The sequence below is a fragment of the Janthinobacterium sp. GMG1 genome (assembly GCF_034427795.1).
In the GTDB taxonomy this organism is placed as follows: Bacteria; Pseudomonadota; Gammaproteobacteria; order Burkholderiales; family Burkholderiaceae_D; genus Janthinobacterium.
In genome coordinates this window covers 859,362-972,752 of the sequence record NZ_JAXQNT010000001.1, presented here as the reverse complement: position 1 = coordinate 972,752, position 113,391 = coordinate 859,362, and the positions used below count along the sequence as shown (strand labels likewise).

At 61.9% G+C, this 113,391-nt stretch carries 104 protein-coding genes, 3 tRNA genes and 1 other RNA gene (2 of these 108 running past the window's edge); 56 read left to right on the top strand and 52 right to left on the bottom strand.

The annotated features are described in order from the left end of the window. The 14 genes from SJI03_RS04420 to SJI03_RS04355 form a co-directional block, all read left to right on the top strand. Positions 1 to 999, top strand: partial view of a PrkA family serine protein kinase gene (locus tag SJI03_RS04420; RefSeq protein ID WP_034785249.1) — the 3' portion only. It extends 924 nt beyond the left edge of the window; 999 of the gene's 1,923 nt are visible here — the last part of the coding sequence; its start codon lies off the left edge, out of view; its stop codon occupies positions 997 to 999. A gap of 72 nt (positions 1,000 to 1,071) precedes the next feature. Then, on the top strand, positions 1,072 to 2,340 hold the full coding sequence (locus tag SJI03_RS04415; protein ID WP_099377980.1) for a YeaH/YhbH family protein: 1,269 nt from the start codon (positions 1,072 to 1,074) through the stop codon (positions 2,338 to 2,340). Next, the gene (locus SJI03_RS04410) at positions 2,340 to 3,941 is read left to right on the top strand and encodes a SpoVR family protein (RefSeq protein ID WP_099378181.1); all 1,602 of its coding nucleotides are present in this window, start codon (positions 2,340 to 2,342) and stop codon (positions 3,939 to 3,941) included. Before SJI03_RS04415 ends, SJI03_RS04410 begins: the two co-directional genes overlap by 1 nt. Positions 3,942 to 4,480: 539 nt before the next feature. Then, positions 4,481 to 5,137 carry an energy transducer TonB gene (locus SJI03_RS04405; RefSeq protein ID WP_099377981.1) on the top strand — a complete coding sequence of 219 codons (657 nt, stop codon included), beginning with the start codon at positions 4,481 to 4,483 and terminating at the stop codon, positions 5,135 to 5,137. A gap of 86 nt (positions 5,138 to 5,223) precedes the next feature. Further along, positions 5,224 to 6,156, top strand: a complete 933-nt coding sequence (locus tag SJI03_RS04400; RefSeq protein WP_199534342.1) for a MotA/TolQ/ExbB proton channel family protein — start codon at positions 5,224 to 5,226, stop codon at positions 6,154 to 6,156. A 3-nt stretch (positions 6,157 to 6,159) separates the two neighbouring features. Beyond that, on the top strand, positions 6,160 to 6,588 hold the full coding sequence (locus SJI03_RS04395) for a biopolymer transporter ExbD (protein WP_322426368.1): 429 nt from the start codon (positions 6,160 to 6,162) through the stop codon (positions 6,586 to 6,588). A gap of 105 nt (positions 6,589 to 6,693) precedes the next feature. Continuing rightward, the gene (locus SJI03_RS04390) at positions 6,694 to 7,125 is read left to right on the top strand and encodes an ExbD/TolR family protein (RefSeq protein ID WP_170840419.1); all 432 of its coding nucleotides are present in this window, start codon (positions 6,694 to 6,696) and stop codon (positions 7,123 to 7,125) included. Positions 7,126 to 7,203: 78 nt separating this feature from the next. Beyond that, entirely contained in the window at positions 7,204 to 8,415 is a 1,212-nt protein-coding gene (locus SJI03_RS04385) for a hypothetical protein (RefSeq protein WP_322426367.1), read from the top strand. 186 nt (positions 8,416 to 8,601) lie between these two features. Next, positions 8,602 to 9,573, top strand: a complete 972-nt coding sequence (locus SJI03_RS04380; protein WP_099377983.1) for a bifunctional riboflavin kinase/FAD synthetase — start codon at positions 8,602 to 8,604, stop codon at positions 9,571 to 9,573. A gap of 67 nt (positions 9,574 to 9,640) precedes the next feature. Further along, positions 9,641 to 12,541 carry an isoleucine--tRNA ligase gene (gene ileS, locus SJI03_RS04375; protein WP_099377984.1) on the top strand — a complete coding sequence of 967 codons (2,901 nt, stop codon included), beginning with the start codon at positions 9,641 to 9,643 and terminating at the stop codon, positions 12,539 to 12,541. Positions 12,542 to 12,624: 83 nt separating this feature from the next. Then, the gene (gene lspA / locus SJI03_RS04370; RefSeq protein ID WP_035821479.1) at positions 12,625 to 13,134 is read left to right on the top strand and encodes a signal peptidase II; all 510 of its coding nucleotides are present in this window, start codon (positions 12,625 to 12,627) and stop codon (positions 13,132 to 13,134) included. Positions 13,135 to 13,151: 17 nt separating this feature from the next. After that, positions 13,152 to 14,372: a bifunctional phosphopantothenoylcysteine decarboxylase/phosphopantothenate--cysteine ligase CoaBC gene (coaBC, locus tag SJI03_RS04365; protein WP_322426366.1), complete on the top strand. Its 1,221-nt coding sequence runs from the start codon at positions 13,152 to 13,154 to the stop codon at positions 14,370 to 14,372. A gap of 155 nt (positions 14,373 to 14,527) precedes the next feature. Next, on the top strand, positions 14,528 to 14,977 hold the full coding sequence (gene dut, locus SJI03_RS04360; protein WP_034785229.1) for a dUTP diphosphatase: 450 nt from the start codon (positions 14,528 to 14,530) through the stop codon (positions 14,975 to 14,977). 10 nt (positions 14,978 to 14,987) lie between these two features. Next, on the top strand, positions 14,988 to 16,091 hold the full coding sequence (locus tag SJI03_RS04355; protein WP_099377986.1) for a M48 family metallopeptidase: 1,104 nt from the start codon (positions 14,988 to 14,990) through the stop codon (positions 16,089 to 16,091). Between the two features lie 14 nt (positions 16,092 to 16,105). Here the strand turns inward: SJI03_RS04355 and SJI03_RS04350 are convergent, their stop codons facing one another. Continuing rightward, complete coding sequence (locus tag SJI03_RS04350) at positions 16,106 to 16,246, bottom strand: hypothetical protein (protein WP_162995759.1); 141 nt, start codon at positions 16,244 to 16,246, stop codon at positions 16,106 to 16,108. Positions 16,247 to 16,344: 98 nt separating this feature from the next. On the opposite strand from SJI03_RS04350, the gene SJI03_RS04345 reads away from it, so the two are divergent. The 5 genes from SJI03_RS04345 to SJI03_RS04325 all read left to right on the top strand — a co-directional run bounded on the left by SJI03_RS04345 (position 16,345) and on the right by SJI03_RS04325 (position 20,109). Continuing rightward, complete coding sequence (locus SJI03_RS04345) at positions 16,345 to 17,352, top strand: XdhC family protein (RefSeq protein WP_322426365.1); 1,008 nt, start codon at positions 16,345 to 16,347, stop codon at positions 17,350 to 17,352. Positions 17,353 to 17,422: 70 nt separating this feature from the next. Beyond that, positions 17,423 to 18,340, top strand: a complete 918-nt coding sequence (locus SJI03_RS04340; RefSeq protein WP_322426364.1) for a DNA-3-methyladenine glycosylase 2 — start codon at positions 17,423 to 17,425, stop codon at positions 18,338 to 18,340. A 57-nt stretch (positions 18,341 to 18,397) separates the two neighbouring features. Then, positions 18,398 to 18,769: a hypothetical protein gene (locus SJI03_RS04335; RefSeq protein ID WP_322426363.1), complete on the top strand. Its 372-nt coding sequence runs from the start codon at positions 18,398 to 18,400 to the stop codon at positions 18,767 to 18,769. Positions 18,770 to 18,790: 21 nt separating this feature from the next. Continuing rightward, positions 18,791 to 19,312 (top strand): RNA polymerase sigma factor, encoded by a 522-nt coding sequence (locus SJI03_RS04330; protein WP_322426362.1) that lies wholly within the window; start codon positions 18,791 to 18,793, stop codon positions 19,310 to 19,312. Beyond that, positions 19,309 to 20,109: an anti-sigma factor gene (locus SJI03_RS04325; protein ID WP_322426361.1), complete on the top strand. Its 801-nt coding sequence runs from the start codon at positions 19,309 to 19,311 to the stop codon at positions 20,107 to 20,109. Before SJI03_RS04330 ends, SJI03_RS04325 begins: the two co-directional genes overlap by 4 nt. Here the strand turns inward: SJI03_RS04325 and SJI03_RS04320 are convergent. Further along, entirely contained in the window at positions 20,106 to 21,326 is a 1,221-nt protein-coding gene (locus SJI03_RS04320) for an MFS transporter (protein WP_322426360.1), read from the bottom strand. The genes SJI03_RS04325 and SJI03_RS04320 overlap by 4 nt on opposite strands. Positions 21,327 to 21,463: 137 nt before the next feature. Here SJI03_RS04320 and SJI03_RS04315 point away from each other — a divergent pair, with 137 nt between their 5' ends. Continuing rightward, positions 21,464 to 22,378 (top strand): LysR family transcriptional regulator, encoded by a 915-nt coding sequence (locus SJI03_RS04315; protein ID WP_322426359.1) that lies wholly within the window; start codon positions 21,464 to 21,466, stop codon positions 22,376 to 22,378. Here SJI03_RS04315 and mug read toward each other — a convergent pair. Next, positions 22,359 to 22,880 (bottom strand): G/U mismatch-specific DNA glycosylase, encoded by a 522-nt coding sequence (gene mug / locus SJI03_RS04310; protein WP_099378182.1) that lies wholly within the window; start codon positions 22,878 to 22,880, stop codon positions 22,359 to 22,361. The genes SJI03_RS04315 and mug overlap by 20 nt on opposite strands. A gap of 151 nt (positions 22,881 to 23,031) precedes the next feature. Between mug and SJI03_RS04305 the strand changes: the two genes are divergently transcribed. Beyond that, positions 23,032 to 23,508, top strand: coding sequence for a (2Fe-2S)-binding protein (locus tag SJI03_RS04305; protein WP_099377994.1), 477 nt, complete (start codon positions 23,032 to 23,034; stop codon positions 23,506 to 23,508). Next, positions 23,505 to 25,811: a xanthine dehydrogenase family protein molybdopterin-binding subunit gene (locus SJI03_RS04300; protein ID WP_322426358.1), complete on the top strand. Its 2,307-nt coding sequence runs from the start codon at positions 23,505 to 23,507 to the stop codon at positions 25,809 to 25,811. The genes SJI03_RS04305 and SJI03_RS04300 overlap by 4 nt, the downstream gene beginning before the upstream one ends. Here SJI03_RS04300 and SJI03_RS04295 read toward each other — a convergent pair. Further along, entirely contained in the window at positions 25,808 to 26,986 is a 1,179-nt protein-coding gene (locus SJI03_RS04295) for an MFS transporter (RefSeq protein ID WP_322426357.1), read from the bottom strand. The genes SJI03_RS04300 and SJI03_RS04295 overlap by 4 nt on opposite strands. A 110-nt stretch (positions 26,987 to 27,096) precedes the next feature. On the opposite strand from SJI03_RS04295, the gene SJI03_RS04290 reads away from it, so the two are divergent. Then, positions 27,097 to 27,882, top strand: coding sequence for a helix-turn-helix transcriptional regulator (locus SJI03_RS04290; protein WP_322426356.1), 786 nt, complete (start codon positions 27,097 to 27,099; stop codon positions 27,880 to 27,882). A 62-nt stretch (positions 27,883 to 27,944) separates the two neighbouring features. On the opposite strand, the gene SJI03_RS04285 is transcribed toward SJI03_RS04290, so the two are convergent. Both SJI03_RS04285 and SJI03_RS04280 read right to left on the bottom strand, forming a co-directional pair. Beyond that, positions 27,945 to 28,021: transfer RNA gene (locus SJI03_RS04285), tRNA-Met, on the bottom strand. A 142-nt stretch (positions 28,022 to 28,163) separates the two neighbouring features. Then, positions 28,164 to 28,240: transfer RNA gene (locus SJI03_RS04280), tRNA-Met, on the bottom strand. Positions 28,241 to 28,585: 345 nt separating this feature from the next. Between SJI03_RS04280 and SJI03_RS04275 the strand changes: the two genes are divergently transcribed. Genes SJI03_RS04275 through SJI03_RS04265 form a run of 3 tightly spaced genes read left to right on the top strand, consistent with a single transcriptional unit; the run spans position 28,586 to position 30,694 of the window. Continuing rightward, the gene (locus tag SJI03_RS04275; RefSeq protein ID WP_322426355.1) at positions 28,586 to 29,164 is read left to right on the top strand and encodes an NUDIX hydrolase; all 579 of its coding nucleotides are present in this window, start codon (positions 28,586 to 28,588) and stop codon (positions 29,162 to 29,164) included. Positions 29,165 to 29,194: 30 nt separating this feature from the next. After that, complete coding sequence (gene aat / locus SJI03_RS04270) at positions 29,195 to 29,911, top strand: leucyl/phenylalanyl-tRNA--protein transferase (protein WP_322426354.1); 717 nt, start codon at positions 29,195 to 29,197, stop codon at positions 29,909 to 29,911. A gap of 60 nt (positions 29,912 to 29,971) precedes the next feature. Next, the gene (locus SJI03_RS04265) at positions 29,972 to 30,694 is read left to right on the top strand and encodes an arginyltransferase (protein ID WP_099378000.1); all 723 of its coding nucleotides are present in this window, start codon (positions 29,972 to 29,974) and stop codon (positions 30,692 to 30,694) included. A 30-nt stretch (positions 30,695 to 30,724) separates the two neighbouring features. On the opposite strand, the gene SJI03_RS04260 is transcribed toward SJI03_RS04265, so the two are convergent. Then, positions 30,725 to 34,036, bottom strand: a complete 3,312-nt coding sequence (locus SJI03_RS04260) for a S41 family peptidase (RefSeq protein WP_322426353.1) — start codon at positions 34,034 to 34,036, stop codon at positions 30,725 to 30,727. A gap of 203 nt (positions 34,037 to 34,239) precedes the next feature. Between SJI03_RS04260 and SJI03_RS04255 the strand changes: the two genes are divergently transcribed. From SJI03_RS04255 to SJI03_RS04235, 5 genes are all read left to right on the top strand, one after another. After that, positions 34,240 to 35,289: a quinone-dependent dihydroorotate dehydrogenase gene (locus tag SJI03_RS04255; protein ID WP_322426352.1), complete on the top strand. Its 1,050-nt coding sequence runs from the start codon at positions 34,240 to 34,242 to the stop codon at positions 35,287 to 35,289. Then, on the top strand, positions 35,289 to 36,335 hold the full coding sequence (locus tag SJI03_RS04250; RefSeq protein ID WP_322426436.1) for an aldo/keto reductase: 1,047 nt from the start codon (positions 35,289 to 35,291) through the stop codon (positions 36,333 to 36,335). The genes SJI03_RS04255 and SJI03_RS04250 overlap by 1 nt, the downstream gene beginning before the upstream one ends. 295 nt (positions 36,336 to 36,630) lie before the next feature. Then, on the top strand, positions 36,631 to 39,051 hold the full coding sequence (locus SJI03_RS04245; RefSeq protein ID WP_322426351.1) for a TonB-dependent receptor: 2,421 nt from the start codon (positions 36,631 to 36,633) through the stop codon (positions 39,049 to 39,051). Between the two features lie 143 nt (positions 39,052 to 39,194). Next, entirely contained in the window at positions 39,195 to 39,806 is a 612-nt protein-coding gene (locus SJI03_RS04240) for a DUF2185 domain-containing protein (RefSeq protein ID WP_322426350.1), read from the top strand. Continuing rightward, the gene (locus SJI03_RS04235; RefSeq protein ID WP_322426349.1) at positions 39,803 to 40,156 is read left to right on the top strand and encodes an MmcQ/YjbR family DNA-binding protein; all 354 of its coding nucleotides are present in this window, start codon (positions 39,803 to 39,805) and stop codon (positions 40,154 to 40,156) included. Before SJI03_RS04240 ends, SJI03_RS04235 begins: the two co-directional genes overlap by 4 nt. Here SJI03_RS04235 and SJI03_RS04230 read toward each other — a convergent pair. From SJI03_RS04230 to SJI03_RS04195, 8 genes are all read right to left on the bottom strand, one after another. Continuing rightward, entirely contained in the window at positions 40,153 to 41,085 is a 933-nt protein-coding gene (locus SJI03_RS04230) for a CysB family HTH-type transcriptional regulator (protein WP_322426348.1), read from the bottom strand. The two genes, SJI03_RS04235 and SJI03_RS04230, sit on opposite strands and share 4 nt — an antisense overlap. Before the next feature lie 14 nt (positions 41,086 to 41,099). After that, complete coding sequence (locus tag SJI03_RS04225) at positions 41,100 to 42,170, bottom strand: sulfate/molybdate ABC transporter ATP-binding protein (RefSeq protein WP_035821525.1); 1,071 nt, start codon at positions 42,168 to 42,170, stop codon at positions 41,100 to 41,102. A gap of 1 nt (position 42,171) precedes the next feature. After that, entirely contained in the window at positions 42,172 to 43,098 is a 927-nt protein-coding gene (gene cysW, locus SJI03_RS04220) for a sulfate ABC transporter permease subunit CysW (RefSeq protein ID WP_099378184.1), read from the bottom strand. Continuing rightward, the gene (gene cysT / locus SJI03_RS04215; RefSeq protein WP_099408869.1) at positions 43,095 to 43,904 is read right to left on the bottom strand and encodes a sulfate ABC transporter permease subunit CysT; all 810 of its coding nucleotides are present in this window, start codon (positions 43,902 to 43,904) and stop codon (positions 43,095 to 43,097) included. The genes cysW and cysT overlap by 4 nt, the downstream gene beginning before the upstream one ends. A gap of 230 nt (positions 43,905 to 44,134) precedes the next feature. Next, entirely contained in the window at positions 44,135 to 44,773 is a 639-nt protein-coding gene (locus SJI03_RS04210; RefSeq protein ID WP_034785187.1) for a peroxiredoxin, read from the bottom strand. A 42-nt stretch (positions 44,774 to 44,815) separates the two neighbouring features. Continuing rightward, positions 44,816 to 45,382: an alpha/beta hydrolase gene (locus SJI03_RS04205; RefSeq protein WP_322426346.1), complete on the bottom strand. Its 567-nt coding sequence runs from the start codon at positions 45,380 to 45,382 to the stop codon at positions 44,816 to 44,818. Between the two features lie 44 nt (positions 45,383 to 45,426). Next, on the bottom strand, positions 45,427 to 46,431 hold the full coding sequence (locus tag SJI03_RS04200; protein ID WP_322426345.1) for a sulfate ABC transporter substrate-binding protein: 1,005 nt from the start codon (positions 46,429 to 46,431) through the stop codon (positions 45,427 to 45,429). A gap of 130 nt (positions 46,432 to 46,561) precedes the next feature. Beyond that, a complete protein-coding gene (locus tag SJI03_RS04195; protein WP_035821531.1) occupies positions 46,562 to 46,945 on the bottom strand; it encodes a diacylglycerol kinase in 384 nt (127 codons plus the stop codon). Between the two features lie 151 nt (positions 46,946 to 47,096). Between SJI03_RS04195 and SJI03_RS04190 the strand changes: the two genes are divergently transcribed. Next, positions 47,097 to 47,876 (top strand): IclR family transcriptional regulator, encoded by a 780-nt coding sequence (locus SJI03_RS04190; RefSeq protein WP_099378009.1) that lies wholly within the window; start codon positions 47,097 to 47,099, stop codon positions 47,874 to 47,876. Between the two features lie 35 nt (positions 47,877 to 47,911). On the opposite strand, the gene SJI03_RS04185 is transcribed toward SJI03_RS04190, so the two are convergent. The 3 genes from SJI03_RS04185 to SJI03_RS04175 form a co-directional block, all read right to left on the bottom strand. Beyond that, the gene (locus SJI03_RS04185) at positions 47,912 to 48,985 is read right to left on the bottom strand and encodes a serine hydrolase (RefSeq protein ID WP_099378010.1); all 1,074 of its coding nucleotides are present in this window, start codon (positions 48,983 to 48,985) and stop codon (positions 47,912 to 47,914) included. A 177-nt stretch (positions 48,986 to 49,162) separates the two neighbouring features. Then, positions 49,163 to 49,882 carry a nitroreductase gene (locus SJI03_RS04180; protein ID WP_322426344.1) on the bottom strand — a complete coding sequence of 240 codons (720 nt, stop codon included), beginning with the start codon at positions 49,880 to 49,882 and terminating at the stop codon, positions 49,163 to 49,165. A 19-nt stretch (positions 49,883 to 49,901) separates the two neighbouring features. Next, positions 49,902 to 50,828, bottom strand: coding sequence for a DMT family transporter (locus SJI03_RS04175; RefSeq protein WP_099378012.1), 927 nt, complete (start codon positions 50,826 to 50,828; stop codon positions 49,902 to 49,904). A 349-nt stretch (positions 50,829 to 51,177) separates the two neighbouring features. Between SJI03_RS04175 and SJI03_RS04170 the strand changes: the two genes are divergently transcribed. Beyond that, positions 51,178 to 51,744, top strand: coding sequence for a phasin family protein (locus SJI03_RS04170; protein ID WP_322426343.1), 567 nt, complete (start codon positions 51,178 to 51,180; stop codon positions 51,742 to 51,744). Between the two features lie 133 nt (positions 51,745 to 51,877). Here SJI03_RS04170 and SJI03_RS04165 read toward each other — a convergent pair whose 3' ends face one another. The 7 genes from SJI03_RS04165 to SJI03_RS04135 form a co-directional block, all read right to left on the bottom strand. Next, positions 51,878 to 52,597, bottom strand: coding sequence for an ABC transporter ATP-binding protein (locus SJI03_RS04165; protein ID WP_322426342.1), 720 nt, complete (start codon positions 52,595 to 52,597; stop codon positions 51,878 to 51,880). Next, positions 52,594 to 53,367, bottom strand: a complete 774-nt coding sequence (locus tag SJI03_RS04160; protein WP_034785170.1) for an ABC transporter ATP-binding protein — start codon at positions 53,365 to 53,367, stop codon at positions 52,594 to 52,596. The genes SJI03_RS04165 and SJI03_RS04160 overlap by 4 nt, the downstream gene beginning before the upstream one ends. A gap of 12 nt (positions 53,368 to 53,379) precedes the next feature. Beyond that, positions 53,380 to 54,597, bottom strand: a complete 1,218-nt coding sequence (locus SJI03_RS04155) for an ABC transporter permease subunit (RefSeq protein ID WP_099378016.1) — start codon at positions 54,595 to 54,597, stop codon at positions 53,380 to 53,382. 22 nt (positions 54,598 to 54,619) lie between these two features. Next, a complete protein-coding gene (locus tag SJI03_RS04150) occupies positions 54,620 to 55,549 on the bottom strand; it encodes a branched-chain amino acid ABC transporter permease (protein WP_034747477.1) in 930 nt (309 codons plus the stop codon). 295 nt (positions 55,550 to 55,844) lie between these two features. Then, positions 55,845 to 56,792, bottom strand: coding sequence for a 4-hydroxy-3-methylbut-2-enyl diphosphate reductase (gene ispH / locus SJI03_RS04145; protein ID WP_035821545.1), 948 nt, complete (start codon positions 56,790 to 56,792; stop codon positions 55,845 to 55,847). A 12-nt stretch (positions 56,793 to 56,804) separates the two neighbouring features. Further along, the gene (locus SJI03_RS04140) at positions 56,805 to 57,260 is read right to left on the bottom strand and encodes an FKBP-type peptidyl-prolyl cis-trans isomerase (protein ID WP_070224501.1); all 456 of its coding nucleotides are present in this window, start codon (positions 57,258 to 57,260) and stop codon (positions 56,805 to 56,807) included. Between the two features lie 122 nt (positions 57,261 to 57,382). Then, complete coding sequence (locus SJI03_RS04135) at positions 57,383 to 59,230, bottom strand: LamG-like jellyroll fold domain-containing protein (RefSeq protein WP_322426341.1); 1,848 nt, start codon at positions 59,228 to 59,230, stop codon at positions 57,383 to 57,385. 239 nt (positions 59,231 to 59,469) lie between these two features. Between SJI03_RS04135 and radC the strand changes: the two genes are divergently transcribed. The 3 genes from radC (at position 59,470) to rpmG (ending at position 60,818) form a co-directional block, all read left to right on the top strand. Beyond that, entirely contained in the window at positions 59,470 to 60,144 is a 675-nt protein-coding gene (gene radC / locus SJI03_RS04130) for a RadC family protein (RefSeq protein ID WP_099378018.1), read from the top strand. A 247-nt stretch (positions 60,145 to 60,391) separates the two neighbouring features. Then, on the top strand, positions 60,392 to 60,628 hold the full coding sequence (gene rpmB, locus SJI03_RS04125) for a 50S ribosomal protein L28 (RefSeq protein WP_010400928.1): 237 nt from the start codon (positions 60,392 to 60,394) through the stop codon (positions 60,626 to 60,628). Positions 60,629 to 60,650: 22 nt separating this feature from the next. Further along, entirely contained in the window at positions 60,651 to 60,818 is a 168-nt protein-coding gene (gene rpmG, locus SJI03_RS04120) for a 50S ribosomal protein L33 (RefSeq protein WP_010400929.1), read from the top strand. Between the two features lie 140 nt (positions 60,819 to 60,958). Here rpmG and SJI03_RS04115 read toward each other — a convergent pair whose 3' ends face one another. From SJI03_RS04115 to SJI03_RS04095, 5 genes are all read right to left on the bottom strand, one after another. Further along, complete coding sequence (locus SJI03_RS04115) at positions 60,959 to 62,128, bottom strand: fatty acid desaturase (protein ID WP_416208709.1); 1,170 nt, start codon at positions 62,126 to 62,128, stop codon at positions 60,959 to 60,961. A 172-nt stretch (positions 62,129 to 62,300) separates the two neighbouring features. After that, complete coding sequence (locus SJI03_RS04110; protein ID WP_322426340.1) at positions 62,301 to 63,659, bottom strand: mechanosensitive ion channel family protein; 1,359 nt, start codon at positions 63,657 to 63,659, stop codon at positions 62,301 to 62,303. 122 nt (positions 63,660 to 63,781) lie between these two features. Beyond that, entirely contained in the window at positions 63,782 to 65,101 is a 1,320-nt protein-coding gene (locus SJI03_RS04105; protein ID WP_099378020.1) for an RsmB/NOP family class I SAM-dependent RNA methyltransferase, read from the bottom strand. A 21-nt stretch (positions 65,102 to 65,122) separates the two neighbouring features. Next, positions 65,123 to 65,731 (bottom strand): phosphoribosylglycinamide formyltransferase, encoded by a 609-nt coding sequence (purN, locus tag SJI03_RS04100; RefSeq protein WP_076568208.1) that lies wholly within the window; start codon positions 65,729 to 65,731, stop codon positions 65,123 to 65,125. Positions 65,732 to 65,887: 156 nt separating this feature from the next. After that, positions 65,888 to 66,286 (bottom strand): barstar family protein, encoded by a 399-nt coding sequence (locus tag SJI03_RS04095; RefSeq protein ID WP_034785135.1) that lies wholly within the window; start codon positions 66,284 to 66,286, stop codon positions 65,888 to 65,890. Between the two features lie 400 nt (positions 66,287 to 66,686). On the opposite strand from SJI03_RS04095, the gene SJI03_RS04090 reads away from it, so the two are divergent. The 5 genes from SJI03_RS04090 to SJI03_RS04070 all read left to right on the top strand — a co-directional run bounded on the left by SJI03_RS04090 (position 66,687) and on the right by SJI03_RS04070 (position 70,551). Then, complete coding sequence (locus SJI03_RS04090; protein ID WP_034785134.1) at positions 66,687 to 67,199, top strand: glycine zipper 2TM domain-containing protein; 513 nt, start codon at positions 66,687 to 66,689, stop codon at positions 67,197 to 67,199. Between the two features lie 97 nt (positions 67,200 to 67,296). Further along, positions 67,297 to 68,085 carry a spermidine synthase gene (locus SJI03_RS04085; protein WP_034747444.1) on the top strand — a complete coding sequence of 263 codons (789 nt, stop codon included), beginning with the start codon at positions 67,297 to 67,299 and terminating at the stop codon, positions 68,083 to 68,085. 47 nt (positions 68,086 to 68,132) lie between these two features. Further along, the gene (locus SJI03_RS04080) at positions 68,133 to 69,899 is read left to right on the top strand and encodes a GspE/PulE family protein (RefSeq protein ID WP_322426339.1); all 1,767 of its coding nucleotides are present in this window, start codon (positions 68,133 to 68,135) and stop codon (positions 69,897 to 69,899) included. A gap of 67 nt (positions 69,900 to 69,966) precedes the next feature. After that, positions 69,967 to 70,042: transfer RNA gene (locus SJI03_RS04075), tRNA-Lys, on the top strand. A 104-nt stretch (positions 70,043 to 70,146) separates the two neighbouring features. Beyond that, entirely contained in the window at positions 70,147 to 70,551 is a 405-nt protein-coding gene (locus SJI03_RS04070; RefSeq protein WP_099402929.1) for a hypothetical protein, read from the top strand. Here SJI03_RS04070 and SJI03_RS04065 read toward each other — a convergent pair whose 3' ends face one another. Both SJI03_RS04065 and SJI03_RS04060 read right to left on the bottom strand, forming a co-directional pair. After that, the gene (locus SJI03_RS04065) at positions 70,552 to 71,055 is read right to left on the bottom strand and encodes a hypothetical protein (RefSeq protein WP_322426338.1); all 504 of its coding nucleotides are present in this window, start codon (positions 71,053 to 71,055) and stop codon (positions 70,552 to 70,554) included. Positions 71,056 to 71,058: 3 nt separating this feature from the next. Beyond that, the gene (locus SJI03_RS04060) at positions 71,059 to 72,084 is read right to left on the bottom strand and encodes a lysozyme inhibitor LprI family protein (protein ID WP_322426337.1); all 1,026 of its coding nucleotides are present in this window, start codon (positions 72,082 to 72,084) and stop codon (positions 71,059 to 71,061) included. 195 nt (positions 72,085 to 72,279) lie between these two features. Between SJI03_RS04060 and SJI03_RS04055 the strand changes: the two genes are divergently transcribed. Continuing rightward, a complete protein-coding gene (locus SJI03_RS04055) occupies positions 72,280 to 74,439 on the top strand; it encodes a S9 family peptidase (protein ID WP_322426336.1) in 2,160 nt (719 codons plus the stop codon). Between the two features lie 55 nt (positions 74,440 to 74,494). On the opposite strand, the gene SJI03_RS04050 is transcribed toward SJI03_RS04055, so the two are convergent. From SJI03_RS04050 to SJI03_RS04030, 5 genes are all read right to left on the bottom strand, one after another. Next, positions 74,495 to 75,787, bottom strand: coding sequence for an MFS transporter (locus tag SJI03_RS04050; protein ID WP_322426335.1), 1,293 nt, complete (start codon positions 75,785 to 75,787; stop codon positions 74,495 to 74,497). A gap of 154 nt (positions 75,788 to 75,941) precedes the next feature. Further along, positions 75,942 to 76,673, bottom strand: a complete 732-nt coding sequence (locus SJI03_RS04045) for a BON domain-containing protein (protein WP_322426334.1) — start codon at positions 76,671 to 76,673, stop codon at positions 75,942 to 75,944. A 104-nt stretch (positions 76,674 to 76,777) separates the two neighbouring features. Beyond that, positions 76,778 to 77,461: a hypothetical protein gene (locus SJI03_RS04040; protein ID WP_322426333.1), complete on the bottom strand. Its 684-nt coding sequence runs from the start codon at positions 77,459 to 77,461 to the stop codon at positions 76,778 to 76,780. A 146-nt stretch (positions 77,462 to 77,607) separates the two neighbouring features. Then, positions 77,608 to 79,329 (bottom strand): dipeptidyl-peptidase 3 family protein, encoded by a 1,722-nt coding sequence (locus SJI03_RS04035; RefSeq protein WP_322426332.1) that lies wholly within the window; start codon positions 79,327 to 79,329, stop codon positions 77,608 to 77,610. 112 nt (positions 79,330 to 79,441) lie between these two features. Next, positions 79,442 to 80,041, bottom strand: coding sequence for a short chain dehydrogenase (locus tag SJI03_RS04030; protein ID WP_099378030.1), 600 nt, complete (start codon positions 80,039 to 80,041; stop codon positions 79,442 to 79,444). A gap of 112 nt (positions 80,042 to 80,153) precedes the next feature. Here SJI03_RS04030 and SJI03_RS04025 point away from each other — a divergent pair, with 112 nt between their 5' ends. Further along, a complete protein-coding gene (locus tag SJI03_RS04025; protein ID WP_099378031.1) occupies positions 80,154 to 81,071 on the top strand; it encodes a LysR family transcriptional regulator in 918 nt (305 codons plus the stop codon). Between the two features lie 9 nt (positions 81,072 to 81,080). Here the strand turns inward: SJI03_RS04025 and SJI03_RS04020 are convergent, their stop codons facing one another. The 3 genes from SJI03_RS04020 to SJI03_RS04010 are packed head-to-tail and all read right to left on the bottom strand — an operon-like array spanning position 81,081 to position 85,426. Further along, on the bottom strand, positions 81,081 to 82,556 hold the full coding sequence (locus SJI03_RS04020) for an efflux transporter outer membrane subunit (protein ID WP_322426331.1): 1,476 nt from the start codon (positions 82,554 to 82,556) through the stop codon (positions 81,081 to 81,083). 50 nt (positions 82,557 to 82,606) lie between these two features. Next, positions 82,607 to 84,205 (bottom strand): DHA2 family efflux MFS transporter permease subunit, encoded by a 1,599-nt coding sequence (locus SJI03_RS04015; protein WP_322426330.1) that lies wholly within the window; start codon positions 84,203 to 84,205, stop codon positions 82,607 to 82,609. Positions 84,206 to 84,211: 6 nt separating this feature from the next. Continuing rightward, positions 84,212 to 85,426, bottom strand: a complete 1,215-nt coding sequence (locus SJI03_RS04010) for an HlyD family secretion protein (RefSeq protein WP_322426329.1) — start codon at positions 85,424 to 85,426, stop codon at positions 84,212 to 84,214. Between the two features lie 144 nt (positions 85,427 to 85,570). Here SJI03_RS04010 and SJI03_RS04005 point away from each other — a divergent pair, with 144 nt between their 5' ends. Beyond that, entirely contained in the window at positions 85,571 to 86,290 is a 720-nt protein-coding gene (locus SJI03_RS04005) for a TetR/AcrR family transcriptional regulator (protein WP_099378034.1), read from the top strand. Positions 86,291 to 86,313: 23 nt separating this feature from the next. Here SJI03_RS04005 and SJI03_RS04000 read toward each other — a convergent pair whose 3' ends face one another. From SJI03_RS04000 to aceE, 4 genes are all read right to left on the bottom strand, one after another. Beyond that, entirely contained in the window at positions 86,314 to 87,489 is a 1,176-nt protein-coding gene (locus SJI03_RS04000; RefSeq protein WP_322426328.1) for a hypothetical protein, read from the bottom strand. 554 nt (positions 87,490 to 88,043) lie between these two features. Then, the gene (gene lpdA / locus SJI03_RS03995) at positions 88,044 to 89,831 is read right to left on the bottom strand and encodes a dihydrolipoyl dehydrogenase (RefSeq protein ID WP_099378036.1); all 1,788 of its coding nucleotides are present in this window, start codon (positions 89,829 to 89,831) and stop codon (positions 88,044 to 88,046) included. 10 nt (positions 89,832 to 89,841) lie between these two features. After that, positions 89,842 to 91,497 (bottom strand): dihydrolipoyllysine-residue acetyltransferase, encoded by a 1,656-nt coding sequence (gene aceF, locus SJI03_RS03990; RefSeq protein WP_322426327.1) that lies wholly within the window; start codon positions 91,495 to 91,497, stop codon positions 89,842 to 89,844. Positions 91,498 to 91,591: 94 nt separating this feature from the next. Then, on the bottom strand, positions 91,592 to 94,288 hold the full coding sequence (gene aceE, locus SJI03_RS03985) for a pyruvate dehydrogenase (acetyl-transferring), homodimeric type (RefSeq protein WP_099378038.1): 2,697 nt from the start codon (positions 94,286 to 94,288) through the stop codon (positions 91,592 to 91,594). Between the two features lie 470 nt (positions 94,289 to 94,758). Here aceE and folD point away from each other — a divergent pair, with 470 nt between their 5' ends. The 5 genes from folD (at position 94,759) to SJI03_RS03960 (ending at position 99,998) form a co-directional block, all read left to right on the top strand. After that, positions 94,759 to 95,604 (top strand): bifunctional methylenetetrahydrofolate dehydrogenase/methenyltetrahydrofolate cyclohydrolase FolD, encoded by an 846-nt coding sequence (folD, locus tag SJI03_RS03980; protein ID WP_034747393.1) that lies wholly within the window; start codon positions 94,759 to 94,761, stop codon positions 95,602 to 95,604. A 135-nt stretch (positions 95,605 to 95,739) separates the two neighbouring features. Continuing rightward, positions 95,740 to 97,809, top strand: a complete 2,070-nt coding sequence (locus tag SJI03_RS03975) for a M3 family metallopeptidase (RefSeq protein ID WP_322426326.1) — start codon at positions 95,740 to 95,742, stop codon at positions 97,807 to 97,809. A 5-nt stretch (positions 97,810 to 97,814) separates the two neighbouring features. Next, the gene (locus tag SJI03_RS03970; RefSeq protein ID WP_322426325.1) at positions 97,815 to 98,240 is read left to right on the top strand and encodes a DNA polymerase III subunit chi; all 426 of its coding nucleotides are present in this window, start codon (positions 97,815 to 97,817) and stop codon (positions 98,238 to 98,240) included. After that, positions 98,237 to 98,605 carry a hypothetical protein gene (locus SJI03_RS03965; protein ID WP_322426324.1) on the top strand — a complete coding sequence of 123 codons (369 nt, stop codon included), beginning with the start codon at positions 98,237 to 98,239 and terminating at the stop codon, positions 98,603 to 98,605. Before SJI03_RS03970 ends, SJI03_RS03965 begins: the two co-directional genes overlap by 4 nt. 250 nt (positions 98,606 to 98,855) lie before the next feature. After that, entirely contained in the window at positions 98,856 to 99,998 is a 1,143-nt protein-coding gene (locus SJI03_RS03960; protein ID WP_070301412.1) for a branched-chain amino acid ABC transporter substrate-binding protein, read from the top strand. Here the strand turns inward: SJI03_RS03960 and SJI03_RS03955 are convergent. Further along, on the bottom strand, positions 99,991 to 100,893 hold the full coding sequence (locus tag SJI03_RS03955) for a LysR family transcriptional regulator (RefSeq protein WP_322426323.1): 903 nt from the start codon (positions 100,891 to 100,893) through the stop codon (positions 99,991 to 99,993). The two genes, SJI03_RS03960 and SJI03_RS03955, sit on opposite strands and share 8 nt — an antisense overlap. A gap of 91 nt (positions 100,894 to 100,984) precedes the next feature. On the opposite strand from SJI03_RS03955, the gene SJI03_RS03950 reads away from it, so the two are divergent. Then, positions 100,985 to 101,986 carry an NAD-dependent epimerase/dehydratase family protein gene (locus SJI03_RS03950; RefSeq protein ID WP_322426322.1) on the top strand — a complete coding sequence of 334 codons (1,002 nt, stop codon included), beginning with the start codon at positions 100,985 to 100,987 and terminating at the stop codon, positions 101,984 to 101,986. A gap of 21 nt (positions 101,987 to 102,007) precedes the next feature. Here SJI03_RS03950 and SJI03_RS03945 read toward each other — a convergent pair whose 3' ends face one another. Together SJI03_RS03945 and ilvD are read right to left on the bottom strand one after the other, a co-directional pair. After that, positions 102,008 to 102,319 carry a c-type cytochrome gene (locus tag SJI03_RS03945; RefSeq protein WP_034747381.1) on the bottom strand — a complete coding sequence of 104 codons (312 nt, stop codon included), beginning with the start codon at positions 102,317 to 102,319 and terminating at the stop codon, positions 102,008 to 102,010. A gap of 222 nt (positions 102,320 to 102,541) precedes the next feature. Then, positions 102,542 to 104,407 carry a dihydroxy-acid dehydratase gene (ilvD, locus tag SJI03_RS03940; RefSeq protein ID WP_099378044.1) on the bottom strand — a complete coding sequence of 622 codons (1,866 nt, stop codon included), beginning with the start codon at positions 104,405 to 104,407 and terminating at the stop codon, positions 102,542 to 102,544. A 170-nt stretch (positions 104,408 to 104,577) separates the two neighbouring features. On the opposite strand from ilvD, the gene SJI03_RS03935 reads away from it, so the two are divergent. The 3 genes from SJI03_RS03935 (at position 104,578) to SJI03_RS03925 (ending at position 108,053) form a co-directional block, all read left to right on the top strand. After that, a complete protein-coding gene (locus SJI03_RS03935) occupies positions 104,578 to 105,489 on the top strand; it encodes a LysR family transcriptional regulator (protein WP_322426321.1) in 912 nt (303 codons plus the stop codon). Between the two features lie 79 nt (positions 105,490 to 105,568). Continuing rightward, positions 105,569 to 106,399, top strand: a complete 831-nt coding sequence (gene lgt / locus SJI03_RS03930) for a prolipoprotein diacylglyceryl transferase (protein ID WP_322426320.1) — start codon at positions 105,569 to 105,571, stop codon at positions 106,397 to 106,399. A gap of 157 nt (positions 106,400 to 106,556) precedes the next feature. Beyond that, positions 106,557 to 108,053 (top strand): GGDEF domain-containing protein, encoded by a 1,497-nt coding sequence (locus SJI03_RS03925; protein WP_322426319.1) that lies wholly within the window; start codon positions 106,557 to 106,559, stop codon positions 108,051 to 108,053. Here SJI03_RS03925 and SJI03_RS03920 read toward each other — a convergent pair. The 5 genes from SJI03_RS03920 to SJI03_RS03900 all read right to left on the bottom strand — a co-directional run bounded on the left by SJI03_RS03920 (position 108,050) and on the right by SJI03_RS03900 (position 110,303). After that, entirely contained in the window at positions 108,050 to 108,514 is a 465-nt protein-coding gene (locus SJI03_RS03920; protein WP_322426318.1) for an EVE domain-containing protein, read from the bottom strand. The genes SJI03_RS03925 and SJI03_RS03920 overlap by 4 nt on opposite strands. 79 nt (positions 108,515 to 108,593) lie before the next feature. After that, positions 108,594 to 108,771: non-coding RNA, 6S RNA (ssrS, locus tag SJI03_RS03915), on the bottom strand. Between the two features lie 54 nt (positions 108,772 to 108,825). Continuing rightward, the gene (locus SJI03_RS03910; protein WP_034747344.1) at positions 108,826 to 109,137 is read right to left on the bottom strand and encodes a cell division protein ZapA; all 312 of its coding nucleotides are present in this window, start codon (positions 109,135 to 109,137) and stop codon (positions 108,826 to 108,828) included. Then, entirely contained in the window at positions 109,137 to 109,400 is a 264-nt protein-coding gene (locus SJI03_RS03905; RefSeq protein ID WP_099378049.1) for a DUF904 domain-containing protein, read from the bottom strand. The genes SJI03_RS03910 and SJI03_RS03905 overlap by 1 nt, the downstream gene beginning before the upstream one ends. Positions 109,401 to 109,556: 156 nt before the next feature. Further along, a complete protein-coding gene (locus SJI03_RS03900) occupies positions 109,557 to 110,303 on the bottom strand; it encodes a hypothetical protein (RefSeq protein WP_322426317.1) in 747 nt (248 codons plus the stop codon). Between the two features lie 534 nt (positions 110,304 to 110,837). Between SJI03_RS03900 and groES the strand changes: the two genes are divergently transcribed. From groES to SJI03_RS03885, 3 genes are all read left to right on the top strand, one after another. Continuing rightward, positions 110,838 to 111,128 (top strand): co-chaperone GroES, encoded by a 291-nt coding sequence (gene groES / locus SJI03_RS03895; protein ID WP_010400979.1) that lies wholly within the window; start codon positions 110,838 to 110,840, stop codon positions 111,126 to 111,128. Positions 111,129 to 111,178: 50 nt separating this feature from the next. Then, on the top strand, positions 111,179 to 112,828 hold the full coding sequence (gene groL, locus SJI03_RS03890) for a chaperonin GroEL (protein WP_034786546.1): 1,650 nt from the start codon (positions 111,179 to 111,181) through the stop codon (positions 112,826 to 112,828). Positions 112,829 to 113,059: 231 nt separating this feature from the next. Beyond that, positions 113,060 to 113,391: the 5' portion of a hypothetical protein gene (locus SJI03_RS03885; RefSeq protein WP_322426316.1), read on the top strand. It continues 145 nt past the right edge of the window; only the first 332 of its 477 coding nucleotides appear in the window; it begins with the start codon at positions 113,060 to 113,062; its stop codon lies beyond the right edge, outside the window.

Genomic DNA, 113,391 nt, shown 5'->3' with positions numbered 1-113,391 from the left:
AACAACCGCAACAACGAGGCGTTTCTAGACCGTATCTATATAGTCAAGGTGCCGTACTGCCTGCGCGTGTCCGACGAAATCAAGATCTACGACAAGCTGGTGGCCAATTCCTCGCTGGTCAAGGCCCCGTGCGCGCCCGGCACCCTGCGCATGATGGCGCAGTTCGCCATCCTGTCGCGCCTGAAAGACCCGGAAAATTCCAGCATCTTCTCGAAGATGCTCGTCTACGATGGCGAGAACCTCAAGGATACGGACCCGAAAGCCAAGTCCATGCACGAATACGTCGATTACGCGGGCGTGGACGAAGGCATGAACGGCCTGTCGACGCGCTTTGCCTTCAAAATCCTGTCGAAAGTGTTCAACTTTGACAATTCCGAAGTGGCTGCCAATCCCGTGCATCTATTATATGTACTGGAACAGCAGGTCGAGCGCGAGCAGTTCGCGCCGGAACTCGAGCAGCGCTACTTCTCCTATATTAAAGAGCACCTGGCGCAGCGCTACGTGGAATTCATCGGCAAGGAGATCCAGACGGCGTACCTGGAAAGCTATTCGGAATACGGACAGAACATTTTCGACCGCTACGTGACGTTTGCCGATTTCTGGATACAGGACCAGGAATACCGCGATCCGGACACGGGCGAAAGTTTTGACCGCGAATCGCTGAACAATGAACTGGAAAAGATCGAGAAACCGGCGGGCATTTCCAATCCGAAGGATTTCCGCAACGAAATTGTCAACTTCGGGCTGCGCGCGCGGGCCTCGAACGGCGGCAAGAATCCCGCCTGGACCAGTTATGAAAAGTTCCGTACCGTGATTGAAAAGAAAATGTTTTCGAATACGGAGGAATTGCTGCCGGTGATATCCTTCAATGCCAAGGCCAGCGCCGACGATGCCAACAAGCACGCCGACTTCGTGGCCCGCATGGTGGAAAAAGGCTATACGGCCAAGCAGGTACGCCTGTTATGCGAATGGTACTTGCGCGTGCGCAAGTCGTCATAGCGCGGACAGCGGAGGCGCGCTCCCGCCCGGTGACTGGCGGAGCGCGCAAGACGAGAGGCAAGGAGGCACCCTTTGACATACCTCATCGACAGGCGCTTGCAAAGCAAGAATAAATCCGCCGTCAACCGCGAGCGTTTCTTGCGGCGTTACAAGGGCCAGATCAAGGATGCCGTGGGGCGCGCCATCAAGGGGCGCTCGATCACGGACGTCGAGAATGGCGAGAAGGTCAGCATCCCCGTCAAGGACGTGGGCGAACCGTCGTTTGGCCACGCGCATGGCGGCGTGTGGGAAGTGGTCAATCCCGGCAACAAGGAATACCTGAAAGGCGACCAGATCGCCCGGCCGAAAGGCGGCGGTGGCGCCGGGCGGGGCAAGGCGGGCAATAGCGACGAGACGACGGAAGACGATTTCATCTTTGAATTGTCGCGCGAAGAATTCATGAATTATTTCTTCGAAGACCTGGAATTGCCGCACATGGTGAAAACCCAGCTGACGGCCACCACGGAATTCAAGAACCAGCGCGCCGGCTACAATATGTCGGGCACGCCATCGAATATCCACGTGCTGCGTTCCCTGCGCGGCGCGCTGGGGCGGCGCATCGCCGTCGGCGGCGGCGCCCGCAAGCAGCTGGCGCAGGCCGAGGAAGACCTGGCGACACTATTGCACGAAGGCGCGCCCGACAGCGACCCGCTCGTCACGGAGCTGCGCCGCCTGATCCACCACCTGCACACGCGCCTGCTGGCCATTCCCTTCATCGACCCGTTCGACTTGCGCTACAGCAACCGCATCAAGGTGCCCAAGCCGATGACGCAGGCCGTCATGTTCTGCATCATGGACGTCTCCGGTTCCATGGACGAATCGCGCAAGGACACGGCCAAGCGCTTCTTCATCCTGCTATATCTGTTCCTCAAGCGCGCCTACGACAAGATCGAGGTGGTCTTCATCCGCCACCATACGGCGGCGGCCGAAGTGGACGAGCATGAATTCTTCAATTCGCGCGAGTCCGGCGGCACCGTCGTGTCCTCGGCGCTGCACTTGCTCAACACCATCATCGACGAACGCTATGGCGCCGGGCAATGGAACAGCTATGTGGCGCAGGCCTCCGACGGCGACAACTGGGACAACGATTCCGTGCTGTGCCGCCAGTTGCTGATCAACACCATCATGCCCAAGGTGCAGTACTACACCTACGTCGAGATCACGGACGGCCCGCAGCAAAACCTGTGGGAGCAATACGCGGGCGTGCTCGACCATCACGCCCATTTCGCCATGCAAAAGATCGTCACGCCGGCCGATATCTACCCGGTCTTCCGCGAACTGTTCAAGAAACAGGTGAAATGATGAGTGCAGCCTTTGACCGCGCCAGCAACACCCCGGGCGAACCGTTCGTGCGCCTGCGCCACCCGAACGCCCTGCCCGAGCAGTCGGAATGGACGTTCGAGCTGATCGAGCAAATCCACGAGGAAATCCGCCGCGTGGCGAAACAGTTTGGCCTCGACACCTATCCAAACCAGCTGGAAATCATCACGGCCGAGCAGATGATGGATGCCTACACCTCGGTAGGCATGCCCGTGTCATACAACCACTGGTCGTTCGGCAAGCACTTTCTGTCTACCGAGAAAAGCTACAAGCGGGGCCAGATGGGCCTGGCCTACGAGATCGTCATCAACTCGAACCCGTGCATCGCCTATCTAATGGAGGAAAACAGCCTGACCATGCAATCGCTGGTGATCGCGCACGCGGCCTACGGTCACAATTCCTTCTTCAAGGGCAATTACCTGTTCCGCGCCTGGACCGATGCGGACGCCATCATCGACTATATGGTGTTTGCCAAGAATTACATCGCCGAATGCGAGCAGCGCCATGGCGTCGATGCCGTGGAATTGCTGCTCGACTCGTGCCACGCCATCCAGAACTATGGCGTGGACCGCTACAAGCGCCCGGCGAAACTGTCGATGGCGAAGGAATATGCGCGGCAGAAAGAGCGCGAAGCCTATGTGCAGTCGCAGATCAACCAGCTGTGGCGTACCCTGCCCCGCCGTGAAGACGACGAGGAAGAGGACGACCAGCGCAAGGCCGCTCCCCGCTTTCCGCCCGAACCCGAGGAAAACCTGCTGTACTTCATCGAAAAGTACGCACCGCTGCTGGAACCTTGGCAACGCGAGATGGTGCGCATCGTGCGCAAGATTTCCCAGTACTTCTACCCGCAGCGGCAAACCCAGGTCATGAACGAGGGCTGGGCCACCTTCTGGCATTACACGATATTGAATCAGCTGTATGACGAAGGCGTGGTGGGCGACGGCTTCATGATGGAATTTCTGAAAAGCCATACCAACGTGGTCTACCAGCCGCCCATCGACAGCCCCTATTACAGCGGCATCAACCCGTACGCGCTGGGTTTCGCCATGATGAGCGACATCCGCCGCATCTGCGAGCACCCGACGGACGAGGACCGCGCCTGGTTCCCCGACATGGCCGGCACGGACTGGCGCAAGAGCCTGGACTTTGCCATGCGCAATTTCAAGGATGAAAGCTTCATCGCCCAGTATTTGTCGCCGCGGCTGATCCGCGAATTCCACTTCTTTGCCGTGCTCGACGACGACAAGAATGAAAAGCTGGCCATTTCCGCCATCCACGACGATGCCGGCTACCGCTACGTGCGCCAGCAGCTGGCGGAACAGTACAACCTGGGCAACCGCGAGCCGAACATCCAGGTCTGGTCCGTGAATACGCGCGACGACCGCGCCCTGACCCTGCGTCACACGCAGTTCCAGCGCCGCCCGCTGAACCAGCAGGCCGTCGAGGTGCTCAAGCATGTGGCACGGCTGTGGGGCTTCGATGTGCACCTCGATACGGTCGATCCGCAGGGGGTGGTGCTGGGCACCTTGAATTGCCGGCGCGAGAAGCGCAACCGGCGCGATGACCCGGTTGTCCGGCCATGAAATGATTTGTTGATAATAATCAATAGCAAGAATATAAGCGCTTCCTATGCCTATATAGGAATTCCGTATGGCCTGGCGGCGTCGAAACGGCTGTCAGGAGCGTCTTTTTTGACCTGGGTGAAGTGCGTTCCGCACCCGTTTGGTGCGCGCGGCGGGCTAAGTGGTCTGGTTCCGAGTCAAAACATTTCCAAAAAGAAAGATTTTTCTCCAAATTTAGCAGTTTCCATATTGAATATCACGAAATATAATTCCGCCATATAGGCACATCGGAGAACTTAGCAGCGGTCGCCCAAAACGGCTGTAAAAAACCGATAAGACCGCCTTTTTTTCTGTCCGAAAGCGTGCAAAGATGACATAAGCAAGTACGTTTTCAGGGCGCAAAAGCGCCAAAAATTTAACCGGTTTTAGGCGTTAAAAATCTGTGTAAAATAAAGAATTCGTATGTATAATTCGGCGACGTCCCGGATACGGCTGGAGCTTTGTGTCGTCATTTTGGGGTTCAGTTGCAAGACAAGAGATGGTATTTGGAGAAAGCAGGCATGAATTTTTCGAACGAGAAAAGTCCCAAGAACTACACAGGCATCACTATCGTTGTCCTGCTGCACGTTCTCGCGGCTTACGGGATCGTGACGGGCTTGGGCAAGCGGTTGGTCACCAAAATGATGGAACCGGTTGAAACCAAGATTATCGAGGAAGTCAAACCGCCTCCACCGAAGGATCTTCCACCGCCACCACCGCCGCCAGAAATGAAGGCGCCACCGCCGCCATTCATTCCGCCAGTCGAGGTGAACGTGCAGCAGCCGCCACCACAGCAGAACGTGATTGCAAATGCGACTGCCGTGAAGCCAGCCACGAATGTATTGGCACCGCCATCGCCGCCTGCACAGCCTGCGCCAACTCCTGGACCAGCCAAATCGGTGCGTACACCGGCCGTGGTTGACTTCAGTGTCTGCGAAAAACCGGCTTATCCAAAGTCGTCGCAGCGCAACGAGGAAACCGGTGTGGTGACACTGTCGTTCCTGATCGGTGTAGACGGCAAGGTCGCTGATTCGAAGATCGTGAAGTCCAGCGGCTTCAGAGACCTGGACAAAGCCGCGGTGCAAGGTATCAGCCGCTGTACATTTAAGCCGGCAACAGTTGACGGCAAGCCGGAACAAGGCTGGCAGCAAATGCAATACGTTTGGTCGCTGGATTAAAACCCGAGACAGTTATCCCCTGTCTCACACTATGATTTCGTTGTCATTACGTTCAGCGATCTGTTATTTTTAATTTTGGAGGAAGCATGTTTAAGAATACCCGTTTGTCCGCATTTTTTGCCGCGGTTCTGTTGTCCGTTACCGCTACTACCGCTCTGGTAGCAGCTCCGGCATTCGCTGACGCGCCAGCATCGGCTGCCGCTTCGGCTCCTGCGGCAGACGCTGCACCAGCACCAGTTGCTGCAGATGCCGCCGCTCCAGCAGCAGACGCAGCAGCAGCTCCAGCCGCTGATGCAGCCGCTCCAGCCAAAACCGAAGAAGTGCACAACCCATTCGGCCTGCAAGCAGTGTGGGACGGCGGCTTCGTGCCACGCGCCACCCTGATCATCATGGTCATCATGTCGATCGGTACCTGGTACATCATCATCACCAAGCTGATCGATCAAATGAAGATCTTCAAGCAAGCTAAAGAAGCCGCTGCCAAATTCTGGAAAGCTCCTTCGATCGCTGCTGGTTCGGCAACCCTGGAAGAAGGCTCGCCATTCCGCTTCATCGCTGAATCGGGCACCAAGGCAACGGCTCACCATGACGGCGCCCTGCTGGAACAAATCGATCTGTCGACCTGGGTGACGATGTCGATCCAGCGCGCTTCGGACAAAGTCCAATCGCGTCTGCAAGATGGCCTGTCGTTCCTGGCAACCGTTGGTTCGACCGCACCGTTTATCGGTCTGTTCGGTACCGTTTGGGGTATCTACAACGCACTGACCGCTATCGGCATGACCGGTAACGCATCGATCGACAAAGTTGCAGGTCCAGTTGGTGAAGCACTGATCATGACCGCTTTCGGTCTGCTGGTCGCTGTTCCTGCCGTTCTGGGTTACAACTGGTTGGTTCGTCGTAACAAAACCGCAATGGAAGACATCCGCTCGTTCAGCGCCGACGTTCACTCGGTTCTGGTTTCCGGCGTAATGTCCACCAGCGAAGCTGGCCGTGCTGCCGGCGCTAAAAAGATCGGATAAGTCATGTCGATGTCCGTCGGCTCCGACAGCGGAGAACAAGATCAGGTAATGTCAGAAATCAACACGACGCCGCTTGTCGACATCATGTTGGTTTTGCTGATCATTTTCTTGATTACGAGTCCGGTTGTCCTCAAGCTGCAGAAAATCGATCTGCCGATTGAGACGAACCAAGCCCTGCAAACCAAGCCGCAAAACGTTAACATCGTTGTTAACAAGGATGGCGAGATTTACCTGGGCCAGACCAGACTGAAAGACACGAACGAGCTGTTCGATTATCTTAAAGTTGAAGCAGTGAAAGTACCGCAGCCGGAAGTACACGTTCGTGGCGACCAAGAAACACGCTACGAATCGATCGGCCGGGTTATTTACACGACCCAACGTGCCGGGATCCAGAAGGTCGGCTTCATCACCGAACCACCTGACAAGGGCTGATAGCGACTGACAGCGGCGTCCCGGCAACATGGGGACGCCACTGCCAGAAGCTGACCGGGCGGCAGTTTCGCCCGGTGCTTCGTTGGACTTCTTAAAGGAAACACTATGAGTATGAATGTCGGTTCGGGAAGCGCAGCAGGCGCGGATCCGGAACCAATGATGGAACTGAACATGACGCCCCTCATCGACGTGATGCTGGTGCTGATTATCATGTTGATCATCACGATTCCTAAGCAAAACCACTCGGTGAACCTGAACATGCCGGTCGGCACCCCGCCGCCACCGACAACCGAACCAGTGGTCGTCACGATCGATGTCGATTTTGATGGCACTATCTTGTGGGACAATCAGGTCGTACCTGATCGTAATACGCTGGAAGCCAAGCTGAGCAACGTTGCTGCGCAAGCAGACCAGCCAGAAGTGCATCTGCGTCCTAACAAGCTGGTGGAATACAAAGTCGTCGCCGGTGTGATGGCGTCGGCGCAGCGTCTGGGCGTGACCAAAATCGGTCTGGTCGGCAACGAGCAATTCCAGTAAGCTGTAGCAATCAGGTTATCTTTACATCCGAATAGGCAGGACTTCCTGCCTATTCGCTTTTTACTGAAAGACTTTCTCATGTCCAAGTTTCGTCTCGCTCATCTCGGCCTCGTCATGGCCGCTATCGGTTTTACCGCAGCAACTCCTGTAATCGGCCTGGGCTCGCTGGCATATGCCGCCGATACCGTGCGCGCCGAAGTCGGCAAGCCACTGCAAGAAGCACAAAAACTCGCTAGCAGCGGCAAAAACAAGGAAGCGCTGGCCAAACTGCGTGAAGCAGACAGCGTCGGCGGCAAGACCGCCTTTGAAAGCTACCAGATCGAACGCGTACGCGCTTCGGCCGCCGCAGCATCTGGCGACAACGGCACGGCCATCAAGGCTTTTGAAGCCGTCATCAATTCCGGCCGCCTGAGCGCCGCCGAAGCCCCCAAATTCACGCAAGCGCTGGCAGGCATGTACTACCGCGCCAAGGATTGGCCAAACACCATCACCTGGATCAAACGCTCGCTGAAAGACCGCGAAGATCCACAGATGCGCGAACTGCTGATCCAGACCTACTACGTCAGCGGCAACTACGCCGAAGCGGCAAAAGAGCTGCAAGCGCGCGGCGGCAACTCGGAAGCAAGCCTGCAAATGCTGGCCAACATCCAGATGAAGCAAAACGACAAGGGCGGCTATGTCGCCACCCTGGAAAAACTGGCATCGAGCTATCCGAAAACCAGCTACTGGGCCGACCTGCTGAACCGCGTTTCGGGCAAACCTGGCTTCTCGCAACGCCTGGGCCTGGACGTCCAGCGCCTGCGCCTGGCCAACGGCCTGTTCAGCAAGCCTTCCGAATACATGGAAATCAGTCAGCTGGCCCTGCAAGCAGGCAATCCTGGCGAAGCGTTGAGCATCATCGAGCAAGGCTACAAAAAAGGCGTGCTGGGTACCGGCGCCGATGCACCACGTCACCAGCGTCTGAAAGACCTGGCCCTGAAAACCCAGGCTGACCTGAAAGCCAGCGCGGCCAAGTCGGAAGCGGAATACGTCAAGAACAAGGATGCCGACAGCTTGAGCAAGCTGGGCTTCGCCCTCGTCTACGACGGTCAGGCGGAAAAGGGCCTGGGCTTGATGAACGACGCCGTGAAACTGGGCACCGCCAAGTATGCGGAAGAAGCCAAGCTGCATCTGGGCATCGCCTACATCCACGCTGGCAAGAAGTCCAACGCCACGACGGCACTCAAAGCCGTCAAGGGCACGGATGGCGCGGCTGACCTGGCCCGTTACTGGACCTTAATGAATAAATAAGACAACGCCTCCCGGGGAGTTGCAGGCAGCTAGTCGAGTGCCACCAAAAGCGTTGCCAGCACACCCGCCGGCAACGCTTTTTGTTATTTCAGCAGTGAAATTCACCCTGCGCCCGCCCTGCCGGGTGTGCATCCCTGAAACAGTCCGTATAATCCCCCTTTTGGCACAGTTTTTCATCAGATTCCTATGAAGGTATTCCGCGGACTTCCCAATGCCCAGGCACGAGCGCCTTGCGCTCTGACCATCGGCAATTTTGACGGTGTCCACATCGGCCATCAGGCCTTGCTGGCGCGCGTGCGCGGCGCCGCGACCGAACTCGGCATTGAAGCGGCCGTGATGACGTTCGAACCGCACCCGCGCGAATTCTTCGCGCAGCGCGCGGGCGACCTGTCGAAGGCCCCGCAGCGCATCGCCAACTTGCGCGACAAGCTGCAATCGCTGGACGACGCCGGCATCGACCGTGTCGTCGTCGAGCACTTCAGCGCCCAGTTCGCCGCCTTGACGCCGCAGGAATTCACGGAAAAAGTCCTCGTCGACGGCTTGCACGTGAAATGGCTGATGGTCGGCGACGACTTCTGCTATGGCGCCCGGCGTGCCGGCGACGTGGCCATGCTGCAGGAAGCGGGCCGCCAATATGGTTTCCATGTAGAAACATTACCTACTGTGATGAACGGCAGCACGCGCATCTCGTCGTCCGCCGTGCGCCTGGCGCTGGCCGCCGGCGATTTCCCGCTGGCCACGCAGCTGCTGGGCCATCCATACGCCATTTCCGGCCACGTGATCCACGGCCAGAAGCTGGGCCGCACCCTCGGCTTCCCCACCCTGAACCTGCGCGTGGCGCACCGCCCCGCCCTGTCCGGCGTCTTCATCGTGCAAGTGCACGGCCTGGCACCGCAACCGCTGCCAGCCGTGGCCAGCCTCGGCGTGCGCCCTACCGTCGACGACAGCGGCCGCGTCTTGCTGGAAGTGCATCTGTTTGATTTTAATCAATCCTGCTACGGCAATCTGGTGCGCGTGGAATTCCTGGAAAAACTGCGCGACGAAGAAAAGTACGACGATTTGCCCACCCTGACGGCCGCCATCGAGCGCGACTCGAACCAGGCGCGCGCCTATTTTGAGCAGCGCAGCGGCGCCATTACCGCCACCGACCGAATTTGACGCCGGCCAACTCCGCCGCCTGGCGGCTCCCGCCGCCGCAAACCATTCAATATCATTAAAGAAGATTATGTCCGATCAAAACAAGCCAGCCACGCCCAAACAGAACAAGAAGCCTGAAAGCAAATACCCGGTCAACATGACGGAAACCCCGTTCCCGATGCGCGGCGACATGGCCAAGCGCGAGCCGCAGTGGGTACAGCAATGGCAAGACAAGAAAATTTATGAGCGCGTGCGCAAGGCTGCCGCCGGCCGTCCAAAATTCATCCTGCATGACGGCCCGCCGTACGCGAATGGCGATATCCACCTGGGCCACGCCGTCAACAAGATCCTGAAAGACATGGTCGTCAAGTCGCGCTCGCTGGCCGGCTTCGACGCACCGTATGTGCCGGGCTGGGATTGCCACGGCATGCCGATCGAGATCCAGATCGAAAAACTGCACGGCAAGAACCTGCCGACGGCCGAAGTGCTGGAAAAGGCGCGCGCCTACGCCAACGTGCAGGTCGAGCGCCAGAAAAAGGACTTTATCCGCCTGGGCGTGCTGGGCGAGTGGGACAACCCATACCTGACCATGGCGCATGGCAATGAAGCGGACGAATTGCGCGCGCTGGGCAAGCTGCTGGAAAAAGGCTATGTCTACCGCGGCCTGAAACCCGTCAACTGGTGTTTCGACTGCCAGTCGGCGCTGGCCGAGGCGGAAGTGGAATACGCGGAAAAACGCGATCCCGCCATCGACGTCGGGTTCAAGTTCGCCGAGCCGGAAAAACTGGCGGCCGCCTTCGGCTTGCCATCGCTGCCGACCGATAACGGTTTCATCGTCATCTGGACCACCACGCCGTGGACCATCCCGTCGAACCAGGCGCTGAACGTGCACCCGGAAGTGAAATATTCGCTGGTGAAGACCGAGCGCGATGGCCAGCCATTGCTGCTGATCCTGGCGCAAGACCTGGTCGTGTCCAGCCTGGCGCGCTTCAAGCTCGATGGCACGACCATCGCCACCTGCGACGGCGCGGCCCTGGCCGGCATCAGCTTCCGCCACCCGCTGCATGCGGCCGACGCTTTCTACGACCGTCTCTCGCCTTTGTACCTGGCCGAATACGTGACCACGGAAAGCGGCACGGGCGTGGTGCACTCGGCGCCAGCCTACGGCCTGGACGACTTCATCTCGTGCAAGGCGCACGGCATGAAGGATGACGACATCATCAAGCCCGTCATGGGCGACGGCAAGTTCGCCTCGACCCTCCCCCTGTTCGGCGGCATGACCATCTGGGAAGCTTCTAAGCCGATCTGCAACGCCCTGCGCGAAGCGGGCGCGCTGTTCGAAGTCAAGATGTTCGACCACAGCTACATGCATTGCTGGCGCCATAAGACGCCGATCATCTACCGCGCCACCTCGCAGTGGTTCGCCGGCATGGACGTGACGCCAAAGGACGGCGGCGCGACCCTGCGCGAGACGGCCTTGAAAGGCATCGCCAATACCGAGTTCTTCCCGGACTGGGGCCAGGCGCGCCTGCACGGCATGATCGCCAACCGTCCCGACTGGACCCTGTCGCGCCAGCGCCAGTGGGGCGTGCCGATGGCCTTCATCGTGCACAAGGAAACGGGCGACCTGCATCCGCGCACGCCGGAACTGCTGGAGCAAGTGGCCAAGCTGATCGAAAAAGACGGCATCGAGGCATGGCAGGCGCTGGACTTGCAAGACCTGATCGGCGACGAAGCGGCCATCTACGCGAAGAACAAGGACACGCTGGACGTATGGTTCGATTCCGGCGCCACGCACCAGACGGTGCTGGGCGGCCCGCAAGGCCACGGTTCGCACTCGACGCAGCTGCAATTCCCGGCCGACCTGTACCTGGAAGGCTCGGACCAGCATCGCGGCTGGTTCCACTCGTCGCTGCTCGTGTCGTCGATGCTGAATGGCCGCCCGCCATATAAAGCTCTGCTGACGCACGGCTTCACGGTCGATGGCGAAGGCAAGAAGATGTCGAAGTCGCTGGGTAACACCCTGGCGCCGCAAAAGATCTCGGACACCCTGGGCGCCGACATCCTGCGCCTGTGGATCGCCTCGACCGACTACACGGGCGAGCTGTCGATCTCCGACGAAATCCTGAAACGCGTGACGGAATCGTATCGCCGCATCCGCAACACGCTGCGCTTCCTGCTGGCCAATACGTCGGACTTCAATCCGGCCACGGACGCCGTGCCTGTCGCGGAAATGTTCGAAATCGACCGCTATGCGCTGGCCAACATGGCCTCGCTGCAAACGCAGATCGAGAACAACTACGCGCGCTACGAATTCCACCCTGTCGTGTCGAAGCTGCAGACGTACTGCTCGGAAGACCTGGGCGGCTTCTACCTGGACATCCTGAAGGACCGTTTGTACACCTCCGGCCTGACGTCGCACGCGCGCCGTTCGGCGCAGACGGCCCTGTGGCACATCACGCAAAGCCTGCTGCGCCTGATGGCCCCGGCCCTGTCGTTCACGGCCGAAGAAGCGTGGGCCGTCTTCGCCGGAGCGGATGCCTATGCCGCCAGCGATGAAACCATCTTCACGCAAACCTGGTGGCAACTGCCGGAAGTTTCGGATGCGGCCGACCTGCTGGAGAAATACACGGCCCTGCGCGCCGTGCGCACGGACGTGACAAAACAGCTGGAAGACTTGCGCACCTCGGGCGCCATCGGTTCGTCGCTGCAGGCGGAACTGACGATCAAGGCCGCGCCGATGAAGTACAAGCTGTTGACGACCCTGGGCGACGACTTGAAGTTCGTCTTCATCACCTCGCAGGCCACCGTGGCCGAAGTGGCCGACGAAGCGGCCGAGGAAGTGGTCGTGGCCGCGTCGACGGCGCCGAAGTGCGAGCGCTGCTGGCACTACCGTGCGGACGTGGGCACGGACGCCGCGCATGCTACCCTGTGCGGCCGCTGCGTCAGCAATCTGTTTGGCGCGGGCGAGAAACGCCGCTTCGCATAAAACGGCGCGGGACAGGTTCCTGCGCCGCTTCCCACCGCCGCTGCCCGCAAGGGCAGCGGCGGCATTATCTTCCCTGGAAAAATATGGCCACTAAAAACCGTTTTTCATCGAAATCGTCGTCCTCGGCATCGCTCGTGCCCTGGCTGGGCATTGCCGCCATCGTCATCCTGTTCGACCAGATCACCAAGATCACGATCCTGAAGACCTTCCGCTATGCGCAAGAGATGGTCATCACCTCGTATTTCAACCTGGTGCTCGCGTATAACAAGGGCGCCGCGTTCAGCTTCCTGTCGGACCAGGGCGGCTGGCAGCGCTATTTCTTCACCGGTATCGCCCTGGCGGCCGCCGTCTACATCATCTACCTGCTGAAAAAGCACGCCGGCCAGCGCATGTTCTGCTGGGCTCTGGCGCTGATCCTGGGTGGCGCGCTGGGCAACGCCATCGACCGTCTGGTCTACGGCCACGTGGTCGACTTCCTCGACTTCCACTGGAAAAGCTGGGGCCATTTCCCCGCTTTCAATATCGCCGACAGCGCCATCTGCATCGGCGCGGCCCTGTTCATCATCGATGAACTGCGCCGGGTAAACAAATAAACACGCAGGAGAACGGCATGGAATTGTCCGGCAAAAAAATCGTCCTGGGACTCTCAGGCGGCGTCGCCTGCTACAAGGCGGCGGAACTGTGCCGCGCGCTGACAAAGGCCGGCGCCTCGGTGCAAGTGGTGATGACGGATGCGGCCAGCCACTTCATCACGGCCGTCACGATGCAGGCCCTGTCCGGCCACCCCGTGCACACGAGCCAGTGGGATGCGCGCATCGCCAACAACATGGCGCATATCGATTTGACGCGCCATGCGGACGCCATCCTGATCGCGCCGTGTTCGGCCGATTTTCTGCGCAAGCTGGCGCATGGCGTGTGCGACGACCTGCTGTCGACCCTGTGCCTGGCCCGTCCCTCCCACCTGCCCCTGCTGGTGGCGCCGGCCATGAATGTGGAAATGTGGCAGAACCCCGCCACACAGCGCAATGTGCAGCAGCTGCGCGACGACGGCATCAAGCTGTTTGGCCCGGCCGCCGGGGAACAGGCGTGCGGCGAAACGGGCCTGGGCCGCATGCTGGAACCGGAGCAATTGCTGACAGAGCTGATCGCCGCCTTCCAGCCGAAGGTATTGGCGGGCAAGCGCGTGCTGGTCACGGCCGGCCCCACCTTCGAGGCCATTGACCCCGTGCGCGGCATCACCAATCTGTCCTCGGGCAAGATGGGCTATGCGGTGGCGCGCGCGGCGCGCGAAGCGGGCGCCGAGGTGCTGCTCATTTCCGGCCCCACGGCCCTGGATGCGCCCTTCGGCGTGCGCCGCATCGACGTGCAAAGCGCGCAGCAGATGCACGATGCCGTGCTGGCCCACGTCGACGGCCAGCATGTCTTCGTCGCCGTGGCCGCCGTGGCCGACTGGCGCGTGGCCAACGCCAGCGACCAGAAGATGAAAAAGCAGGCCGACGGCTCCGTGCCCGAACTGCAGTTCGCGCAAAATCCCGACATCCTGGCCACCGTGGCGGCGCGCACCAACCTGGCCGGCTATCCGTACTGCGTGGGCTTTGCCGCCGAATCGGAAAACCTCGTGGAATTCGGCTCGACCAAGCGCGAGAAAAAGGGCATCCCCCTCCTGGTCGGCAATATCGGCCAGAACACCTTTGGCCAGGACGACAACACCATCATCCTGTTCGACGAAGAAGGCCATACCGTGCTGCCGCGCGCCTCGAAACTGAACCTGGCGCGCCAGCTGATTTCGGAAATCTCGAAGCGGCTGGCAAAAAATTCACTGCTCAAATAAGAATGCCTAAAAACCTACTGCGCGTCGTGATTTGCGGCCTGTGATGCTCACTGTACCTTCGTACAGTTGCGCTTCTCGGCCACAACTCACTGCCGCTCGCTACGGTTTATTAGGCATTCCAGAAACCTTTTTATCAGTCTTAATATAAAGCTTTAATGAAAAATATCGACATCAAGATCCTCGACGCCCGCATGAAAGAACTGCTGCCAGCCTACGCCACACCGGGCAGCGCCGGCCTGGACCTGCGCGCCTGCATCGATGAAGCGATCACCATCGAAGCCGGCCAGACCGTGCTCATTCCCACCGGCCTGGCCATCCACATCGGCGACCCGTCATATGCGGCCATGATCCTGCCGCGCAGCGGCATGGGCCACAAAAACGGCATCGTATTGGGGAATCTGGTAGGCTTGATCGACTCCGACTACCAGGGCCAGCTGATGGTATCGACCTGGAACCGGGGCCAGAGCGCTTTCACGCTCAATCCCATGGAACGCCTGGCGCAACTGATTATCGTGCCGGTACTGCAAGTGGGCTTTAACGTCGTCGAGGAATTCGGCGACAGCGAACGCGGTGTTGGCGGTTTCGGCAGCACCGGCAAACATTAAGGATTTTCTTATGCCAGGTTTCCGCCATCTGATCCCAGCCCCGACTTCGCTGCGCCATCTGGCCTCGCCACTGCTGGTGGCTTGCGTTGCCCTTCTCTCTGCCTGCACCACGCCAACGACGAATGTCAGCGGCCCGTTCAACGTGGTGCCGGCGCCCGATGCGCCCGCCCCGACGGCGCAGCAAAAGGCGGCGCAGGACGAACTGGTGAAGATGGTGGCGCTGCAGGACCGCCTGTCGAAAGTCTCGGCGCCCCTGCTGATCAACAATGCGGACCTGTGCAAGACGTATGCGCGCAACCTGCTGGGCTTCACGGCGCAGAACAAGTATTCCTACCCTGGCATCTATGCCGACGCGGCGCAGGCGGCCCTCGGCTACGGCGAACAGATGCAGGTTTCCGGCGTCTTGCCGGGCAGCGGCGCCGCGCGCGCCGGCTTGCGCAAGGGCGACGGCTTGCTGGCCGCCGAAGGCAAGCCGCTGCCGGCCGGCCCGAAAGCGGAAGGCCCGTTCGGCGCCATCGTCGGCCCGCTGGCCTCGAAAAGCGCGAGCCTGAACATGACCATCGCCCGCGACGGCCAGCAGCAGGACCTGAAAATTCCCGTCACGCGCGCCTGCGCCTTCCGCGTCGCCCTGGGCAATGCGGACAATATCAACGCATACTCGGACGGCGCGCGCATCATGCTCACGCGCGGCATGGTGAATGCGGCGCAAAACGACGAAGGCATCGCCTTCGTGATCGCACGCGAAATGGCGCACAACATCCTCGACCACGCGCGCAGCCAGCGCACTGCAGGCACGGCCGGCAGCATCATCGACAGCCTGGGCGCCGTACAGCCTGACGTATCGATGCTGACGGGTGCCGCCGGCATCAAGGCCATGCCGCAGGAACTCGACGTGCAAGCCGACACCCTGGCCATCTACCTGCTGGCGCGCGCCGGCTACAACGTCGACAACGCCGCCCGCTTCTGGCAACGCCTGGCCGCGCAAGTGCCGGCCACGGTCGCCAATGGCTACACGGCCCTGCACCCTGGCACCAACTCGCGCATGGCCGCCGTCAACCGCGCCGTCATCGACGTGCGCGCCAAGCAGGCAGCGAAAAAGCCGCTGAAGCCTTAACGCAGCAGGTTTGGTCAGGCGCCGGGGAAGTTCGGGAAGTAGGTGCCCATGACCCATGTGAGGGCGCCGCAAAATACCACTGCCAGGAACAGGGCGATGAGCAGTTTGCCAAACTTGGGAATGCCGTCGTCTTGCGTCTTTTGGTCGTTCGACATGAAAACTCTCCGCAGGCTGTTGGAGAGCGTAGTATAGCCACAATATTGAAGAATATTCCATACTTTGCCGCCTACCTGCGGCTTTCCTTTCGCGGCCCATGGACAGCATCGACCTTGAAGTTCTGAAAACCAGCGCCGCCTGGCTCGCCGCCGGCCACCGCTGCGAACTCGTCACCGTCATCAAGACCTGGGGTTCCAGCCCCCGCCCCGTGGGCGCCACCCTGGCCATCTGTGACGATGGCACGGTAGTCGGTTCCGTCTCCGGCGGCTGCATCGAAGATGATTTGATCGACACCGTGCGCGTGCACGGCATCGTGCGCACACAGCCCGACATCGTCAGCTACGGCATCAGCGCCGACGAGGCGCACCGCTTCGGCCTGCCCTGCGGCGGCACCATCGAGCTGGCCATCGAGCCGCTGCATGCTGACAGCCGCGTGGCCGAACTGCTGGCGCGCCTGGAAGCGCATGAACTGGTCGAACGCCGCCTCGACCTGCACAGCGGCGCCGTCACCCTGCAGCACGCCACGCCGGGCGCCGTGCTGGCCCTGGAAAACGGCGTACTCACCACGCAACATGGCCCGCGCTGGCGCTTGCTGATCATCGGCGCCAGCCAATTGTCGCGCTTCGTGGCGCAGATCGCCACGGCCATGGATTACCACGTCATCGTCTGCGACCCGCGCGAGGAATACCGGGGCGGCTGGAACGTGCCGGGCGTGCCCCTGCTGCACGCCATGCCGGACGACCTCGTGCTGGAATTAAAGCTCGACAGCCGCAGCGCCGTCGTCGCCCTCACGCACGATCCCAAGCTCGACGACCTGGCCCTGATGGAAGCATTGAAATCGCCCGCGTTTTACGTGGGCGCCATCGGCTCGCGCGCGAACAACGCCAAGCGCCGCGAACGGCTGCTGCAGTTCGACGTCAGCGCGGAACAGCTGGCGCGCCTGCATGGCCCCATCGGCCTGTACATCGGCAGCAAGACGCCGGCCGAAATCGCCATTTCCATCCTGGCCGAACTGACGGCCGTGAAAAATGGCGTGCCCGACGCCCTGCAGATCCAGCACGCGGCGGCCCTGAGCCCGCCCACTACCGACATCTGCGCCCGCTAAGGCACAAAGCAAGAAACGCGGTGCGCCCGCATCGCTCCCCTGATACCGTCCCTGACTTTGGCCCCCCACCATGACCCTGCTGCACTGGACTCTCCCCCTGCCCGCCGGCTACCGCCGCGACGACGTCATCGCCTTCCACAGCCGCGACGGGGAAGCCGTGGCCGAACAAGTCACGCCGACTGGCCTGCGCAAGGGCATCCTGCTGCAAGGCGTGCCGGTCGTGCTGGATGTGGTCTTCACGGACGCTGCCGCCATCTGCCGCGCCGAGATCGATGGCGATGGCGTTGGCGACCTTGAAACACCGCTGCACAGTGCCCTGCTCAATATCCTCGGCCTGCGCATCGATCCGCAGCCGTTTGCGCAACTGGCCGCCGGCGACCCGCTGCTGGCGCCTTTGGTCCGCGTCAATCCGGGCTTGCGCATCGTGCAATCGGCCAGCCCCTTCGAGGCCCTGACCTGGGCCATCATCGGCCAGCAGATCAACCTGCCGTTCGCCATCGCCCTGCGCCGTACTTTTATTCTGCAGGCAGGGCGCCGGCATGGCAGCGGCTTGTGGTGCTACCCGGAGGCGCGCGACGTGGCGCGGCTATCCGTCGAGGACTTGACCAGCCGCAAATTCTCGCGCGCCAAGGCGGAAACCGTGCTGCGCCTGGCACATCTCGTCAATGACGGGGAACTGTCGCTGGAGCTACCCCCCTCCGGCGACGTGGCGGCGATGTCGCAGGCGCTGCTGGCCGTGAAGGGCATCGGTCCGTGGACCGTCAACTACGCGCTGCTGCGCGGCTACGGCTATGCCGACTGCTCGCTGCATGGCGACGTGGCCATCCGCGCCGCCCTGCAAAAACTGCTCGGCGAAGAGGTCAAACCGGACATGGCGCGCACGGAACAGTGGCTGCGCCAGTACGCGCCGCACCGCACCATGGCGGCCGCCCACCTGTGGGCCAGCCTGCACGCGCCGGAAAAAAATATTTTGCCTGTCGGGGAATAAACGGCAGGCGACAGGCGTCTATCCCTTGCAAGCCCTCAAAACCTCAAGGAGACCATCATGCGCTTTACTACTTTTGCCGCCACCGCCCTTTTCACCGCCTTGTCCGCCCCGCTGGCTTTCGCCGCCGACGTCATGCCCGCCAACGGCATGCTGGTCAACGCCAGCGGCATGACTGTGTACGTGTTCGACAAGGATGTCGCCGACAGCGGCAAGAGCGCCTGCAGCGGCGGCTGCCTGGTGGCCTGGCCCGCCGTCATCGCCACCGAAGCGGCTCCCGCCGCCCCGTATGGCAGCATCAAGCGCGACGACAACGGCGCCATGCAGCTGACCTACAAGGGCAAGCCCCTGTATTTGTACAAGGAAGACAAGAAACCGGGCGACGTGGCTGGCGACAATTTCAAGAACGTGTGGCACGTCGTCAAGCCCTAAGCTCACTATCCCGCCGCCACGATGACCACGCAAGAGGACAGCCGCCAGCTGCAAGCGTGCCTGCCCGGCCTGCGCCGCTATGCGCGCGCGCTGGCGGGCGCCGCGCACGCGGACGACCTGGTGCAGGACACCGTGGAGCGGGCCTGGCGCAAATTCGACCAGTGGCAACGGGGCGGCGAGATGCGGCCCTGGCTGTTTTCCATCATGCATAACCTGCACGTGGACCAGTTGCGCCGCCCCGGCCTGACGCTGCAGGAGCTCGACGACGACACCCTCCTGCCCGCGCCGGAGCGTGCGCCGGGACAGGCCATCGCCATCGGCGAAATGGATGCGGCGCTGGCCCGTTTACCGCTGGGACAGCGCGAAGTCATCCTGCTTGTCGCGCTCGAGCAGATGCCGTACGAGCAGGTGGCGTCCACCCTAGGCATCCCTGTCGGCACCGTCATGTCGCGGCTGTCGCGCGGGCGCGAGCGGCTGCGCGAACTGCTCGACGGCCGCCCCGCCGGCAGCCATGGCGTCCCCACCCTGAAAGTCGTGAAATGACAACGCAAGCCATCAGCGAAGCGCAATTGCACGCCCTGGCCGACGGCGTCCTGCCCGAGGCGCAGCGCGCGGCCATCGACACCCACCTGCGTGCGCATCCCGAGGATGCCGCCAGGGTGGATGCGTGGCGCGAACAGAACCGGCAACTGCGCGCCCTGTTCGACCCCGTGCTGGACGAGGCCGTGCCGCCGACGCTGCGGCAGGCGGCATCGCCACCGGCGGCGAACGGCGCCTGGCAGCGGCACGCCATGCAGGCGGCAACGGCCGTCGTGCTGGTGATTGCCGGCGGCGCGGGCGGCTGGCTGCTGCGCGGCGATGGCGGCGATGCCGGTGCCCTGCGGACGGCCAGCGCCAGCCCGATCTCCCTGGCGCGCAGCGCCGCCATCGCCCATGCCGTCTACACGCCCGAAGTACGCCACCCCGTCGAGGTGGGCGCGGAACAGGAAGCGCACCTGGTGCAATGGCTGTCGAAACGCCTGGGCACGAAATTGCAGCCGCCCGTACTGTCGCCGCTCGGCTATCACTTGATCGGCGGGCGATTGCTGCCCGGCGATGGCGATGGCCCTGTGGCGCAATTCATGTATGAAGATGGCAAAGGCCAGCGCCTGACGCTGTACGTGGCGAAAGAGCGGGCGGGCAGGCAGGAAACGGCCTTCCGCTATACGCAGGAAAAGGACCTGAGCGTGTTTTACTGGATCGACGGCCAGCTCGGTTATGCCCTCTCGGCGGGCCTGCCCAAGCAGGAACTGGGCAAGATCGCCGACGCCGTGTACGCGCAGCTGGAGCAGCCGCGTTAAGTGGCGCTTGCAGTCCGCTGCCGTGCGCGTGATCCGGCCACGTGGATGACGCCAGCCAGCAAGCCCACTACGACACCAAACACCGCCACGCCCGTCCAGCCGAAACGCTGCATCAGCCAGCCGCTGACCGCCACGCCGACGGCGCCGCCGATGAAGGTCGCCGTCATGTACAGGCTGTTGATGCGGCCCTGGGCGGCCGGATCGACGGCAAAGGCGCGCGTCTGGTTGGCCACCAGGGCAGCCTGCACGCCGATATCGAGCACGATGACGCCGATCACCAGCAAGACCAGCGACGAGGCGGCACCCGCCAGCAGCAAGTAGGACAAGGTCACGATGGCGATGCTCAAGCCGATGACCGTGCGCGAACCGAGTCTGTCGGTGGCCCTGCCGCCCAAGGTGGCGGCCAGCGCGCCAGCCGCGCCGATGATGCCGAAGGCGCCGGCCCAGGCGCTGCCCAAATGCCATGGACCGTTGGCCAGCAGCGACGCCAGGTTGACCCAGAACGCATTGAAGCACGCCCACAACAGCGCCTGGATCAGCATAGCTTCGCGCAGCGGGCGATGCTCGCGCGCCAGTGGCCACAGCGATGCCAGCAGCCCAAGGTAGGAGAGCTGGCTGCCCGGTCTCCCGCGTGGCAGCAAGGCCGCCGCCGCGATCCAGACGGGCACCATGAACGCCGCTTCCATGGCGTACACGGCGCGCCAGCCCCAGGCCTCGCCCACCACGCCGGCCACCGTGCGCCCGAGCAGGATGCCCACCATGATGCCGCTGACCACCGTGCCGACGGAACGGCCGCGCTCACCGGGCGGCGACATGCTCGCGGCGAGCGGCACCAGTTGCTGCGGCACGCAACTGACGATGCCCAGGCCAAACGAGGCTCCGATCAGCGGCCAGATGCCCGGTGCCAGCGCCGCCGCCAGGGCGCAAGCGAAGGCCAGCGCGATCTGCCCCAGCACCAGGGTGCGCCGGTCGACGCGGTCGCCCAGCGGCAGCAGCAGCGCCAGCCCCGTGGCAAAGCCCAGCAGCGCCGCGCCGGCGACCAGGTTGACGGCCGCCAGGTCGACGCCCAGACCGGACTGGATCAGGGGCAGGATAGGCTGGGTGCAATAGATGTTGGTGATGACCGCACCGGCGATCACCGCCATCATGAGTATCTTGCCGCGCGGCGCGGATGCCACGGTGGGTGCATCGGGCGGGGGTGTGGGCGTGGGGCGCATGGCGCTCTCCTTTTAAATTACCGCAGCAACAGGCCGCAGCGAAGAAGACCAGCTTACGTACTTGCACCGATAAAGAGAATCCCATAAGATTGAGAATCATTCTTCCAAAATTCGATAGGATCAGATGAGAACACGCCATGGATAGGCTGGAATCCATGACCATCTTGCTGGCGGTGGTGGACGCAGGCAGCCTGTCGGCCGCCGCGCGCCATCTCTCCATGCCGCTGGCCACCGTCAGCCGCAAGGTGGCGGCGCTGGAAGCGCACCTCAACACGCGGCTGCTGCACCGCACGACGCGCCAGTTGTCGCTGACGGAGGCCGGTCTATCCTACGTGACCGCGTGCCGCCGCATCCTCGAAGAGATCGGCGAAGCGGAGCGTATTGCGACGGGCGAATATGCGGCGCCGAAAGGCGAGCTGACGATCACGGCGCCCGTCATGTTCGGACGCCTGCACATCGTGCCCGTGGTGGCGGCGTTCCTGGCCCACTATCCGGACATCGAGATCAAGCTGGTGCTGACCGACCGCGTCCTGCACCTGATGGACGAGCAGCTCGACGTGGCCGTGCGCATCGGCGACCTGCCCGACAGCAGCTTCATGGCGACGCGGGTCGGCACCGTGCGCCGGGTCGTCTGCGCCAGTCCCGGCTACCTGGCAGCGCATGGCACGCCAGCTGCGCCGGGCGACCTGGCAGCCCATGCCTGCATCAGCTTCGAGGTGCTGGAATCGCGGCGCGCCTGGGTCTTCGGCACGGGCAAGGCTGCGCAGTCCGTGTCCGTGCATTCGCGCCTGGCCGTCAATACGGTGGACGCGGCAATCGCCGCCGCCACCCTGGGCGCGGGCGTGATCCGCGTACTGTCGTACCAGGTCATGGACGCCCTGCGCGACGACAGGCTGCGCATCGTGCTCGCACCGTTCGAAGCGGCGCCCTTGCCCGTCAGCCTGCTGCACAAGGGACAAGCGCCGCTGCCGTTGAAATTGCGCGCCTTCCTCGATTTCGTCACGCCGCTGTTGCGCGCCGTGGCACTGGACGTCAGCCCAGCGCGCGCCTGAGTTCCGCATAGGCCTCGACCAGCCGCTCCTTCGAATAGCCGCGATTGAGACCACTCGGATTGGGCAGTATCCACACGCGCGCACCGCCGAAGCGCTCCGGCTGCTCGCCCCACTCCAGCTGGCGTTTTCCCGTCATCGCCGCGTAGGCGGCCTTGCCCAGGAAGGCAATCCACTGCGGCTGCGCCAATGCCAGTTTGTGCTGCAGGCTCGCCGCCGCTTGCGCGAATTCATCCGCTCCCACCTGGTCCGCGCGGCTGGTCGGGCGCCCGACGGCCGCCGTCAAACCGAGCCCGAAACCGAGCACGCTGGCATCGTCCTGCGGTGCCACCAGATGCGGCGTGAAGCCGGCCAGGTGCAGCACGGGCCAGAAGCGGTTGCCGCGACCGAGAAAATGGTGGCCGGCGGCCGCCGCGTCCACGCCGGGATTGAGGCCGCAAAATACCACCTGCAAGCCGGGAGCGAGGATGTCGGGCAAACCCGGCGCCGTTGTGATGTATGTCATGGAAAACTCCGATATCAGAAGCCGCAGTATGCCACCGGCCATATCTCCTGCAGCGCAGGGCGGCTGGTGCTACCATCCCATACTGATGAGCTAATCCGTTTGGCGGATGGCCGTCGCGCTGTCCCGCACCATCCCCCACCGAGGAATACACATGACGACCCTGACCATCAATGGCAAGCAGCACGACCTTGCACTGCCTGAAGACACGCCCCTGCTGTGGGCCCTGCGCGACGAACTGGGCATGACCGGCACCAAATTCGGCTGCGGCATGGCCCTGTGCGGCGCCTGCACCGTGCACCTCGATGGCGAAGCCATCCGCTCCTGCGTAACGCCGGTCTCGGCCGCCGCCGGCAAGAAGATCACCACCATCGAAGCGGTGGGCGAAGACAAGGTTGGCTTTGCGCTGCAGCAAGCGTGGCAGGAACACGGCGTGCCACAATGCGGCTACTGTCAGGCCGGGCAAATCATGTCGGCCACGGCCCTGCTGCACAAGACGCCAAAACCGAACGACCAGCAGATCCGCGAAGCGATGAGCGGCAATATCTGCCGCTGCGGCACCTACACGCGCATCCATGCGGCCATCAAGCAGGCCTCGGCCAGCATCAACGCAAAAGGAGCGGCCAAATGAGCATCCATGACACTACCGCCGCACATTCGCCCGCGCGGCGCAACTGGCTCAAGGCCGCCGGCGCGCTGGCCGGTTTGACCCTGGTGGCCGGCCCTTCGGGCCTCGTGATGGCGGCCGACGCCGTCAAATACGGCGGCGACAGCATGGCTGGCGGCGTGGTCGACGACACCCTGGTCTTCCTGTCGATCAGCGCCGACGGCATCGTCACCATCGTGGCGCACCGCTCCGAAATGGGCCAGGGCATCCGCACCAGCCTGCCCATGGTGGCAGCCGACGAACTGGGCGCCGACTGGGCGCAGGTGCGCGTGCAGCAGGCGCCCGCCGATGAAGCGCGCTACGGCAGCCAGGATACGGACGGCTCGCGCAGCATGCGCCACTCGTTCCGCGCCATGCGCCACGTGGGCGCCACGGCGCGCCTGATGCTGGAAACGGCGGCCGCCGTGCGCTGGGACGTGCCCGTGACGGAAGTCAGAGCCGTCAACCACGCTGTTGTGCATGCGGCCAGCGGACGCTCGCTGTCGTTCGGCGCGCTGGCCGAGGAAGCGGCCAAATTGCCGGTGCCGCCGCGCGCGCGCATCAGCCTGAAAACGGCGGACGAGCTGCGCTACATCGGACAAACGAGCACGCGCGGCATCGACTTGCACGACATCATCACCGGCAATACCCACTTCGGCATCGACACGCGCCTCGATGGCATGACGTATGCCGTCATCGCCCGTCCGCCCGTCTTTGGCGGCAAGCTGAAAAGCGTGGACAAGACCGCGGCCCTGAAGGTGCCGGGCGTGCTGCGCATCGTCGAACTGGCGGGCAGCCCGCCGCCGGCCATGTTCAATCCGCTGGGCGGCGTGGCCGTCATCGCGACAAACACCTGGGCCGCCATCAAGGGCCGCGAAGCGCTGGTACTGGAATGGGACGACGGCCCGAACGGCGATTACGACTCGAAGGCATTCCGCAAGACGCTGGAAGCGGCCGTGCGCCAGCCCGCCAACCCGGCGCGCGACCAGGGCAAGACGGTGGCGACGCTGGCCGCCGCTCCCGCCGCGCGCAAGCTCAGTGCCGAATACTATCTGCCCCACCTAGCCCACGCCACCATGGAGCCGCCCGCCGCCACCGTACGCATCGCCAACGGCAAGGCCGAAGTGTGGGCCTGCGTACAGGCGCCGCAGGCGACGCGCAGCAACGTGGCCAAGGCCCTGGGCCTGACGTATGACGACGTGACCGTGCACGTGACCCTGCTCGGTGGCGGCTTCGGACGCAAATCGAAACCCGATTTCGCCGTCGAGGCGGCGCTACTGTCGAAAGCCATGGATGGCGCGTCCGTCAAGCTGACGTGGACGCGCGACGACGACCTGCAGCACGACTACCTGCACACGGTCTCCGTCGAACGGCTGGAAGCGTCGCTCGACGCGAAAGGCATGCCGACGGCCTGGCTGCACCGCACGGCCGCGCCCACCATCACCTCGACCTTTGCCGCCGGCGCGAACAAGCAGGCGCCGTTCGAGCTGGGCATGTCGGCCATCAACGTGCCGTTCGCCATCGCGAACATCCGCGTCGAGGTGCCCGAAGTGCCGGCCCACACGCGCATCGGCTGGTTCCGTTCCGTGTCGAACATCCCGCACGCGTTTGCCATCCAGTCGTTCACGGCCGAACTGGCCCATGCGGCAAAGAAAGACCACCGCGACTACCTGCTGGCGCTCTTGGGCCCCGCGCGCAAGATCAATCCGGCCGACCTGTCCGACGGCTGGAACTATGGCGAAGACCCGGCAAAGTATCCAGTCGATATCGGCCGCATGCGCCACGTGATCGAGCTGGCGACAGCCAAGGCGGGCTGGGGCCGCAAACTGCCCAAGGGACGGGGACTGGGCCTGGCCGTGTCCTACAGTTTCGTCACCTATGTGGCGGCCGTGATCGAGGTGGAAATCAATGCGGCCGGCGAAGTCATCGTGCCGAGGGTCGATATCGCCATGGATTGCGGACCGCAGATCAACCCGGACCGCGTGCGTTCGCAGATCGAGGGCGCCTGCATCATGGGCCTGTCGCTGGCCATGAGCGGCGAGATCAGTTTCAAGAATGGCCGGGTCGAGCAAAGCAATTTCCACGACTACGCCGTGCTGCGCGCCGCCGACGCGCCGCGCGTGATCCACACGCACCTGGTGCCGGGCACCCTGGACATGGAGCTGGGCGGCGTGGGCGAGCCGGCCACGCCACCCATCGCGCCCGCCCTGTGCAACGCCATCTTCGCCGCCACGGGCAAGCGCATCCGCGCCCTGCCCGTGGGCATGCAGCTGGCGAAGAAAGGCTAGGAGCGCCGCGCAACGAAGAACTGCAGCAGCAACGCCGCGGCTGCCACGGCTGCGGCGCCGGCCGCCAGCAGCCACATGGACCAGTCCAGCAGGAGCAGCAAGCCACCCATGGCGGCGCCGATGGCGCTGCCCAGGTACAGCGCCGATTCGTTGAGGGCGATGGCCAGGTTGCCGTCGCCCTGCCGCGCGCGCACGGCCAGCAACTGCTGGTTTTGCGGCACTTGCAAGGCCCAGCCAGCCGCGCCCCACAGCACGATCGGCGCCAGCATCAGCCAGGCCGACCAGCCGGCCGCCAGCGGCAGCGCGCACAAGGCCAGCGCCAGCAGCAGCAAGATGCAGCAGGTCAGTTTCGGCGCCGCCACCTTGTCCGCCCAAGGCCCGACCAGCACGCTGCCAGCGATTCCCCCCACGCCCCACGCCCACAGGAAAGGTGTGACGGACATCGCCGCGCCGTGCGCCGACCACGCCAGCAGCGGCGCGATAAACGTGTACATGCCCAGGCTGGCGATGGCCGCCAGCAGCGACACCAGCAAGATGGACAGCACCTGCCCATCGGCCAGCAAGGCCAGCTTGCGGCGCAGCGACGTGGCCGGCGCCGCCGGCAGCGCGGGCAGTTTCCACAGCAAGCCCGCCAGCGCCAGCCCACCCAGAAGAGTCACCAGCCACAGGGCCGCCGTCCAGCCCAGCTGCTGCGCCAGCAGCAAACTCAATGGCACACCCAGCACCGTGCCGCCCGCCATGCCGCCCATGATCACGCCGATGGCCTTGCCCCGCTGCTGCTGCGCCGACACGCCCGCCGCCGCCGCGATGCCCAGCGCCAGATACACGCCAGCACCGATGCCGGCGATGCCCCGCCACGCCAGCAGACTGCTGAAACCGGGCGCCAGCGCGCTGGCTGCATTCGCCAGCACGAACACGCCCAGGGCGAGCAAGAGGCCGGAGCGCTGCGCGCGCGCCGGCAGCAAGGCCACGGCAAGCGGCGAGCCGAGGCCATAGGCCAGGGTAAACGCCGTCACCAGTTGCGCGGCCATCGCCAGGGAGATGGAAAACGCGCCGGCGATCATCGGCATCAGGCCCGCCGTCACATACGACGCCATGCCCAGCGCGAACGCGCCAATGGCGATCAGGTAGACGGTGGCGGGAAGACCGGTACGGGAGGAAGAATAGTCAGACATGGGCCAGCTTTCAGAAAGAAAGCAGGCATTCTGGAATACAATATAAACAATTACAATTTAACTGTTTATGCTATTACTGATAGCAACAGACTCACCGGAAAGACAACACCATGCGCACTTTGGCCCGCACCCGCCACGAACTGGCCGCCTACCTGCAGGCGCGCCGCGCACGCCTGTCGCCCGAGGACGTGGGCTTGCCCGGCGGCGGGCGACGCAGGACGCCCGGCTTGCGCCGCGAAGAAGTGGCGGCGCTGGCTGGCGTGGGGCTGACCTGGTACACCTGGCTGGAGCAGGGGCGCGACATCGGCGTCTCGAGCGCCTTTCTCGACAAGCTGGCCGAAGTGCTGAAACTGGACGGGGGCGAACGCCGCCACCTGTTCCTGCTCGCACATGCGCGTCCGCCAGCCGAAGAAGGCAAGACGTTTTGCGTGGTGCCCCCGCCGGTGCGCCGGTTGATGCACGAGCTGGCGCATCCGGCGTATGTGCTCAATCTGCGCTGGGACGTGCTGGCTTTCAATGCGGGCGCGGACACCCTGTTTGGCTTCGGCGCGCATGTGCCATCGCGGCGCAATCTGCTGTGGCTCTTGTTTACCGACCCGCTGCTGCGATCACGCTTCACGGCCTGGGAAGAGCAGGCGCCGCTGATGCTGTCGAGCTTTCGCCGCGACTACGCGCGCGCCACGCAGGAAGCGGACATCCACGCGCTGGTGCAGGAACTGGAAAAAGTCTCGCCCGAATTCAAGCTGTGGTGGCGCCGCCACGACGTGCATGCGCCATGCGCCGGCGTGCGCCGCCTGAGCATCGACGGCGAGCAGGTCGCGTACGAGCACACCTCGCTGACCATCGATGCGGACCGCCATTTGCGGCTGGTCGTGTATGCGCGCCAGTTGGAATAGGAAATCTCCCCGCACAACGAAAAAACCGCTGGCCCTCTTGCGAGGAACCAGCGGCTTCGAAATGGTTGCGGGGACAGGATTTGAACCTGTGACCTTCGGGTTATGAGCCCGACGAGCTGCCAGACTGCTCCACCCCGCACTCGAATTATATACCAGATTGTTGCGCGGCGTAAAGGGCATGATTTGACAATTGCACGTGTGCCCCGTCTGCCGGATATTGTCGTTGGCCAGCAATGGAAAAAGCCGCTGATCTTTTGCAAGAATCAGCGGCTTTCCGGTATTGGTTGCGGGGACAGGATTTGAACCTGTGACCTTCGGGTTATGAGCCCGACGAGCTGCCAGACTGCTCCACCCCGCACAAGAATTATAAGGGCAAACGGGGGGCTTAGGCAATAGCTATCTCAATTTAGACTGCAATAGAACCATTTAATTATAAAAACCGGCCAATTGCCGGTCGGCATTGTGTCCGCCCCTCACGCCACGCCACGCGCAATCGGTGTACAGTAAGCGTTACACTAAGTAACCCCCAATAAATTATTGTGATTTCTGACTTCCATAACCGGCGCTCTGCAGCGTTGCCCGCTGCTAGCAGTGCTCGCACTGCGTCGCAGCGGGCGCCTTGCATAGCATCCGGTTCTGTTCGTCATAAATTCACAATAATTTCCTGAGGATTACTTAGACACCCATTTTCCGAAGCCTGCCCATGAAATTCTGCTCCGAATGCGCCCATCCTGTCAGCCTGTCCATTCCGGAAGGCGACAACCGTCCGCGCTATGTCTGCGCCAACTGCGACGCCATCCATTACCAGAACCCGAAAATGGTGGTCGGCTCCATCCCCGTGTGGGAAGAAGATGGCCAGTTGCAGGTCTTGCTGTGCAAGCGCGCCATCGAGCCGCGCCTCGGTTACTGGACCCTGCCGGCCGGTTTCATGGAAAACGATGAAACGACGTCGGACGCGGCCGAGCGCGAAACGGTGGAGGAAGCGGGCGCGAATATCGAACTGGGACCCCTGTTTTCGCTGCTCAACGTGCAGCGCGTGCACCAGGTGCACCTGTTCTACCTGGCGCGTTTGCGCGACCTCGATTTCGCGCCAGGCATCGAAAGCCTGGACGTGCAGCTGTTTACGGAAGCACAGATTCCCTGGGAGGACCTGGCCTTCCCCACCATCCGCGCCACCCTGGAACTGTTCTTTGCCGACCGCGTGAAAATCCGCGAAGGCGGCAGCTATGCTGTGCATACGGGCGACATCACGCGCCCGATGGCGCGCGCCGATGCCGAGTAAGTTCCATCCAACCGCCACCTCTCACGCCGCATGATTCCCTGGCTCGACACCCATACCCCGTTCCCCGACGTCTCGCGCGCCCTCACCGACGAGGCGCCCGGCCTGCTGGCGGCCGGCGCCGACCTGTCGCCCGCGCGCCTGCTCGACGCCTACCGGCGCGGCATCTTCCCCTGGTTTTCCGAAGGCCAGCCTATTTTGTGGTGGAGCACCGACCCGCGCATGGTGCTGATGACGGAGCATTTCAAAGTGTCCGACAGCCTGGCCAAGGCAATCCGCAAGGTCGAGCGCAGCGCCGCCACGGACGGGCGCTGGCAGCTGCGCTTCGACAGCGATTTCGACGCCGTCATGCGCGCCTGCGCGGCGCCGCGCAAGGATGGCCCGGGCACCTGGATTTCCGACGAAATCATCGCCGGCTACACGGGCTTGCACAAGCTGGGCTACGCGCACTCGTCGGAACTGTGGCTCGACGGGGAACTGGTCGGCGGCGCGTATGGCGTGTCGATCGGGCGCATGTTCTATGGCGAATCGATGTTCGCGCGCGTGACGGATGGCTCGAAGATCGCGCTGGCGCAGCTGGTGCGCTTTTTGAAGGCGCGCGGCGTGACCATGATTGACTGTCAGCAAGAAACAAGGCACCTGGCCTCGCTGGGCGCGGCGCCCATTTCGCGCGCGCGCTTCCTCGCCCATGTGAGGATCGCCATTGAAGCAGCGCAAATCACGGATTGGCAAGCTGCGCCACCGGCATAAAAAAGCTATGATATCTCTACGCAGACTTCCATTGCCGCGGACAGACCAGACAGGATCAGCATGACGCACCTGAACGAACTACCGTTTGCCACCCTGCAGTTCTACACGACGGCGCCCTACCCGTGCAGCTACCTGGACGACCGCCAGGCCCGCTCGCAGGTGGCCACGCCTTCGCACCTGATCAACAGCGACGTGTATTCGGAACTGGTGCGCAACGGCTTTCGCCGCAGCGGCATTTTTACCTACCGCCCGTATTGCGACGGCTGCCAGGCCTGCATTCCCGTGCGCGTCGTGACGGGCGAGTTCACCCCGAACCGCAACCAGCGCCGCGCCTGGAGCCGGCATGCCGACCTGCAGGCGGGCGTGGCCACCCTGTCCTTCCTCGACGAGCACTACGAACTGTACCTGCGCTACCAGAGCACGCGCCATGCGGGCGGCGGCATGGACCAGGACAGCCGCGACCAGTATGCGCAATTCCTGCTGCAAAGCCGGGTCAACACGCGCCTGGTGGAGTTCCGCGATGCCGAAGGCATCCTGCGCATGGTCAGCATCATCGACGTGCTGGCCGATGGCCTGTCGTCCGTCTACACATTTTTTGACCCCGACGTGCCGGGCGCCTCGTACGGCACGTACAACGTGCTGTGGCAAATCGCCCAGGCGCGCGAACTGGGCCTGCCCTACATCTACCTCGGTTACTGGATCGAGCAAAGCCCGAAGATGGCCTATAAAATCAACTTCAAGCCGCTGGAAGCACGCATCAAGGGGCAGTGGGTCGTGATGTAAAAAAAGGGGCTTGCGCCCCTTTTTCATTGCCTACTTGCTCTTGTCCGGAAACACCGGACGCTTGGGTCGCGCGGGCGGGTTCTTCGCCAGTTCGGCCTGGATCACCTCGATCGCCTTTTCCAGCTGCGGATCGCGGCCGGCGATGACGTCGGCCGGCGTTTGCTCGACTTCGATATCGGGCGGCACGCCTTCGTTTTCCACGCCCCAGCCGTTTTCGCGCGTCCAGAACGCCAGGTTGGGCGCCGTGATGAAGCCGCCATCCATCAGCACAGGGAAACCGAGGACGCCCACCAGGCCGCCCCACGTCGCCTTGCCGATCAGCGGGCCCATGTTATTTTTGCGGAACATCCACGGCAGCAGGTCGCCGCCCGAACCGGCCGTCTCGTCGATCAGCATGGCACGCGGGCCCTGGATCGACGCGGACGGCGTCTTCATGTCAGCGCCATAGCGCATGGTCCACCAGGCGATTTCCTTCTTCTGCAGGATCTCGATGTAGTAATCGGCCACGCTGCCGCCGCCATTGAAACGCTCGTCGACGATGATGGCCTGCTTGTCCGCCTGCGGGAAGAAATAGCGCTTGAAGTAGGTGTGGCCCAGGCCCGCCGTATTCGGCACGTACACGTACGCCACCTTGCCGCCGGTCGCCGCGTTGACCTTGCGCATATTGCCTTCGATCCAGTCGCGGTTGCGCAAGGCATCCTCGGTCGGGACGGGCACGACGGTGACCGTGCGCGCGCCCTTGCCGTCGGCCGAGGGACCGACTGTCAGGTCGATGGCCTTACCTGCCGTGTTTTCAAAGGCGCTGTACAAGTTGGTGGGTGGCGCCACCGGGCGGCTGTCGACGGCCAGCAGGTATTCGCCCGCCTTGACGTTCAAGCCCGGCTCCGTCAGCGGCGCGCGCAGGGCGGGATTCCAGTTCAAGCCGCCATACACCTTCTTGAAGCGATAATGACCGTCGCTCACGTCATAGTCGGCGCCCAAGAGTCCACCCGGCACTTTCTTCGCCTCGATAAAATCGTCGCCGCCGCCGCCGCGATGGTGGCCCACGGCCAGTTCGCTGCACATCCACTGGATCAGGCGATTCAGGTCCGCGCGGCTCGACAGCTCGGGCAGGAACACGGCGTACTTGTCGCGCATGGCCTTCCAGTCCACGCCATGCATGCCCGGATCATAGAAGTAATCGCGGTTGATGCGCCACACCTCGTTGAAAATCTGCGTCCACTCGGCGCGCGGATCGGCTTTTACTTCAATGGCGTCGACCTTGATCTTGCCTTCGCCCGGCGCCAGCAGCTTGCCCGTGGCTGAACCCATGGCCCAATTGTCCTTCTGGCGGTACAGCAGCTTCTTTCCATCGGCCGACACTTCGAAGTCGTCCGCTTCGGCCACCACGGTTTCAGCCTTGCGCTCCTTCAGATCGAAGCGCTGCACGGCTTTCTTGCCATCGCTTTCGCGCAGCAAAAATATCTGCCCCGCAGCGCCAGCAGTCAGATTGGAGAACTGCGCGGCCGGCAGCGGCAGGTCGACGATGCGCGTGGCGATGCCATCGAAATCGATGTGGATCGGCGCCACGGGCGCCACGACCACGTTCGGGTCGTCGCGGCCCGTCTTCGGATCGATCTTCGCTTCGCTCTTCGGCTCCGCCTCCGCCTTCGCCGTGTCCTTCTTGCTCTCCGCGCTGGCGGCCTTTTCCTCGTCGCTTTCCTTGATCAGCGGCGATGGGAGGTCGCGCCGCAGCACGGCCATCCACACGGTGCGCGTCACCAGGTTGTCCTCATTCTGCTGCGAGAACCAGTTGTTGCTGGGGCCAGCATTCGTCGAAGCGAAGAAGTACAGGTATTTGCCGCTCTTGTCGAACACGGGCTGGGCCACGTCGGACAGACCATCGGTCACCGGCATCGACTTGTTCTGCTCGACGGAATAGATATACGCGCTGCGCGTGTAGGTGGGCGAATTGAGCGTGTAGGCCAGCCAGCGCGAATCGGGCGCCCACGAGGCGCGCATGCTCTTGTCGACGCCATACATCGGCTCCGTGGCTATTCTTTGCACCTTGCCCGTGCCGACGTCGATCACGTACATGCTCCAGCCATTGTCGGCAAACGCGATCTTCCTGCTGTCGGGCGACCAGACGGCGTTGTCATAGAAGCCGCTGCCATTCAGCTTGAACTTTTTCACGGCACCCTTGCCATCCTGCGCCCGCACATGCAGTTCATATTCTCCCGACTCGTCCGAGAAATACGCGACCGAGCGGCCATCGGGCGACCAGATGGGCGTGCGCTCGTGGGCGCCGGCCGTCTGCGTCAGGTTGCGCACGTCGCCCTTGTCGGCGGGGATGGTGACGATCTCGCCCCGGTACTCGAAGGCGATGCGCGCGCCCGAGGGCGAAATCGAGGCGTCGCGGATGTATTTCGCGTTCTTGACCCAGCGGGGCCGCGTTTGCCCCAGGTCGCTGGCCACGCCGATGGCCAGCTTGTGCGCCTGGCCGCTGGCGATGTCGAACGCGTGCAGGTAGCCCGCCTGCTCGTAGACGATGGTGCCGTTCGCGGCCGACGCGTTCAACACGGGGAAATCCGCATGCCGCGTCAGCTGGCGCACGGCTTTCGTCTTCACGTCATACGCAAACAGGTTGAATTCGCCATTGCGGTCGGAGCGGAAGTAGACGGTGTCGCCCAGCCACATGGGATCGACGTCGTTCGAGCGCGTCGTCGGCTGGGGGATTTTTTCGATCGACTTGTCGCTGGACGAAAACAGCCACAGCCAGGAATTGGTGCCGCCACGGTAGCGCTTCCACTGCTTGAAGGCAGGCGCCAGCGGGTTGTACGCAATGCGCTTGCCATCGGGCGAATACGTGGCGCGCGAGGCGTTCGGGATTTCCAACTGCGTTTCCACGCCGCCCGCCACCGGCACCGTAAACAGCTTCTGGAAGCGGTTGTTGAAAGCGGCACGCGGTGAGGTGAACATCACGGCCTGGCCATCGGGCGTGAACGATTGCGCCAGATCAACACCTGGGTGGAACGTCAGGCGACGCGGCACGCCGCCGGCGGCCGCGATCACATACACGTCGACATTGCCGTCGATGTTGGCGCTATACGCGATCTGGCTGCCGTCGGGCGAGAACACCGGGTTGGACTTGTCGCCCAGGTCGGACGTCAGGCGCCGCGCGCCGCCGCCATCGAGGTTGGACAGCCACAAATCGCCCGCATAGATGAAGGCGATGTGGCGGCTGGAGACGGCCGGTCCGCTCAGCATGCGGGTATCTTGCGTATTCGGCAGTGCCAGGGCCGGGTGGCTCAGCAACAGTGCGCTGGCGGCCGCGATGGCGGTCAGGATGCGTGTCTTTTTCAATCGATGTCTCGCTTATAAGGTAAAGAGAACAGAGAAGAAACAGGAAAGGCCAAGGCCCGATGCTGATTATCAAGGGATTAATATTGCACTAGACCAACAAGAACTATACACCCGGCAGCCGCGTGGAACACGGTAAAATACGGCACTTATTTCGCGCGCCGCCAGCCCTTCCCGGCGCCACGCACACCTACTCAAAGCGCCCCATGTCTGAAAAATTCCTGTACTCCCTCGCCCGCCCGCTGCTGTTTTCGATGGATGCCGAAGCGGCCCACCATCTCACCCTGCCCGCCCTGAAACGCGCCAGCGCGCTGGGCCTGACGAAGCTGGCCGGCAAACCGGCTCTTGATACGCGCACGGTGATGGGCATCACCTTCCCGAACCCGGTCGGTCTGGCCGCGGGCCTGGACAAGGATGGCGCCTACATCGACGCGCTGGCCGACCTGGGCTTTGGTTCCATCGAAGTGGGTACCGTCACGCCGCGCGCGCAGGCGGGCAATCCGAAACCGCGCATGTTCCGCCTGCCGCAAGCGCAGGGCATCATCAACCGCATGGGTTTCAATAATGGCGGCGTCGACGCCTTTGTCGCCAACGTGCAGGCATCGAAGTTTTACCAGAACCGCGCCGGCGTGCTGGGCCTGAACATCGGCAAGAACGCCGATACGCCCATCGAACGGGCGGCCGACGACTACCTGCTGTGCCTGGAGAAAGTCTACCCCTACGCCAGCTATGTGACGGTGAACATCTCGTCGCCGAACACCAAGAATCTGCGCCAGCTGCAGGGCGCGTCGGAACTCGACGCCCTGCTGTCGCAGCTCAAGGAAGCCCAGGCACGCCTGGCCGACAAGCACAAACGCTACGTGCCGCTGGCCCTGAAAATCGCGCCGGACATGGATGGCGAACAGGTGAAAAGCATCGCCGAGTCGCTCACGCGTCACAAGATTGACGGCGTCATCGCCACCAACACGACGCTGTCGCGCAGCGCCGTGGAAGGCATGCCGCACGGCGCGGAAGCGGGCGGCCTGTCGGGCGCGCCCGTGTTCGAACTGTCGAACAATGTCATCCGTCTGCTGAAGGCGGAACTGGGCGACACACTGCCCATCATCGGCGTGGGCGGCATCATGCAGGGCAGCGATGCCGTGGCCAAGTTCGAGGCGGGCGCGCAGCTGGTGCAGTTGTACAGCGGCCTGATTTACACCGGTCCCGCGCTGATCAAGGATTGCGCGCGCGCGCTGCGCGGCAAACAGGCCAAATGATCAACAAGATCAAACTGGGTTCCAGCAATCTGGAAGTGAGCCGGATCTGCCTGGGCACGATGACCTTCGGCGAACAGAATAGCGAAGCCGAAGCGCACAGCCAGCTCGATTACGCGCTGGAGCGGGGCATCAACTTCATCGACACGGCCGAGATGTATCCGGTGATGGCCAGCGCGCAGACTCAGGGCAGCACGGAGCGCTACATCGGCAGCTGGCTCAGGAAAAGTGGCAAGCGTAGCCAGATCGTGCTGGCCAGCAAGGTGGCGGGGCCGAATTCGCGCATGCACTGGATACGCAAGGGCAAGACGGACCACGACGCGGCCAACATCCGCGCTGCCATCGAAGACAGTTTGCGCCGGCTGCAGACGGAGCACATTGACCTGTATCAATTGCACTGGCCCAGCCGCAACCTGCCCATCTTCGGCGCCAGCGTGTACAACCCGCGCAAGGAGCACGCCTCGGTCGCCATCGAAGACACCTTGGCCGTGCTGGGCAAGCTGGTCGACGAAGGCAAGATCGGCCACATCGGCGTATCGAACGAATCGTCGTGGGGCGTGTGCGAATACATCAAGCAGGCGCAGCTGAAAGGCTTGCCGCGCATCGTATCCATCCAGAACCTGTACAACCTGACGGCGCGCCATTTCGAGACGAGCCTGCTCGACGAAACCTGCCACCGGGAAAATGTGGGCTTGCTCGCCTACAGCCCGCTGGCGTTCGGCCAGCTGACGGCGAAGTACCTCGACGATCCGCAGGCCAAGGGCCGCCTGACTCGCTTCCCGGCCGGCTGGAGTCCCCGCTACGTGCGCCCCGCTACCATAGAGGCAGCCAGCCAGTATGCGGCGCTGGCCCGCGCGCACGGCTTGACGCCGGCGCAACTGGCGCTGGCCTGGTGCTACTCGCGCTGGTTCGTGGCCTCGACCATCATCGGCGCCACCAGCGTGGCGCAGCTGCAGCAAAATATCGACGCGCATCAAGTCACGCTGTCGCCGGAACTGGTGGCGGCCGTCGACGCCATCCACGCCAGCGCGCCCAATCCGGGACAGTAAACGCCCTCCGTCTGGCGGTGCATGTCGCCGCCAGACTCCCCACTCTCATCCAGATAGTCGTATTTATGCAACAGCTGGCAATTTACTGCTGTGCAGCATTGCGGCCTTGCCATGCCCGGTCGTATGCTGGAAACGAGGCCATATGCGCTACCCGCGCCATTCGGACGCGTATCAGACATTTATTGCATATCGATAGACAGAACGATTCGTAAGCATGCCACAGGCCCACTGTTACTCTGATGTCATCACCGGACCGCCCTGGTTCGCGCATTCACTAACCGAAGAGATATTGTCGATGAGTTCAAGCACCGCCCGCTCCCAGATTCCCGCCCTGCCCGTGAAAACCGTTATTGCAGCCAGCCTGATCGCCTGCTTCAGCCTGCCCATGCAGGCGCAAGCGCAGCAAGAGCTGCCGGCCGAAGGCGAATTGCAATCGGTGGTGGTCACCGGCACCTTCGCCAAGAACCGCCGCACCATCGATTCCGAATCGCCGATCGACATCCTCACCTCGCGCGACCTGCAAAGCACGGGTTCGGGCGAACTGGCCACCGTGCTGGCGCGTCTGCTGCCATCGCTGAACTTTGCCCGCGCCACGGGTGCTGACGCCAGCGACGCCGTGCGTCCGGCCCAACTGCGCGGCCTGTCGCCCGACCAGACGCTGGTACTGGTAAACGGCAAGCGCCGCTACACCTCGGCCGTCGTCAACGTCAACGGTTCCCTGGGCCGCGGCTCAGCGCCCGTCGACCTGAACGCCATCCCGCTGGCCGCCATCGACCACGTGGAAGTGCTGCGCGATGGCGCGGCGGCCCAGTACGGCTCCGACGCGATTGCCGGCGTGATCAACATCATCCTGAAAAAAGGCGCGGCCGGCGGCGACATCGAAGTGGGCTATGGCCAGACGCAGGAACGCGACGGCAAGCAAAAATCCATCAAGGGTTCGGCCGGCTTCGCCCTGGGCGACGACGGTTGGGTACGCGTCTCGGCGGAAGTTGCGGAACGCGACCCGACCAACCGCGCCGGCGCCGACTTCCGCAATCCACTGGAGCCGCGCTACGGCAAGGTCAACCAGCGCTACGGCGATCCGGAAAGCAAGCCGGCAACGATTTTCATCAACAGCGAATACCGCATCAACGACAATATCGACTGGTATGCCTTCGGTAACTACGGCAAGCGCGACACGTCGGCCGCCGCCACCTGGCGCACGGCGCTGATCCAGGATTCCGTCACCAAGGCGTACTCGCAACGCACGCCGATCTTCCCGGAAGGCTTCTTGCCGCTGCAAAACAGCACCCTGACGGACCAATCCATCGTGACCGGCCTGCGCGGCGAAGCGGCCGGCTGGCGCTGGGATGCCAGCATCAATTACGGCAGCAACAAGTTCGAACTGGACCTGGACAACACGGTCAACCAGTCGCTGGGCGCAAACAGCCCCACGCATTTCTATGCCGGCTCGCTGAAAAACGAACAGACCGTATTCAACCTGGATGCGGCGCGCGAATTCCCCGTCTCATACTTTACGGGTCCGCTGACGGTAGCCGTCGGCGCCGAAGCGCGCCACGAGAAGTACAGCATCGGCGCCGGCGACGCAGCGTCGTACACGGGCGGCGGCTCGCAAGGCTTTGCCGGCTTCCGCCCAGTCAACGCGGGCAGCCATTCGCGCCACAACGAGTCGATCTATGTGAACCTGGAAGCGGAAGCGACGAAGAAACTGTCGGGCGGTGTGGCCCTGCGCCATGAGCGCTACAGCGATTTCGGCAGCACCACCTCGGCCAAGGGCTCGGCCCGCTACTCCTTCACGGACGCGCTGTCCCTGCGCGGCACCGTGTCGAGCGGCTTCCGCGCGCCATCGCTGGCGCAGCAGTACTACACCATCACCACCACCAACTTCCAGGTCATCAATGGCAACAATACGGCCATCGAGACGGGCACCTTCGCCGTGAATACGCCGCAGGCGCGCGCCCTGGGCGCACAGGATCTGAAACCGGAAAAAGCCCGCAACTACAGCCTGGGCTTGCAGTTCCAGCCAAACCGCAACTTCACCACGACGGTAGACGCCTACCGCATCGACATCGACAACCGCATCCTGTTCTCGGCCAACCTGGCGCTGAACGACAAGCTCAAGGCCCAGCTGGCGACGCAAGGCTCGAGCGTGGGCGCGGCGCGCTACTTCACCAACGCCGTCGATACGCGCACGGAAGGCGTGGACATCGTCAGCACCTACCGCATCGACCTGCAGGACAAGGACCGCCTCGATCTCACCGTGGCGTACAACCATAACAAGAGCACGGTACAGAAAATCGCCGACAATCCAGCCATCCTGACGGCCAACAATCTGAAACTGATCGACCGCCAGAGCATCGACCGCATTACGGTGGCCTCGCCGAAGGACAAGTTCAGCCTGGCCGCCGACTATGGCTTCGGCATCTGGAATGCGCACGGCGTCGTGACGCGTTACGGCAGCTTCACCGTGCCGCAGAACGATGTCAAGCTGGACCAGACGTATGACCCGCAATGGGTGCTGGACGTCTCCGGTTCCGTGAAACTGGGCAAGAACTGGCGCCTGGTGGCCGGCATCGACAACGTCACCAACCGCTACCCGGCGCAAGTGACGAGCGCTGGCAACCTGAACGTCAACGGCACCCAGCCCTACAGCATCTTCGCGCCGAACGGCTTCAACGGACGCTACTACTACGCCAAGGCTGGCTATAGCTGGTAAGCGCAACGGCAGCACATGAAAAGGGAGGCCTCGCGCCTCCCTTTCTTATTTGCCGCTCATCATTGATCAAGGATGGCGCGCGGCGTGCTTTCAAGCCTGCAATCGGCTACCATGGGTTTTACTCTTCTTGATGACGGATAACCATGCCCAGCTGGCACCTGGCCGACGCTGCCGAACTGGCGGCGCGCCACCCTTACACCTTTTATAAATCGCCACCCGAGGCCATCGCCCAGGTGCGCCCCGGCGACGTGGTCAAGCTGATCTTCGCCTTCCACAGCGACGATCCGCAGGCACCGGGCGCCGAGCGCATGTGGGTGCTGGTGGATACGGTCGAACCGCATGGCCACTTCACCGGCAAGCTCGACAACATGCCCGGCTACATCGCCGATTTGCAGGCCAAGGCCCCCATCGCCTTCGAGGCCCGCCACATCATCAATACCCAGCACGACGATGACGATAACCTCGTCAACCGCTACGCGGGCCTGTGCTTCGTCACAAAACGCGTGCTGGAAGACGGCGCGCCCGTCGGTTATCTGTATCGCGAGGAGCCGGACAACGGCGACGACAGCGGCTGGCGCTTCACGGCCAACGACGAGAGCGATGACTACATCAACGACAGCGCCAACGTGGCCCTCGTCTCGCTGGGCGCCGTGCTCAGCGTGGACGATCGTTTTATTGCGCTGCTGGACGCTCCGGCCGGGTCAGCCTATGCCTTCGACCATAACACGCAACAATTCGTGGCGGTTGAGGAATGACAAGCGATGAACTGAAAGATTTTTGTGCGTCGCAGCCCGGCGCGCAAGCCGTGCTGTACGGTGCGCCGTCGAACATCCTCGTGTATGCAGTGGCGGGGAAAAAATTTGCCTATTTCAAGACCAGCGCACCGGAACAGTGGCGCTTCAGCCTGCGGGTCAGCGCCGAGCGCTTTATCGAATTGACGGACATGCCGGGCGTGAAACCGGCCCGCTACATGGGCCGCTTTCACTGGGTGACGATCGTTGACGTGGCGCGCTTCCCGGCCGATTACCTGGCGGAACTGGTACAGGACAGCCACGCGCGCGCCGTGGCCAGCCTGACGCGCGCGCAAAAGGCAGCCATCGCCTAGAGCGCTTCCTCTCCCGCCATGGCGCGGTCGATGTCTTCGCGCGTCAGGTCAGGCGCCAGCTGCAGGATGAACTCGTAGGCATAGGCACGCAGGTAGGCACCGCGACGCACGGCCAGGCGCGTCGTGTTGGTGGCGAACAGGTGCGACGCTTCCACGGCCCGCAGGCCCTTGTCGCGGCCATGGTCGAAGGCCATCGAAGCAACAATACCCACGCCCAGGCCCAGCGCCACGTATTGCTTGATGACGTCGGAATCCATGGCCGTGAGGATGATGTCGGTCGCCACGCCCGCCTTGGCGAACGCGTCGTCGATATGGCCGCGCCCCGTGAAACCCTTGTCGTAGGTAATCAGCGGATATTTCGCCAGGTCTTCCAGGCGGATGGGCGAGTGTTCGAGCAGCGGATGGCCGTCCGGCACGACGATCAAATGGCTCCAGCGGTAGCACGGGAACGACACGAGGTCGGGGAACTGGCTCAAGCCTTCCGTGGCGATGCCGATGTCGGTCTTGCCGGACAGCACCCATTCCGCGATGTGCTCGGGTGCGCTTTGTTGTAGCGCAATACGCACGTTGGGGTAAGCGGCGCGGAAACTTTGCACCACTTTCGGCAGCGCATAGCGCGCCTGCGTGTGCGTGGCCGCCACGGACAAGGTTCCGCTGGTCTGGCCGCTGTATTCGAGGCTGGCCTGCTGCAGGTTTTCCGCCTCGATCAGCAGGCGGTCGACGATCTTCAAAATGCCCTTGCCCGGCTCCGTCAAGCCCGTCAAACGCTTGCCGTTGCGCTCGAAAATCACCACGCCCAGCTCGTCCTCGAGTTCGCGGATTTGCCGGCTCACGCCCGGCTGCGACGTGAACAGGGCGTTGGCCACTTCCGTCAGGTTATAGCCGCGGCGGGCCGCTTCGCGGATCGATCGCAGTTGTTGAAAATTCATGGTGTTCCAGCCTCTTAGGTTCTTGTAGGTTCAACGAACACGTGTAACCGTTTCGGGCGAACAACTAACGTCTCGCCCTCCTTCAGCTGCAGATGGGTAAAACGCTCATTCGACATCACCGCTTCGATCAGCTCGCTGTTATCGACGCGCTGCAAGTCCAGCTGGGCCAGCGGACCGATCGCATGCGCGCGGCTCAGTTTCACGACGATGCCTTCCGCACCCTGCGTGTAGCGGTCGATTTCCAGGTCATGCGGACGCACGTAGGCCGTGCCCTTGCTGTCGCTCACGCCTGCGTAATCGGGCACTTCGAAGCTGGCGTCGCCCGTCGCCATCACGCCGTCATGCACGCGGCCGTGGAACAGGTTGACGTTGCCCAGGAAGCCATACACGAAGGGCGAAGCCGGATGGTTGTAGACTTGCTCTGGGGAACCGAGTTGCTCGACGGTACCCTTGTTCATCAGCACGACCTGGTCCGCCACTTCCAGCGCTTCTTCCTGGTCATGCGTGACGAAAATACTGGTGACGTGCAAGTCGTCATGCAGACGGCGCAGCCAGCGGCGCAATTCCTTGCGCACCTTGGCATCCAAAGCGCCGAACGGCTCGTCAAGCAGCAGCACGCGCGGTTCGACAGCCAGCGCGCGGGCCAGGGCGATACGCTGGCGTTGCCCGCCCGACAGTTGCGGCGGATAGCGGTCGGCCAGCCAGTCCAGCTGCACCAGTTCCAGCAAATCTTTCACCTTGCGGCGGATCTGGTCTTCCGATGGGCGCTCGCTGCGCGACTTCACGCGTAAACCAAAGGCCACGTTTTCAAACACGGTCATGTGCTTGAACAGGGCGTAATGCTGGAACACGAAACCGACTTGCCGTTCGCGCACGTGGCGGTTCGACGCGTCTTCCGCATCGAGCAGCACCTGGCCGCTGTCAGGATGTTCCAGGCCGGCGATGATGCGCAGCAAGGTGGTCTTGCCGCAACCGGACGGGCCCAGCAGGGCCGTCAATTCACCGGCGGGAAAGTCCAGCGAGATATTGTCGAGGGCGACGAAATCACCGAAACGTTTATTGATGTTTTTAACTGCGATGGTCATATCAGTGCTCCGTAGAACGTAAGGCGGAATCGTCGGCGTCGCTCTCGTTCAAACGCCACTCAATGAAAGCTTTCAGGGCCAGGGTCACCAGGGCCAGCAAGGCCAGCAGGGAGGCGACGGCAAACGCGGCGGCGAAGTTGTACTCGTTGTACAGAATCTCCACCTGCAGCGGCATGGTGTTGGTTTCGCCGCGGATATGGCCGGACACGACGGACACGGCGCCGAACTCGCCCATGGCGCGGGCGTTACACAGGATCACGCCATACAGCAGACCCCACTTGATGTTCGGCAAAGTGACCCTGCGGAAAGTATTCCAGCCCGAGGCGCCCAGCACGATGGCGGCTTCTTCCTCTTCGCTGCCCTGCGACTGCATCAGCGGGATCAGTTCGCGCGCGACGAACGGGAAGGTGATGAAGATCGTGGCCAGCACGATGCCGGGGACGGCAAACAAAATCTTGATGTCGTGCGCCTGCAGCCATGGGCCGAACCAGCCCTGGGCGCCAAACATCAGCACATAGATCAGGCCGGAAATCACCGGGGAAACGGAAAACGGCAAATCGATCAGGGTCAATAAAATGCTCTTGCCGCGAAATTCGAACTTGGCGATGCACCAGGAAGCGGCCACGCCGAACACCAGGTTCAGCGGCACGGCGATGGCGGCCGTGATCAAGGTCAATTTAATGGCGGAAATTGCGTCCGGATCGATGATGGCGGCGATATACGCTTCCCAGCCCTTCTTGAACGCCTCCGCAAACACAGCCACCAGGGGAACGATCAAAAAGGTCGTCAGGAACAGCAAGGCGATAGTGATCAATACCGTGCGCACCCACAACGGTTCCAGCACGACGGGGCCGACATTCGGCTCGAAGCGGCGCGCCGTCGGGCGCGCATTGTCCACGCCAGCGACGGCAGTCGTATTCGTACTCATGATTTCTTCGCCTTTCCGCGCGTCCATGCTTGCAGCAGGTTAATCGTCAACAACAGCAAAAAGGAGACCACCAGCATCACCACGGCGATGGCCGTGGCGCCCGCGTAATCGTATTGCTCCAACTTGGTAATAATGAACAGTGGCGTGATTTCCGACACCATCGGCATATTGCCGGCGATAAAGATCACGGAACCGTACTCGCCCGTGGCGCGGGCAAAGGCCAGCGCAAAGCCTGTCAGCAAGGATGGCAAAATCGTGGGGAAGATGACGCGGATAAACGTTTGCAGGGAGTTGGCGCCCAGGCTGGCGGCCGCTTCTTCCAGTTCCTTTTCCGCGTCTTCCAGCACCGGTTGCACGGTGCGCACGACAAACGGCAAGCCGATGAAGGTCAGCGCCACCACCACGCCCAGCGGCGTGAACGCCACCTTGATGCCCAGCACGCCTTCGATGAACTGGCCGAACCAGCCGTTCGACGAATACAAAGCCGTCAGGGTGATGCCGGCCACGGCCGTGGGTAAGGCGAACGGCAAGTCGACGAGCGCATCGATGATGCGCTTGCCGGGGAATTTATAGCGCACCAGCACCCAGGCCAGGATGCCGCCAAACACCACGTTCAACAGGGCGGCGATCAGCGAAGCACCAAACGTCAGCCGGTACGACGCCATCACGCGGTCGGACGTGACGGCGCTGAAGAAGGCGTCCCATGTCATGGTGAAGGTTTTCAGGAACACCGACGACAGCGGAATGAGAACGATCAAGGCCAGGTAAAAGAGCGTAAAGCCCAGTGACAGCTTAAACCCCGGCATGACCCGAAACGGCGCTCCGCGCGCCTTGAGCGGTGCTGCTGATACTGCAGACATAGAAACTCCTTCTTATTACATTTTTGAGTTATAGGGCGCAATAATCACATGCAATCGTTATAAAAAGAACTAACCATTTCTCATTTGCTTAGATGGATTTTGCATACTTCCCTGTCAAAGCGTTGGACGAAAAAAAACGCACCGGCGAGGTGCGTTTTTTGTAAAAGTAGAAACTTTTATTTATTTGGCTGCGGCGTGAGGCGCAAGTACGGCTTGGCAGCCGTAAAGCCCTTCGGATATTTCTGCTTGATCACGTCCGGATCTTGCACGGTCAATGGAATGATGACGTCGTCGCCATCTTTCCAGTTGCCGGGCGTGGCCACCGTGTAGCCGTCCGTCAGTTGCAGGGCATCGATGACGCGCAGGATTTCATTGAAGTTGCGGCCCGTACTGAGCGGATACGTGAGGATCAGTCGTACCTTCTTGTTCGGGTCGACGATGAAGACGGAGCGCACGGTGGCCGTGACGGACTGTTCCGGGTGGATCATGTCATAAAGCACCGACACTTTCTTGTCGACGTCGGCGATGATGGGGAAGCCCACCACCGTGTTTTGCGTCTCTTCGATATCCTTGATCCAGCTCTTGTGCGACTCGGCCGCGTCCACGGACAGGGCGATCGCTTTCACGTTGCGTTTGTCGAATTCCGGCTTGAGCTTGGCTGTCAGGCCCAGTTCCGTCGTGCAGACGGGAGTAAAGTCGGCCGGGTGGGAAAACAGCACTACCCAGGAATTGCCGGCCCACTCGTGGAACTTGAGCGGGCCGATCGAGCTGTCTTGTTCAAAATCAGGGGCGACATCGCCCAGGCGTAAAGTCATCATGATCTCCTGTGAGGTTGTGTGGCAATCGAATTCGTCGAATCAGGCTGCCTGACGGTGGCGCTTGTCGCTTTGCGCCAGATCAAACAGTGTTTGCAGCTGCGCCTGGCCGTAGACCCAGTCACCAAGGCGCGACTCGGCGTTGATATGGCCCAACGCACCGCCATCAATATACTTGCAATTCCAGCGCCGTGCCCACTGCGCTGCGTGTTCGGCCGTCATCCACGGATCCGTCTGGCTGGCGATCAGGATGCCGGGGCAAGGCAGCCGCTTTTGCGGCAAGGCCTTCGCCACGCCAAACTTGTCGGGATCGGCCGGCCCCACCAACAGCACGCCAGCCACGCCCTGCGGGTCGCGGGCCAGGCTATGCGCCGTCGTCAGGCAGCCGAAGCTGTGGGCGACGATCAGGGTGGGGCGTGCATCTTGCCGCCGGACCTGGTCCAGGCGCGCCGACCAGATGGCCAGGTCGGGGTCGTTCCAGTCATCCTGCTCGACCCGCTCGAATTGCGGATACAGGCGCTGCCAGCGGCTCTGCCAATGCTCGGGACCGCTGTTATGCAAGCCCGGCACGATCAGTACCCGGTAATCGGAAAAGCTGCGCAGCGCCATGATGTGTCCTTTTAGTAACGGTCTGGCAATCGTGCCATCCGGTATTACTTAGGCTGGTAGATCTGGTCGAAGATGCCGCCGTCGGCAAAGTGCGCCTTTTGCGCGGTCGTCCAGCCACCGGCCACCTGCTCGATGGTGAACAGGTTGACCTTGGCGAACTGCGATGCGTATTTCTTCGCCGCCTTGTCCGTTGCCGGACGGTAGTAATTTTTGGCGATGATGTCTTGCGCTTCGTCCGTGTACAGATAGTTCAGATAAGCCTCTGCCACCTTGCGCGTACCGTGCTTGTCGGCAAACTTGTCGACGACGGCGACAGGCGGCTCGGCCAGGATGCTGACGGAAGGCGTGATGATGTCGAACTTGGTCGGGCCCAGTTCCTTGACGGCCAGGTAAGCCTCGTTTTCCCAAGCGATCAGCACGTCGCCGATGCCGCGTTCAACGAAAGTGGTGGTGGCGCCGCGCGCGCCGGAATCGAGCACGGGCACGTTCTTGTACAGTTTGCCGAGGAAATCCTTGGCCTTGGCTTCGTTGCCGCCCGGTTGGCGCAGCGCATAACCCCACGCGGCCAGATGGTTCCAGCGGGCACCGCCCGAGGTTTTCGGGTTCGGCGTGATGACGGACACGCCCGGCTTGATCAGGTCATTCCAGTCCTTGATGCCTTTCGGGTTGCCCTTGCGCACCAGGAACACGATGGTCGAGGTGTAAGGCGAGCTGTTGTGCGTCAAACGCTTTTGCCAGTCGGCGGCCAGCAGCTTGTGCTCGGCCAGCGCGTCGATGTCATAGGCCAGGGCCAACGTGACCACGTCCGCTTCCAGGCCATCGATGACGGCACGCGCCTGCTTGCCGGAACCGCCGTGCGATTGCTTGATCTTGACGTTGTCGCCCGTCTTGCCTTTCCACTCCTTGGCAAATGCCGTGTTCACATCCTGGTACAGCTCGCGCGTCGGGTCGTATGACACGTTGAGCAGGGTGATATCGGCAGCCTGCGCTGTTTGCAGAAGGGCAAACGCGCTGATGGCGGCGGCAATGATGATTTTTTTCGACAGCATCTAAGATCCCCGAGTGGTTGAACTTTCAGAGCCACCAGATTACGGCGCCATGGCCGCAAAGAGAACGAAGCGTTTCGCCATTTGATATGCGATTTCCGCATATGGGCGAGGCGCAACGGGGATTTAGCAGTTAATAAAAGCGGTTGAACAGGACGACGGCCCACGTGGCGAAAGCGAGGATGCACGTGAGCAGCACGGCTGCGCTGCCGAAATCCTTGGCGTTTTTCGACAGTGGATGGCGTTCCAGCGAGATGCGGTCGACCACGGCTTCGATTGCCGAATTGATCAGTTCCACGATCAAGACCAGCAGCAGCACGCCGATCAGCACCAGTTTTTCAAACGCGGAGATGCGCAGCAGCAAGGCAATCACCGTGCCGACGACGAACAGGCCCAGTTCCTGGCGGAACGCGTGTTCGTGGCGCCAAGCTGCTTTCAAGCCATCGAGCGAGTAGAAAAAGGCGGAAAAGATCCGCTTCAAGCCACTTTTACTTTTGAATTCATTTACAGGTTGCATGGTTTTCCATATGTAAAGCAGGTGCAGTGGACACATTATGGGGGTGACATAGCACTGTGACCATTTATTCGCTGAATATCTCGGAACATTTCACTATTTTTTCACATCATGGTATAAAGAAGCATGAATACTGCATTGCACCAAATCCATCATGAAAATTGAACCGGTCGCTGCCCCGAAGACAACGATCCAGGTGATCGAACGCATGGTCGCCCTGCTCGATGCCCTGGCCAAATATTCCGACCCGGTCAGCCTGAAGGAATTGTCGAAGGTTTCCGGCTTGCACCCCTCGACGGCGCACCGCATCCTCAACGACATGGTACTGACGCGCTTTGTCGACCGCATCGAACCGGGCACCTACCGGCTGGGCATGCGCCTGCTGGAACTGGGCAATGTGGTGAAAAGCCGCCTCAGCGTGCGCGAAGCGGCGCTGGACTTCATGCGCCAGCTGCACAAGAAAACCCAGCAAACGATCAACCTGTCCGTGCGCCAGGGCGACGAGATCGTCTACATCGACCGCGCCTTTTCCGAGCGCTCGGGCATGCAGGTGGTGCGCGCCATCGGCGGGCGCGGTCCGCTGCACCTGACCTCGACGGGCAAGCTGTTCCTCTCCGTCGACGAGCCGAAAGCCATCCGCGCCTACGCCACGCGCACGGGCCTGGCCGGGCACAACAAGAATTCCATCACGGATCTGCAAAAGCTCGAGCGTGAGCTGAGCCTGGTGCGCGAGCGCGGCTATGCGCGTGACAATGAAGAGCTGGAACTGGGCGTGCGCTGCATGGCCGCCGGCATCCGCGACGATACAGGCAAGCTGATCGCGGGACTGTCGATCTCGGCGCCAGCCGACCGCTTGCAGGATGAGTGGCTGGTGGACCTGGTGGAAACGGCGAACCAGATTTCCGTGACCTTGGGATTCATTCCTCAAGAGTAATAAGAATGCAGGGCGGCCATGCCGCCCTGGACACCTTACCCTCCTGGCAAGCTCATATTGGCTGGTTTCAGTGCCTCGAGCCACTTGCGCATGCGTCCCGCATCGGCCGTACGCGACTGTTTTCCCTTGGAATCGAGGAAAACCATGATCACGGCGCGTCCTTCGATGACAGCCTGCATCATCAAGCAACGTCCCGCTTCATTGATGAAACCCGTCTTTTGCAGGCCGATCTCCCAGCCCGGATTGGCCACCAGGTGATTCGTATTGCCAAACTGCATGGGCTGGCCGCTCGCTTCGACGATGGCTTTCGGGTCCGTCGAGTACTCGCGCAGCAGCGGATGGCGGAAGGCGGCCATGGCCAGCTTGCCCAGGTCGCGCGCGCTGGCCACGTTCATTTTCGACAAGCCGCTGGAATCGACGTAATGCGTATCCATCATCCCCAGCTGGCGCGCCTTGCTGTTCATGGCGTCGACAAACGAAGGCAAGCCGCCCGGATAATTGCGGCCCAGCGCCGAGGCGGCGCGGTTTTCCGAGCTCATCAGGGCGATGTGCAGCATATTCGCGCGCGTCAATTGCGAACCCACCTTCAGGCGCGAGCTGCTGAACTTGGCGCGGTCGACATCCTCGTCCGTGATCGTCAGCACTTCATCCATGTCCTGGCGCGCTTCGACCACTACCAGGCCCGTCATCATCTTGGTGATGGAGGCGATGGGCAGGGCGACATTCGAATTCTTTTCAAACAGCACTTCCGCATTGGCCTGGTCCAGCACCAGCGCCACGCTGGACTTGAGGTCGAGCGGATCACGTGTGAGGTTCAGGCCGGCCAGGTCGCCCATGGTCGGCATCGGTGCGGCCATGGGCACGGCCACGCTGCTGATTTTTTGATAGATGACCTTGCGTTTGCCGCGCACCATGACGACCCGGCGCACGGTCTTTTCGCGCGGCGCGGCCGTCGCGCCCTTGCGCAGCACGACTTTGACTTTCTTGGTGTTGTGTTTCTTCGCGGCTGAGGATTTGCCGTTCGCTTCCTTGGCGTGCACGGCCGCAGCCGGCGCCAGTGCAAACAGCAGGGAAGCCAGGATACCCAGCGCCAGTTTAAACTTAGCCATTCGATAATTCCCCGTGAAGCTGTTGCCTTATTGCAGTGTAGCGAAATGCAGAGTAATCGCAAGTCTATTTAACAGTTAGGACAGTATTTATTGCAGTAATGAAATACAAAACGTTAGCGATCCGCAAACAAGCCCATCCTTGACGGGCGGTTTACCGGCGCCTATCACTGGCAATGTCTATTTGTCCATGAATTTAACAAAGCCGGCCAGCGGCTCGCGTTCCGTGTTCAGGCGGTTCTCGACCTTGTCCGGGTCGGCATGGCCGAGGGCCATGCCGCACACCACCATTTCGCTGGCCGGCACGCCCAGCTCGTCACGAATGATGTCATGGTAATGAATGAAAGCCGCCTGCGGACAGGTGTCGAGCCCGCGCGCGCGCGCCGCCAGCATGATGTTTTGCAAGAACATGCCGTAGTCGAGCCAGGAACCCTGTTCCAGCACCCGCTCGATGGTAAAGATCAGGCCCACGGGCGCATCGAAAAACTGGAAATTGCGCCCGTGCTGGGCAGCCATACCGGCCGTGTCGCCCCGCTCCAGGCCCAGCAGCTGGTACAGGTCCAGGCCGATCTTGCGGCGGCGCTCGATGAACGGCGCCGTCCACTGGCGCGGGTAATAGGTATACGACGCCGTGCGCGCGGGCGCATCGGGCGCCTTCGGCGCGTCGTAGGCGGCGAGGATGCGGTGCGACAGGCGCAGGCGCGCCTCGCCCGACAGCACATACACTTTCCACGGCTGCATGTTGGCACCCGACGGCGCGCGTGCCGCCACTTCCAGGATGCGCGCGATGTCGTCCTGCGCCACCGGCGTGGGCAAAAAGGCGCGGATCGAACGGCGCGACAGAATCACGGCGTCCACGGCTTGCTGCGCCGACTGTGTTTCAGATGCTTGCTTGTTCACTGCCCTGCTCTCCCGCTCTCTACTTCTTGACCACAAATACCACACCGACCACGGCCACCAGCATGCCGGCGATGCCCAGCATATTAAAGGCTTCGCCAAACATCAGCCAGGCCATCACGGCCGTCGTGGGCGGTGTCAGGTACAGCAAGCCCGTCACTTTCGTCGCATCGCTGCGGCGGATCAGGGCGAACAGCAGGAAGATGGCGCCGATGGACAGCACGAGTACCGACCACAGCAACGCGCCAATAAAATTCGCCGTCCATTGCACATTGCTGAAATGCAGGTCCAGCCCTTCGTAATACAGGGCGAATGGCAAGACCACCACGATGGAGGCGGCAAACTGCACCACCGTGCCGGTGCGCAAATCGAATTGCGGACAGTGGCGTTTTTGGTACATGGTGCCGGCCGTCATCGACAGCAGCGCGAACACGCACAGCAGCACACTTTCTACCGTCAAACCCACGAGGTTGATCTTCGCGTACACGACGAGAGCCACGCCCAGCAAGCCAAAGAACAGGCCCAGCCACTGGCGCGGGCGCACGGATTCGCCGATCAGCGGTGCGGCGCAGGCCGTCAGCACGGGCTGCATGCCGACAATTAACGCAGACAGGCCGGCCGGCATGCCCAGCTTGATGGCGCACCAGACGCCGGCCAGGTAGCCAGCCTGCATCAAAATGCCGGCCACGGCGATCTGGCGAAACTGTCCTACCGGCCACGGCGCGCGCAACAGCAGCACCAACGGCAGCAGGATCACCAGCACGCCCAGGAAGCGCAGCAGCAGAAAGGTCAGCGGCGGCGCGTAGGGCAAGCCGAACTTGGCCACGATAAAACCTGTGCTCCATAACAACACAAAGAAGCCGGGCAAGGCCATCGGCGCCAGGGTCGTCAGGAAAGGGGTTTTGGGGGCTTTGCCGCTGGCGCCAGCCGCGGCGGGAAGATTGGACATGGTATCAACTCGGGAAACGGGATCGGCACCGGGGCCTGCGCCAGTGCGGGAGGCAAAGTCTAGCATGCTGCGCCGCACCCGTCCTGAAAGGCGGGGAAATAACAGTTTAGGGTTAAACCATTAGCACACAGAAATCAAATATTTCTCTTTAGAAACAATGGTTTTTGACGCAAATCTATTCAATTGTTGCATCGCACAAGAATCGCTTGACTTACGTTTTTTTCGCCGTAGAATAGGGTTTGTTGCGTTGCACAATTCTTGTTCAGCTTGAAAAATTTAGATTCACCTGCTTTCCCAAACGGTACACGCAGCATCAAATTAACCAGATTTCGATTTTTTGGAGATTTATATGTTTTCAATTCCTGAGCAATTTTCGTCCGCTACCAAAGCCAACCTGGAAGCCCAATTCGCCCTGTTCTCGTCGCTGACGGGCAAGGCCTTCGAAGGCATCGAAAAGATCGTCGAACTGAATCTGACCGCTGCCAAGGCAACGCTGGAAGAATCGACCGCCGCCGCCAAGCAATTGCTGTCGGCAAAAGATCCACAAGAATTCTTCTCGCTGACCGCTGCCCAAGCCCAGCCTGGCGCCGAAAAAGCCATCGCTTACGGTCGTCACCTGGCTGCCATCACGTCGGGCACGCAAGCCGAGTTCAGCAAAGCTGCTGAATCGCAAATCGCTGAAACCAACCGTAAAGTCCTGTCCCTGGTGGAAGAAGTCACCAAGAACGCGCCAGCCGGTTCGGAAAACGCCGTCGCCATCCTGAAAAGCGCCATCGGCAACGCCAATGCAGGCTACGAGCAATTCTCGAAAACCAGCAAGCAAGCCGTCGAAGCCATCGAAGCCAACCTGGCATCGGCCGTGAACCAGTTCACGCAAGCGGCTGAAAAAGTCGTGCCACGCGCTGCCACCAAGTAATTCCTGCGCGACCGCCACGGCGGTCCGCTAGTACCAGCTCCTCCAGGCATCCATCCCGCATTTCCCCGACGGATGCCATTATGCCCCAGCCTGGCTGGGGCATTTTTTATGCCTGAACACTTCCTGAACGTGATTACTCCCCCAGATACGCCGCCTTCACGCGCGGGTCGTCGAGCATGGCGGCCGCGTTACCGCCCATCGTGACCAGGCCGGAATCCATCACATAGCCACGGTGCGCCGCCTGCAGGGCCAGACGGGCGTTCTGTTCGACCAGCAAGATCGTGATGCCTTCGGACGACACCTTGCGAATCACCTCGAAGATTTTCTCGACCATGATGGGTGACAGGCCCATCGATGGCTCGTCGAGCAGCAGCAGCTTCGGATGGCTCATCAGCGCGCGCGCCATGGCCAGCATCTGCTGTTCGCCGCCGGACAGGGTGCCGGCCATCTGCGCCGCCCGCTCCTTGAGGCGGGGAAACACGTCGAACCAGCGGGCGATATCGTCCTCGACACCGGCCTTGTCCGTGCGCGTGTAGGCGCCCATCATGAGGTTTTCGCGGATCGACATGCGGGTAAACACGCCCCGCCCTTCCGGCACCATGGCCAGCTTTCTTTCCACCAGGTGAAATGATTTCGTGCCCTTGAGCGATTCGCCCAGGTAGCTGATCGTGCCCTCGATCTTGCATTCAGGCAAAGTCCCCGTGATGGCTTTCAAGGTCGTCGTCTTGCCGGCCCCGTTCGCGCCGATCAGGGCGATCAGCTCGCCTTGGTTGACTTCCAGGTCGATGCCTTTCACGGCCTTGATGCCGCCATAGGCCACGTGCAAGCCCGCCACCTTCAATATATTGCTCATGCGTGCGATCCCCCCAGATAAGCCTCGATGACGGCCGGGTTTTGTTGTATTTCGGCCGGCAAGCCTTCCGCGATGCGCTTGCCATATTCGAGTACCGTGATGCGGTCGCACAGTCCCATCATCAGTTTCACGTCGTGTTCGATCAACAGCACGGTCTTGCCTTCCGCCTTGATTTTTACCAGCAACTCGCGCAGGGCCAGCTTTTCCGTCGCATTCATGCCGGCCGCCGGCTCATCGAGCGCCAGCAAGGTCGGATCGGTGGCCAGCGCGCGGGCGATTTCCAGGCGCCGCTGGTCGCCATACGACAGGAAGCGCGCCGTGCGGCTGGCGAACTGAGCGATGCCGACGAAATCGAGCAGCTCCATCGCCCGCTTGCGGATCGACGCCTCTTCCTCGCGCGCCGCCTTGTGGCGGAAGATGGCGCCGAACACGCCCTGGTGCGAGCGCACATGGCGCCCCACCATGACGTTTTCCAGCGCCGTCATGTCGCCAAACAAACGGATATTCTGGAAGGTGCGCGCGATGCCCGCCTTCGCCACCTTGTGCGGCGCGGACGGCGAATACGGCTTGCCAGCCAGCTCGAAAGTCCCCGTGTCGGGCTGGTACAGGCCGGTGATGACGTTAAAAAACGTCGTCTTGCCGGCGCCGTTCGGGCCGATCAAGCCATAGATTTGCCCTTGCCGGATGGTAATGCCCACGTCGGTGAGCGCCTGCAAGCCGCCAAAACGCTTATTTACGCCGGCAATATTGAGAATGATCTGTTCGCTCATGCTATTCCTCCCTTAAGCGGACACGACGCCGGTGGATTTGTTCGGCTGGTCCACATCGTGGTCGGGCCGGTCTTCGTGCTTCGGTGATGGCCACAGGCCGGCGGGACGGTTGAGCATGATCAACACCATGGCCAGTCCGTACAGCAACTGGCGCAGCACTTCCGCCTCGATCACCACGTGGCCGAACAGCGCCTGCTGGGCCGGCTCCACCACGTGGCGCAGCACTTCCGGGATCGAAGCGAGGATCACGCCGCCAAGGATCACGCCGGGGATATGGCCGATGCCGCCCAGCACCACCATGGCCAGCACGGCGATCGATTCCGTCAGCGAGAACGATTCCGGCGAGACAAAGCCCTGGAACGAGGCAAACATGGCGCCAGCCACGCCGCCGAACGAGGCGCCCATGGAAAAGGCCAGCAATTTCACGTTGCGCGTATTGATGCCCATGGCCTTGGCGGCAATCTCGTCTTCGCGGATGGCCACCCAAGCGCGGCCCAGGCGCGAATGCTGCAGGCGCTTGGTGACGAACACAACGGCGATGCACAGGAACAGGAACAAAAAGTAATAGGCGTTCACGGACGGCATGGAAAAACCGGCCACCGTGACGGTGCTGTTGGTGCCCGCCTCGCCCGCCAGGTTGACGCCGAAGATGCGGATCGGGTCGATCAGATTGATGCCTTGCGGCCCATTCGTGAAATTGATCGGGTCGTTCAAATTATTCATGAAGATGCGGATGATCTCGCCAAAGCCCAGGGTCACGATGGCCAGGTAGTCGCCGCGCAGCTTCAAGGTGGGCGCGCCGAGCAAGGCGCCGAACAGGCCGGCCACGGCAGCGGCCAGAGGCACGATGATCCAGATCGACAAATGGATGCCGTTTTCGCGGATTTCCGGCCCCATCAGCTGCACCAGGGTCTCGCCCAGCACCGGATATTGATTCACCACCGATTCGAGCAGGATGGCGAACTGGGGCGACGCCAGCAAGGCCGTCAGGTAGGCGCCCACGGCGTAGAAGGCGATGTAGCCGAGGTCGAGCAGGCCTGCAAAGCCGACGACGATGTTCAAGCCCAGGGCCAGCATGATGTACAGCAAGGCCATGTCGATGATGCGCACCCACGAGTTGCCGAACTGGGCGGCAAAAAACGGGAACACCATCAGCAGCGCGGCCAGGCCCAGCATGCCGGCGTAGGCTTTGGTCGGATTTTTCTTAGCGTCGAAATCGAGTAGTGCCATGATTTAATCTCCCAGTTTCACATCAGGCACGGTCGGCCACGCGTTCGCCCATGATGCCTGACGGGCGCAGGGTCAGCACGATGATCAGTACGACGAAGGCAAAGATATCCTGGTAGTGGCTGCCCAGGAAGCCGCCCGTGATGTCGCCGATATAGCCGGCGCCCAGGCTCTCGATAATGCCCAGCAAGATACCGCCCAGCATGGCGCCATAGATATTGCCGATGCCGCCCAGCACGGCCGCACAGAAGGCCTTCAAGCCGGGGATGGCGCCCATGGAAAATTGAATGGAGGCATAGTTGGCGCCCCACATCACACCGGCCACGGCCGCCAGCGCGGCGCCGATGGCGAAGGTGGCCACGATGACCTTGTCGGAATCGACGCCCATGAGTCCGGCCACGCGGGGATTTTCCGCCGTGGCCCGCATGGCGCGGCCCATCCGTGTTTTTTCCACCAGCAACACCAATCCGCCCATCGACAGCGCGGCCAGGGCCAGCAGCAGCACTTGCGTTTGCGAAATCACGGCGCCGCCTATGTTGATGGGATCGGTCGACAGCAATTGCGGGAAGGGCAAGGGATTGCGCGTCCAGATCATCATGGCGAAGGTTTGCAGCAGGATGGAGACGCCAATGGCGGTAATCAGGGGAGCGAGGCGGGGGGCGTTGCGCAGGCGGCGGTAGGCGACCCGCTCGATGATGATGTTGACCAGAATACAGATGGGAATGGCGCCGAGGATGGCCGTGGCCAGTTTCAAATAGCCGGGCCAGTCCGGCACATAAATGCCCAGCAACTTGAGAATGGTCAAGCCCACCATGGCGCCGATCATGAGCACGTCGCCGTGGGCGAAGTTGATCAGGTTCAAAACGCCGTACACCATTGTGTAACCGAGGGCGACTAAGGCATACATGCTGCCCAACACCAAGCCGTTAATGATCTGCTGGATGAATGTATCCATGATTGCCCTATCAAATATGCATTTTTCGGGAACAACTTCCGCCAGAACATGTCGCTGATACAAAAACGGCACCGGAGGAAGAATTCCTGCAGTGCCATCCCTGGACCGTTCTCACCAGCATGGTGCACGCACTCAAAACGGGCGTGACCTTGCTTAGTCATAACGACAACATATTCAAGCTTGAGGCAATCATAACGATCTTTTGCAAAAACTAAGCTTGGAATAAATCGATCATTTCCGAATTAAATTCGGTTTTGAGGTAGCTATTTCATCGATACTCAATCGCTATACAGACTCAGGCGACGTCGCGCTTGATCCCGTCGAGGCCTTTCGGCATCGGGAACGTGACGGCTTCCTGCACGCCGTCGAGCGGGCGCACGCTCTTCACGCCGCACTCTTTCAAACGGTCGATGACGGCTTGCACCAGCACCTCGGGCGCCGAGGCGCCAGCCGTCACACCCACGCGCAGCTTGCCTTCCAGCCAGGCGGGATCGATCTGCGAGGCATTGTCGACCATGTAGGCGGGCGTGCCCATCTTCTCGGCCACTTCGCGCAAGCGGTTCGAATTCGAGCTGTTCGGGCTGCCCACGACGATCACCACTTCCACTTGCGGGGCCATGAATTTCACGGCTTCCTGGCGGTTCGTGGTGGCGTAGCAAATGTCGCCTTTTTTCGGCTCGGCGATATTCGGATATTTCGCTTTCAGGGCCGCAATAATGTCGCTAGTGTCGTCAACTGACAACGTTGTTTGCGAAACATAGGCCAGGCTTTCCGGATTGGCAACCTGCAATTTCGCCACATCGTCGAGCGTTTCCACCAGATGCATGCCCATATCGGCCTGGCCCATCGTGCCTTCCACCTCGGGATGGCCGTCGTGGCCGATCATGATGATCTCGCGGCCTTCGCGGCGCATCTTGCCCACTTCCATGTGTACCTTTGTGACCAGGGGGCAAGTCGCGTCAAAAATGCTCAGGCCGCGCGATTCCGCCTCGGCGCGCACGGCTTTCGATACCCCATGCGCGGAAAACACGAGCGTATTGCCAGCAGGCACGTCATCGAGGTCATCGATGAAGATGGCGCCCTTGTTGCGCAAGTCGGCCACCACATAGGCGTTGTGGACGATTTCATGGCGTACATAGATCGGTGCACCAAATTGCTGCAAGGCGCGCTCGACGATTTCGATCGCCCGGTCGACGCCAGCGCAGAAACCGCGGGGCTGGGCCAGTAACAGTTCTTTATCCATCGCTATTCCTTTTTACAGCACCGAAATGAGCTTGACTTCAAAACGCAGCGGCTGGCCAGCCAGCGGATGGTTGAAGTCGAACAGGGCCGAGTCCTCGCGCATTTCGCGCAGCACGCCGGCAAAGCGGCCGCCGCCCGGCGCGGCGAAGTCGACCAGGTCGCCGATCTTGTAGTCGGCGCCGGGCACGGAGTTTTCGTCCAGCGTTGCGCGCGAAACAGACTGCACCAGCTCGGGATTGCGCTCGCCAAAGCCTTCGCCGGCCGCCAGCTCGAAGGTCTGGTGCGTGCCTTCAGGCAAGCCCAGCAGACGCTGTTCAAGGAATGGCGCCAGCTGGCCCTGGCCTAGCATCAAGGTCGCGGGATTGCCGCTGAAGGTCGTGACAATGTCAGTACCGTCAACAGTGGCAAGACGATAATGCAGGGTGAGGTAAGCCGCTTCGGTGACGACTGCTGGTTGCTCGTTGGACATAGTAGTTTTCAAGTAACTGGTGCAAAACGATATTGTAAGCCACCCTGAGCCAGCGCGCCCCATGCCATCTCGGCGCGGCCATGCTTTTGTCAAAAAACATGGCCGCGCTCCCCTTTCACTTATCAGACGTTGACGTAAACCAACTGGCCCGGCGTGCTGGCATGATTGCCGAAGCCCGAACTGTCTTCCAGGTTGCCATCGAGCTTCCAGCGTCCCACGGGCCGGTTCACGATGCCGTACTGGCCATAGTCATACACTTCCTTGGGCGTCAGCACGCGGTCGTAGAGGATGACGTCCGACAACTGCCAGGTGGGCGTGCCCTGCTCCAGCGCATGCACGGGGTGGCCGATCACAAGGGGGGTGCCGGCGGCCTGCACGAATGGATTTGTCATCTTGTTGCTCTGGTACATCAGGAAATCATCGACGTACAGGCTGATGCTCCCGTCATGCTTGACAGTATAGGTGCAGCGAAACCAGCGGTTGGCAATATCCACCTGCAGGCCGTGGCCATGGCTATTGACGCCCTGAGCAACACTGTTCCACATGGACAGGAACGTCTTGCTATCCTGCTTGAACAGCGCCCATCCTTTCTTGTCCGCCTGATGCGCTACAAAAGCCTGCGCCTGACCAACAGTCGAGGAGAAAGCCTGTTGCCGGATACAATACGACAACGAAAAATCCGCACTCTCATAGCGCACGGACGACGGCACGGTGAGCATCAGGCCAGGCTGGAATTGCAAGGTCTTCGTCACGCCGAAGCAAGGCGTGGGCGGCGCCGGACGCATGGCATCTTCGCCGCGCAAGGCATCCCAGACAGCCTTGCGTCCGTTGCTGTAGGCCGGCGTCTCCACCAGGTTCAGACCGTCGTCTTCCATGGGTTTTCCCCCATTCCAGTCCCAATAGCACGCCAGTTGCACGCCCGTACGGCGTATGGCGCTCAGCAAGGCATGCAGGTTGTCTTGCCGTTCGGTATCTTGCAACGCCAGCTCCTGCTTTTGCGACAGGCAAAAGCTGCCAAGGTAATACGGCTTGCCCAAGGCATGTGCGGCACGCTGCATCACTTGCAGGTAAGCGAGCGAAGACGAGACGAAGTCGGCCGGCAAATCCGCGCTGCTGCCCAGGGCACTGCTCACATATTCATTACCCGGGAACAGGTTTTCACAAAGACAGTCGACCGGATCCGGATTTACGAATGGCAAGGTTTCCGTGACGTATTGCTGCAAGGAGCCTTGACGGGGCGATGTATGAGCGATGCCGGCATTACCGGAAGAAATCATGCGCGCCAAACCATCGTTGTCCCGCAGCAATTGCGCCGTCTCCTGGATGATTTCCCGGGTAGCGGTCAAGCTGATCCCGGTCACGCCCATCAGTTCCTGCGCAGCCATCCAGGCGGCGATGCCCGCGTGGTTGCTGTAGTGCTGCGCAAAAGCCTGCGCAAAGGCACGCATATAGCGGCGTGTTTTCGACTGTGGATTGACCAGTGCGACCCGCGCAACTGCGGCCTGCTCGTCTTTTGTAGCGCCCGCAGGGCCCGCTTCCCCCACCAATTGCGGCACGGCGTAGGGATTCCAGAATGGGCAGGCGATGATGCCGATGCCATTGGCCAGCGCGCAATCGAGCAGCGCCGTTATGGCAAGCCAGTACGAATCTTTGATATTCACATCGGTTAGCGTGTTGTCGGTTGCGAACTTTGGCTCGCCAACAACTTCGCCCCAGTTCCAATAGCCATCCTTGCCCTTGAAAGGCGCCAGCATCACCTGGAGGTACTTGAAGCCGTTGGCGGCAAGATACGGCAAATCGGTGCTGTAATCGGGAGTCTTCGGGTCCGGAGCGAGCGGTGCGTTAACGCTCCATTGACGGTGTTCCAGATATGCATGCACATTGAGGCCGATGCCGCTGACCTTGCCCGTATTGACGCCGGCGGCGTTGAACTCTTGCATGACTCCATTGATAACTTTGATGTACGGCATGACGACTCCTGTAAAACAAGTGGAAGACATTGAGTTCAGGGCCCTGACTCCCCATCGCTGCAACTTGCATGGAATGCAACGACAGGCAAATGATAGCGCCTGAAAATGGCCGGGCCGGGCATCTTGGTTTTTTTACCATGATCTGACAGGAAGACGAGCTAGCGCAGCATGGCCGCCTGGGGAAGGCGCGACAATCGTTGACAGGCGCCACGACCAGCCGGGCGCGACGGGGAGGCAGCATGGGCATCAAGGATTGGCCGGCCGGCGAACGGCCGCGCGAACGCCTGATCGAGGATGGCGCGCAGTCGCTGTCAGACGCGGAATTGCTGGCCGTGTTCCTGCGCACGGGCGTGCGCGGCAAGAGCGCCGTGGAACTGGCGCGCGACACGGTCGAGCACTTCGGTTCGCTGCGCGGCCTGTTTGGCGCCAGCCTCGTGAGTTTTTCCGCCGTGCACGGCATGGGCAGCGCCAAGTTTGCCCAGTTGCAAGCGGTGCTGGAACTGGCGCGGCGCGCCATCATCGAAGACTTGCAGGCGGGGCAAGCCCTCAATTCGCCGCACGCCGTCAAAGATTATTTGCGCCTGACCCTGGGCCACCTGGCGCATGAAGCATTCCACGTGTTGTTTTTGGACGTCAAGAACCGCCTGATCACGACCCAGGAAATGTTTCGTGGCACGCTCACTCACACCAGCGTATATCCGCGGGAAGTAGTGAAACAAGCGCTGCTGCACAACGCGGCCAGCGTCATGCTGGCGCACAACCACCCGTCCGGCACGCCGGAACCGAGCGAATCGGACTTATTGCTGACGCGGGCGCTGGTGCAAGCGTTGTCGCTGGTGGACGTGCGCATCCTCGACCATTTCGTCGTGGCCGGGCGACATGTGCATTCGTTCGCAGAACATGGCCAGATCTAGGCCAGGACTGGCCAGGCAGCAGTTAACCATGTGTAAACAAGGACATACGTGACAGCAGCGACACGCTTATCTAACAGTAAACAGCGTTGTTTACCAGTGCTTTCCCCTGGGAAGAAGGGTGAAAGTCAAATTGTTAAATTATTTCAACACAACATGACACAATTGTTTTTCGCAAGTCATTGATAAATCGGCTTATTTTGGATATACTCTCGTTTTTCCAATTTGGAATATCTTTAAGGAGTGCGCCATGGCACGTGTTTGCCAAGTCACTGGGAAGAAGCCGATGGTCGGCAACAATGTTTCCCATGCAAACAACAAAACCAAACGTCGTTTTTTGCCTAACTTGCAGAATCGTCGTATTTTTGTTGAATCTGAAAACCGCTGGGTCTCCCTGCGTTTGTCCAACGCCGGTCTGCGCGTCATCGATAAAGTCGGCATCGACGCCGTATTGGTCGATATGCGCGCTCGTGGCGAAAAAGTCTAATTAGCAGAATAAGGGAGCTATCATGGCAAAATCAGGCCGCGACAAAATCAAGTTAGAATCGACCGCCGGTACGGGTCACTTCTACACGACCACCAAAAACAAGCGTACGACGCCTGCGAAAATGGAGATCATGAAATTTGATCCTAAAGCACGCAAGCACGTAACGTACAAAGAAACCAAAATCAAGTAATTGATATTGTGTTCTGTAAAAAGAGCCGCTCCGATGAGCGGTTTTTTTTCGCCCTGATTTTCATCTCGCGTTCTCCCCTTCTGCCTGGACGAAAAAAAAGGCCCTGGAAACCAGGGCCTTGATATGACGCGACAGCTCAATTATGCGTAGCTGCGCAGGCGCAATGAGAAGTCCTGCAGCGACTTGATGCCCGACGCTTCGGCGCGCGTGCACCAGTCTTGCAGCTTTTGCAGCAACTGTTCACGCGTAAAGTGCGAACGTTCCCATATGGCGCCCAGCTCCACGCGCATGTGGTGCATGGTTTCCAGCGCCTTGCTGTGCTGGAACAATTCCGACAGCTGTTCGTGATGCGCATCGGCCAGTTTTCCCGGCTCGCGTTGCATCAACTTGCGCGACGATTTCAGGAAGCGCTTTTCCAGTTCCGCCTTGTGCTTCAGGTGCTCCAGCTCTTCCTTCCAGGCATGCTTGATCGATTTCGCATACTTGGCCATCACGTCGTAGCGGTTGGCGATGACGGACTGCAAGGTCTCGAAGTCGGCTTCCAGCTTGCCGTGCGAAAATTTCGGTTCTGGCGCCAGTTTTTTCACCTTGGCCAGGCCCAACATTTCCAGCGCGCGGATATACGCCCAGCCGATATCGATTTCATACCATTTCGACGACAGCTTGGCCGACGTCGCATACGTATGGTGATTGTTGTGCAACTCTTCGCCGCCAATCAAGATGCCGAAGGGAATGATGTTGGTGGCCGCGTCGGCGCAGTCGTAGTTGCGGTAGCCCCAGTAGTGGCCGATGCCGTTGATGATGCCGGCCGCCGTGATGGGGATCCACATCATTTGCACGGCCCACACGGAAATGCCGATCACGCCGAACAACACGAAATTGATGACGAACAGCGATACCACGCCCAGCCAGCTGTATTTGGTGTACAGGTTGCGCTCGATCCAGTCCGTCGGCGTGCCGTGGCCGTACTTGGCCATGGTTTCCATGTTCTTCGATTCAGCGCGGTACAGCTCGGCGCCTTCCCAGAACACTTTCTTGATGCCACGCGTCACGGGGCTGTGCGGATCTTCTTCCGTATCGCATTTGGCATGGTGCTTGCGGTGAATGGCGGCCCATTCTTTGGTGACCTGGCCCGTCGTCAGCCACAGCCAGAAACGGAAGAAATGACTAGGGATGGCGTGCAATTCCAGCGCCCGATGGGCCTGGTGGCGGTGCAGGTAAATCGTGACGCTGGCGATCGTGATGTGGGTGACCACCATGGTGTACAGGAAAACTTGCCATGCGGACAGATCGGTAATGCCAGTTGCCATGAACTGCAAAACGTCGTGTAAAACGGAACTCAATGTCATTACTGCTACTCCAAGTGGACAGGGCGTGCGCACGGTCGCTCCAGTGACTCTGGAGGTCCGGCAGAGTTAATTTTAGGCGTGATTGTACGCCCTAATGGGTGCGATCAGGCAAAATCGGAGGCAGGCAGCGAGGTTAAGGCTGGGTGCCGGATGGCGTGGACTCACCCTCTGCCGCGCCCGCGAGCGGGGCAGGAGGCGTACCAACAATACGCAATTCGCGTTGCGGAAACGGTACAGTGACCTTATGTTCCTGCAAGGTGCGCCAGATAGCGCGGTTCACATTCGACTTCACGCCGCCGGTGCCGTTTTCCGGGTCCGCGATCCAGAAGCCGATCTGCACATCAAGGCCGTCGGCGCCGAAACGCACGAGGGTGGCCGATGGCGGATTGCTTTGTGACACACGCGGCACCTTGGCCGTCGCCGCTTCCAGCAAGGGGAAGATGACATCCAGATCCGTTTCATAGCCCACCGACACGGCCGTCGACAGCCAGACCATGCGGTTGCTCAGCGACATGTTCTGCACGCCGCCGGAAATCAGCATTTCATTCGGCACGATGGATTCAACGCCATCGCCACCCAATAACACAGTATAGCGCGTATTGATTTGCGTGACCTTGCCTGTAAATTGACCCACCGTAATCATGTCGCCGATGGTGAGGCTGCGGTCAAGCAGGATGATGAAGCCGGAGACGAAGTTCGCGGCGATCTTTTGCAAGCCAAAGCCGAGCGCCACGCCGAAGGCGCCGCCAAACACGGACAGCACCGTCAGGTCGATGCCCACCAGCGACAGGCTAACCAGCACGGAAACAAGGATCAGCACGGCGCGGCCCATGCGCGACATCACCACGCGCAAGGAAGTGTGCAAGCCCTGCATTTTCATCAGGCGCTCGTCGAGCGAGGTGCCGGCCCACATGGCCAGCACCAGCAGCACGGCCACCGAAATAGCGGCTTGCAAGATGGCAGCCACGGAGACCTTGTTGCGTCCCAGCGGGACGACGATGCTTTCCAGGAAGGTATGCAATTCCGGCCACAGGCCCGTGATGTACAGGGCCATGCCGGCCCATACCACCACCGTGAAGATCTTTTCCAGCAACAACATGGTCGGGCTGATGTCGCCATGGCGGGCAAAAATGCGGCGCAGCACGTAAAACCCGAAGCGCACCAGCGCCATCGAGGTGCACAGGGGAATGGCGATACTGAGCAGGTTCACGGACTGGAACTTGGCCAGGAAATGCTGCGCAATACCCAGCAGCATGGCCGCCAGCACGGGCGTCAGGATGCGGATGAAACTATCGGTGCGCTGCAAGGTTTCCGGCGTGGCGGGCACGGTGGCCGCTTCCGCTCGCTGGTGCAGGAACACGCGCAACTGCCGCACCAGCAGCCAGCTCAGCGCCAGGCAGCCGACGATGACCAGCGCCTGCCACAGGATGGCCGGTTGGCGGAAATCGTTGACAAAATCAGTGATCAGGTTGAGCAGCGGGGTTTCATTCATGGCGCAGGAGGTCCGGAAGGTGGGACGGAAGTGGTACGGATGGGCATCTAGCCCATGCCGCCAGACGGGCTGGCGGCATTGAAAGCCGCCACTGCAGGGTGCAGCGGCGGCCCGTGGCAGGCTTACTCGGCTGGTTCAGCGTCAGCGTCGTCGGCCGGTTTTTCATCGGCGTAGACTTTTTTCGGCATGACCTTGCGCTCGAACACGGCGGCGAAGAAACCGTCGGTCTGGTGCAGATGCGGCAACAATTTCAGGTAGTCGCCCATTTCCAGCTCGATCTTCTGTTCGGCCAGCACCTTGCTCATCGGCACCAGAGTGAAGTCCGGATGGGCGGCCAGGAATTGCTCGGCGATAAAATCGTTTTCTTCGTTCAGGAAGCTGCAGGTGGCGTACACCAGGCGACCGCCGCCCTTGACCAGGCGCGCCGCGCCGGCCAGGATGGCTGCCTGCTTGGCTTGCAGTTCCACGATGGAATTCGGCTGCTGGCGCCATTTCACGTCCGGATTGCGGCGCAGGGTGCCCAGGCCGCTACATGGCGCATCGACCAGCACGCGGTCGATCTTGCCGGCCAGGCGCTTGATCTTGGCATCGCGCTCATGCGCGATCTGCACCGGATGCACGTTCGACAGGCCGCTGCGGGCCATGCGCGGCTTCAGCTTGGCCAAACGTTTTTCCGACACGTCGAACGCGTACAGACGGCCCGTGTTGCGCATCAGCGCGCCCAAGGCGAGCGTCTTGCCGCCCGCGCCGGCACAGAAATCGACGACCATTTCGCCGCGCTTGGCGCCGACGATCTGCGACAGGATCTGGCTGCCTTCATCTTGCACTTCGATGGCGCCGCTCTGGAACAAAGGCATGTTTTGCAGCGAAGGCTTCTTGATCACGCGCAAACCCAACGGCGCATAGGGCGTCGGCGTGCTGAGGATCGGCGCTTCGGCCAGGGCCAGCATCACGTCCTCACGCGTGGCCTTGAGCGAGTTCACGCGCAAGTCCAGCGGCGCCGGCGCATTCAGCGCATCGGCCAGTTTCATGGTTTCCGCTTCGCCGAATTGGGCGATCAGCTTGTCGAACAGCCAGGTCGGCATGTTGGCGCGCATGTTCGACGGCATCAGGCTGCGGTCGATCTGCGTGATGCGTTCCAGCCATTCCACTTCTTCTTCCGTCAGGCCGCCCAGGGAGTCCGCACCGACGGCTTCGGCCAGGCCGAGGATGGTCAGGCGGCGCATGGTCGGGCCGCTGCCCGCTTCGGCGAAGTCCGTGAAGAACGATTTGTTGCGCAGCACGGCATAAATGCCTTCGGCGATGGCGCCGCGTTCGCGCGAACCGAGGCGCGGATGGTCGCGGAAATAGCGCGACAGGGTGGTGTCGGCCGGGGCCGTGAATCGTAAAATTTCGCGCAATACTTCTTCAGCATTGGCAAGTATCGCTGGTGGCAATCTCATTGTTATTCTTCCTGTAATATTTTATTGAGGGTCCACGCGGACCTGGCCATGCTCGACTGACAGTTTATCGTCAATGAACAGGCGGATGGCGCGCGGGTAAAGCAGATGTTCCTGTACCAGCACGCGCGCCGATAAGCTGTCTTCTGTATCGCCTGGCAAGACGGGGACTGTCGCGCTCGCCACGGCCGGACCATGGTCAAGCTCGGCAGTCACGAAATGCACGGTCGCGCCGTGTTCCGTCACGCCCGCCTCGAGCGCCTGGCGGTGCGTCGCCATGCCCGGGAACAGCGGCAGCAGCGACGGGTGGATATTGAGCATGCGCCCCGCGTAATGCTCGACGAAGGGCGGCGTCAGGATGCGCATGAAACCGGCCAGCACGACCAGGTCGGGGGCAAAGCCGTCGATTACGGCTTGCAGCGCCGCATCAAACTGTTCGCGGCTGGCATAATCCTTGTTGGCAACGACTGCCGTCGCTATCCCATGTTCCGCGGCAAAAACCAATCCCTGGGCATCGGCCCGGTTACTGATGACGGCGGCAATACGGGCTGGCCATTGCTCGGCTTGCGCCGCGCGTACAACCGCTTCCATGTTGCTGCCGCGTCCGGAAATGAGGATAACGATATTTTTCATAGCGCGCATTGTACCCGCTATGGCGATGCGAACCAAGAAAGGCCCGCGATATTGTTGCGCCGCAACATGATCGCACAAAAGGCGCTTTCGTCGGACGATGCTGTCTGCCAAGCCGGAAAAAGGCTGATTTTACGCTATCACAATGTGAGTAAGTGTTTACTCGAACGAATAGAAGACGCGGAACGGGACTTTCTTCTCGGCCCAGTAGTCGGCCGCGTCGCGGAACACGTCGAGCAGGATCTCGCGCGCTTCCTTGTCGAATTTTTGCGTATTTGGCAATTGCTCAAGCACCACCAGGAAACCCGTCTGCGTGCCGGCCTTGGACATGGTGTCCGTCAGGCACAGGCGCAAGGCATCGAAATTCTTCGCCAGGTTTTTCGGAAACAGGAATGCTTCTGCAATAATGCCGATGACTTGTTGTTTGGTCTGCCCAGCGTTGCAATGCGCATATAAAAAGTGCTGCCCGAGACGAATCGCCTCGTCTTGTAATTCGGTCACGCGAAAGGCACGGATGGACTGGACAAGGTTGGGCGGCACGGTTAGTAACAAACTCATTTTTCCCTCAAATCGACCTGTTATGTATGGATTGTTCTAGCTGCTCTTCTTATTGCATCCCCGCACGCGGGTCAATGCGCACGCGGTGATTCGATCTGTATCAACTTTTATGCGATTCAGTGCGATTTTATATAAGCCATACGCGTATTAGGGTAACGTGTTGTCCTGCATGAATCAACCCGAATATGATGTCAAACGCAAGATTTGTTACAAACCGCTGGTTTCAAGTCACTTCAACATCTTGTATCGATTGAAAGTGCATGTTACAGACTGTGGGGCAAGGGGCTTGGGCTGTTACATTTTGTTGCCATGCGAAACACTTGCCTTGGCCTGGCGGGATTACTATAGTCCCAAGTTGTAAAAAATACCCTGAAAGATTCTCTAGATAACGAGGTTACAAATGAACTTGCAAGCCAAATTGATGATGTCAGCCCTTTGTATCGGTGCATTGCCACTCGCCCAGGCCGCCGACTTTGAAGATTTCGGCAAGGTCGTGCGCGTCGTGCCGCAAGTGGAACAGATCAATCGTCCACGTCAGGAATGCCGTACGGAATACGTGCAAGTCCAGGCACCGCCGCAACAGCGCAGCGCTGGCGGCTCCATCGTCGGCGGTATCGCCGGCGCCCTGCTCGGTAGCCAGGTCGGTGGCGGCAATGGCCGCACGGCCGCCGCCGCCGCTGGCGCGATTGCCGGCGCTGTCGTCGGCGACCGTGTCGACAACCAGAACAATTACCAGGGCGGCATGCAGGAACAAGCTGTCAAGCAATGCCGTCAGGTCGACCACTGGGAATCGCGCAACAATGGCTACCAGGTCACGTATGACTACCGCGGCCGCAACTACACGAGCATCATGTCCTACGATCCGGGCGAACGCATCCGCTTGCGCGTCTCTATTGAACCCGCTCAGCAATAAGCGCAGCAACCGCCCCGTACCATGCCAGCCCCAGTGGCTGGCATTTTTTATGGCGCCCCGGCACGGGCTATAATGCGGCACACTTTCAGGCCGCCTTATGCTTATCAAACGAAAATCCATCGAACAAGTCGAATCCTCGCGCCCTGCGCGCAAGCCCCGCTACGCCCCTGTCACCCTGTCGGAAATGGATGGCGTGCGCTATCTGCATTTCGGCACGGAATGGGTGCAGGGCGCCATGCGCATCCGCAAGCCGGACTGGCCGGAGCTCGAATACGCGCAGCAGATGATGGCGTGGATGCTGTGGATCGAGCAACCGCAGCGTATCGCCCAGCTGGGCCTGGGCACGGCCGCGCTGACCAAGTTCTGCTACCGCCAGTTTCCGCAGGCGCAGGTCGAGGCCATCGAACTGAACCCGTCCGTCATCACCATCTGCGAATCGATGTTCAAGCTGCCGCCCAACGACGAGCGCCTGCACGTGCGCGAGATGGATGCGCTCGACTACGTCAACGACGACGCCAACCATGGCACCCTGGACGCCCTGCAGGTGGACCTGTATGACGCCACGGCGCGCGGTCCCGTGCTCGACAGCGCCGATTTCTATACCGCCTGCTGCGCCTGCCTGGCGCCGCACGGCATCATGACGGTCAACCTGTTTGGCGACCACCCGAGCTACGCAAAGAACATCAAGGCGATGAAGTTTGCGTTTGAACAGGTGATCTGCCTGCCGGAAGTGCATGATGGGAACGTGGTGGCGATCGCTTTCAAGACGAAAGTGGCACTCGATGCCGAGGCGCAAGCTGCCTTGCTCGAGCGCGCCAAGCAGATCGTCGCCGAAACCAAGCTACCCGCCAAGTCCTGGGTCAAGGGCATCGTCAGCACCCTGTAACCGCCGGTCTATCCAGGCAAGGCCGGCAGCCCAAAAAGGCGCCGGCCATGCCCGCATCCCCTCCTCCCTCTCTCACCGCTCCCGACACGCCGCTGCAACTGCCGCAACTGCTGGCCTGGCTGCAGGAAGACGGCTTGCTCGATGCGGCGCAAGCGGCCGCCATCGACGCCCAGGCCGCCCTGCTGCCGGCGCCTGCCTTGCATCCGCTGTGCAGCATCGCCCACGGCGCGCTGACGCTCGACACCCTGTGCGCCTGGCTGGCGCAACGTTCCAGCCTGCCATATGTGCGCATCGATCCCCTGCACATCGATTTCAGCCAGGTGGCCGACGTCATGACGGCCGGCTATGCGGCCCGCTTCAACATCCTGCCCGTGGAAAGCACGCTTGATCGCATCGTCATCGCCACGGCCCAGCCATATGCGCTCGCTTGGCAGGCACAGCTGGGAAACCTGGCGCCACGCAAGCTGAGCCTGGTCATCGCCAACCCGCTGCACATCGCCGACGCCATCGCGCAATTTTTCAGCCTGGCCAGTTCCGTCAAGGTGGCCCGGCAAGCCTCCACGCAAGACCTGGCGCTGCGCCAGAATGTCGAACAACTGGTGGAACTGGGACGCAACAAGACCAGCCTGGACGCCAACGACCAGCACGTCGTGCGCATCGTCGACTGGCTGTGGCAATACGCGTTTGCCCAGCGCGCCTCCGACATCCATCTGGAACCGAAGCGCGACGCGGGCCTCGTGCGCCTGCGCATCGACGGCCGCCTGCACCAGGCCTACCAGCTGCCGCCCGTGGTGCTGCTGGCCATGACGGCGCGCATCAAGTTGCTCGGGCGCATGGACGTGGTGGAAAAACGCCGTCCCCAGGATGGCCGCATCAAGACGCGCAATGCGCAGGGCCAGGAAATCGAGCTGCGCCTGTCGACTTTGCCCACGGCCTTCGGCGAAAAACTCGTCATGCGCATCTTCGACCCGGAAGTGGCCGTCAAGAGCCTGTTTGACCTGGGCTTTCCGCCCGCAGACGCCGAACGCTGGCGCCAGCTGACGGCGCGCACGCACGGCATCGTGCTGGTGACGGGCCCCACCGGCTCGGGCAAGACCAGCACCCTGTACAGCACCCTGAAGGCGCTGGCCAGCAGCGAAGTCAATGTGTGCACGGTGGAAGACCCCATCGAAATGGTCGAACCGGCCTTCAACCAGATGCAGGTGCAAACCCAGGCCGGGATCGAACTGTCGTTTGCCGATGGCGTGCGGGCGCTGATGCGGCAAGATCCCGACATCATCATGGTGGGCGAGATCCGCGACCTGGCCACGGCCGAGATGGCCATCCAGGCGGCGCTGACGGGCCATTTGGTGCTGTCGACCCTGCACACCAACGACGCGCCCTCGGCCGTCACGCGCCTGCTGGAACTGGGCGTGCCCGCCTATCTGCTGGAAGCGTGCCTGGCCGGCGTGCTGGCGCAGCGCTTGCTGCGATGCCTGTGCGCGGCCTGCAAACAGCTGGACGACGCCCCCGGCGTCGCTGTCTGGCAGCGCCTGACGGGCGGCCAGCTGGAGCGGCCAGCGGCAGCATACCGCCCCGTCGGCTGCGCCCTGTGCCGGCACAGCGGCTACCTGGGGCGCGCGGGCATTTATGAACTGCTGGGCGTGACGGAAGCGTTCGGCCAACTGGTCAAGGCGGGCGCGGACCTGCATGCGCTGCGCCGCCAGAGCCTGCTAGACGGCATGACACCGCTGCGCATCGCCGGCGCGCGCAAGATCATCGATGGCACGAGCAGTATCGACGAAGTGCTGAAGCTCACGGCAGCCCTGCCGTGAGCTTCAGTACTTTCTCGCAGGAATGCTTTGCATTCTTTTTCAACTGATATATAATGCGGCCTCTTTCGGGTCGTTAGCTCAGCTGGTAGAGCAGCGGACTTTTAATCCGTTGGTCGCAGGTTCGAATCCCGCACGGCCTACCACGAATGCGCAGTACTAAAAAGCCCATCCTCACGGATGGGCTTTTTTCGTTTCCGGCCCTCGCGGTTATACTGGCTCATCGTCTTGCCAGCCCTGAAAGAAACGCATGAAACTTGCCGCCCCCCTCCTCCTGGCCACCGCCTGCCTGTCCGCCCACGCGCAAATGCAAACACCGATCGTGCTCGACGGCCAGTACAGCGCGCGCACGGACGAGATGAGCTTGGAGATCATCGGCAAGCGCGTCTGCTTCGCGCCCGACAAGGCGCAGTGGGGCCGTTTGCCCCGACCTGCCGCCACGCACGATGCGTGGTTTTGTTTCAGCAACGATGGCGAGGCGCGCCGGCTGCTGCACGTGCCCGCGCGCCAGGCCGACAATTGCGGCTGGCAAGCCCGCGCGCGCATCGTCATTGACACGTATCAACCGTATGTCGAGCAAGGCGACGGCAACGACATGGCGCGTTTGCAATCGGTGGTGAAAGTGGCGCAACCGAACGCCATCGCCTGCGAGTAATCAATCCAGCTCGTATTCCTGCAGATAGCGGGCGAACAAGTCACCATCGGCCAGCGGACACGCAAACCCTGCACCCCAGTCGGCCAGCACCAACTGCTCTTTCAAGGGCAACAGCAGCAATTGCGACATGCTATCGCTGCACCACAGGTGGCTGACGATGCCGTTATCGTTCAGGCTGGCAAACAGGGTTTCCGTCTTGTCGCCGCCAAAGGCCAGCTCGTTCTTGCACTCTACGCGGTAAGTGCTGTACCCCGTGTACACGGCGTCGTACGGCGGCAAGGCATCCCCTAGCGCCAGGCGCAGCTGTTCCGCCGTCATGCCCAGGGTGGATAGTAGGGACGGGGCCGCCTTGATCACATACATGTCCGTCCAGCCGGCGCCGCTGCGGTGCGCGTCGGCAAACGCCTGCTGCTCGCCCATCTGCGTCACACAGTGCTGCAAGTTATCCAGCGGCAACAGTTCAATCCGGCAAAAATCATCTTCGTGGTAGTACGCTTCCCGCATGCTTCAATTCTCCAGTAAATCTTGTAATTGGGCATTACGCCGCGACGTCAACCGGCCGGCCCAGGTTTCGCTCGTCACGGATGGATAGCGCACGGCGCCAAAGTTCATCCAGGCATCGCGGTACGCCAGCCACAGACGCTGGGTGGCGCGGATGCCATCCTTGCCCACGGCGCCCGTATGGGTTTGCGCCGGCTTTTTCATGAGCTTGCCGTAGATGGCGTTAAGCTCCTTGTCGAGCGCCGCCGCCTGTTCCTTCGTCATGCTGGCCGGCAGCTTGCCCCCTTCGTACTCGCGCAGATCGTGCGCCAGCAGATCGAGCTCAGCCGTGCGGGCGGCGATGCTCAGGGCGGTGCGCGCCGTGCCGCTCAAATCCGTTTCATTCGCCGCACGCGCATCGGCAAACTTGCTTGCCGCCGCCTGCAGCTTTTGCAGCGACGCTTGCGCCACGGCAGGCACGCTTGCGCTGACTTTACCTGTCGCCTGCGCGCGCACGCGCTGCTTTTGCCGCGCATCGATGGCGCTGCACACGCCCATCATGTAGCCGCTGGTGATGTCGTCGCATAAATCGATCATGCCGCGTCCGCTGGCATTGATCTGCTGCAAGTGTTCGATGCGGCCCCGCATCTCGGCCGGCGCCGCATCGATGCTGCACGCATACTTGAGCGCCAGCAACGGGTCTTTCTGCACGCCCTGTCCATTCTGGTACAGCATCATCAAGACGGCGCTGTTTTGCGTGGCCGTGGCGCAATGGCGCGCGGGACGCCAGTCGGCCGGCTTGGGCGAGGACATACTCTTGGTATCGTAATACAGGTCTGTTGCCTGGCATTGCTGCAACGATGCCTCGGCGGACGGGGCCGGCAGGTCGGCGGGAGGCGGCGCCGCATCCTTGACCTTCAGGCAAGCCGCATACCAGGCTGTGCTTTCCGCGTGACCCACGCCCATGGCGCTGGTATTCGGGTACGGTGCGGCGGCAGCGGCAAAAACCGGGGCCGGCAGCAGGCAGCTCGCGCCCAGCAATGCTGTTTTCAATAAGGGTAGACAAATTTTCATGTTCAGTCAGCGCCAGCGTGAGTAAAGCGGCAAGTTTAACTGATCGGATACGCCAGCTCCGTCCGCCATGCGTGCGCCGGCCTGGTAAGTAACGGTACCCAGCCTTGGCAGTGCGGGAAAGCATGGGCAATAATGTTGCCCGCTGTACTTTTTTCACTACTCCGGACTACGCCCATGACCTCACCCCGTCTTTGCCGTTCCCTCGGCTCGCTGCTGATCGCAGCGGCCTGCGCCTCGCTTGCCCATGCCGCCGATACCAACACCACCACCCCAGTTGCCGCCACGCAAATGCAAGCCAGACACGCCATCACGCATGAAGATGTGTGGCTGATGAAACGTGTGGGCGCGCCCGTCGCCAGCCCGGATGGAAAGTGGGCCGTGTTTTCCGTGGTCGACAGCGCCTACTCTAGCCAAGACCAATCGTCGGACCTGTGGATCAAGTCGCTGCTTGACGACAGCCCCGCGCGCCGCCTGACCTCTTCCAAGGGCGGCGAAAGCGCCGTGGCCTGGTCGCCGGACAGCCGCCAGTTGGTCTTCGTTGCCAAGCGCGACGGCGATGAAGCGGGCCAGATTTACCGTCTCGACGTGGCCGCCGGCGGCGAAGCCCAACGCATGACCTCGCTCACCCTGGGCGCGCGCATGCCGAAATGGAGCCCGGACGGCAAGCAATTGCTGTTCATCAGCGACATCTATCCAGGCAACAAGACGGAAGCCGACGTCAAGCAAAGCGCGAAAGAGCGCAAGGACCGTAAATACAGCGCCCGTTCGTATGAAACGACGGCGCCCCGCTATTTCGACAAATGGCTGACCGACAAGCAGGTGCGGCTGTTCGTCGTCGATGCGCAAGCGGATGCCAAAGGTGAGAACACAGCGCGCGACATCCTGTCGGGCACGCAACTGGTCACCCTGCCGGGCTTTGGCGGCGGCCAGGGCGACGAAGGGCAATCGCTGGACGCCGTCTGGACGCCGGACGGCAAGGCTGTCGTCTTCAACGCGGCCACCAACCGCGACGCGGCGCAGCGCGAGGCCGTCGTCTCGCAACTGTATCTGCTACCCGTGGCGGGCGGCGAAGCGCAGCGTTTGACGCAGGATAAGTACAGCTATGGCAGCCTGAAATTCGCCGCCGACGGCAAGACCCTGTTCGCCTTGAGCGACGCGCAAACGCCAGGCAAAGTATATGACGTGAAACGCCTGGCCAGCTTTGCCTGGCCGATGAGCAACCCGGCGCCAACGATTTTGACGGCCAAGCTGGACCGTTCAATTTCCCGCTTCGTGCTGCCCGAAGGCGGCAAGCGCGTCCTCTTCAGCTATGAACATGCGGGCCTGGAAAAGCTGTACTCGATCGACGCCAGGGGTGGCGACGTGCGCGAGGAGCCATCCTTGCCGACGGGTACCATCAACTCGCTGAGCAGCGGCGGCAAGGCTTTGGTCGGCGTGTGGGAATCCGCCATCAACCCACCGGAAATCTATGCCTTCAACGGCAAGCAGCCGAAGCGCCTGACGGCCTTCAACACGGACAAGGCCAGCAAGATCGACTGGCAGGCGCCCGAGCACTTCTGGTTCACCACGGCCGACGGCCGCCATATCCACAATATGCTCGTCAAGCCGGCCAATTTCGATCCGAACAAGAAATACCCGCTGTTTACCGTCATCCACGGCGGCGCGGCCAGCATGTGGCGCGACCAGTTCGTGCTGCGCTGGAACTATCATTTGCTGGCCAAGCCCGGCTATGTCGTGCTGCTGACCGACTACAAAGGCTCGACCGGCTATGGCGAGGAATTCTCGCGCTCTATCCAGTTTGACCCCTTGAAGGGTCCGGGCGACGAGGTCAACCAGGGCGTCGATGAAGCCATCAAGAAATATCCATTTATCGACAGCACGAAACTGGCCGCCGGCGGCGCCAGTTATGGCGGTCACCTGGCCAACTGGCTGCAAGCGACCACGACGCGCTACAAGGCCATCGTCTCGCACGCGGGCGAAATGGACTTGATCATGCAATGGGGCACCAGCGACGGCGGCTTCGGCCGTGAAACGAATGCAGGCGGCCCCGTCTGGTCGAACCTGCCCGTGTGGCGCGATCAAAGCCCGGTCATGCAAGCGGGTAATCACGAAAAAGGCACGGGTTTCACGACCCCGATCCTGATCACCGTGGGCGAGCTCGATTACCGCGTGCCGGCCAACAATGCCTTGATGAACTTTGCCGTGCAACAACGCCTGAACGTGCCGGCGAAATTGCTGGTCTTCCCGGACGAAAACCACTGGATCTTGAAGGGCGAGAACAGCCGTTTCTTCTATAGCGAAGTTGAGGGCTGGCTGGCAAGGTATTTGAAATAATCCTGCTACACGTTTCTTGAAAAGCCAGGCTCCGCTCACGCGGGCCTGGCTTTTTTCATGCCGGCTGAACAGCGGCTACGGCCGCTTTCTGGCGCTGGATCGCCAACACCATCAGCGCGGCGACGAGGCAGGCGGCGCCGGCTGCGAACAGGGCCGGGTTGTAGGTCAGCATCAGGGTGCGGATGCGGCCCGCCCCATATGCGGCCACGGCGGCGCCCAGCTGGTGGCCCGCAAAGATCCAGCCAAACACCATGCCCGCCCGCTCCCGCCCGAACGTGGCCCCCACCAGTTTCACGGTGGGCGGCACGGTGGCGATCCAGTCCAGGCCGTAAAACATGGCGAACAGCGACAGGCCGTACAGGGTGAATTCCGAATACGGCAGCCAGAACAGAGAGAGACCCCGCAAGCCGTAATACCAGAACAGCAGTTTGCGGTTGTCATAGCGGTCCGACAGCCAGCCGGACAAGATCGTGCCGAACAGGTCGAACGCGCCCATCATGGCCAGCACGGACGCGGCCGGCACGGCGGACAGGCCCGAGTCGCCGCACAGGGAAATGAAATGCGTCTGGATCAGGCCGTTGGTGCTGAGGCCGCAGATGAAAAAGGTGCCGAACAGTATCCAGAAGGTACGGTTCGCCGCCACGCTGCGCAAAATCACGAACGGCGTGGCAAACGTCATATTTGCCGCAGGCGGCGCCACCAGCGGCGTGGCCGGGTCGGCGCCATACGGACGCAAGGCCACCTCCTGGGGACGGTTGCGCATGCACAGGAAGGCCAGCACGGCGACGATGGCGCAGGCGGCAAACACGGGCATGACGGCCGTACGCCAGCCGTAGTGCTCGATCAGCCAGGCGCCCACGGGCAGGAACAGCAGCTGGCCCGTGGCCGAGCTGGCCGTCAGCACGCCCACCACCAGGCCACGGTGCGTCTCGAACCAGCGGTTTGCCACCACGGCGCTCAAGACCAGCGCCGTCATGCCCGAACCGAGACCCAGCAGGATGCCCCACAGGGCCACCAGGTGCCAGAACTGCGTCATGCGCGTGGCCAGCAGCATGCCGGCAGCGATCAGGCCCAGCGCCACGCAGATGACATTGCGCAAGCCGAAGCGTTCCATCAGGATGGCGGCAAACGGCCCCATCAGGCCAAACAGCACGAAGCGCACGGCCAGGGCCGAGGAAATCTGCTCGGCATCCCAGCCGAATTCGCGGCTCAGGGGCTGCATCAGCGCACCCGGCAAGCCCAGCGCGGCGGACGAGGTTAATGCTGTGAGGAACGTGATGGCAACGATGACCCAGGCAAAGTGGATGCCGCGCCGCTCCAGCCATTGCGAAAAAGGATAGGAAAGCATGCAGTCCTCATGAGAAAAAGTGGATACCGGCCAGCACCAGCGGGCGGGATTTTTCTCATGTTATATTATGATCGTAATTTATACAATCAAAAAACTGGAGCGACACTGTTACTTGCCGCTCCAGTCCTGGCTTGAATGCCGATGCAAAATGTACTTATTTCACCTTCAAGCCATTCTTCACGTCCGTCACGCCTTCCACACCACGGGCCAGGTCGGCAGCTTTTTTCACTTGCGCCTGGGAAGGCACGAAGCCGCTGAGCATGACGACGCCGTTCACCGTTTCCACGTGCACATCAAGCGCTTTCAAGTCACTGTCCTTGACGAGATCCGCCTTGATCTTGGTGGTGATGACGGAGTCTTCCACTGCCACCTTGGTGCTGCCGGCCGCATTGCGCGTCACGCAGGCGGCCTTGGCCGTCGCATCCATGGCGTCGCAGTTTTCCTTCGTCGTGGCGGGCGGATTTTGCGCCACATTGGTGCCGGCCCGGGCGCCCGTGTTGGCATCGGCCAGCGCAGCCGTTTTCGCCGCCTTGGCATCGTTCATGCATGTGGTTTTGTCGGCGCCCGTGCGGTCGCCGCACTTGGCCTTGGCCAGGTCATACTCGGCATTGGCGACGTCCTTGCGGGCCTTGCCCAGTTCCCGCGGCGTGTTGCGGTACTGGGCCACGGCGTCCGAATCGGCCTTGGCGCGCGCCACCTTGGCTTCTTCCACGCAGACTTTTTTCGCGTTGCCGCTGTGGCTATCGCAGGCGGCCTTGGCCTGTTTGTAATCACTGGATGCCTTGTCCGTCAAACTCTTGTATGAGGCATCCTGCGCATACGCGGGCGTGGCGGCAAGCAGGGCGCTGGCACTGGCGGCCAGCATGAGTGCGATCATTTTGTTCATGATGGTTCCTCTCTGGTTAGTTGATGCCCAGATTAGACCCCTGCCGCGCGCAAAGCTCCGTGCGACAGCACACGCTGACAGGCCATTCGCATAATAATCAGCGTTTATTTGTCGCCGCTCAAGCCCTTCCGCCACAATACTTGCGCCTGTTCAAATGGTGAAGCGGACTCATCAAATGCATCAGCGCCATCGGCCAGCGCCAGCCAGGCCTGCGTGGCGTGCGAACCGCTTGCAACCTCGCCAGCCGCGCGCACGCCGCGCATCCAGGCCAGCACCTCCTGGTATTGTCCGGGGTGGCGTCCATGCATCCAGGCCAGAGCCACCAGGTCGGCATAGCCCTCTTCGCGGCGCGTCTCGCGCAACTCCTGCGCCAGCAGGGTCAACTTGCCCTGCTGCCTGCTGCGCGGCTCGACAAAGCCGCGTGGCAAGGCATGCCAGTCGCCCTGCGCATAGCGCTGGCAGTGGCCGATCTCATGCGCCGTCATCGCTTCCATCATCAGGCCGTGGCGCGTGGGTGGCACGCCCTGCAAGACACTGTCCGCCTGCGCATTGCCGCGCAAGGACAGCACCAGCTTGCAGCGCCCTGCTGCGTAGCCCAGCGCCAGCGGCACGGCGCCGGGCGCCTGCTGCGGCTGCACGATGATGTCGATGGGCAAACCTTGCCCACGCGCAAATGCGATGACGGCTTGGCCCGCCTGCAGCCAGCGGGTTTCCAGATCGGTGAGCTGGGCCTGCGCAATGGCAGGCACGGCAATAAGCAAACTCAACAGCGAGAACAGTTTCAACATGGGATCAACGGGAAGAAAGGAAAGCCACCATTGCAGAGTAAGCGGCGAGGATATTCCCACAAGGAAAAACTGGCAACTTTTCCCAAATAAAGACGAAAAAAAACCGGCGCAGGCGCCGGCTTTTCAAACTGTAGTCAGGCTCGGGTCTATTTCTTCGCCGCCTTGTCCAGCGCGCGGGCCGTGACGAATGCCGGGCGGATATCGTTCGGTACGGCCTTCATCTTGTCGAGCGCCACTTGCACTTCAGGGCGGATCACCACGTATTTGGTCATCAGGTCTTTCGCGCGCGCATAGTCGCCCGTCGCCTCGATGGTCAAGAATTCACGGTCCAGGTCGATCACGGCCTGTTTGATCTTCGTAAAATCAACGCCGAACCTGCCATCGCCCAGCGAGACAAAACCACCCTTGTCGAGGATGTAATTCATCTGGATGGCCATGCCGCGCGCGTGCGAATCCGTCAGGCCGAAATGCAGGGTGCGGAAACCGGAAGCGAGGAAAGTGTTGTACAGCTTGCGCTCGGCCACGTCGCCCTGGCCCAGGGTATCGTTCAGCTGCCCCTTGTCCATCATGTAGCGCAGCGCGAACAGGCCCGTGATGTCGGCCTTGGCTTCCTCGATGGTCGAGTAGGCTTCCTTCAAGTCCTGGCGCGGCGTCGATGGCTTGCCGTCGACAACAGTCGCATGTGGGCCCAGGCCGTGCATGATTTCATGCGCGAGGATGTGCGTGAAGAAGGAATTGAAATCCACGTCCTGCTGCGCTTCGGGCGTGAGCACCAGTTTCGAGATCGGCGTCAGGGTGGCCTTGAACTTGGCTTCCTGCACGTTTTTCAGCATCACGCGCTTGGAGCCGCGCGCGCTGATGATGCGCTCGTCGTTCGGCAGGTTGTAGGCGGCCGTCTGCACGGCCATGTTGCCATCGCCGGCGCCATACACCTGGTTGACCACCACCATCGGCGCCAGCGCGCCCACTTTCGGGTTGCGGTACTGGGCGTCGAGCGGCAAGTTGTCTTCCAGTTCCTGCATGTGCTTGGCAAAGAAGTTCAGCTTTTGCGTCTCCGCCTGGTCACGGATGTTCACGTAGGCCTCGAACGCGGCCTTGTAGCCGAACAGCTCGTCGTTGTACGTTTCATACGGGCCGATGGTGATGTCGACGGGCGAATCGAGATCCATCCAGGCGAAGTCGGACGGCAGGTAGTCATTGTCGAGGAAAGCCTTGGCGCGCAAGGTCAAAAATTTCTTCAGCGAGGCGTTGTCCGTGGCGGCGGCAGCTTCGTCGAGCAGCTTGGCCAGTTGCTTCAGCTCCACCTTGTATTCTTCCGAATACTTGACGGTCTGGTATTTGCCATCCTTGCCCGCGCGAATCGTCGTAAAGAACCATTGCGCCTGCTGCTTGTCGTCCGCCGGCAAGCCATTCATCCACGTTTCCAGGCTGGCCTTGGTGGCGCCCTGCGGATAGAAATTGCCCGCTTCCGGCTTGTGCGCGGGAATGGCGATGCCGGCATAGCTGGCCGGCATGAACGAGGCGTGGGCGTCAAGCACCGACCATGGCCCCTTGTTGATCCAGAAATAGTTCAAACGGGCCTGACCCAGGGCCGACTTGTCTTTCTTCAGGGCGGCCCACAGGGCTTCGTTGCCGGACCAGCGCTGGCGCAGCTGCAGCACGTCGACCAGTTTGGCCGCTTCGACCAGCTTGGCGATGGCCTGGCGGTCGCCCGCAGACAGGTGCGTGACATCGGCCGTCAGCGCGACGGGCGCATAGCGGGCGCTCATGCTGGTCAATTGTTGCGCCGTAGCGGGGGCGGCTGGCGTTGCGGCGCAAGCGCTGCCGACGGCGGCGGCCATCAGCAGGGGAATCAGGATGTTTTTCATGGGGCCTCGGTGTATGGTTCACAGCAAGAAAGCGCCCCGCGCTGTTACTGCGCGTCCGCTTCCTTGTTCAGCCTGCGATTGTCCCACCTGCCCCCATGGCATGGCAAGCGACTTACCAGACCTTGTACACCTGCCCCGTCTGCGCCCCTTCCACGCTGCGGCTGTAAGCGAGCGCCACTCTGCTGGCGGCGGCCGGTTCGAAGCCATAGAAGAACGGGCCATATGCCTCCAGCGATTCTTCCAGCACCGTGGGGCTGACGACATTGATGCGCACGCCGCGCTGCAACTCGATGGCGGCGCCCCTTGCAAAACCTTCCACGGCCGCGTTGGTCATGGTGGCGGCCGTGCCAAAGCGGATCGGCTGGTCGGCCACGATGCCGCTGGTGAGGGTGATCGAGCCGCCGTCATTCAGGTATTCCTGCGCCACCAGCGCCACGTTGACCTGGCCCATCAGCTTGCTTTCCAGGCCCAGCTGGAATTGCTCGGGCGTGAAATCGGCCAGGGGGCCGAAATGCAGCTTGCCGGCCGTGACGACAACGGCGTCGACCTTGCCGATGCGCTTGAACAGGGCGCGCACTTGCGCGATGTCGCCCATGTCGGCCTGGTGCGTGCCGCTGCGGCTGCCCACTTCGATGATTTCATGGCGTTGCGCCAGTTGTGCGGTGACGGCCTTGCCGATGGTGCCGCTGGCGCCAATGATGACGATTTTCATGATGCTTCCTTGTATGGGTTGAACGATGAAGCCAGTATGCGCCGCTTACAAAAAGGAATAAATACGCTAGAATTTACAAGATTACCAACTCAGAGTTTGCAATCAAGGCGCCATGGATAAATTGCGCAGCATGGAGATCTTTGTCGCCGTCGTCGATGCGGGCAGTTTCACGTCCGCCGCCGAGACGTTCCAGATTTCGCCCGTGATGGTGGGCAAGCACATCAAATACCTGGAAGAGCGGCTGGGCGCGCGGCTGCTGGCGCGCACGACGCGCCGGCAAAGCCTGACGGAAATCGGCCAGCAGTATGTGGAACAGTGCCGCCAGATCCTCGCCAGCATCCACGCGGCCGAACGGGGCGCGGAAGCCATGCGCACGGCGCCGCGCGGTAAGCTGAAGATCACGGCGCCCGTGTCCTTCGGCAGCGAATGCATCGCGCCGCTGCTGGCCGACTACCTCGATGCGTATCCGGAAGTGAGCCTGGAATTGAACCTGAATGACAGGACGGTGGACCTGGTGGAGGAAGGGTTTGATGCGGCCATCCGCATCGGCAAGCTGGAAGACTCCGGCATGGTGGCGCGCGCGCTGCGGCCGTATGCGATGGTCATCTGCGCCGCGCCCGCCTACCTGGCCAGACACGGCACGCCGCGCACGCCGGCCGACCTGGCGCGCCACGAATGCCTCGATTTCATGCAGTGGACGCGCCATGTGCGCTGGCGCCTGGCCAGGAGCGGCGATGACGATGGCAGCCCCGTGCGCGAGAGCCGCTTCCGCTCGAACAATGGGCAGGCGCTGCGCGTGGCGGCCCTGCACGGCTTCGGCATCGTCATGCAGGCGGAGATCCTGATGGCCAGCGATATCGCCGCCGGCACGCTGGTGCCGCTGCTGGCCGACTACGTGCCGGCGCCGCGCCCCATGCACCTCGTGTATGCGCGCGACCGCCAGCCCACGCCGAAGCTGACGACCTTCATCGATTTTCTGCTGGAACGCTACGGGCCGGCGGCGACACCGCCGCCGGCCACGCTCACGTAATCGTCGTACTTAGTTCGACTTGACGGTCGATGGCGCGGAAGCCAGCTTGGCCAACTCGCCGTCCGGCTGCCAGCCGGCACCTAAAGAACGGGCCACGGCAACGGTGGCCAGCAGGCGCTGGGTCTTGATCTGCGCGGCGGCGCGGTCCGCTGCCAGGGAACTGCGCTGCGCATCCGTCACGTCCAGGTAGGTCGAGATGCCGCGCTCGTAGCGCGTGCGCGCCACCAGGTAGGCGCGCGCCGCCGCTGCCTGCGACAAGGCTTGCGCGTCGCCCTGCAACTGGCGCTGCTCCACGTCGGACAGCGCATCTTCCACTTCGCGCAAGGCCGTCAGCAGCTTGGTTTCATGGTTCGCCACGGCTTCCGCATAGCGCGCCTTGCTCAAATCCAGGTTGGCCTGGTTGCGGCCACCGTCGAAGATCGGCAAGGACAGGGCCAGCGGACCAAAGCTGAACTGGCGCGAACCGCCCTGCGCCAGGTCGCGCAGCTTTTCCGAGGCGTAGCCGAAATTGCCCGTCAATTGCAGCGTCGGATAAAACGCGCCTTCGGCCACGCCCACTTGCGCGTTTGCCGCGCGCAGGCCCGCCACGCTGGAAACCAGGTCCGGACGGTGCGCCAGCAGGCTGGCCGGCAGGCCGACAGGGATACCTGGCGGCAGCGGCAAGGCCGAGGGATCAGCGGCCACCGGCAACTGCAGCGCCGACGGCGGCTTGCCCGTCAGGGTGGCCAGGCTGTTTTCCAGCTGGTTGCGCTGGCGCTTGACTTCATGCAGGTCGGCCTGCGCGTTCGACAGTTCGACTTTCGCACGCGCCAGGTCCAGCTCATTCGTCAAGCCCGCATTGAAGCGCGCCTCGACCAGCTGCGCCGATTCGCGGCGCGTATCGAGCGCGCCATTCAGGATCGCCATTTCCGCATCGAGGCCGCGCAGCTGCCAGTAATTGCTGGCCACTTGCGCCGACAGCATCAGCAGCACGCCGTCGCGGTCGGCCTGCGCCGCCAAGGCTTGCGAGTCGGCCGCTTCGACCATGCGTTTGACGCGGCCCAGCAAGTCGACTTCATACGACAGCGAGCCGCCAACGGAGAAGTTATTGCCGCTGATGGAGCGGTTGCCCAGGGCCAGGCCCTGCGAGGTGTTGGCCGAGGTGCGCGAGTTCGAGATACCCGTGCTGACGTTCACGCTCGGACCCTGGTTGGCGCGCGCCGTGCCGCTTTGCGCCAGCGCCTGCAGCAGGCGTTCGCCAGCCGCTTTGACGCCGGGGTTGTCCTGCAGCGCGCTCTGTTCCAGGCGGTTCAGGGTGGCGTCGCCGTAGATGCTCCACCATTCCTTCGGCAGCTGCGCGGCGTCCGCCGCACTGGCGCCATGGCGGAAGGTGTCGCTGCCGGCGACGTTCGCCGGGGCGGTGAAATCCTGGCCCACGGTGCCGCAGGCGGACAGCGCCACGGCAAGGGAAGCGGCCAGCGCGATTTTCGTCAATACTGTTTGCATGATGTGTACCTTCTTGTTCTTGAGGTGCTGCACGTACGGACTGTGCGCGGTCAATGACCGCCGCCACCGCCACCGGGAGCTTTGAGTTTGTCGGCCAGCCACAGGGGCACGATGCAGGCCAGCAGGATGGCGCCGACGAGGAAGAAGCCGTCGTTATAGGCCATCACATACGCTTCGCGGCGCACGATGCCGTCGATCGCCTGCAAGGCCTGGTTGCCGGCCGTGACGGCGTCATAGCCCTTGGCCATGAACGATGACGTCAGCTGGTCGATGCGCAGTTGCGTGGCGCTCGAATACGCATTGATCGCTTCGCCCAGGCGCTGCGAGTGGAAGTGCTCGCGCGTGCTCAGGGCCGTGGCCAGCAGGGCGATGCCGATCGAGCCGCCCAGGTTGCGCGTCATGTTGAACAGGCTCGAAGCGGACGCCATGTCTTTCGGCGCGATGCCCTTCATGGCGAAGTTCGACAGGGTCAACATGACGAAGGGCTGGCCCAGCGCGCGCACCACCTGCGACCACAGCAGCTGGTCGTAGCCGGTGGAAGCGTCCATGTAGGCATTCATCATGCACGAGCCGCCAAACAGCAAGAGGCCGATCGAACACAGGATGCGGTTATCCACCACGGACGACAGCTTGGCGACGAAGGGCATGATGAACAGCTGCGGCAAGCCCACCCACATGATGACTTCACCGATCTGCATCGGCGAGTAGCCGGCGATCTGGCCCAGGAACAGGGGCAGCAAGAAGGCCGAGCCATACAGGCCCATGCCCGTCACGGCCGACAGCACCGTGGCGACGAGAAAATTGCGCTGACCATACAGACCCAGGTTGACGAACGGCTCGGCGCGCGTGGCGCTGGTGACGACCCAGCCCAGGATGCCCGTCAGGGCCAGCGCGGCAAAGGCGATGATGAAGCCCGAGTCGAACCAGTCCTTCGAGTTGCCCTCTTCCAGGAAGATGGTCAGGCAACCGAGGCCCAAGGCCATGAAGAAGATGCCCAGCCAGTCGGCTTTCCAGAACAATTTGAGCTGCAGCGGCTCCTTGTCCAGACCATAGATCATGCCGGCGATCAGCAGCACGCCCGGCACCCAGTTGATGTAAAAGATCGAGGGCCAGCCATACAGTTCGGAGAGATAGCCGCCCAGGGTCGGGCCCATGGCCGGCGCCAGGGTGGCCGTCAAGCCGAAGATGGCCATGCCGACGGCGCGCTTCGACGCCGGCAGCTTGAGCATCACCAGGGTGAACGCCATCGGGATCAGCGCGCCGCCGGTGAATCCCTGCAGCATGCGGAAAACGATCATGCTTTCCAGATTCCAGGCCGCGCCGCACAGGGTGGAGAACAGCAGGAAGAAAGCGGTGGTGCCGATCATGTAGGTGCGCAGTCCGAACACGCGCGCCAGCAGCGCGGTGAGGGGAATGACGATAATTTCGGCGACCAGGTAGGCCGTGGAAATCCACGAGCCCTCTTCCTGGGTGGCCGACAGCGAGCCAAGGATATCCTTGAGCGAGGAGTTCGTGATCTGGATGTCGAGCACCGCCATGAAGGCGCCCAGCATGCCGGCGGCGACCGCCAGCCAGGTGCGCCCGGAGACTTTCTCGTCGATCACGGGAAACGCTGGCGGCTTCGCCAGCGTGGTGGAGGGGCTGCTCATGGAAGCTTAGCGCGTGGTGGTCTGGGCGACGGGAGCAGCTGGCGCGGCGGCGTGGCGCGGGGCCTCGGCCTTGTCCTGGGCCGATGCGGGCTGGTTCACTTCCACTTCGGCGATCACCGACATGCCCGGCACCAGGCGGCCATTCATGGCCTTGATGTCTTCCGGCTGGAAGACGATTTTCACGGGCACGCGCTGGACGATCTTGGTGAAGTTGCCGGTGGCGTTATCGGCCGGCAGCAGCGCGAATTGCGCGCCCGAGGCAGGAGCGAAACTGTCCACGGTACCCACCAGTTTCTTGCCCGGCATGGCGTCAATGCTCACGTGCACGCTTTGGCCGCGGTGCAGGTCAGCCAGCTGCGTTTCCTTGAAGTTGGCGGTGACCCAGACGTTGTCCTGCACGATGGCCGTCAATTGCTGGCCAGGCTGCACGCGCATGCCCGTTTCCACGTTGCGCTTGCCGATGCGGCCGGCGACGGGGGCCAGGATGCGGTTGTATTGCAGCTGCTGTTCCGCGTCCTTCAATTGCACGCGCAGCACTGCCACTTGCGCCTTGGCCACGTCGCGCGCAGCTTGCGCGGCACCGATCTGTGCCTTGGCGGCGGAAGCGCTGTCGCGGCGGGCGGCCAGGTCGGCCACGGCGCTCGAGCGGGCCGCATTGGCCGCATCGAGTTCCGCTTTCGAGACGGCTTTCATCTGGCTCGTGTACAGCTGGCCATAGCGCTCGGCATCCTGTTTCGCGCGCAGCAATTGCGCGTCCGCTTGCGCCACTTGCGCCTGGGCGCCACTGGCTTGCGCCTGCACTTGGGCGATCTGCGCGTCCGCTTGCAGCACTTGCTGCTCGGCGCTGGCGATCTGCGCGGTGATCTGTTCGGTTTTCACGCGCTGGTCGAACGGGTCGAGTTCGGCGATCACGTCGCCCTCTTTCACGATTTGATTGTCGTCGATGAAGACCTTGGTGACGACGCCGGAAATGCGCGCCGAAACAGGGTGCACGTGGCCGGCCACGTAGGCGTTTTCCGTTTCCACGAAATAGTGGCTGCGGTACCACATGCGGGCACCGGCGCCCAGCGCCACGAGCACGATCAGGCCGGCGATGATTTTCACGCGGTTGTTCGGTGGGGCGGAGCTGGCGGCAGCGGCAGGCGCGGAAGGGGCGGCCGGGGCCGCGGGTGGGACGGCGCTCAGCACCTTGTGCTCTGCTTGGCCTGGCTGGTTGGACATACTCGCTCCGGAAATGAAATGATGTAGGTTCATTATTGGGCAAAGAAAAGCCAAAGTCAAGAAATGAAACGATTGCATTTCATTTTAATTTGCACTACAGTGTGAGCCATCACTTACCTTCCACCTTATAAAGAGACCCAGACCATGTCCGATCCCGGCCTCAGCGATACCTTGCCAACCGATAAAGAATCCGACGCCGCCGCCCAGGACCTTTCCTGCTGCGGCAAGCCTGCCGGCCGTCCACGCGCGGCCGACATGGAAGCGCGCATGGAAAACCTGCTGCACACGGCCGGCTGCCTGTTTCTGGAAAAGGGATATGGGAAGGTGAGTCTGGAAATGATCGCCCGCGAAGCCCATGTGGCCGTGCGCACGATTTATGTGAAGTTTGGCGGCAAGTCGGGCTTGTTCAATGCCGTGGTGGAATTGCGCCGCGCCTCTTACTTCTCGACCATGCCGGCGCTGGAAACGGATATGCGCCCCCTGCCCGCCATCCTCGGCGAGTTCGGCCTGCTGTTCGTGCAGCTCGTCACCATGCCGGCGGCGATTCGCCTCAATCGCATGGTCGTGGCCGAAGCGGCCACGCATCCGGAACTGGCGGAAACGTTTTACAAGGTGGGACCGGGACAGACGCGCGAGATGCTGACCAAGTTTTTCAGCCGCCCCGACATCGCGCCCCTGTTTCGCGAGGAATTGACGCCGTCCATCCTGGCGCTGCACCTGCTCAATTGCCTGTTGGGCGACCAGATGTCACGCCTGCTGTTTCCACCACAGGCGCAACCGGACGTGGCGCAATTGCGCGCCAAGGTGGCGATCAGTCTCGACCTGTTCCTGCACGGCACCTTGCGCCAGCCGCTGGCGGACTGACGCGGGACGGCTGGGCGGGGAGATCAGCCAGGACGGCTGCAGCCTTCCGGCACCGCCGCGTCGGCGTGTTCATCGCTCAAGCCCAGCGCACGCAGAAAAGGCCGGGCCGCCGACGCGCCATCGAGACTGAGTGAATACTCACTTCCGTCGTAACGGTCCGGGCCATAACGCATCAGGTCGAACGAGGTTTCAAAGCGCTGCGCCAGGAAATACGTGCGGAAGTAATCGAAGGAAAACGCCACCTGACCATCGGCCCCCAGCAGCAAGCCATGCGCATACAACGGCGCCAGCCAATCCCCGGCCGTCATGTTCCAGCCCTTCACGCCACAATAGTCGCTGGCAAAGCGTTCGAGCTCCGCCGCGCTGAGGAAGACGGTCTTGGCTTCGAACATCACGAACGCCAGCTCCATCAGGAATTCGCGCGCATCGGCTGCCTCGCCGGCACCCACGCGCTGCGGCGCGCCCGCCTTGCCCAGCAAGCCATCGAGATGGGCGCGCTCGCCTGCCAGCTGCGGCAACAAGGTGGCAAACACATACTCGGCATCCATCTGCCCCGTTTCCTGGCCATTCGGCGTGTACAGTACCGACAGGGCGAAGTTCTTGCTCACGTCATCGAACTCACGCAGGGACACCGTCCACTGCGAACCTGCCGCGCCGCCATCGGTGGCGACCGCGCTCGCGCCAAACTCGAGCACGGCGAACGCCGCCATCTGGCCATGCTCACCGTACAGGCTGCCGGGATTGCTCTTGAACAGGATGCCCAGCGATTTCATCAGCGAACTGGCATCGCCCGTATGCTGGTGGCCATGGAACACGGCGTGGATATTCTTGTAGTGTGCACGCTGCTCGGCACTGGCGTGCTCGTCGGCGGAGAAAAAACTGAAGCCGGCATTGCCCAGCGCCGCCGCCGCGACACCCTGCGCGCGGCTGCCCGGCACCAGGTAGAAGCGCGCGCCGGGCAAGCTGGCCGCCTGCAGCAAGGGGCGCAGGAAGTATTCGTAGACGTACACGGGCGTCGTGCCGGCACAGGCGTCCAGCGCCACCAGCTGGCCCGTGAAGAAAATCGCATCGATCTTCTTGCCCGCCGCCAGGATGGCGGCCACATCCTGGTACAAGGCATGCAGCATCACGGCTTGCTCTTGCTCATCGGCCCGGCGCAAACGGACATCGGCAATATGAAGGGCGGTAAATTTTTTCATTGTTGCAAAACTCTTTCAGTACAGCGGAATTTGACCGAACCCCACGCTGGCAACATTCCTGGAAAAATCACACGCTTCCGCTGAAGCAAAAGCAAAAGCAAAACATGGTTACAGGCCTCCATTCTGCCACTTTTTCCACACGGCAATACTCACCAATATTCACATCAGGCGGATCTGCCACAGGCTGTCTGCGGTTTACGCTGCCGAGATCAAGGGATATAAAAAAACCCGCAATCGCTTGCGGGTTTTTGAGTGCTACAACGTGCGACTAAGCCATCAACGCTTGCGCGGTGGCGGCAAGTCCGTGCACACGCCTGCTTCGGCGCGCTTTTGCCAACCTGCCGATCGACTCACCCAGGGTCGGGTGAGGATGGATGGTCTTGCCGATGTCGGTGCCGTCGCAGCCCATTTCGATGGCCAGTGCGATTTCACCGCTTCATCGTTCACCTGTCGCCCGCGTGCGGGCCGACTAAAGGCTTTCAATCGTAGTTGGATAATAAAAAACCCCGCAATCGCTTGCGGGGTTTTTAGTGTTACGACACAGCGCTACAACATCAACGCTTGCGCGGTGGCGGCAAGTCCGTGCACACGCCTTCGTACACTTCAGCGGCCATGCCGATCGACTCACCCAGGGTCGGGTGAGGATGGATGGTCTTGCCGATGTCGGTGCCGTCGCAGCCCATTTCGATGGCCAGCGCGATTTCACCGATCATGTCGCCTGCATGCGTGCCGACGATGGTGCCGCCGATGATGCGGTGCGTTTCAGCGTCGAACAGCAGCTTGGTGAAGCCTTCGGCGCGGCCATTGGCCACGGCGCGGCCGGAAGCGGCCCAAGGGAAGTGGCCCTTCTCGACCTTGATACCCTTGGCTTTCGCTTCGTCTTCCGTAATGCCGGCCCATGCCACTTCCGGATCCGTGTAGGCGACCGATGGAATCACCTTGACGTCGAAGTGCGACTTCTGGCCGGAAGCCGCTTCCGCGGCCACGTGGGCTTCATGCACGGCCTTGTGCGCCAGCATCGGCTGACCGACCAAATCGCCGATGGCGAAGATGTTCGGCACGTTGGTGCGCATCTGGCTGTCGACGTTGATGAAACCGCGGTCCGTGACCTGCACGCCGGCCTTGTCGGCGGCCAGCTTCTTGCCGTTCGGGCTGCGGCCCACGGCGACGAGTACCAGGTCGTAGATCTGTGGCGCCGGCGCCGTGGCACCCGCTTCGGCCGCTTCGAACGTGACCTTGATGCCTTCCGGCAGCGCTTCCACCGCGACCGTCTTGGTCTTGGTCATGATGTTGTCGAAGCGCTTCTCGTTGAACTTTTGCCACACCTTGACGGCGTCGCGGTCCGCGCCCTGCATCAGGCCATCCATCATTTCGACCACGTCGATGCGCGCACCAAACGTGGAATAGACCGTCGCCATTTCCAGGCCGATGATGCCGCCGCCGATGACCAGCATACGTTTCGGGATCTGGCGCAATTCCAGCGCGCCCGTCGAATCGACGATGCGCGGGTCTTCCGGCACGAAGGGCAGTTTCACCACGGACGAACCGGCGGCGATGATGGCTTGCTTGAACTGCACGACTTTTTTCGAGCCGTCGCCTGCCGTCACTTCGATGTGGTTCGCGGACAGGAATTGGCCCACGCCCGTGACGACTTGCGTCTTGCGCGCCTTGGCCATGCCGGCCAGGCCACCCGTCATGTTCGAGATGACGCCTTCCTTGTACTTGCGTACCTGGTCGATGTCGATGGTCGGCTTGGCAAACGTCACGCCGGTGTTGGACATGTGCGCCGTTTCGTCGATGACGGAGGCGACGTGCAGCAGCGCCTTCGACGGGATGCAGCCCACGTTCAGGCACACGCCGCCCAGGGTAGCGTAGCGCTCGACGATGACCGTCGACATGCCCAGGTCGGCCGCGCGGAACGCCGCCGAATAGCCGCCAGGACCGCCGCCCAACACCATCATGTCGACATCGATGTCAACCTGGCCGCTGTAATTGCCGACCGGGATGGCGGCAACGGCTGCAGCTGGTGCCGCCGCTGCAGGAGCCGGTGCCGCTGCAGGCGCAGGAGCGGCCGCCGGTGCGGCTGCGGGAGCTACAGCACCTTCCGACGCTTCCACCACCAGCAATGCGCTGCCTTCGGCGATCTTGTCGCCGACCTTGACTTTCAACTCCTTGACGACACCCGCGTGGGTCGATGGAATCTCCATGCTGGCCTTGTCCGATTCGACCGTGATCAGGGACTGGTCCACCTTGATGGTGTCGCCGACCTTGACCATCAGTTCGATGACTTCGACTTCCTTGAAATCGCCGATATTCGGTACTTTTACCTCTACTGTGCTCATCAATCGCTCCTTACAGCAGAATTTTGCGCATGTCGGCCAGGACTTCGCCGAGGTACACGGAGAATCGCGCGCCCATCGCGCCATCGACCACGCGGTGGTCGTAGGACAGCGAGGTGCCCATCATCAGGCGTGGCTGGAAAGCCTTGCCATCCCATACCGGCTTGATCGAGGCTTTCGACAGACCCAGGATCGCGACTTCCGGCGCATTCACAATAGGCGTGAAGTGCGTGCCGCCGATGCCGCCCAGGGACGAAATCGTGAAGCTGGCGCCCTGCATGTCGGCCGGTTTCAGCTTGCCTTCGCGCGCCTGCAGCGACAGTTCCGTCATTTCGCGGGCGATCTGCGACACCGACTTCTGGTCCGCGCCCTTGATCACGGGTACCACCAGGCCATTCGGCGTGTCTGCCGCGAAGCCGATGTTGTAGTACTGCTTGAGGATCAGGTTTTCGCCCTTGGCGTCGAGGGAAGCGTTAAACGCGGGGAATTTCTTCAGCGCGGCGACGGACGCCTTGATGACGAAAGCCAGCATGGTCAGCTTGGCCGCATCCTTGTTCTTCGCATTGGCCGCGTTGGTGTCGACGCGGAACGCTTCCAGGTCCGTCACGTCCGCTTCGTCGAACTGCGTGACGTGCGGGATCATGACCCAGTTGCGGTGCAGGTTAGGACCCGAGATTTTCTTGATGCGCGACAGCGGCAGCAATTCGGTCGTGCCGAATTTGCTGAAGTCCAGCGACGGCCATGGCAGCAGATCCAGGCCCACGCCCGAACCGGCCTTGGCGACCGGCGCATTTGGCGCGGCGACAGCGCCCGACATCACGCCCTTGACGAAGTTCTGCACGTCTTCCTGGGTGATGCGGCCCTTCGGACCGGAACCGCCCACGCGGGTCAGGTCCACGCCCAGTTCGCGCGCGAACTTGCGGATCGACGGCGAGGCGTGCGCCAGCTTGCCATTCACGGCAGGAGCCGCGGCGGCAGCAGGAGCTGGTGCAGCAGCGGCGACCGGCGCCGAAGCGACGGCGGCCACTGGCGCGGCGGCAGCTTGCGCTGGCGCGGCGGCTGGTGCAGCAGCGGCAGGGGCAGCGCCGCCCGTCGTTTCCACGACCAGTACCAGCGAACCCTTGGCAACCTTGTCGCCGACCTTGACTTTCAATTCCTTGACGATACCGGCATGGCTCGATGGAATTTCCATGCTGGCCTTGTCCGATTCGACCGTCAGCAGCGACTGGTCGACCTTGATGCTGTCGCCGACCTTGACCATCAGTTCGATGACTTCGACTTCCTTGAAGTCGCCGATATCGGGCACGGTCACTTCCACCAGGGCCGGCGCGCCGGAAGGGGCAGCTGCTGGCACGGCCGCGGCGGGGGCGACTTCAGCGACAGGTGCGGCAGCTGGTGCGGCAGCGGCAGGCGCAGGCGCCGACGCATCGTCCGCCACTTCCAGCAGCAGGACCAGCGAACCTTCGGCGATCTTGTCGCCCACGTTGACTTTCAATTCCTTGACGACACCGGCGTGGCTCGATGGAATTTCCATGCTGGCCTTGTCCGATTCGACCGTGATCAGGGACTGGTCGACCTTGACCGTATCGCCTGGCTTGACCATCAGTTCAATGATCTCGACTTCCTTGAAATCGCCGATATCCGGGACTTTGACTTCCACAATGCTCATAGCTTGCTCCGTTATTTTATTTGTCAGATGGACCCGCACACGCGCCAGGGCGGCACTTTCGCACCGCCCTGGCATCATCGGGTCCGCACAACGATTACTGGGTCACCGGATTCGGTTTGTTCGCGTCGATGCCGTACTTGGCGATCGCCTGCTCCACCACCGACACGTCGATCTTGCCTTCGTCAGCCAGCGATTTGAGCGCGGCCACGGTGACATAATAACGGTTCACTTCGAAGAACTCGCGCAGCTTGGCGCGGCTGTCCGAGCGGCCAAAGCCATCGGTGCCCAGCACTTTATAAGTGCGGCCCTTCGGCATGAAGGCGCGGATCTGTTCTGCAAACGCGCGCATGTAGTCGGTCGTGGCGACGATCGGGCCGTCCGTGTCCTGCATCAGCGACGTCACGTAAGGCACGCGCTGCTCTTTCGACGGGTTGACCATGTTCCAGCGTTCCGCATCCTGGCCATCGCGGGCCACCAGGGTCAGCGACGGCGCCGACCACACGTCCGCTGCCACGCCCCAGTCGTTTTGCAACAGCTCGGCGGCGAAGATCGATTCGCGCAGGATGGTGCCGCAACCGATCAGCTGTACGCGCAGCTTGGCGTCAGCCTGGCCTTCCTGCAGCTTGTACATGCCTTTCAGGATGCCTTCTTCCTGGCCTGGCTTGATGCCTGGCTGGGCGTAGTTCTCGTTCATGATCGTGATGTAGTAGAACACATCTTCCTGGTTGGCGATCATGCGGCGCAGGCCGTCCTGGATGATGACGGCGACTTCATGGCTGAAGGTCGGATCGTACGGCATGCAGGTCGGGATGGTCGCGGCAAAGATATGGCTGTGGCCATCTTCGTGCTGCAAGCCTTCGCCGTTCAGGGTCGTACGGCCAGCCGTGCCACCCATCAGGAAGCCACGGGCGCGCATGTCGGCCGAAGCCCATACCTGGTCGCCGATGCGCTGGAAGCCGAACATCGAGTAGAAGGTGTAGAACGGGATCATGATGCGGTCGTTGGTCGAGTACGACGTCGCCGCGGCGATCCACGAGCTCATGCCGCCCGCTTCGTTGATGCCCTCTTGCAGGATCTGGCCAGCCTTGTCTTCGCGGTAGTACATGACCTGGTCTTTGTCGACCGGCTCGTACAACTGGCCTTTCGGGTTGTAGATGCCGATCTGGCGGAACAGGCCTTCCATGCCGAAGGTACGCGATTCATCGACCAGGATAGGCACCACGCGCTGGCCCAGGTTCGGGTCTTTCAGCAGGGTCGAGATAACGCGCACGAAGGCTTGCGTGGTCGAGATTTCGCGGCCTTCCGGCGTCGCTTCCAGCACGTTCTTGAAGGCGTCCAGGCCAGGCACCGGCAGGGTTTCTTCCGACTTCTGGCGGCGCTGCGGCAGGTAGCCACCGAGGGCCTTGCGGCGCTCGTGCAGGTAGACCATTTCCGGCGCGTCGTCGGCTGGCTTGAAGAACGGGATGTCGGCCAGCTTGTCGTCAGGGATAGGCAGCGAGAAGCGGTCGCGCATTTCGCGGATGGCTTCGTCGTCGAGTTTTTTCGTCTGGTGCGCCGTGTTGCGCGCTTCGCCCGACTTGCCCATGCCGTAGCCCTTGATGGTTTTCACCAGCAGGACGGTAGGCTGGCCCTTGTGTTCCTGGGCGATCTTGAATGCCGCGTAGATCTTGTGCGGATCGTGGCCGCCACGGGTCAGGCGCCAGATGTCGTCGTCCGTCATGTTGGCAACCATTTCCAGCAGCTTCGGATGCTTGCCGAAGAAGTGCTTGCGCACGTAGGCGCCATCCTTGGCCTTATAGTTCTGGTATTCGCCGTCGACGGTTTCCATCATCACGCGCTGCAGGATGCCTTCTTTATCTTGCGCCAGCAGGGCGTCCCAGCCCGGACCCCAGATGACCTTGACGACGTTCCAGCCGGCGCCACGGAATTCGCCTTCGAGTTCCTGGATGATCTTGGTGTTGCCGCGCACAGGGCCGTCCAGGCGCTGCAGGTTGCAGTTGACCACGATGACCAGGTTGTCGAGCATGTCGCGTGCGGCCAGGCCGATCGCGCCCAGCGATTCCGGCTCGTCCATCTCGCCATCGCCGCAGAAGGCCCAGATCTTGCGGTTGTCGGTTTTCGCGATGCCGCGTGCGTGCAGGTACTTCAGGAAACGCGCCTGGTAGATTGCCATGTGCGGGCCCAGGCCCATCGACACGGTCGGGAACTGCCAGAAGTCAGGCATCAATTTAGGATGCGGGTACGAGGACAGGCCCTTGCCGTCGACTTCCTTGCGGAAGTTCAGCATTTGCTCTTCGCTCAAACGGCCTTCGAGGAAGGCGCGCGCGTAGACGCCGGGCGAGGAGTGGCCCTGGATATACAGCAGGTCGCCGCCGTGGTCGGCCGTTGGCGCGTGCCAGAAGTGGTTGAAACCGATGCCCAGCATGTTCGCCAGCGATGCGAACGAGGACAAGTGGCCGCCCAGGTCGCCGTCGGCGCGGTTGGCCTTGACGACCATGGCCATGGCATTCCAGCGCATCCACGAACGCAGGCGCTCTTCGTATTCCAGGTTGCCGGGACAGTGTGCTTCTTGCTTGGTGGGGATGGTATTGACGTAGGCGGTGGTGCTGGAGAACGGGATCTGGGCGCCGCGGCGGCGGGCCAGGTCAACCATGCGCTCCATCAGGTAATGCGCGCGTTCCGGGCCTTCATTTTCCAGAACGGCTTCGAGCGCGTCCAGCCACTCCTTGGTTTCCTGCATATCCGGGTCGGTGCCGATCTGTGTCGTTACCTGGTTCAGTTGAGCTGACATCTGTTGAGTCTCCTTTGTGAACGCCCCACCCCGATTTTCCGGATCGCTGTCGGACGGTATTTCGCTGATTATTTACTATTAAGTCGGTTTAGTGTGGGGATTCTAACAGCGTATTTACTATTTTTCAAATTACGATATAGCATTTCATATTATGAAATTACCCTATGAAATTTATGCTGCACTGCCGCAAATTCTGTTCGGAAATTAGAATGTGCACGCAGCAAAACGAATGTACACCCTGGTCGCCCGCACAGGCATACCGGGCCAAGCGGGCCTGAAAAATGTCGAGAGCAAGGCGCAGCGACGCAGACAGTACGCCAGTACGGCAAGGAGCTGCAACGCCGCCATCGGCATTTTCTCAGGCCCGCGTCTCTGGCCCGCTGTTGTCACGCCTTTACATAGCCAAAACCGCCCCTTTGCGCCGCCCGGCTTTATAATCTGTCTTTTCCCTCCCACACAGCCTCCCTACCATGCCAGCACAACTGATCGACGGAATCGCCCTCTCCCAAAAACTGCGCAGCGAGATCGCCACGCGCGCCGCCGCCCTCACGGCCAAGGGCACCCAGCCCGGCCTGGCCGTGATTCTCGTCGGCGAAGACCCGGCCAGCCAGGTGTACGTCCGCAACAAGGTCAAGGCGTGCGGCGACGTGGGTTTCCACTCGGTGCTGGAGAAATATGAAGCGGATCTGTCCGAAGCGGACTTGCTGGCGCGTATCGCCAGCCTGAATACCGACCCTGCCATCCACGGCATCCTCGTGCAAATGCCCTTGCCCAAGCACATCAACCCGCACAAGGTCATCGAAGCGATCGCCACGACGAAAGACGTGGACGGCTATTCCGTCCTGAGCGCCGGCGAACTGATGACGGGCTTGCCCGGCTTCCGCCCGTGCACACCGTATGGCTGCATGAAACTGATCGAAAGCACGGGCGTCGACTTGCGCGGCAAGCACGCCGTCGTCATCGGCCGCAGCAACACGGTCGGCAAGCCGATGGCCCTGCTGCTCTTGCAAGCGAACGCTACCGTCACCATCTGCCATAGTGCGACGCCGGACCTGGGCCTGTACACGCGCCAGGCGGATGTGGTCGTGGCCGCCGTCGGCCGCCGCAACACCCTGACGGCCGACATGGTCAAGCCGGGCGCCATCGTTATCGACGTGGGCATGAACCGCGACGATGAAGGCAAGCTGTGCGGTGACGTGGATTTTGCCGGCGTGAAAGAAGTCGCCTCCCACATCACCCCGGTACCGGGTGGCGTGGGTCCGATGACGATCACTATGTTGCTGATGAACACGGTCGAAGCCGCCGAGCGCATTTAAGAGGAGCACCTGAAAAAACGTCCATGGCTGCGTTGCAGTGCCTCGCCGTACTATTCGTACTGCCTTCGGCACCGCGCCTTGCCCTGAACGTTTTTCAGGCGCTCCATATATGAAGACAGAATGGACGAACTGACGATGACTACCAATCCCCTGCTTGATTTTTCCGGACTGCCACGCTTCGACGCGATCACGCACGAGCATGTCACGCCTGCCATCGATACCCTCTTGGCCCAGGCGCGCGCCACGGTGGCGCAGCTGGAAGCGCCCATGGAAGAAGTGAGCTGGGAAAACTTCGTCGCGCCCCAGGACCAGATCGCCGAAACCCTGGGCCGCGCCTGGAGCATCGTCAACCACTTGAATAGCGTGATCGATACGCCCGAGCTGCGCGCCGCCTACAATGCGAACCAGCCCAAGGTGACGGAATTCTGGACCGAGCTGGGCCAGAACGAAATCCTGTTCGGCAAATACAAGCAATTGCAGGCCCGCGCCGATTTCGCCAGGCTGTCGCCGGCGCGCCGTCGCATCGTCGACAACGCCGTGCGCGACTTCCGCCTCGGCGGCGCCGAGTTGCCCGAGGACAAGAAAGAGCGCTTTGGCGCCATCCAGGAAGAACACGCGGCCGTCTCGACGCGTTTTTCCGAAAACGTACTTGACGCCACCAATGACTACAAGTTGCTGGTCGACAATGAAGCCGACCTGGCCGGCTTGCCCGACGACGTGAAGGCCGCCGCGCGCGCCGCCGCCGAAAAAGCCGGCAAGCAAGGCTATGAATTCTCGCTGCACTTCCCGTCGTACTACCCGATCCTGCAATTTGCCGACAATCGCGCCCTGCGCGAAACCATCTACCGCGCCAACGCCACCAAGGCGTCGGACCAGGGCGACGTCTTCAGCAAGAAAGAGGACTGGGACAATACACACAACATCGTCACCTTGTTGCGTCTGCGCAACGAAGAGGCACAATTGCTGGGCTACGGCAACTTCGCCGAAGTGTCGCTCGTCTCCAAGATGGCCACTTCGCCCGCGCAAGTCATCGCCTTCCTGGAAGACCTGGCCAAACGCGCGCGCCCGTTCGCCGAGAAGGATCTGGCCGAATTGAAACAATTCGCCCGCGAAGAACTGGGCATCGCCGAGCTGCAAGCGTGGGACGTGCCTTACGCTTCCGAAAAGCTGCAGGAGCGCCGCTATGCGTTCTCGGCCCAGGAAGTCAAACAATATTTCCCTGAGCACAAGGTGATCGACGGCCTGTTCCGCCAGATCCAGAACCTGTTCGCCGTCGAGATCAAGCCCGATACGGCGCCCGTCTGGCACAAGGACGTGCGTTTTTACCGCATCGAGCGCGACGGCAAGCTGGTGGGCCAGTTCTATCTGGATCTGTATGCGCGCGCGGGCAAAAGCGGCGGCGCCTGGATGGACGACGCGCGCGGCCGCCGTGCCGATGCGCAACATGTGCAAACGCCGATCGCCTACCTGACCTGCAATTTCACGGAACCGGCCATCGTCGATGGCAAGGCCCAGCCTGCCCTGTTCACGCACGATGAAGTGATCACCCTGTTCCACGAATTCGGCCACGGCCTGCACCATATGCTCACCGTCGTCGACGAACTGGGCGTGTCGGGCATTTCCGGCGTCGAATGGGATGCCGTGGAACTGCCATCGCAATTCATGGAAAACTTCTGTTGGGAATGGGAAGTGCTCGAACACATGACGGCGCATGCCGTCACGGGCGAACCGCTGCCACGCGCGCTGTACGACAAGATGCTGGCCGCCAAGAATTTCCAGTCCGGCCTGCAAACCCTGCGCCAGGTGGAGTTCTCCTTGCTGGACATGCATTTGCACTATGACTACGACGCCAGCACGGGCCAGAGCGTGCAGCAGCTGATCGACGGCGTGCGCGCCCAGTTTTCGCTGCTCATCCCGCCCCCGTTCAACCGCTTCCAGAATGCCTTCGGGCACATCTTCGCCGGCGGCTACGCGGCCGGCTACTACAGCTACAAATGGGCCGAGGTGCTGTCCGCCGACGCCTATGCGGCGTTTGAAGAAGCCAGGGCGCTGGGACCGGCCGCCACCGCGCAAGCAGGCAAGCGTTACCTGCAGGAAATCCTGTCCGTCGGCGGCTCGCGCCCTGCGCTGGAATCGTTCACGGCCTTCCGCGGCCGCGAACCGTCGATCGACGCCCTGCTGCGCCACAGCGGCATGGCCGCTTGATCGCCATGAGCCGCGTCGATTTTCACAGCAACGTGCCGGACAAGCTGGCCTACGCCTGCCGCCTGGCGCGCAAGGCCTATATGGCTGGCAACAAGGTCGTCGTGCTGGCGCAAGACGGCGCCCAGCTCGACGCCTTGAACAGCGCCATGTGGACCATTTCCGCCACGGATTTCCTGCCGCACGTGCTGGCCGGCGATCCGCTGGCGGCGCAAACGCCGATCATCCTGACCGATGACCCGGCGGCGGAGGTGCCGCATCACGACATCCTCGTCAACCTGTCGCAGTTGCCGCCCGTCAATTACGCGCAGTTCCAGCGCGTGTTCGAAATCGTTTCCATGGATGAGCAAGATGCGCAGGCGGGCCGCCAGCGCTTCCTGCACTACCGCCAGCAAAACGTGCAACCGACCCACTTCGTGGCGGGTAAAGCATGAGCCAGCAGCCATTCGACCAGGGCATCCCCCTGCTGACGGAGGTGCTGCTGGGGCCGGAGGTATCTCCTTCCATGCCAGCAGAGCCTGTTATCGAGACAGCGCCGGCGTTGCCGCCCACGGTGGCGCAGCCCGACTGGGACGCCATCGAACAGCGGCTGACGCAGCGCATCCTGCACCAGGTGCAGGGCAAGATCGACCATCTGCTGGAAGAGCGCATCGCCCACGTCCTGCAAACAGCCCTGCAAAACGCCCTGATCGGCATGCGCGGCGCCCTGCGCGAAGATTTGCAGCAGTCGCTGGAACAGATCGTGGCCCATGCGGTGAGCCACGAGCTGGGGCATTTGCACCCTCCCGCACAGTCCTGAGCAATCGGGTTACGCGCTGCGCGCCAACCCGACCTACCCTATTCTTCCTTCCAACGCCATTCTTTGGTGCGCTCGCGCCTGCGAAATCGGTGCATCGCGCCTCACTTTGGTGATTGTTGCGACAAAATGTAAAAAGCCCGAAATGCGGCTTTGCGCCGCCTGTTTTTTGTTGTACCTTTCTTCACACGTACCGCCCCTCGAAGCGGTTTTCACGAGACGCCGCCGTATCTTTATCCATTGGAGAATGTTTATGCTGCTCAAGACCAAAGTCCTTCCTCTCGCCCTCGCCCTCGCCTTTGCCGGCCATGCGGGCGCACAGGAAATCATCAAGATCGGCCACGTCGCCCCGGTCTCTGGCGCCAGCTCCCACCTGGGCAAGGATAACGAGAACGCGGCCAAGATGGCCATCGAGGACTTGAACGCCAAAGGCTTCAAGATCGACGGCAAAGCCGTGAAATTCGTGCTGGTGCCCGAAGATGACGCAGCCGATCCCAAGCAGGGCACGGCCGTGGCGCAAAAGCTGGTCGATGCCAAGGTCAACGGCGTCGTCGGCCACCTGAACTCGGGCACGACGATTCCGGCCTCGCGCATTTACTTCAATGCCGGCATTCCGCAGATTTCGCCGGCAGCCACCAACCCGACGTACACCCAGCAGAAATTCAACACGGCCTTCCGCGTCGTGGCCAATGACAACAAACTGGGCGGCACCCTGGGCGCATATGCCGTGGGCAAGCTGCAAGCGAAGAAAATCGCCGTCATCGACGACCGCACGGCCTACGGCCAGGGCGTGGCGGAACAGTTCGTCAAGGGTGCCAAGAAAGCAGCGCCTGGCGTGCAAATCGTCGGCAAGGAATTTACCAATGCCAACGCGACGGACTTCAACGCCATTTTGACCAGCATCAAGTCGAAAAATCCCGACCTGATCTTCTTTGGCGGCATGGATTCCGTGGGCGGCCCCATGCTGCGCCAGATGAAGGCGCTGGGCATCAAGGCCAAGTTCATGGGCGGCGATGGCTTGTGCACGGAACCGCTGGGCAAGTTGGCGGGCGACGCCGTGGGCGAAGACATGGTCACCTGCGCGGAAGCGGGCGGCGTGACGGGCGCGCAGCAAAAAGGCATGGACGATTTCCGCGCCCGCTACAAGCAGAAATACAATATGGAAGTGCAACTATACGCGCCGTACGTCTATGACGCCGTGATGACCATGGCCACCGCCATGGCCGATGCCAAATCGTCGAAACCGTCCGTCTACCTGCCGTTCCTGGCCAAGGTGCACTACCAGGGCGTGACGGGCCCGATCTCGTTCGATGCCAACGGCGACATCAAGGACGGCGCGCTGACCTTGTTCACGTATCGTGATGGCAAGAAGACAAAAATGGAAGTGGTCAAGTAAGCGGCTGCGTCGCCACATAAGCCTGCAAGCCTTCGGCCAGCGCGTCGAAGGTGGCGCGGCAGCGCAGGCTGCCGCGCAAGTCTTCATGCATGGTGACCCAGGTTTCCATCGGTAGCGCAAACGCTTGCGGCAACACGCGCCGCAGGGCCGGATTGCGCGCCGCCAGCCCCGCCTGGCACACGCCGATGCCTGCGCCCGCCCGTATCAGGGCCAGTTGCGCCAGGTCGCTGTCGCTGCGCCAGGCAAAATTTTCCCGCGTAAATCCGTTGAAAGCCGCGCCCGCGTTGCGCACGAAGAGGCTCGCCTCGTCGTAGCCGATGACGGCATGTTGCGCCAGGTCGGCCAGTGCCAGCGGCGTGCCGTGCCGCGCCAGGTAATCCGCGTGCGCATGCAGGCCCAGTTCGATCTCGCCCACCTTGCGCGCCACCAGCTGCTCCTGGCGGGGCCGCAACATGCGCACGGCGATGTCCGCTTCCCGGCGCAGCAAATTCTGCACCTTGTTGCTCAATACCAATTCAATGACCAGGCCCGGATGGCGCGCGCGCAAACGGGCCAGGATCGGTGGCAACACCTCCACGCCCACCACTTCGCTGGCCGCGATGCGCACGACGCCGGCCACGCCCTGCCCCTGGCTGCTGGCGGCGCGCTCCATCAGGGCCGCCGTGTGCTCCATGGTTTCCGCATGGGGCCGCAGCGCCAGCGCCACTTCCGTGGGGAGCAAGCCCAGTTGGGAGCGCGTGAACAGGGTCGCACCCAGCGCCTGCTCCAGCGCGGCGATATGCCGGCCGACGGTGGGTTGCGTGATGCCCAGCGCGCGTGCCGCGCCGGACAGCGAGCCGTGCTTCAGCACGGCCAGCAGCGAACGGTAGTATTCCCAGGCAATGGAAGTAGTCATACATAAATGTATAGCCCGTACTCGATGTTCGTCAATTCCCAATTAGCCCTGCGCGGCAGATACTGGTCTCATCAACCACACGGAGGACAATATGGACAAAACAGTATTGGTACTGGGCGCCACGGGCGGCATCGGCGGCGAGATGGTGCGCCAGCTCCTGGCGGCGGGCTGGCAGGTGCGCGCCTTGACGCGGGGAGAGCTGCCATCGCCACGCGGCGACGGCGTTGAATGGCTGCGCGGCGACGCGCTGTCGCGTACGGACGTGCTGGCCGCTGCCAGGGGCTGCGCCGTCATCGTGCACGCCGTCAACCCGCCCGGCTACCGCCACTGGGGCCAGCTGGTGCTGCCCATGCTCGACAATACGATTGCCGCGGCGATGGCCGAAAACGCCACCATCGTGCTGCCGGGCACCGTGTACAACTTCGGTCCCGACGCCTTTCCAGTCTTGGCGGAAGACGCGCCGCAGCATCCGCTCACGCGCAAGGGTGCCATCCGCGTGGAACTGGAAGCGCGGCTGGAACGGGCCAGCACGCAGGGCGCCAGGGTCATCATCGTGCGCGCGGGCGACTTCTTCGGCCCCCGCGCCGGCAACAACTGGTTTTCACAGGGCCTGGTGAAACCGGGCCAGCCCGTGCGCAGTGTGCTGTATCCGGGCGCGCCCGGCGTGGGTCACCAGTGGTCCTACCTGCCCGACGTGGCGCGCACGATGTTGCAATTGCTGGCCATGCGCGCCACCTTGCCCGCATTCTCACGCTTTCACCTGGCCGGGCACTGGGACCACGACGGCAGGCAAATGACGGGAGCGATTGCCCGCGTGGTAAAACAGGCGACAGGAGCTGCGCCCGTCATCCGGCGCTTTCCATGGTGGCTCATGACGCTGGCGTCGCCGTTCGTGGCAACCCTGCGCGAAATGCGCGAGATGCGCTATCTGTGGCAAACGCCTCTATCCATGGAGAATGCGCGGCTGCTGGCCGTGCTGGGCCAGGAGCCGCATACGCCGCTCGACGAGGCCGTGCGGGCGACATTGGAGGGCATGGGGAATCTGCAAAAGGCAGCGGGCAAAAAAAATGCGCCGGGATTGCCGGCGCGCTGATTGCAGGTACTACGGCACAGATTATTTCTGTGCCAGCACCCATTTGACCAGGGTGTGGGCTTCAGCATCGCTCACTTGCGGGTTCGCTGGCATCGGGATCGCGCCCCAGGTGCCGGAACCGCCTTTCATGACTTTCGCCACGAGCTTGTTTTCCGCGTCTTTCTGACCAGCGTACTTGGCAGCCACGTCCTTGAACGCAGGGCCCACCAGTTTCGTGCTCACCGCGTGGCAAGCCATGCAGTTCTTTGCTTTCGCCAGATCCGGATTGGCCAACGCTGCTTGCGATGCCAGAGCCGATACGGTCAATACACTCACCAACATAAAACGTTTCATTGTCTTTTCTCCAAAGTTACTTCCTGCGGCATTTTACTGTGTTTCCGCAGATGCACCACGAGCCCAGATCAAGCGTTTCAATGTAGTAACGCAATGTCCTTGTATCAGGCACTCACATTCTGCCCCAACTGCACGCGCATGACCATGTTGTTTGTAAGGCGATGTAACGACAGCCGGCCCCGCGCAGTGGATCGGGGCCGGCCGTCGCACTTACACAACAAATCAGCGTTTCTTCAACTGCGACAGATCGCGCACGGCGCCCCGGTCGGCCGACGTCGTCAGGGCTGCATAGGCCTGCAGCGCCTGCGACACATAGCGCTCGCGGTTGACGGGCAGCCAGGCTGCATCGCCCTTCGCTTCCATGGCGGCGCGGCGCGCGGCCAGCTGCGCATCCGTGACGCGCAGGTTGATCGTGCGCTCAGGGATGTCGATGTCGATGAAGTCGCCCTCTTCCACCAGGCCGATGGCGCCGCCTTCAGCCGCTTCCGGCGAGGCGTGGCCGATCACCAGGCCCGAGGAACCGCCCGAGAAGCGCCCGTCCGTGAACAGCGCGCACGCCTTGCCCAGGCCCTTGGACTTGATGTACGAAGTCGGGTACAGCATTTCCTGCATGCCGGGACCGCCTTTCGGGCCTTCGTAGCGGATGATGACGACGTCGCCTTCATGCACGGTATCTTCCAGGATGGCAGCGACGGCCGCGTCCTGGCTTTCGAACACGCGCGCCTTGCCCGAGAATTTCAAGATGCTTTCATCCACGCCTGCCGTCTTGACGATGCAGCCCTTTTCGGCCAGGTTGCCGTACAAGACGGCCAGGCCACCATCCTGCGAATAGGCATGCGCCTTGTCGCGGATGCAGCCCGTGCTGCGATCCGTGTCGACAGCCGCGAAACGCTCGGACTGCGAGAACGCTGTCTGCGTCGGCACGCCGCCCGGTGCGGCGCGGAACAATTCATGCACGGCCGGATTGTCGGTGCACATGATGTCGTTTTGCGCAATGGCGTCGGCCAAAGTCGGCGCGTGGATGGTCGGCAGGGTGGTGTTGAGCAGGCCGGCGCGCGCCAGTTCGCCCAGGATGCCCACGATGCCGCCGGCGCGGTGCACGTCTTCGATATGGTATTTGTCCGTCATCGGCGCGACCTTGCACAGGCACGGAACCTTGCGCGAGATGCGGTCGATGTCGGCCATCGTGAATTCCACTTCCGCCTCGTGCGCGGCGGCCAGCAAGTGCAGCACGGTATTCGTCGAGCCGCCCATGGAGACGTCGAGCGCCATGGCGTTTTCAAACGCGGCCTTGGTGGCGATCGAGCGTGGCAGCACGGAATAATCGTCCTGTTCATAATGGCGCTTGGCCAGTTCCACGATCAGGCGGCCCGCGCGCAGGAACAGCTGCTGGCGGTCCGAGTGCGTGGCCAGGATGGTGCCGTTGCCGGGCAGGGCCAGGCCCAGCGCCTCGGTCAAACAGTTCATCGAGTTGGCCGTAAACATGCCGGAACACGAGCCGCAGGTCGGACAGGCCGAGCGTTCGATTTCCGCCACGTCGGCGTCGGATACGGTGCTGTCGCCCGCCTTGATCATCGCGTCGACCAGGTCCAGCTTGATGATCTTCTGCGTGCCGTTGACCACCTTGACGACCTTGCCCGCTTCCATCGGGCCGCCGGAAATGAAGACGACGGGGATATTGATGCGCATGGCGGCCATCAGCATGCCCGGCGTGATCTTGTCGCAGTTCGAGATGCACACCATGGCGTCGGCGCAGTGGGCGTTGACCATGTATTCGACGGAGTCGGCGATCAGGTCGCGCGAGGGCAGCGAATACAGCATGCCGCCGTGGCCCATGGCGATGCCGTCATCGACGGCGATGGTATTGAATTCCTTGGCCACGCCGCCGGCCGCTTCGATTTCGCGCGCCACCATCTGTCCCAGGTCCTTCAGGTGCACGTGACCGGGCACGAACTGGGTGAACGAGTTGACGACGGCGATGATCGGCTTGTCGAAGTCGCCGTCCTTCATGCCGGTGGCGCGCCACAGGGCGCGGGCGCCAGCCATGTTGCGGCCGTGGGTGGTGGTGCGGGAGCGGTATTGCGGCATGATGGACCTTCCAAAAGTGTTGATGCCTGACTGTGCGGGTTTGCAGTAAAACCCTGCATGCAGTGGGGGTACGTCAGATTGCCTTGCCCGCGTCCCACTGTCAAATATATGATGCACGTGTCTGTGAGTCGATTTTCATATCACAGGACTTATTCCACATGGAAACGCATATGAACCTTGAACTGCGCCAGCTGCGCTACTTTGTCACCGTCGCCGAGGAATTGCACTTCGGCCGCGCCGCCGCGCGGCTGCACATGACGCAGCCGCCCCTGTCGCAAACCATCATGGCCCTGGAAGAATTGCTGGGCGCCCCGCTGTTCGTGCGCACGCGGCGCGAGGTGCAGCTGACGCCGGCCGGCACGGCCCTGCTGCCCGAGGCGCGCCGCCTGCTGGCCCAGGCGCAGGATTTACCCGCGCTGGTGCAGCGGGCCGCGCAGGGCGAGGCAGGGCGTCTGAGCCTGGCCTTCGTTTCCTCGGCCGACTACAGCGTGCTGCCGCCGCTGCTGCGCGCTTACCAGACGGCCTATCCGCAAGTGCAGATCGCGCTGCAGGAAGCCACCTCCGACCTGCAGCTCGATGAATTGCTGGCCGGGCGCACGGATGCGGGCCTGTTGATCCCGCCCCTGCCCGAGAAGGCGAAGGGGGAACTCGACTACCTGCCCGTACTGGCCGAACCGCTGGTGCTGGCCGCGCCGTCCGGCCTCGACATCTTGAACACGCCGGGCCCCGTGCGCCTGCGCGACGTGCCGCCCCTGCCCTTGATCATTTTCCCGCGCGCGATCTCGCCCGCCCTGCACGACGCCATCCTCGGCGTGTTCCGCGCGGCCGGCATCACGCCGCAGATCGGCCAGGAAGCGATCCAGATGCAAACCATCGTCAGCCTCGTCTCGGCTGGCATGGGTATCGCGCTTGTGCCACAATCGGTATCGAATCTGATGCGCCCGGGCGTAGAATACAGGCCGCTGCAGGACGCCACGCCGCTGGTGGAAACGGGCCTGGCCTGGCGCCGCGACAATCCGTCCGCCGTGCTGCAAGGTTTCCTGGCGCTGCTGCGCAAGCAGTTCGGCGCGACCGCCGATTAAATTAAGTAGCCGCTAAGGCAAAAAACCGCCAGCGCCCCCATACTACGCAACCTTGGCTTTAAACAAAGAAAGAAACCCCATGCTGATACACCCGATGCCCGACCCGATAGCCATCCAGATCGGCCCGCTCGCCGTGCACTGGTACGGCCTGATGTATGTGCTGGCCTTCGCCCTGTTTATTATCCTGGGCCGCGTGCGCATCAAGCAGCCGCATATCGCCGTGCTGGGCTGGAAGAAGGAAGACCTCGATGACATGCTGTTCTACGGCATGCTGGGCGTGGTGATCGGCGGGCGCCTGGGCGAAGTGCTGTTCTACCGCCCCGAATACTTCATGCACAATCCGCTCGAGATCTTCATGGTCTGGCATGGCGGCATGTCCTTCCATGGCGGCTTCCTCGGCGTCATCCTGGCCATGTACCTGTGGAGCCGCAAGGCGGGCCGCAACCTGTTCGACGTGCTCGACTTCATCGCCCCGCTGGTGCCGCTCGGCTACGCGGCCGGCCGCCTGGGCAATTTCATCAATGCAGAACTACCGGGCCGCATCGCGCCGGACACCCTGCCGTGGGCCATGCAGTGGCCAGGCATTCCGTATCCCGTGCACCCGTCGCCGCTCTACCAGATGCTGATCGACGGCATCCTGGTCTTCATCATCCTGTGGCTGTATGCGCGCAAGCAGCGTCCGCGCATGGCCGTCGGCGCCATGTTCACCCTGTTGTACGGCTGCGCGCGCTTCTTCACGGAATACTTCCGCACGCCGGACTGGGAAGTCGTCTGGCTCGGCGTGCCGATCACCTCGGGCCAGATGCTGTCCCTGCCGATGATCGTCGGCGCCATCGCGCTGCTGGTGTGGGCGTATAAAAGCCAGGTAATGGGCACGCCGCCCACCAAGGTCCGCCCGGCCAACACGTAAAACCGCTGTTCCCCGGTGGCGCGCCAGGCAGGCGCGCCCCCCTCCCCTCCTCTGGCAACATTTCCCTAAAAACAGCAAGATTTCCGTATGGAATGGACTTGCTGTTGACATCTGGGTATCATCGTTTGCACGTGCCGCCACCGGGGAGTGCCTTGCCATGCCGCCTGCCGGGCAAAAACTGACATGCTCGATCGCGCTGGGCGCCGGCTATGTGCTAGCCCAGTTGGCCTTGACGGCCTGGGCCGGCTCGCACGCCCCCTGGGTCAGCTATGCGTTCAGCATTGTCTCGCCCCTGCTGGCGCTGGCCGCCTGTTGCCGCTGCGCCTATGTCAGCGCGGCAGGCGCCGCCAGGACAGGCTGGGCCCTGTTCGCCGTGGCCATGCTGTTCTGGAGCTCGGGCATGATATTGTCGGCCTGGCAGGACCTGAGCGGACAAGTGGCTTCCGACGCCACGTATTTTTCCGATTTCGCCTATTTCATGTACGGCGCGCCCCTGCTGCTGGCCATGTCGTCCGTGACGCACGAGCATCCTTCACGCACCTTGCAATGGCTCGACGCCGTACAGGTGCTGCTGGCGGCCTACCTGGCCTATACGGCCATCTTTTCCGTGTCGCCCTTCGACCAGCGCTCGATCGCGCCGATTCCCGCCAGTCTGCTGGTGCTGACCTACAACGTGGAAAACCTGGTCTTGGCCTGTTGCGCTTCGCTGCGCCTGCTGGCGCGCCGGCGCGATGGCGGGCAAGGCCGCTTTTACCTGCTGCTGGCGGTGTTCTTATGGTGCTATGCGGGCTGCGCGGCCGCGTATAACTATCTGACCTTGCATGGCGCGACCGAAGCCTGGAGCGAGGTGCTGCCGAGCCTGCCCTTCCTGATCCTGGTGCTGCTGTCCATGCGCGTCACGGCGGCGCGGTCCGGTGCGGAAAGCGCACAGGCGCAGCAGACCCCGCAAAAGCTGACCCTGCTGATCGACAATTTCAGTCCCATCTTCTTTACGGCCGCCTTGCTGGGCCTGGGCTTTGCCGTCATGCGCGCGCATTTCTACCTGGCGGCGGCGTCGCTGTTCGTCGCGCTGCTGGTCCACGCGCTGCGCTCGGCCACCCTGCAAAGCCGCTACATGCAAAGCGAACTGGCCTTGCGCGCGGCGCATGACAAGCTGGAAAAGCTGTCGCTGACGGATGGCTTGACGGGCATCGCCAACCGGCGCTGCTTCGACCAGACCCTGCAGCTGGAGTGGCAGCGCGCCGCACGCAACAATCAAGCGCTGGCGCTGCTGATCATCGACATCGATTTCTTCAAAAGCCTCAACGACAGCTTCGGCCACCCGTATGGCGACGCCTGCCTGGTGCAGATCGCGGCCGCCCTGCATTCCGCGCTGCCGCGCGCCAGCGACCTGGCGGCCCGCTTCGGCGGCGAGGAGTTTGCCGCCATCCTGCCCGCCACCGATCGCGTGGGCGCGCTGGCCGTGGCGCACAAGATGCAGGAAGCGATCGCTGCGGCCGCCATCGTCCACGCGCCGTCGCGCGGCGGCCTGGTGACGGCCAGCATCGGCCTGGCCCTGAATGACGCAGGACAGACGCCGGAGCAATTGCTGGCCTCTGCCGACCAGGCCCTGTACCGGGCCAAGCAGAATGGTCGCAACCGGGTCGAAGGCTAACTTGTCAGCTTGCCGGTAATGACTTTCCATTGCGCCGGCGTCACGGGCGTGATCGACAGCCGGCTGCCCTTCTTGAGCAGCAGCATGTCTTCCAGCTCCGGCATCTGGCGCATCTCGGACAGGGGCAGCAGCGCCGTCTTCTTCACGCCGCGCACGTCGACGCTGATCCAGCGCGGCTGTTCTGGCGTGGCTTTCGGGTCGAAGTATTTGCCGCCCTCTTCAAACTGGCTGTGATCGGGATAGGCGCCGCTGGCCACTTCGGCCACGCCCGCCACGCCCGGCTGCGGGCAGCTCGAGTGATAGAACAGCACGCCATCGCCCGGCTGCATGCCATCGCGCATGAAGTTGCGCGCCTGGTAGTTGCGCACGCCAAACCAGGGCATGGTGTGCTGCGGCGCCGCCATCAGGTCGTCGATGCTCACTTCATCGGGTTCGGATTTCATCAGCCAGTATTGTTTCATGTTCACTCCCTATCAAAAGCAACAGGCGTAAAAAAACGGTTGCGCATCGATGCTGCAACCGTTTTCTTTGTACTGCAAATTGGGCCCCGCCTGTGCCGCTATGCCGGCATCCCGAACCAAACGGTTCAAGGTGGTCACGTTAGTTCAATTTCGGGTTCGTCGAACGAGCGACGCTCACTCCCATCAAACAAAATTCGCAACCGATGCGCATAAATGGTTCAAGGAATATATGGCAATCGCGAACACCGCAGGGTAGACCCAAGTTTACTCCTTTGCTCGCGCATCGCAAAGACAAATCGTCGCGTGCACGCTTAAAAAAGGTTTTCCTGGGGCGTCAGAGCGCTATCCAATACCGTGTGCATGGCCGAGATTTTCTGCTTCACTTCCAGTATCGTCAATTCCGACAGCGGACCTTGCGGCGACTTCACGGAGAGGAATTCGGCGGCCACGCCCAGGGCGGCCAGCACGGCGATGCGGTCGTTGCCCTTGACCTTGCCCGCGTCGCGGATGGCCTTCATTTTGCTATCGAGATAGATCGCCGCTTCGCGCAGCGCGCGCTCTTCGCCGTCGCGGCACACCATGCTGTAGGACTGGCCCATGATATTGACATCGACACGCGGCATTACGCTTCCTTCTCGTTCTCGGCAATATAGGCGCCCGCTTCCGAAGCGGCTTGCTCCAGGCCAGCTTGCACCAGTTCGGGAATTTTTTCCAGCAACGCTTCCACCCGCTCCTGCGCCTCGCGCATGCGTTGCACATACTGCGCGTTATCTGCGGCCAGCGCGGCATTGTCCTTGCGCAGTTGCGCGTTCTCACGGCGCAGCGCATGGGTCATTTCGGCCAGCAGGCCTATTTTGTCGGATAATTCGTTGAATTCGGAAATCATGCCGCCACTATAGGGCGGACGCTCCATGGGCGTCAATCGAATCACGCCGCTGTCACACATATTTACATCAATGCAGGGCAGTTGGCGGACAATACACGCTTTTTCCGGCGCTTTTCGCCAAGTGCACGCATCCGCCAGCGCCGCGATGGCCGCGTTTTACTCGTCGACGTAATCGGGTTCGATATCGAGGCCGCCATAGCGGTTTTCGCAAGAGCGGCGCGTCAGCGTCTGTTCTCCGCCCTTGCCGTCAAGCACCATCGTCAAGTCGCGGCAAGTACGGCTGTAGCTGCCAGGTTTGGCGTCCGTACGCGAGGGCGTCAGTCGCACTGCCAGCGGCACCGCATTGCCCAGTCCCTTGTTGCTCCACTGGCGGCTCTTGCCATCCTCTTCATCTTTCAAGGTGCGCACGGCGGCCTTCAGCAACGATGCTTGTTCTTTTGCATTCAGCTTGGCGATGGTGACGTCGGACAGGAACGGCGGATACACGACGGGCGCCGGGTCCTTGCCCTGCACATCCCATTTCCCGCTGTTCTGCGAACAGGTGCGGCGGCTCAGGTCCTGCGACTTGCCGCCCGCCGTGACGACGAATTTCAGGTCGCGGCAGACATGCGCCTTCAGGCTGTGCTCCGTCATGCCCGAGTTGCTAAAGTTATACGTGACTTTGACCATCACGCCGCGGTCGCCGCCGTTGTCCCACACATGGGCTTCCTGGTCGTCGTCGTCCTTGTTCAAGTCGTTGAACAAATCGCCCAGCAGCATCTCCTTTTCCTGCGGCGTCAGGGTCGCCACGGTGATTTCGTCGGCGATGGTGGGCGTTTGCGCAGCGGCATTACCCAGACAGGCGAGGCCGATGACGGTGGCGCCCAGCAGGCGCAGGGCGGGACGGGAAGTCGGGAATGGCATGGTGTGCTTTCTGATGCAAGTGGTGATCTGAGGCGATATTGATATGCAATTGCAATCATCTTATCAAATTTCATAGTCAAACTCTGTTTCCTGTGCGTACAGGAACGCCCCCTCTCCGGACGGCATGCTAGAGTCGCGCCTGTTGCTGACGCCCGGGAACGAGGCTTGCGCCAGCGCAAACCCTGCGTAAATGCAGGCTGCGCAGAACGTCTATGCTTATCTTCCCGGAGAATAAGCCCTTGAATAAGCCCCCTACCGTCCCTATAATTAGCACTCGTTAGTAGAGAGTGCTAACAAACTCTTTCGTAGCAATCCTCAGGACTGATGGTGCTTGCCAGACCACTGCAGGGAACGCTACGCGGCGGGCGACGCCGCGATGCACCACTGCCGGATACAGGCAAGGACAGGATGACATGGGGTTTGCTTGACCGTTGCGGGCTGCTTTCAACGGCGGTCACTGAAAGCAGGCCTGGCGCTGTGCCAGGCATGTATTCATTTAGCAACACCTATCCATTGAACTTTAAGGAGTTTTGTATGAATCTGCGCCCATTGAACGATCGCGTCATCGTCAAACGCCTCGACCAGGAAACCAAAACTGCGTCCGGCCTCATCATTCCTGATGCAGCTGCTGAAAAACCGGATCAAGGCGAAGTCCTTGCCGTAGGCAATGGCAAGATTCTCGACGACGGCAAAGTCCGTCCTCTGGATGTCAAAGTGGGCGACCGCGTCCTGTTCGGCAAGTACGCCGGCCAAACCGTCAAAGTTGACGGCGATGAGCTGCTGGTCATGCGCGAAGAAGACATCATGGCGATCGTCGTCAAGTAATTGTTTCCACGTTGTAGACAGATACATCCCGAAACTCAGGAGAATTGAACATGGCAGCTAAAGAAGTAGTATTCGGCGACGCAGCGCGCGCCAAGATGGTCGAAGGCGTCAATATCCTCGCCAACGCAGTCAAAGTCACCTTGGGCCCGAAAGGCCGCAACGTGGTTCTGGAGCGCTCGTTCGGCGCCCCTACCGTCACCAAGGATGGTGTATCGGTAGCGAAAGAAGTTGAACTCAAAGACAAGCTCATGAACATGGGCGCGCAAATGGTCAAGGAAGTTGCTTCCCGCACCAGCGACAACGCCGGCGACGGCACCACCACCGCGACCGTGCTGGCACAAGCCATCGTGCGCGAAGGCATGAAGTTCGTTGCCGCCGGCATGAACCCGATGGACCTGAAGCGCGGTATCGACAAAGCTGTTGCAGCGACCGTCGAAGAACTGGCGAAAATCGCCCGTCCTTGCACCACGACCAAGGAAATCGCCCAGGTTGGCGCGATCTCGGCGAACTCGGACTACTCGATCGGCGAGCGTATCGCTGAAGCGATGGAAAAAGTCGGCAAAGAAGGCGTGATCACCGTTGAAGACGGCAAGTCGCTGAACGACGAGCTGGACATTGTTGAAGGCATGCAGTTCGACCGCGGCTACCTGTCGCCATACTTCATCAACAACCCAGAGAAACAAGTTGCCGTACTGGACAGCCCATTCGTCCTGCTGTGCGACAAGAAAATCTCGAACATCCGTGACCTGCTGCCGGTACTGGAACAAGTCGCAAAAGCTGGCCGTCCACTGCTGATCATCGCAGAAGACATCGAAGGCGAAGCACTGGCAACCCTGGTTGTGAACAACATCCGCGGCATCCTGAAAACTTGCGCAGTGAAAGCCCCTGGCTTCGGCGACCGCCGCAAAGCCATGCTGGAAGACATCGCTGTCCTGACCGGCGGCCAAGTGATCGCTGAAGAAGTCGGCCTGACCCTGGAAAAAGTGACCCTGGCCGAACTGGGCCAAGCGAAACGCATCGAAGTGGGCAAGGAAAACACCATCGTTATCGATGGCGCCGGCGAAGCTGCCTCGATCGAAGCACGCGTAAAACAAGTGCGTGTACAGATCGAAGAAGCGACCTCGGACTACGACCGTGAAAAACTGCAAGAGCGCGTAGCCAAACTGGCTGGCGGCGTTGCCGTGATCAAGGTTGGCGCAGCCACCGAAGTCGAAATGAAAGAGAAAAAAGCCCGCGTTGAAGATGCACTGCACGCTACCCGCGCTGCCGTGGAAGAAGGCATCGTGCCAGGCGGCGGCGTAGCCCTGCTGCGCGCACGCGCCAACATCACGGTCAAGGGCGACAATCCTGATCAAGACGCTGGTATCAAGATTGTTCTGCGCGCAATGGAAGAGCCACTGCGCATGATCGTGCAAAACGCTGGCGAAGAAGCTTCGGTCGTCGTGGCAGCCGTACTGGCTGGTTCGGGCAACTACGGCTACAACGCTGCCAACGGCACGTATGGCGACATGGTTGAAATGGGCGTTCTGGACCCAGCCAAAGTGACCCGTTCGGCGCTGCAAAACGCCGCTTCGATCGCTTCGCTGATGCTGACAACCGACTGCATGGTCTGCGAAATCGCTGACGACAAAGCAGGCGGCGGCATGGGCGGCGGCATGGGTGGTATGGGCGGCATGGGCGGCATGGACGGCATGATGTAATGTCCGGCATCCCCGCGCGCAGGCGACGGCGCGCAGGGATGCATACGCCGGGGAGAAACAGCAGACCAAAAGCTGCCTGTTCTTCCCCGGCAGCCCCGAAAAGCTATCTTCTACGGAAGGTAGCTTTTTTTTCGCCTGTTGGCCTGTTGATTTGGCAAGCCCCGCGATTGCCGGCCTGTGCATTTTGCTTTAGCATGGCCGCCATCATCCCTCTTTCTCACACCCACCATCATGCCGCCACGCGCCTCCTCTTCCAAAACCACCATCATCGCCGGCATCCTGGCCGGCTTGCTGGCCGCCGGGCTAGTCGCTTTCTACCTGCACCAGCAGTCCGCGCCGCACGAGGGCAATGCCCCGGCCGCGAGCAGCAACACGGCGGCGCCAGAGCAGAACGCGCGCGCCGTCGATGCCTTGCTGGCTTTGCCGGAAATCAAGGCCTGGTCGGCGCATATCGAAAAGGCTTCGGGCGGCCGCGCGCACGGCGCCGTGATGGAAACGTCGCCCGAGACGCGCCTCGTCGATGGCGTCGCCAGCTACCAGCTGAGCTTTTTCGAAAGCACGCC

Excerpts from the sequence above, each read along its gene's own strand:
- ispH (WP_035821545.1), bottom strand. The coding sequence starts at position 56,792 with ATGGATAAAGAACTGTTACTGGCCCAGCCCCGCGGTTTCTGCGCTGGC.
- SJI03_RS04035 (WP_322426332.1), bottom strand. The coding sequence starts at position 79,329 with ATGAAAAACATCCTGATTCCCCTGCTGATGGCCGCCGCCGTCGGCAGC.
- SJI03_RS04105 (WP_099378020.1), bottom strand. The coding sequence starts at position 65,101 with ATGAGATTGCCACCAGCGATACTTGCCAATGCTGAAGAAGTATTGCGC.
- SJI03_RS04050 (WP_322426335.1), bottom strand. The coding sequence starts at position 75,787 with ATGCTTTCCTATCCTTTTTCGCAATGGCTGGAGCGGCGCGGCATCCAC.
- SJI03_RS04265 (WP_099378000.1), top strand. The coding sequence starts at position 29,972 with ATGACGCACCTGAACGAACTACCGTTTGCCACCCTGCAGTTCTACACG.
- SJI03_RS04070 (WP_099402929.1), top strand. The coding sequence starts at position 70,147 with ATGAAACTTGCCGCCCCCCTCCTCCTGGCCACCGCCTGCCTGTCCGCC.
- SJI03_RS04175 (WP_099378012.1), bottom strand. The coding sequence starts at position 50,828 with ATGTCCAATCTTCCCGCCGCGGCTGGCGCCAGCGGCAAAGCCCCCAAA.
- SJI03_RS04010 (WP_322426329.1), bottom strand. The coding sequence starts at position 85,426 with ATGTCCAACCAGCCAGGCCAAGCAGAGCACAAGGTGCTGAGCGCCGTC.
- SJI03_RS04045 (WP_322426334.1), bottom strand. The coding sequence starts at position 76,673 with ATGAACAAAATGATCGCACTCATGCTGGCCGCCAGTGCCAGCGCCCTG.
- aat (WP_322426354.1), top strand. The coding sequence starts at position 29,195 with ATGATTCCCTGGCTCGACACCCATACCCCGTTCCCCGACGTCTCGCGC.
- ilvD (WP_099378044.1), bottom strand. The coding sequence starts at position 104,407 with ATGCCGCAATACCGCTCCCGCACCACCACCCACGGCCGCAACATGGCT.
- SJI03_RS04300 (WP_322426358.1), top strand. The coding sequence starts at position 23,505 with ATGAGCATCCATGACACTACCGCCGCACATTCGCCCGCGCGGCGCAAC.
- SJI03_RS04335 (WP_322426363.1), top strand. The coding sequence starts at position 18,398 with ATGCGCTTTACTACTTTTGCCGCCACCGCCCTTTTCACCGCCTTGTCC.
- SJI03_RS04345 (WP_322426365.1), top strand. The coding sequence starts at position 16,345 with ATGGACAGCATCGACCTTGAAGTTCTGAAAACCAGCGCCGCCTGGCTC.
- SJI03_RS04390 (WP_170840419.1), top strand. The coding sequence starts at position 6,694 with ATGAGTATGAATGTCGGTTCGGGAAGCGCAGCAGGCGCGGATCCGGAA.
- lspA (WP_035821479.1), top strand. The coding sequence starts at position 12,625 with ATGGCCACTAAAAACCGTTTTTCATCGAAATCGTCGTCCTCGGCATCG.
- SJI03_RS04330 (WP_322426362.1), top strand. The coding sequence starts at position 18,791 with ATGACCACGCAAGAGGACAGCCGCCAGCTGCAAGCGTGCCTGCCCGGC.
- SJI03_RS04350 (WP_162995759.1), bottom strand. The coding sequence starts at position 16,246 with ATGTCGAACGACCAAAAGACGCAAGACGACGGCATTCCCAAGTTTGGC.
- ileS (WP_099377984.1), top strand. The coding sequence starts at position 9,641 with ATGTCCGATCAAAACAAGCCAGCCACGCCCAAACAGAACAAGAAGCCT.
- SJI03_RS04210 (WP_034785187.1), bottom strand. The coding sequence starts at position 44,773 with ATGACTTTACGCCTGGGCGATGTCGCCCCTGATTTTGAACAAGACAGC.
- SJI03_RS04030 (WP_099378030.1), bottom strand. The coding sequence starts at position 80,041 with ATGAAAATCGTCATCATTGGCGCCAGCGGCACCATCGGCAAGGCCGTC.
- SJI03_RS04325 (WP_322426361.1), top strand. The coding sequence starts at position 19,309 with ATGACAACGCAAGCCATCAGCGAAGCGCAATTGCACGCCCTGGCCGAC.
- SJI03_RS04165 (WP_322426342.1), bottom strand. The coding sequence starts at position 52,597 with ATGAGCAATATATTGAAGGTGGCGGGCTTGCACGTGGCCTATGGCGGC.
- groL (WP_034786546.1), top strand. The coding sequence starts at position 111,179 with ATGGCAGCTAAAGAAGTAGTATTCGGCGACGCAGCGCGCGCCAAGATG.
- SJI03_RS04085 (WP_034747444.1), top strand. The coding sequence starts at position 67,297 with ATGCTTATCAAACGAAAATCCATCGAACAAGTCGAATCCTCGCGCCCT.
- SJI03_RS04150 (WP_034747477.1), bottom strand. The coding sequence starts at position 55,549 with ATGGATACATTCATCCAGCAGATCATTAACGGCTTGGTGTTGGGCAGC.
- SJI03_RS03945 (WP_034747381.1), bottom strand. The coding sequence starts at position 102,319 with ATGAAACGTTTTATGTTGGTGAGTGTATTGACCGTATCGGCTCTGGCA.
- SJI03_RS04135 (WP_322426341.1), bottom strand. The coding sequence starts at position 59,230 with ATGCCGTACATCAAAGTTATCAATGGAGTCATGCAAGAGTTCAACGCC.
- SJI03_RS04295 (WP_322426357.1), bottom strand. The coding sequence starts at position 26,986 with ATGTCTGACTATTCTTCCTCCCGTACCGGTCTTCCCGCCACCGTCTAC.
- SJI03_RS04055 (WP_322426336.1), top strand. The coding sequence starts at position 72,280 with ATGACCTCACCCCGTCTTTGCCGTTCCCTCGGCTCGCTGCTGATCGCA.
- SJI03_RS03955 (WP_322426323.1), bottom strand. The coding sequence starts at position 100,893 with ATGACTACTTCCATTGCCTGGGAATACTACCGTTCGCTGCTGGCCGTG.
- lgt (WP_322426320.1), top strand. The coding sequence starts at position 105,569 with ATGCTGATACACCCGATGCCCGACCCGATAGCCATCCAGATCGGCCCG.
- SJI03_RS03920 (WP_322426318.1), bottom strand. The coding sequence starts at position 108,514 with ATGAAACAATACTGGCTGATGAAATCCGAACCCGATGAAGTGAGCATC.
- SJI03_RS03910 (WP_034747344.1), bottom strand. The coding sequence starts at position 109,137 with ATGCCGCGTGTCGATGTCAATATCATGGGCCAGTCCTACAGCATGGTG.
- groES (WP_010400979.1), top strand. The coding sequence starts at position 110,838 with ATGAATCTGCGCCCATTGAACGATCGCGTCATCGTCAAACGCCTCGAC.
- SJI03_RS04090 (WP_034785134.1), top strand. The coding sequence starts at position 66,687 with ATGAACTTGCAAGCCAAATTGATGATGTCAGCCCTTTGTATCGGTGCA.
- SJI03_RS04290 (WP_322426356.1), top strand. The coding sequence starts at position 27,097 with ATGCGCACTTTGGCCCGCACCCGCCACGAACTGGCCGCCTACCTGCAG.
- dut (WP_034785229.1), top strand. The coding sequence starts at position 14,528 with ATGAAAAATATCGACATCAAGATCCTCGACGCCCGCATGAAAGAACTG.
- SJI03_RS04160 (WP_034785170.1), bottom strand. The coding sequence starts at position 53,367 with ATGAGCGAACAGATCATTCTCAATATTGCCGGCGTAAATAAGCGTTTT.
- SJI03_RS04320 (WP_322426360.1), bottom strand. The coding sequence starts at position 21,326 with ATGCGCCCCACGCCCACACCCCCGCCCGATGCACCCACCGTGGCATCC.
- SJI03_RS04140 (WP_070224501.1), bottom strand. The coding sequence starts at position 57,260 with ATGTCCAACGAGCAACCAGCAGTCGTCACCGAAGCGGCTTACCTCACC.
- SJI03_RS04020 (WP_322426331.1), bottom strand. The coding sequence starts at position 82,556 with ATGCAAACAGTATTGACGAAAATCGCGCTGGCCGCTTCCCTTGCCGTG.
- SJI03_RS04355 (WP_099377986.1), top strand. The coding sequence starts at position 14,988 with ATGCCAGGTTTCCGCCATCTGATCCCAGCCCCGACTTCGCTGCGCCAT.
- SJI03_RS04110 (WP_322426340.1), bottom strand. The coding sequence starts at position 63,659 with ATGAATGAAACCCCGCTGCTCAACCTGATCACTGATTTTGTCAACGAT.
- SJI03_RS04000 (WP_322426328.1), bottom strand. The coding sequence starts at position 87,489 with ATGAAAAAATTTACCGCCCTTCATATTGCCGATGTCCGTTTGCGCCGG.
- SJI03_RS04115 (WP_416208709.1), bottom strand. The coding sequence starts at position 62,128 with ATGGCAACTGGCATTACCGATCTGTCCGCATGGCAAGTTTTCCTGTAC.
- SJI03_RS04155 (WP_099378016.1), bottom strand. The coding sequence starts at position 54,597 with ATGGCACTACTCGATTTCGACGCTAAGAAAAATCCGACCAAAGCCTAC.
- SJI03_RS04340 (WP_322426364.1), top strand. The coding sequence starts at position 17,423 with ATGACCCTGCTGCACTGGACTCTCCCCCTGCCCGCCGGCTACCGCCGC.
- folD (WP_034747393.1), top strand. The coding sequence starts at position 94,759 with ATGCCAGCACAACTGATCGACGGAATCGCCCTCTCCCAAAAACTGCGC.
- SJI03_RS04240 (WP_322426350.1), top strand. The coding sequence starts at position 39,195 with ATGCCCAGCTGGCACCTGGCCGACGCTGCCGAACTGGCGGCGCGCCAC.
- SJI03_RS04080 (WP_322426339.1), top strand. The coding sequence starts at position 68,133 with ATGCCCGCATCCCCTCCTCCCTCTCTCACCGCTCCCGACACGCCGCTG.
- SJI03_RS04025 (WP_099378031.1), top strand. The coding sequence starts at position 80,154 with ATGGATAAATTGCGCAGCATGGAGATCTTTGTCGCCGTCGTCGATGCG.
- SJI03_RS04255 (WP_322426352.1), top strand. The coding sequence starts at position 34,240 with ATGTCTGAAAAATTCCTGTACTCCCTCGCCCGCCCGCTGCTGTTTTCG.
- radC (WP_099378018.1), top strand. The coding sequence starts at position 59,470 with ATGGGCATCAAGGATTGGCCGGCCGGCGAACGGCCGCGCGAACGCCTG.
- SJI03_RS03905 (WP_099378049.1), bottom strand. The coding sequence starts at position 109,400 with ATGATTTCCGAATTCAACGAATTATCCGACAAAATAGGCCTGCTGGCC.
- SJI03_RS04315 (WP_322426359.1), top strand. The coding sequence starts at position 21,464 with ATGGATAGGCTGGAATCCATGACCATCTTGCTGGCGGTGGTGGACGCA.
- SJI03_RS04200 (WP_322426345.1), bottom strand. The coding sequence starts at position 46,431 with ATGCTGTCGAAAAAAATCATCATTGCCGCCGCCATCAGCGCGTTTGCC.
- SJI03_RS03950 (WP_322426322.1), top strand. The coding sequence starts at position 100,985 with ATGGACAAAACAGTATTGGTACTGGGCGCCACGGGCGGCATCGGCGGC.
- SJI03_RS03900 (WP_322426317.1), bottom strand. The coding sequence starts at position 110,303 with ATGCCATTCCCGACTTCCCGTCCCGCCCTGCGCCTGCTGGGCGCCACC.
- SJI03_RS04185 (WP_099378010.1), bottom strand. The coding sequence starts at position 48,985 with ATGGCTAAGTTTAAACTGGCGCTGGGTATCCTGGCTTCCCTGCTGTTT.
- SJI03_RS04305 (WP_099377994.1), top strand. The coding sequence starts at position 23,032 with ATGACGACCCTGACCATCAATGGCAAGCAGCACGACCTTGCACTGCCT.
- SJI03_RS04395 (WP_322426368.1), top strand. The coding sequence starts at position 6,160 with ATGTCGATGTCCGTCGGCTCCGACAGCGGAGAACAAGATCAGGTAATG.
- SJI03_RS04065 (WP_322426338.1), bottom strand. The coding sequence starts at position 71,055 with ATGCGGGAAGCGTACTACCACGAAGATGATTTTTGCCGGATTGAACTG.
- SJI03_RS04380 (WP_099377983.1), top strand. The coding sequence starts at position 8,602 with ATGAAGGTATTCCGCGGACTTCCCAATGCCCAGGCACGAGCGCCTTGC.
- mug (WP_099378182.1), bottom strand. The coding sequence starts at position 22,880 with ATGACATACATCACAACGGCGCCGGGTTTGCCCGACATCCTCGCTCCC.
- SJI03_RS04235 (WP_322426349.1), top strand. The coding sequence starts at position 39,803 with ATGACAAGCGATGAACTGAAAGATTTTTGTGCGTCGCAGCCCGGCGCG.
- SJI03_RS04275 (WP_322426355.1), top strand. The coding sequence starts at position 28,586 with ATGAAATTCTGCTCCGAATGCGCCCATCCTGTCAGCCTGTCCATTCCG.
- SJI03_RS04405 (WP_099377981.1), top strand. The coding sequence starts at position 4,481 with ATGAATTTTTCGAACGAGAAAAGTCCCAAGAACTACACAGGCATCACT.
- SJI03_RS03965 (WP_322426324.1), top strand. The coding sequence starts at position 98,237 with ATGAGCCAGCAGCCATTCGACCAGGGCATCCCCCTGCTGACGGAGGTG.
- SJI03_RS04385 (WP_322426367.1), top strand. The coding sequence starts at position 7,204 with ATGTCCAAGTTTCGTCTCGCTCATCTCGGCCTCGTCATGGCCGCTATC.
- SJI03_RS04005 (WP_099378034.1), top strand. The coding sequence starts at position 85,571 with ATGTCCGATCCCGGCCTCAGCGATACCTTGCCAACCGATAAAGAATCC.
- rpmB (WP_010400928.1), top strand. The coding sequence starts at position 60,392 with ATGGCACGTGTTTGCCAAGTCACTGGGAAGAAGCCGATGGTCGGCAAC.
- aceE (WP_099378038.1), bottom strand. The coding sequence starts at position 94,288 with ATGTCAGCTCAACTGAACCAGGTAACGACACAGATCGGCACCGACCCG.
- SJI03_RS03975 (WP_322426326.1), top strand. The coding sequence starts at position 95,740 with ATGACTACCAATCCCCTGCTTGATTTTTCCGGACTGCCACGCTTCGAC.
- SJI03_RS04245 (WP_322426351.1), top strand. The coding sequence starts at position 36,631 with ATGAGTTCAAGCACCGCCCGCTCCCAGATTCCCGCCCTGCCCGTGAAA.
- SJI03_RS04095 (WP_034785135.1), bottom strand. The coding sequence starts at position 66,286 with ATGAGTTTGTTACTAACCGTGCCGCCCAACCTTGTCCAGTCCATCCGT.
- SJI03_RS03935 (WP_322426321.1), top strand. The coding sequence starts at position 104,578 with ATGAACCTTGAACTGCGCCAGCTGCGCTACTTTGTCACCGTCGCCGAG.
- purN (WP_076568208.1), bottom strand. The coding sequence starts at position 65,731 with ATGAAAAATATCGTTATCCTCATTTCCGGACGCGGCAGCAACATGGAA.
- SJI03_RS04040 (WP_322426333.1), bottom strand. The coding sequence starts at position 77,461 with ATGTTGAAACTGTTCTCGCTGTTGAGTTTGCTTATTGCCGTGCCTGCC.
- SJI03_RS04205 (WP_322426346.1), bottom strand. The coding sequence starts at position 45,382 with ATGGCGCTGCGCAGCTTTTCCGATTACCGGGTACTGATCGTGCCGGGC.
- SJI03_RS04230 (WP_322426348.1), bottom strand. The coding sequence starts at position 41,085 with ATGAATTTTCAACAACTGCGATCGATCCGCGAAGCGGCCCGCCGCGGC.
- cysW (WP_099378184.1), bottom strand. The coding sequence starts at position 43,098 with ATGAGTACGAATACGACTGCCGTCGCTGGCGTGGACAATGCGCGCCCG.
- SJI03_RS03960 (WP_070301412.1), top strand. The coding sequence starts at position 98,856 with ATGCTGCTCAAGACCAAAGTCCTTCCTCTCGCCCTCGCCCTCGCCTTT.
- SJI03_RS03970 (WP_322426325.1), top strand. The coding sequence starts at position 97,815 with ATGAGCCGCGTCGATTTTCACAGCAACGTGCCGGACAAGCTGGCCTAC.
- SJI03_RS04400 (WP_199534342.1), top strand. The coding sequence starts at position 5,224 with ATGTTTAAGAATACCCGTTTGTCCGCATTTTTTGCCGCGGTTCTGTTG.
- SJI03_RS03925 (WP_322426319.1), top strand. The coding sequence starts at position 106,557 with ATGCCGCCTGCCGGGCAAAAACTGACATGCTCGATCGCGCTGGGCGCC.
- lpdA (WP_099378036.1), bottom strand. The coding sequence starts at position 89,831 with ATGAGCACAGTAGAGGTAAAAGTACCGAATATCGGCGATTTCAAGGAA.
- coaBC (WP_322426366.1), top strand. The coding sequence starts at position 13,152 with ATGGAATTGTCCGGCAAAAAAATCGTCCTGGGACTCTCAGGCGGCGTC.
- SJI03_RS04015 (WP_322426330.1), bottom strand. The coding sequence starts at position 84,205 with ATGAGCAGCCCCTCCACCACGCTGGCGAAGCCGCCAGCGTTTCCCGTG.
- SJI03_RS04225 (WP_035821525.1), bottom strand. The coding sequence starts at position 42,170 with ATGACCATCGCAGTTAAAAACATCAATAAACGTTTCGGTGATTTCGTC.
- SJI03_RS04190 (WP_099378009.1), top strand. The coding sequence starts at position 47,097 with ATGAAAATTGAACCGGTCGCTGCCCCGAAGACAACGATCCAGGTGATC.
- SJI03_RS04170 (WP_322426343.1), top strand. The coding sequence starts at position 51,178 with ATGTTTTCAATTCCTGAGCAATTTTCGTCCGCTACCAAAGCCAACCTG.
- SJI03_RS04410 (WP_099378181.1), top strand. The coding sequence starts at position 2,340 with ATGAGTGCAGCCTTTGACCGCGCCAGCAACACCCCGGGCGAACCGTTC.
- aceF (WP_322426327.1), bottom strand. The coding sequence starts at position 91,497 with ATGAGCATTGTGGAAGTCAAAGTCCCGGATATCGGCGATTTCAAGGAA.
- SJI03_RS04195 (WP_035821531.1), bottom strand. The coding sequence starts at position 46,945 with ATGCAACCTGTAAATGAATTCAAAAGTAAAAGTGGCTTGAAGCGGATC.
- rpmG (WP_010400929.1), top strand. The coding sequence starts at position 60,651 with ATGGCAAAATCAGGCCGCGACAAAATCAAGTTAGAATCGACCGCCGGT.
- cysT (WP_099408869.1), bottom strand. The coding sequence starts at position 43,904 with ATGCCGGGGTTTAAGCTGTCACTGGGCTTTACGCTCTTTTACCTGGCC.